A 110,704-nucleotide genomic window follows, 5' to 3' on the forward strand; every position below is an offset into this window, starting at 1 on the left:
TTCTGCCCCGCCACCCCCGCGCCGATGACGACGACCTTCGCATTCGCCACTCCCCCGACGCCGCCGAGCAGCACCCCGCGGCCGCCGTGCGCCCGCTGCAGGAAGTACGCGCCGACCTGCGGCGCCAGGCAGCCGGCCACCTCGGACATCGGGTAGAGCAGCGGCAGCCCGCCGGACGGCAGCTGCACGGTCTCGTAGGCGATGGCAGTGATCTTGCTGCTCATCAGCTCGTCGGTGAGCGGCCGGTCGGCCGCCAGGTGCAGGTAGGTGAAGAGGACGAGATCCTCACGCAAGCGGTGGTACTCCTCGGCGACCGGCTCCTTGACCTTGAGCACCATGTCCGCGGCGCCCCAGACCTCCTCGGCCGACGGCAGGATCGTCGCGCCCTCCCCGACGTACTCCTCGTCGTGGATGGAGGAGCCTTCTCCGGCGCCCCGCTCGACGAGCACCTCGTGCCCGTGGGCCACCAGCTCGTGGACCCCGACGGGCGTGATCGCCACCCGGTACTCGTGGTTCTTGACTTCCTTGGGCACGCCAACGCGCACGATCGACTCCTTCGGTTCAGGTCAAGCCATCCTCACCCCGCACGTGGGTCGATGAGTAGACGTGAAGAGGTATCAGTACTGGATGGCTTCGATCAGGTCCGACGGCTCGTCCATGAGCGCCCAGAACCGGTCGCGGATCTCAGTCGTCAGCGGACCCGGCTTGCCACCGGACTGCGGCTCACCGTCGAGCTCGATGATCGGCGTGACGCCGCCGGCCGTCGTGACGGCCATCAGCTCATCCGCCTCGTAGAGCTCGCGGCTGGTCACGTCGCGCAGGGTGGCGGGCACGCCCATGACGTCGGCGAGCTCGAACACGGTCTTGCGGGTGATCCCGGGCAGGGCGTTGCGCGACGGCGAGAACAGCTCGCCGTCCTTGACGAGGACGACGTTGAAGCCAGGACCCTCCGCGACGCAGTTGTCTGCGTCGAGCAGGATCGCCGACCGGGCCCCGCGCTCCTTGGCCTCGAAGCTCGCGGCGGTGAGGTCGCCCCACTGGTAGTTCTTGATCGTGGGGTCGATCGTGCTGCGGCTCGCACGGCGGACATGGCGGGGCACGATCACCGAGGTGCCGAAGATCTGCTCGTCCGGTGGGAACGCCCACAGGTACGGGATGGCGTAGATGTACACCTGGTGAGTCAGCTTGCTGAGGTCCTTCTCGCCGCGACGTTGGCCGAATCCGCGCGTGATCGTGATGTTGACGAAGGACTCACGGAGCTGCGAGAGGCTCACGCACTTCTTCACGACGTCCGCGAGCTCCTCCTTCGTGTAGCCGGGGTCGAGGTACAGCCGCCGTGCCCCGTCGAGGAGCCGGTCCAGATGGTCGCCGAGCCGGAAGATGTTGCCGTGCCAGACGTGCGGGACGGTGTACGTCAGGTCGGAGTGCCCGAAACCGGTGTCGAAGATCGAGATACGCGCTTCCGATGCGGGGACGTACTCGCCCTCGATCCAGGCGACGCCGCCGGCGAACTCGCTCGATGTATCGAGCTCGTAGTCGCTGTACTGGATCACCGACCCTTCCGGCGTCGCCTCACGGATCGCGCCGGGCTCGACACTCACGAGGTTGCTCATGGAGTGGTCGATGCTTGCGGTCATGGCGGAGCCTCCCTCGTCGGATTCTCACCGTCGGTGAGCTGAGCCCAGCCAACCGCCTGGCTCGTGAGCAGGGAAGTTCCGATAGTTGATCCGGTGATAACTCAGATCGATGAGTAGTTCAGGTCCGGCGGCTTTAGCTCGGAGCCACCGCGGCTGACCGCGTCACGGCACGCGAGGTCGACCAGGGCTTCACCCGCCCGCGTAAGGCGGTCGGGCGCCCAGGCCAGCGCGACGTAGCTGAGCGGACGATCCTCGATCGGGACGTACGCGATGCCCGGCCGGTCGTAGAGGCGCGCGCTCGACTCGGTGGTGAAGCTGATGCCGAGCCCGCGCGAGACCATCGTCATCTCGCTCTCGTACGTCGCCGCCACGCCGCCGATGATCGCCGGCTTCCCGCCGCGATGCTCCATGGCCATCCAGTAGTCGCGCCAGATGCCGGCGCTCTCGGGGGCGCAGATGATCGGCTCGTCGAGCAGGTCCTGCAGGAGAAGCTGCTCACGAGACGCCAGGCGATGATCCACCGGCAGGCATGCGACCCAGTGCTCGGACTCGAGCGTCACCATCTGGTGATTCCGGAGGTCGACGGGCGGCCGGATGAGCGCGATGTCCGTCGCGCCGTCGGCGAGCCCGGCCGTCGGGTCGGAGAAGTCGAACTCGGTCGCCTCGATGGACACGTCCGGGTGGCTGGACTCAAGCTCGCGGATCAGGCGGAACAACAGGTCGGCGCCGGTGCCGATCAAGTAGCCGAGCCGCAGCTCGCCCTGGCTGCGACCGGCCAACGCGAGCAGTTCCTCGACGGCGACGTCGACGCCCCCGAGCGCCTCTCGCACCCGCGGCAGCCACGACGCCCCGACCTCGGAGAGCACGACGCCTCGCGTGTTGCGGTTGAAGAGGGTGACGCGGAACTGCTGCTCGAGCTGCTTGATGGCCGTCGACAGCGCCGGCTGCGTGATGAAGAGCCGCTCCGCAGCGCGGCGGTAGTTCAGCTCCTCGCTCAGCACGACGAAGTACCGGAGCTGGCGGAGCGTGACGTCAGCGCTGGTCATGGTCTTCAGTATGACGCCGGTCTGCGCACGAGCCTGTGGACGACGAGAACCGCGTTGCAGGTCTTGGACGCAGACTGCCGCACATGAATCCACCAGACCGACCGATCCGAGACCTTGACGACCTGACTGAGGCGTGGCGCTTCGTCGACGGAGGTCACGGCTACAGCGCACCTCAGCTGTTCGCCCTGTTGATCGACGCCGACGGGCACGTCCTTCCGACGATCATCCAGATGTACGACGAGGAGCTCGACTCAGCACCCGACGATCCGTTGCTCGAGATGTTCGTGGATCGCCTGGGCCAGGCCCTCGACGTCCACGCGCCGGGAGGGGCCGTGGCGATCATGAAGGCTAGGCCCGGGTCGTCGGAGATGACCAGCCTCGACCGCCGCTGGTGTCGGGCATTGCATGGACACCTCTACGCGGCATCGTTCGCGTCCAAGCCGCTGTTCTTCGCCACCGACACCTCGTTGGGGGTCGTTCCACCCGACGTCCTGGTAGCCGCCTCATGAGCGATGCACACTGGAGGCGTGATTGATCTGCAGATCCTCACCACCGTGCTCAGTGTGCTGGCGGCGTTCATCGGCATCGCCGCCTACCTGCATGCCATCAAGCAGGACCTGACGGTGCAGATCACCGGAATCGAGTCCCGCATGACCGACAGGGTCGATGGAGTCGAGTCCCACATGACCGACAGGGTCGATCGACTTGAGTCGAGCCTGACCGCCAAGATCGACGACGTGAAGACTGACGTCGTCGACCTGCGGGCCGCCGTGCGCGTGCTGGAACAGCGGACGTTCGAGATGGTTCATCGAGGTACAGCGACGGACGCCGGCCAGCATCCGACCTAACCCGTGAGCTGGAGCTGTCCGGTGTGGACGAGGGTGTGGCATTTCCGGCAGAGGCCGATGAGGTTGTCGAGGTCGGTGGGGCCGCCTCGTGACCACCATCGTTCGTGGTGGAGGTGGGCGATGGGGTGGTGACAGCCCGGTGATGCGCATTGGCCGTGTTGTCGGTGTCTGATGGCTTTGGCTTGTCGCATGGTGGCGTAGCGCTCGGTGCGGCCGACGTCGAGAACCTCGGTGTTGCGGCCGATGGTCCTGATGAGGATCGGGGTGATCTCGGCCCCGCAGAGGAGGTGGTCGAGGAGCTGGGGTCCGATCGGGCCGAACCCTTCGAGGTGCGCCGGCTTCAGATCGAGATCCAAGGCGCGGGCCGCGGACTGGTCGGCCATGGCCTGCAACGTGTCGGCCTCGACGGTGACGAAGACGTGCGGCTTGATGCCGTTGTCGGCCGGCAGACCGTTCTCCAGGACGCTGGTGCAGACGTCGTCGAGGGCATCCATCCGGCGCTCGGCCGGGCTGCGCTCGTCGCCGGCGTCGCGCGGGACGGACAGGTTGGTCAGGATCGTCTTGAGCTTGGCGCCGGTCTCGATGTCCAGGAAACCCGTCACGTGCCAGCCGTCGCCGCAGCGGATGATCTTGAGGTCGCGCTTGGCCATGCCACGCAGCCAGGCCTTGTCCAGGTCCTCGCCGTGGATCACGGCCTTGGCCTGACGGACCTTCGCGAACAGCTCACCGGGCGTGACAGTCTTCGCGACCTCGAGCAACGGCTCGGCCAACGCGATGGTCTCGGCGCGACCGACGTGCTTGAGCGCGAACGTGAACGCCTGGACGTGCTCGAAGCTGATCTGGCTCGCCCGAGCCGCCACAGCCACCGCCGGCAGATCCCGGAACGTCGACGCGGCGCGCACCATCGCCGCCGTGCGACCGGCGTCCTGGTGCAGCTCACGGCGACCCCAGGTCCGGATCGACGACGCACCCTCGTCCTCGTGCGCCTTGGTCTGGTCCATCTCGGCCAGCCGCTCGCACATCGCCGCCTCGATCGCGTCGCGCGCGGCCGCCAGCGCCCGGACCTCGTCGGCCGTGGAGACCGCCACCGACGTCATCGCCCGCGCTGCGTCGCGCATCGCCGCGATGGTGGTGGTCGTTCCCCCGAACATGCTCTCAACCTATCAGAACAGATGTTCGATCACCACCGTTTTCCACTGATATTCCAGAGAATTTTCACGGCCCGGCCTAGCACGACCCTCCGACATCCGCCGCGAGCGATCCACACCTGTCATGATCCCGGCATGCCCGACAACCCGGACGTCCCCGACGCGTTCGACGTCTACACCGTGGTCGTGCTCCGCCGCCCCGACGACGCCCCGGACATGACCGACGACGAGCTCGACGCCCTCCAGCGCGAGCACCTCGTCTACCGCGCCGACCTCCGCCGCCGCGGGCTGACCGTCGCCAACGGCCCGTTCCTCGAGCAGAGCGACGACTCGTACCGCGGCATGTCGGTCTTCGCCTGCTCCCCCGCCGAGGCCGCCCGCCTCTCCGACGCCGACCCCTCCGTCGTCGCCGGCCGCCTCGCCTACGACGTCATGGAGTGGTGGGTCGCCGCCGACTCCCTCGCCTTCCCGAAGGCCGAAGGCCCCGTCGGTGACCGCCGCTCCCTGCCCGACGACTGAGGTGACTGAGACCATGACCAGCTCCCGTCGCATCGCCTTGTGGGGCGGCATCGCCTACCTCGTCACCTTCGCCGCCGCCATCCCGGCGCTCCCTCTGCTCGAGCCGGTCACCGACCACCCCGACTACGTGCTCGGCGCCGGCTCCGACAACCGGGTCGTCCTGGGCGGCCTCCTCGAGGTCGTCGCCGCGCTCGCCGGGGTCGCAACGGCGGTCATCCTCTACCCGGTGATCCGACGCGTGAGCCGGACCTGCGCCCTCGGCTTCCTCTCCTCGCGCGTCGTGGAGGCCGGCATCCTGATCGCCGGCGCCATCAGCGTCCTGACCGTGGTCACGCTGCGCCAGGACCTCGGCGACGACGCGCCGGCCGGCCTCGTCACCGTCGCCCAGGCCCTGATCGACGTCCGCGAGTGGACCTTCCTCCTCGGCCCCGGCCTCTTCCCCGCGATCAACGCCGGCTTCCTCGGCATCGCGCTCTACCGAGCCGGTCTCGTCCCGCGGATCCTCCCGCTCGTCGGCTTCGTCGGCGCTCCCTTCCTCGTCGGGAAGACCCTCGCCGTGGCCTTCGGCGCCTTCGACGAGCTCAGCACCGCGGCCGTCCTGCTCGCCCTCCCCATCGCGGCGTGGGAGCTCGGCCTCGGCCTCTGGCTGACCGTCAAGGGGTTCCGCCCTCCCCGGCTCTCAACGAATCCTGATCATTGACGGTAGACCAGTCGTTCTACTATGGTTTAAGTAGAACGACTGGTCTACTTTGGAGATGACGATCATGAACGCATCAGCAACCGACCCGCAGACCCTGGCGGACTTCACCGCCCGCTGGTTCGAGCTCTGGACGGAGTCCGACCCGGATGCCCGGACGGCACAGGTCGCCGACCTGTGGGCGACGACCGGTACCCAGGTCCTCGTCGACCCGCCTGAGGCGATGCGCGACGCCGTCGCCGAGCTGGCCTTCCCACTGCCCCGCCTCGAGGTCCGCGGTCACGCCGAGATGGACAGCCGCGTCACCCGCGCGTACGAGATGTTCATCGAGCCGGGCGAGCACACGTTCCAGGCGACCGACGGTGACGCCGTCCCGCTCGCTCCGGGCATGGTCGGTCTGGGTTGGGACATGGTGGCGCTCGCCGACGGGTCCGTCGTCGGTCGCGGCTACGACGTGTTCGTGCTCGACGAGGACGGCCGCATCCTCATGGACCACCAGCACATCCTGGGCTGACTGTCAGCCCGGACCGTCCGGATGCGTGAGGTCGTAGGCACGCTGGAGCTTCTGCGGAACGCACAGCCGCCACGCGTCGACGACGAACTCACGAGCCTCGACCGGATCAAGCGCCGCGAGGTTCGCGTGGACCCAGTGGAACCGCATGTCGGACTCCGACGGCATCGAGAACTTGTGCGGCTCTCCCCCGACCAGCGCCTCCCGCTCCTCCTTGGGGAACCCGAAGCCCATCGTCTGCTCGTCGAGCGAGAACGCGACGTAGACGATCTGCTTGACCCGGAACTTCAGCCGGCCCCGGACGTAGACCTCATACGAGCGCTCGAGCTCCGAGCCCAGGTACCGGACGTCGTCGAGGACCGCCATGTCAGGCCTGATCGAGCACGACGGCGGCCAATTCGCGCGCTTCCCGGCCGGGGTGCCGGGCGTCGCCGGTCGCTCCCCTGACCAAGGTGCCCTCGATGAGCAGGTGCAGCTGCTCGGCCGCGCGCGGCGGGTCGGGATGGCCGAGCCCCTCGAGCTCGCGGACGAGGATCTCTTGCAGCCGGCGGCGGAACGCCGTTGTCTCGGCGTGCGCCGGGTGGTCGGGCTCGGAGAAGGCGAGGTCGGTGGCGAAGTAGCGGCAACCGCGGAAGGTCTTGGTGGATACGAGGTCGTCGAGCTGGTCGAAGACGCCGAGCAGCCGGTCGCGCGGGTCCGTGGCCTTAGCCAGCGCCGCCTCGTACCACGCGATGTCCTCCTCCACGGCGCGCTGGAGCACGGCCGTCACCAGGCCGTCCTTGTCGCCGAAGTGCACGTACAGCGACCGACGGGCGACGTCCGCGTGCTTGAGGATCGCGTCGACGCCGACGCCGGGGCCCTGCGCGTAAAAGAGGTCCTGTGCGGCGTCGAGCAGCCGGTCGCGGGGTCCGGCAGCCTTCGTCACCATGCCCATTAGTGTAGACCAATTGTTCTACTTGGTGGTCCCGCTCAGTGCGGGTCCGGAGCCGCGGCCTCGCCCGCCGCCGCTCGCACGAGCATCCGCTCCCCTGGGCGGCCGAAGATGCTGAGCACCTCCGCCGGCTCGTCGCCGGTGCTGCCGAACCAGTGCGGGACCTGGGTGTCGAACTCGGCGGCCTCACCCGGGCCGAGCACCAGGTCCTGGTCGCCGAGGACGAGGCGCATCCGGCCGGACAGGACGTAGAGCCACTCGAACCCGTCGTGCGCGCGGCGGGCGGGCGTCGACTGCGTCCGCGGGATCAGGATCTTCCACGCCTGCACGCCGCCGGCGCCGGTCAGCGGCAGCACGGTGCGGCCCTTCACCCTGCGCGGCTTGGGCCGGATCCGCGGGTCGCCGACCTCGGGTGCACCGACGAGGTCGTCGAGCGGCACGCGGTAGACCTGCGCCAGCGGCAGCAGCAGCTCGAGGCTGGGCTTCCGCTGCCCGGTCTCCAGGCGCGACAAGGTGCTCTTCGAGATCCCAGTCGCGGCGGAGACGCCGGTGAGGGTCAGGCCCCGCTGCTTGCGCACGCGCTGCAGCCGCTGACCCACCTCGTCGAGGGCACGGGCGATGTCACTCATGCCTCCATCGTGACGCACGATTCCCAGTATCGGCAACATAGATTGAGCAGAGAGGAACGGCGCGGGACGCTGGGTCCATGAACCACTACGACGTCATCGTGATCGGCGGAGGAGCCGCCGGCCTCTCCGGCGCACTCGTCCTCGCCCGGGCTCGGCGCTCGGTGCTCGTCGTCGACGGCGGCGAGCCCCGCAACGCCCCCGCGGCGCACATGCAGGGCTTCCTCTCCCGCGACGGCATGCCGCCCAGCGAGCTGCTCGCCGCTGGCCGCACCGAGATCGAGGGCTACGGCGCCGAGATCGTCCGCGCCCACGTCACCAAGACCATCCAGCGCGACGACCACGTCGAGGTGCAGCTGGACGACGGCCGCTCCGTCACCGCCCGCCGCCTGCTGGTCGCCACCGGCCTGCGCGACGAGCTGCCCGACGTCCCGGGCCTGCGCGAGCGCTGGGGCCGCGACGTCCTGCACTGCCCCTACTGCCACGGTCACGAGGTCCGCGACCAGCGACTCGGCGTCCTCGGCTGGACGCCGGGTGCCGCGCACTACGCGCAGATCGTCCGCCAGTGGTCGCACGACGTCGTCCTCTTCGCCGCCCACGGCACCCTCACCGCCGACGACCGCGAGCGCCTGACCGCCCGCGCCATCGGGATCGTCGAGGGCGACGTCGCCTCGGTCGACGACGGCCTGCGGATCACGATGGCCGACGGCCGCGCCGTCGAGCGCGACGCCCTGTTCGTCCCGCCCCGCTTCGTCCCGAACAACCACGTCCTCGTCGACCTCGGCTGCGAGCTCGACGACGCCGGCTGGGTCGTCACCGACCCGACCGGCCGCACCAGCGTCCAGACCGTCTGGACCGCCGGCAACGTCCGCAACTCCCGCGCCCAGGTCATCACGGCCGCCGGCGAGGGGTCGGCGGCCGCCATCGCCCTCAACGCCGACCTCGTCGACGACGACGTGCGCATCGCCGTCCGCGAGTACCGCGCCTGACCCCACCTGAAAGAGAGAACCCATGTCCCCCACCCCGCCCAGCAAGCACGAGCTCGCCCTGATGATCTGGGTCGCCGTCTTCCCGACGCTCACCGTGCTCAACCTGACCCTCACCCCGCACCTCGCCGGCCAGGGCACCGTGCTCCGCACGTTCGTGCTCGCCACCGTCGCCGTGCCGATCGTCATCTACGGCCTGATGCCCCGCCTCCACCGGCTTCGGGCCCGCATCCGTCGGTAGGTGGTCTCGATACACGCCCAGCTCGCTGGCGCGCGCGGGCGCGCTCGACCACCGGGACACCTCGGTGATCGAGTGCCTGCGAGCTCTGCGAGCAGGCGTATCGAGATCACCTCGAAACCGCCACCCGGCCGCCCCGCGCGTCTCTATGCTCGATCAATGCCCGTGCTGGCCACCAAGCTGCACGTCCCGGAGCCGCGGGCGGACCTGGTCCCCCGGCCCCGGCTGCAGGAGCGCCTCGCGGACGCCGATCTCGGCTCGACGCGGCTGGTGCTCGTCTCCGCCCCGGCGGGCTTCGGCAAGACCACGGTCGTCACCCAGTGGCTCGCGGCGAACGACGCCCGACGCATCGCGTGGGTCTCGCTCGACACGACGGACGACGACGTCCGCCAGCTGCTCGACCACGTGATCGCGGCGCTCCGCACCACGAACCCCGACCTCGGCCAGGAGGCGCAGACCCTGGTGGACGGCGCGAGCAGCGTCCCCGTACCCGCCGTGATGACCAGCCTGGTCAACGACCTCGACACCCTCGCCGCGCCGACCGTCCTCGTGCTCGACGACTACCACGTCATCGACGCCGCTCCCGTCCACGAGGCGCTCGGCTTCCTGCTCGACCACCTCCCGCCGCACGTCTGCGTCGTCCTCACCACCCGCTCCGACCCGCCACTCCCCCTCGCCCGCCTGCGCAGCACTGGCGGACTCGTCGAACTCCGCGCCGCCGACCTCCGCTTCACCCCCGACGAGGCGGGCACCCTCCTCAACGACGTCATGGGCCTCGGCCTCGGGCCCGACGCGATCGGCACCCTCGACGAGCGCACCGAGGGCTGGGCCGCCGGCCTGCAGCTGGCCGCCCTGTCGATGCGCGGCCGCGACGACACCGCCGCGTTCGTCGACGCGTTCGCCGGCAGCCACCGCTTCGTCCTCGACTACCTCGTCGAGGAGGTGCTCGCCGGCCAGCCCGACGACGTCAGCGACTTCCTGCTCACCACGTCGGTGCTGCGCGAGATGGACGCGTCACTCGCCGACGCCATCACCGGCCGCTCCGACGCGCGCGACGTGCTTGCCGCGCTCGACCGCGGCAACGTCTTCGTCGTCCCGCTCGACGACGACCGCACCTGGTACCGCTACCACCACCTGTTCGCCGACGCCCTCCGCGCGCGGCTGCAGGCGCAGGACCCGGACCGCGTCGCGGCGATCCATCGCGCAGCCAGCCGGTGGTTCGCCGAGCACGGCTACCTCGACGACGCCGTCCGTCACGCCTTCGCCGGCGACGACCCCGAACGCACCGCCGACCTCGTCGCGCTCGCCTTCCCTGACCTGCGCAAACAACGCCGCGACGACACCATCCGGCAGTGGGTCCGCGACCTCCCCGAGGACACGGTCCGCCGGCGCCCGCTGCTGGCCACCGCGATGGGCTGGACGCGGCTCGCCGAGGGCGACCTGGACGGCGTCGAGGCGTGGCTCGACGTCGCCGAGCAGGCGCTCGACCCCGCGCCGGCGGTCGCCGACGACCTGCACGTCCCGGCGCTCGCCGCCGCCGTCGCCGCCCGTGACCAGGAGCTGCGCGAGCTGCCGGCGATGATCGAGGCCTACCGGGCGTCGGTCGCGCAGGGGCGCGGCGACGTCGACGGCACCACCGCGCACGCCCAGCGCGCGCTCGACCTGGCCGGCCCGGACGACCACTTCTCCCGCGGCGCCGCGGCCGGCTTCCTCGGCCTCGCCGCCTGGGCCGAGGGCGACCTCGCCCGCGCGGTCGACACGTTCAGCGGCGCCGTCGCCAGCCTCCGCGCCGCCGGCAACCACGCGGACGCCCTGGGCTCGAGCGTGGTGCTCGCGAACATGTGGCTCGGCCGCGGCCGCCCCGACGAGGCTCGCCGCCTCTACGAGCAGGCGCTCGCCGCCGCGGGCGGAGCCGTCCTGTCCACCTCCGGCGACCTGCACGTCGGGCTGGCCAAGATCCTCCGCGAGGCCGGCGACCTCGCCGGCGCCGACGAGCACCTCGACGCCGCATCCCGGCTCGGCGACGAGGCGTCGCTGCCGGAGAACCGGCACCGCTGGTTCACCGCGAAGTCCGGCGTCCTGCGCGCGCGGGGCGACCTCGAGGGCGCGCTCGCGTTGCTGGACGAGGCCGAGGCCTGCTTCCAGCCCGGCTTCTTCCCCGACGTGCACCCGCTCGCAGCCACCAAGGCGCGGATCGCCGTAGCGCTCGGCCGTCTCGACGACGCCGAGCACTGGGCGGCGTCGAGCGGGGTGAGCGCCACCGACGACGTCGCCTACTCGCTGGAGCACGCGCACCTCACCCTCGCCCTGCTCCTCGTCGCCCAGCACGACCCGGCCGCTCTGGGACTGCTCGACCGCATCGTCGACGCCGCCACCTCCGCCGGACGCGACGGCAGCGTCATCGAGGCCCGCACCATCCGCGCACTCGCCCACGCGTCGGCCGGCTCCACCAGCGCGGCCCTCGACGACCTGTCCGCCGCGATCGCGATGGGCGTCCCCGTCGGCTACGCGCGGATCTTCCTCGACCACGACGAGCCGGTGCTCGACCTCCTGCGCGCGATCGACAGCCCCGAGGCGGCCCAGCTCCTCGCCCTCGCCGACGGCCCGATCCCCTCGACGTCGAGCGAGGACCACGACCTCAGCGAGCGTGAGCTCGAGGTGCTTCGCCTGCTGGCCACCGACCTGACCGGCCCGGACATCTCCGACCGGCTGTTCATCTCGGTCAACACGCTCCGCACGCACACCAAGCACATCTTCACGAAGCTCGACGTGAACACCCGTCGCGCCGCCGTCTCCCGGGCCGCTGACCTGGGCCTTCTCTGAATCACCACCTGGAATCACATCGTCTGGTGATGTCAGGTCACCACGTCGATTCCTAGCGTCCTCGACGTGGCCGGACACCCCGCCCGGCCCGAGGACCAGGAGTCACGATGACCATCACCACCGACCGCCTCACCCGCGCCGCCGGCGTCAGCGCCGTGCTCGCCGGGCTGCTGTTCATCGGCGTCCAGCTCAACCACCCGCACCTGGACACGACGTCGATCACGACCACCGAGGTGCAGCTGCGCAACGGCCTGAAGATCCTGATGGCCGCCTTCGGGCTCGCCGGCATCACCGGCATGTACGTCAGCCAGGTGCGCCGCAACGGCGTGCTCGGCCTGGTCGGCTACCTGCTGCTCTCCGTCGGCTACCTCGTGATCGCCGGCACCTGCTACATGGCCGCGTTCGTCCTCCCGCACGTCGCCGGCGCCGACCCGTCGTTCGTCAGCGACGTCATCGCCGCCACCACCGGCAAGACCCCCGACGGCGACCTCGGCGCGCTCGGCGTCGTGCTCAAGGTGCAGGACGCCAGCTACCTGGCCGGCGGCCTCGTGTTCGGCATCGCGCTGTTCCGCGCCGGCGTCCTCGCTCGCTGGGCGACCGTGCTGCTGGCCGTCGGCGGCGTCGTGACCGTGGCGCTCGCCGTGATGCCCGACGCGTTCTACCGGCTGCTGGCCTTCCCGAACGGCATCGCGATGGTGGCGCTCGGCTGGTCGCTGTGGTACACCGCGCGTCGCGACGCCGCGGTCGAGACCGTGGCGGTGGCGGCATGACCCGCACCCGGCTGGCCTTCCTGCGCGGCGGCTACCTCTTCATGGGGCTCGGCCTCGCGCTGGTGAAGTGGCCCGACCTGGCCGACGCCGCCGACCTGCCCGTCTACGAGGGCGTCACGCTCAGCCTGCTCACCGCGATGTCGGTGCTGGCGCTGCTCGGCGCGCTCCGCCCGGTCGCGCTGCTCCCGGTGCTGGTGCTCGAGACGCTCTGGAAGCTGATCTGGCTCGCCCTGGTCGCGCTCCCCCTCGCGATCGACGGGGATCTCGACGGGCAGGCCGCCGAGATCGCGGTCAATTGCTCGCTCGTCGTCGTGATCATCGCCGTCGTCCCGTGGCGGTACGTCTGGCGGCAGATGAGCACGGCGGAGGTGTCGCGATGAGCTCCCGCTCCGGCTGGCGGACGGGCGTTGCGCTGCTCGTGCTGAGCGTGGTGCCGCTCACCGCCGGCGCGCTCCGGCTGCTCCAGGTGTTCGGCGGCCCGGACGTCCTGCCTCACGACGACCGGTTCACCGCCGGCTTCCCCGTCGCCCTCGTGCTGCACATCGTCGGCGCCGCGGTCTTCGCGCTGGTCGGCATCCTCCAGCTGGTCCCGGCGTTCCGCCGCCGGCACTGGACCTGGCACCGTCGGGCCGGCCGCGTCCTCGCGGTCACCGGGCTGCTCGTCGCCGGCTCGGCCATCTGGTTGACCCTGTTCTACGCGGCCCAGCCCGGCACCGGCCTGCTGCTGTTCGCGTTCCGCATCGTCGTCGCGCCCGCGACGATCGCGTTCATCGTGCTGGGGTTCACGGCGATCCGTCGTCGCGACGTCGCCGCCCACCGCGCCTGGATGATCCGCGCCTACGCGCTCGGCCTCGGCGCCGGCACACAGGTCTTCACCGAGGGCTTCGGGGAGGCGTTCTTCGGCACCGGCGAGGTCGCCGGCGACCTCGCGAAGGGCATCGCCTGGGTCATCAACCTGGCCGTCGCCGAGTGGGCCATCCGCCGCTCGCCCTCCCCCGCCCGGGAGCTGGTGCGCGCATGACCACCTACACGTTCGGCATCCGCGGACACCTCGACGACCACTGGGCCGCCTGGCTCGGCGACCTCCGCGTCACCCGCTCCGCCGACGGCACGTCGACACTCACCGGACCCGTCCGCGACCAGGCCCACCTGCACGGCATCCTCGGCGGCCTGCGCGACATCGGCGCCGAGCTCTGCTCGCTGAACGTCGTCGAGGACGTCGCGCCGACGCTCCCGCACCCGGTCCGCACCAAGCGCCTCACCCTCCGCGCCGCCCGCCCGGACGACGCCGACGCCATCTGGCAGTACCGCCGCCTGCCCGAGGTGGGCGCGTGGCTGACCGAGATCCCCACCGACCTCGACGCCTACCGCGCCACCTTCACCGACCCCGGCCGCCTGGCGACGACGGTGATCGTCGAGCTCGACGGCACGATCATCGGCGACTTCATGCTCCGCGTCGACGACGCCTGGGCCCAGGCCGAGGTGCGCGACCAGGCGCGCGGCACGCAGGCCGAGCTCGGGAGCGTCCTCGACCCGGCGTTCCACGGCCACGGCTACGCCACCGAGGCGATGCGCGCGCTGCTGCGCGTCTGCTTCGACGACCTCGGCGTCCGCCGCGTCACCGCCAACGCCTTCCTCGCGAACGAGGCGTCCTGCCGCCTGATGGAGCGCCTCGGGATGCGCCGCGAGCACCACGCCGTCGCCGAGTCCCTCCACCGCTCCGGCGCGTGGCTGGACACCGTCGACTACGCCCTGTTGTCCCACGAGTTCACCCACCACACCAAGGAGTAATCACATGAGCACCACACGACGCGTCGCCCTCCTGGGCGGCATCGCCTACCTCGTCACGTTCCTCGCGTCCATTCCAGCCCTCGCGCTGCTGGAGCCGGTGACCGACCACGCCGACTACGTGCTCGGCGCCGGCTCCGACAACCAGGTCGTCCTGGGCGGCCTGTTCGAGCTGGTCACCGCCCTGGCTGGCGTCGCCACCGCACTCGCGCTGTATCCCGTGACCCGACGGGTGAGCAGGACCGGCGCCCTCGGCTTCGTCGCCTCACGCCTGGTCGAGGCCGGGATCATCATCCTCGGCGTTGTGAGCATCCTGACGATCGTCACGCTCCGCCAGGACCTCGGCGGCAGCGCCGACGCCCCTGCCGGCCTGATGGCGGTCTCTGCCGCCCTCGTCGACGTCCGCGAGTGGACCTTCCAGTTCGGCCCCAACCTGATGGCCGCGATCAACGCCTCGTTCCTCGCGACGATGCTCTACCGCGCCCACCTCGTCCCGAAGATCCTCCCGATCCTCGGCTTCATCGGCATCCCGCTGCTCGTCGGCAAGATGCTGGCGGTCTCGTTCGACGTCATGGACGAGCTGACCGTGACGGCGTTCCTGCTCGCCCTCCCCATCGCCGCCTGGGAGCTCGGCCTCGGCCTCTGGCTCACCCTCAAGGGCTTCCGCCCCTCCCCGGTCCTCGACGAGGCCTGACCGCGACGGCCGCCGCTCGGGCGGCGGCCAGGCGCTACTTGACGGTGCGGAGGCTTGGGCGATGTACCGAGGGCGGCGCGAACTCGGACTAGCTCGAACCCAGACCTGAAACCCGATTACCTGTCAAACCTCGAGCAGATACTGCATCACTCAGCTCAAGCGAATTCGCAGCCGACGCGCTCGCTCTTCGAACGCATACTGGCCGCCCTCCAATATTTCGCAAACCTCCTGCCGGATTTCCGGGTTTTCCAAGCCACCGCTCGTGTAGGTCATCTCCGGCAACTGGCCCGGCCGATGGGGGCCGGCGTTCGCCACAATCACTTGGTCGGCATCGGTATTGACGACCAGGTTCGCGTTGTGCGTCACGATGATGATCTGCCGCCTGCGCCGGGTCTCGACGAATCGTCCGACCAGCTCGTCGAAGATCGACTTGGGGTCGAGGTTCTCCTCAGGCTGATCAATAATCAGAGGTCGGTCATCGGACTGGTCAACCGCCAAGTAGAGCAAGAGCAGGACGATGCCCCGCGTTCCCGGCGAGAGCTGTTCGATCTCTACGTCGTCGTACTGCACGCCGTACTTGACCGAGATATGGCTTGTGTCGTTCAGCCAGGCCGCAACCTCAGCTGCCCACCGCGCGTAGTCGTGCTTCTCAAGGCGCGAAACCTTCGCCTGCTCGACGAAGTGCGGGTCGTGCTCTTCGCGGAACGCTGCCATAGCCTCGGCGACCTCGGCGCTCGCGACCCTTTCCCAGGCGGGAAGCAGCTTGGTGCGCGCCTGACTGAGCAACTCGCCGTGACCACGGAACACACCCGTGCGAAGGTCGAGAAGAGCCTCGCCTTGCTTGGCCCAGCTTTCGACGTCTACAACACGCCGCACGCTGAAGGTCAGCTTCCCGAGCGTGCCCACCTCGGCGCCGAGTGCGTCCTTGAGCGGCGCATACATCGCCTCGAGCTGCTCCTGCTCAGAAGCAAAGCCGTCAAAGAGCGAGGCGTACGCCTGCTTTCGCTTGAGTCTCAGGGCCTTCATGCGATCAGACGCACCCTCTGCCCTCGCGATGTTGGCATTCACCGAAGCCAGTGCCGCCTCGGTCTTCGCAATCTTGTCGTTGAGGGCCTGCAATTGGCGCTGTCGATTCGCATCGAGCCCGATCAGCTCGCCCAGCCGCCACGCCTCCGCGCGGAGCGCCGCCAAAGTCACCTGCGTAAGGTCTGCGTCGTCTGGCACATAGGGCGGCAGCTCATGCGCTGGCTGTGTCGGCTTGGGAAGCGCCTGACCGACAAGGCGTCCGATGTCCGCGCGAACAGCTTCAAGCCGCCCTTCAACGAGTTCCCGCGGGTCTCCCGCGTACTTGAGCCGAAATGCCTGCCACTCGGTAGCGGTCAACGCTGCACTCGCGTACTCGCGCTCCAACTCCGACTGGATCGCGGGGAGCCGGCGATCCGAAATGTCCGTAACGGCGTCCAGGAGATCGCCAAGCGCCTTCTCGCGCCGCTTGAGGGCATCGACCTCGCCCTGCTTGAGAACGAGTGCACCGTTCAGCGTCTCGAGCCGCTTAGCTCTGTCCTCGCCCCCGCGGACTACCAAGCCACCACGTGCCTTCTTGTCCTCGGCAAGTAGACCCGTGAGCCTCGTCTGCTCATTCTTCAAGTCGGGAAGGCTCTCCCCAGTGACTCGCTCGGCCTCGATCTGGATGGCGAGATCGTCCATCTCACTTTGGGCGAACCGGCGGAGGTCGCGTCCATGACTGGCTCGCAAGTCGAGCAGCTCACGGAAATTGGAGGCTCCAAGCCGATCCTCGTATGGGTGAGCCTCGAAGATGACACGCTCGATCTCAGTCAACAGTTCGTCCGTGATTCCCTCGGACGAGCAAAGCCGTTCCACGAACTGCTGGGATAGGTACTGGACGCGTGGCGTGTCGTCCAACGCGAAGCTGGGCGGGAGATCCGCTTCAGAGGCCCCACCATCAGCCCATGCGAGCGCGACACTGCTTCCAGCGAGGTGATGCCTTGCCCGTTGCAGGAATGTCTGGTCCGACGCATCCGTGCTCGCCGCACCGCCGCCGGCGGCGATCAAATCGGCAAGGGCGGTCTTGCCTGAACCACGTGCGCCGATGATTGCGACAAGTCCCGGTGCAAGTGGAAGGTCGGGCGTTGCAACCCAGTCCGCGCCGCGTACGGTGACACGCTCAATGACGCGATAGTCGAGAGCTCCGCGGGGCGGCTGCTCGGCGACGAGCACCCGCTCCTTGGGCTCTAGACAGGCTTGCCGAAGCGACTCGAACGTGGCGTCACCCTTGATCCAGGTGTAGCGGTTCATATCCGGCCGGCCGACATCATCGAGCCTGTGCGCGTCACTGCCGTGAATGCAGGCCTTAAGCCCGTCGTAGCGTCTGACGAGTTCCGCCGGCTCAAGGACACCTTCGCCCGTCCAGAAACTGCGCTGGGCGGGTGAGCCCGCGAAGATCACACGCGCCAGACGTTCGATCTCCACCCTGACAGCTTCGAGCGAGCCGCCCGCGTCACGCACCCCGGAGGTGCCGTCTGTGCTCCCCGCAGCGACTCCGACGATGATGTTCGCCTGGGCCCACGCGCTCTCTTCAAGCGAATGCTTCAAGTTTTCGATGGTGACCTTGAACAAGTTCGTGCCAGTCGCGAGTGCGGCCGTCTCGTCCGTGATCGTCGGATCGTACGCCTTGCCCAAGCGAATCAGGTCGTTCCGATCGCACACGTAGGATTCGCGGCCCACCGAGAACTTCAGGGTCCGGAGAAACCGCCTGATCTCCTCGACGTGGTTGGGATCTTCGGGAGAAACCAACAGGTGAATGTTGACCGGATGGTCGCTCTTCGTCGCGGTCGGCAGCCGCAGCTCGATGTTCGGGAAGATCAGACCGACGTCGGGGAGCCTGCCTGCGATCTGGAAGTCGAGCACTTTCGCATACTCATCGACGCTGCAATAGTCGGTAATGCCGAGCGCCTCGATCGGCGGGTCGGCACTTTCGAGCTGGGTCAAGTACTCGTCCCACGCGTCCTCGCCGAACTGATTGTTCATGGCAGTGCCAGGCGTGTGGATATGCGGATCCCAACGCCGCCAGACAGACCCGCGAGGGTCAGCTTGGGCCTCCCCAGCTGTGCTAGTCATCCTTCGCTCTCCCGGACGTAGGTCACGCCGAAGGCCTTGACCTGGCGGTACTGCTGGAGCTTCACCGCGAGGTCGAACGCGTCGTTCGGGACGTACTGAAAGATGTCGAGCCCCCGCCCGAGATTGATGCGCCAGCCGGAGTCGGCCACGATCGAGCGGTCGTGGATCGTGCCATCGAACTTCACGTCGAGCGTGATCCCCGCTACCGCAGCTGCCTGCTTCACACGAAGCAGGAACTCCATCTGCTTCTGCAGCTTCTCCGGACCGTCAGTGTTCTCGCTCGTCACGAGGAAGACCTTCAGCTCATCCGCCGGGTCCTTCACGAGGGCCAGCGCCTCGATCAGCTCCATGAGGTTGCGAGCTTGGTGGAACTGCCGGATGTACGGATCGACGATCGTGATCTCAGAGGCCCCTGCGAGATACGGCAACAGGAGCGTTTCGTAGGAGACGCCGCGCTGGTTCTCCTGGAACTCGCGATGGCCCTCGAAGAGTGGCTCGGGGCTGGAGGCTTCCTCGCCGGGCGCCGAAACCGCTTCCTCTCCCCCTTCAGGTGCACTGGCGCCCGTCGTGTCACCCTCGCCATGGTCGGGACGGCTCTGGTGGTAGTAGGCGGGGTACTCGTCTTCCTCCAAGGTCGTGACTGCGTGCCACTCGCCGCCCTTGTCGAGGTAACCGAACCTCACGTCGGCCATCGTGGTGTCGATGCGCAGGATCTGGTCCTTAACCCGCTTGCGCCCCTCGACGGCAAACCGGAGGATCTCCTCGATCTCGTCCTTCGTGGCCCCACCGTGTGGGTAGATGATCTTCATCAGGCCCGAGAACGTCTTGTGGATGCCATCGCGGTCACGCGTGGAGATGTCGGAGCCGAGCGTGAAGTGCTCCTGGTAGCGGTCGGAGTAGTCGGCGTTCCGCATCGACTTGAGCACTTCGGCGATGTAGTCGACGACGAACCCATACCCGTCCGAGAACATCTCGCCGCGGATGGTGTCGACTTCCCAGCCCGGGATGTAGAAGTGCAGGCGGTCGAGGTACGCCGAGTCGTGGTAGCTCTCGGGCAGCTCATCGAACAGGTCCGAGTGCTTGAGCATGTGTGGCACGTTGTGAGAGGTGTTGCCCACGAAGACCATCGATGCCTCGGCGCCCAAGGTCTCCACACCGCGCGAGAACGACTTGTTCGCCATGTAGTTCTTCATGATGTCGACGAGCGCCTTGTCCGTGCGCTTCTTCTTGCCCGCGAACTCGTCGAAGGCCACGACATCCCAGTAGCCGACGAGGCCGATGCGGCCGTTGGAGTTGTTGACGAAGAGCTTGGGGACGGTGACCTCTCCGCCGGAGATCAGCATTCCGTGCGGAGAGAACTCCGAGAAGATGTGCGACTTGCCGGTTCCCTTGGGGCCGAGCTCGACCAGGTTGTAGTTGCGCTCGACGAAGGGGATCAGCCGCACGAGCTGGATGAGCTTGGCGCGCCGGCCGAACAGCTCGGGGTTGAATCCGATGGACTGAATCAGCAGGTCGATCCACTCATCGGTGGTGAACTCCCGCCTGGCAGAGGTGTAGCTGTCGAAGTCAAAGTTCGAGAGCTGGATCGGCTTGAGGGAACCGAGTTGCCACGGAACGACGCGAGCGTCGTCGAAGTGGAAGTAGTCGATGTCGCAGATGCACCAGACGCCGCCGACGAGCAGCTTGGGGTGGGCGTTGACGGTGGCCGCCTCGACGATGACGCCCTTGATCCCGAGGTTGGAGAACTCGGCCTCGTATCGGTCTTCCTTGTCGTTGAGGGTGACCGTGACCTTGTCGATGATCTTGTAGCGACCGCGTTCGCGGATGGTCGACTTCACGAGCTCGGACTGGTTCCGGTGGACGTAGTGGTCGGCCAGGATCTGGCGCACTGAGCCGATGCCGGCCTGGATCGTGGCCTCGTCGTCGGACGCGGCGTACTGACCGAGGAGGTACTCCAGGACGTACGACGGGACGATGGCGTTGCCCTTGACGGCCTTCACCAGATCCTTGCGAACCACGACGCCGGCGAAGTGCCGGTTGATCTTCTTGTCGAGGTCGGACTGTTCGGGCGTCTGGTCGTCGGCCTCCTTCGCCGCCAGGTCGTCGGGGAAGTCGTCGTCGATCACATGGAGATCGGTGTCTTCTGTCATGTCAGGTCGCCCTAGAAGTCGAAGTCCGAGGTGAAGGAGCGCTTGAGGGTGTAGATCGCCTTCTCGTAGACGCGCCACTGGTTCGTGTTGGGGATGCGCTCTTCGAGCCGGAACTCGACGGCGCGGTTGTTGTAGTCATTGGCATCCTTGTTCAGCAGAAGCTGGATGCTCTGGTACCGGTCGCGCTGCTCGCCCGAAGCGGAGTCAAAAGTCAGCTCCGGCTGAGGGTCGTTGGAGATCAGGGTCTCCCCGACGTAGAGGCCAGCTCGCAGCACGCGCGCCTGAACCTTGTCGCTCACCGGCTCGGACTGGAACAACTTCACAACAAGCTGACCGGTGGTGATCTTGTCGGTGTCGGGCAGCACCTTGACGTTGACCAACCGGGTGTCGCTCTTGCGCTTCTTGTTGATCGCGAGCACCGGCACGACGACCTCCTGCAAGGTCGCTCCCCCGTGCACGAAGCGTGTACCCCCGCCGGGCAGGCGGAGCCGGTGGATCGACTTGGGGATCTGCACTTCGATGTCGCTGTCGAGTTCGAGCTGGACTCCACTGAACGTGGTGAACGCGAAGTCGACCTTGAGTCCGTGACCAAGCACGTAGCGCTTGTTCTTGACCAGGATCTTGTCTCCGTGGGGCGCCTCAGAGAGGAAGAACTGTTGGGGCAGTTCTTCGTCTTGGAACAGGAAGCCGTGGTCGGCGGTGACGAAGATGTTGGTGGCGTTGGCGTTCGCCGCCTTCTTCACCAGGTCGACCAGCTCGCCGAGGGCCTGCTCAGCCGCCTCAAACACTCGACGCTCGGTGCCCTGCTTGTCACCGGTGGCGTCGATGACGTCGTGGTACACGTACAAGACGCGGTTGTTCCTGAAGAGCTCACGCCGTTCCTCCGGGCTCAGCGCCTTGAAGTCCTCGGCCTGGATCGCCGTCCCGCCGACCGTCTCCAGGATCTTCTTGCGGAATGCGGTCCCGTTGGTCGGCTGGTCGTCAGCAAGGACAGTCTTGCCGTCCGGTGAGTGCTTGAGCGTCCGGTGCGGCAAGAGGGCCGCCATCCCCAACTGGGTGTAGCTGGGCAGGACCCCCAGAACGGCCTCGAGTTCTGCGTCGAATCGGTCCTCCTGCCGGATCCGCGAGCCCAACTCCTCCGCGACCTCATAGCGGAGCGCGTCGGACACGATGACGACCGCCTTCTTGTCCTCGCGGACCAGCTGCTCGACGTAGTCGCCGTAGAACGATCTCTGCGACCTGACTGTGGCCGAGCGCCACGACTCGGCTTCATCGACCTGCTTCTGCCACGCATTGCCCAGCTCGTAGACGAACTTGTTGGTGTAGCGCTTCTCGACCTGCTCCCGCAGCGGGTCAAGTGGGTGGGGTCCCTCGAAGGTTCGGCGGGCGTAGGTGAACTGGCGGTAGAGCTGGTCGATTCGGAACCACTCGCTGCGGTATCGCTCCAACGCCTCGTCGAACGTCGAGAACGTGAAGTCGATCGTGCTCAGCTCCGACATCAGGTCTGCGGCTGCTGCGATGGCCGTGTAGAGCTGGCGATAGCCGTCGATCCACACGCTGCTCTGGCGGGCACGGACCACTTCGGCTACCTCACGGGCGGTGACCGTCTGTTCCGTTACTGCGCGCGCGAGGTCCGCGATGATCTTGCGATCGGTTTCCTCGAACAGGTCGACGGCTACCAGCTCGCGGAATCCGGCTTCCTCGATACTTGCCTTGTAGTCGAGGTCGGCGGACGCGCGCCTCGCCAGGGTCGCGAGTGCCTGCTGGCTGCGCCGGTCGTTGCGGAAGCTCGCAAAGTCCAGCTGGATGTTCTGGAGTCCGCCGGGGCGGTCGGACCTAAAGCCATCGATGGCCTTGCGGAAGATCCAGAGAATGAAGTCGTCAATGCTCGGCGAGGTCGCCTCGTAGCCATAGATCGAGGCGACGCCCCGCCAGTAAAAGTCGTCCAGGCCGTAGTCGAGAAGCGCGTCGTACTTGGTGCGCACACCCTTGGCGTTCTCGATCAGCAGCGTTCGAGTGATCTCAAGAAGACTGTGCTCCTTCTGGCCGATCACAACGGCAGACATCTTGGCTAGAAGCCGGGCTGCGTCATCGTCAGCCGTCAGCAGTGCCTTGAGGCTCTGGACGCGCTTGCTCGCGTTGAAGAACTTCTCGTGAGCCTGGACAACATCCTCGATGCCGTCCGCGCTCAGGCCGAGGTCCTGCGACACCAGCGAACTTCGGTCGGCGGTGAACACGCCGTAGGCAAGCTCGAGATCGAGTAGCCAGTTGCTTGTGCCCGCGCGTGGCTGACCGGTGCGGTAAACAAGGAACTTGTCGTCAGGCTGTTGGTGCAGCAACCGATGCTTGATGCCGTACTCGTCATTGGCGACACGCAGGATCGTGACCCCCGGCAAGTCGAGGCCGTCGAGGTCGGCGGCGTACTGACCAAGAGGGTCGTGCCAGAACACGACTCGTTGGTCCGCGAATCGACGCTCCAGGTGCGGACGGATAGCGGAGGCTTCGCTCATACAGTCGCCTCCAAGCCCACGATCTTCTTGAGGGCACTGCCGAACTTCGGGTAGTTGACCTTCACACCGTCGTCGAGGTCGATGGCGATGTTCTGCGACGCCAGGGGGTAGAGCACGTCGTGCTCGTACTCGTCCAGCTCCAGCAGGATCTTGCGGAGCCGATCGGCTTCCTTCGCATTGTTCGAACGCTCGGCGTGGTCGAGGCTCGCCTTGAGCTTGGCCTGGAACTCGCGAAGGTACTCGTTCAGCACCGTCGAGACGGTCGATGGCGTGTACCGGTGCATGTAGATGAGGGCGTTGAACGAGCCCCTCGGGCTGGAGAAGAGCCAGTAGATCGGGCGCTTCTTGTAGCGCTTCCAGTGGTCGTCGAAGAACGACCTCGTGAAGTAGTCTCGCAAGTTCCTGACACCAAGAGCGTCGTTGACGAAGCGAAGATTCTCCTCGAAGTGCTCGTCGCCGAACGCCACGCGGAGGAAGTGTCGGAAACGCTCGACAATGTCGTCCTCGAACCAGTCCCCGTCGACGATCGGGATGACGTTGTCCGCGTCCGGCGTGAAGCTCGGCGACGCAATCCTTTCGAGGTAATCCCGCAGCGTCGCACCCTGATCGGCCAGAATCAGGCCCGGCTGATCGAGCGCGAAACGACCGAACATGCAGCCAACCGCGTACGACACAAGGTCAATCACGGCGTCCCGACGTTCCAACGAATGGAGATCACCCTCCGCTCGCCTGCTGAATCGGAACGCCGGATCGGCGAGCAGCGAACTTGGAGCCTTGCCGGTAGCGGAGGTTGCGCCCACGAGGCCAACGGCACGACGCATCACATCGTTAACCGTCGCCTCGATTGACTTCATTTCACTCACGCAGTCTCGCCGAGCTCGAACCATCTGTTCGAAAGCAGCTTCCAACGACCTGCCTGCGGCCCGGTGGGCCACCAACTCTGAGCCAACGAAGTCTGGAGACGTTTCCTGTGTGTCCCAATCGGCCTTCGACAGCGCAACCGCCCGTGTCGAGAGTGCCCGAAGGTTGGAAGCCACGTCACTGTCGACCTCGACAATCGGCAACTCCGCGACCATCCCCGTTTGAACGTTCAGGGTCGAGCCCTTCACCTCGACGAGCTGTCGACCAACATCTGAGTTCAGCTGCGCAAGCAGGTCAAACGATCCCGAGCCGAAGATGGCCGGCGCCGCATCATTGAAGCCGTGCCCTGCCGGACGCCACCTGAAACTGGTGGCTCCAGTACCGACCTTTCCCCAGGTCACGCCCTCGCGGAACATGTACTGCACGTTTTGCGGACGTGACTTCAACGAACCATCAGGATTCCGATAGTTCTTAATGCGATAGCCGTCGTTCTCCCAATCCATCACGTAGATACACCCGGCGTACCACTTACGAAACTCGCCAGCCTTGTCGGTATGGACCCATCGCCTTTCCCGACCCACGCGATCACTCGAAACTTCCCAATGGAAACGCATAAACAGGTCGTCATTACGCGTCCCGACCCCTGCCTTGATCTCGAACTTGTCGCCGATCAGCGGCCCGCCATACAGCTCCACCAACTGGGGATCGGCCCAGTAGGCGATGGGGGCTCCTGGGATGGCCGTGAGGTCGACGTCGAGGCGGTAGGCCCACTCGCAATCTTCAGTGCGGATTGCCTCGAGAAGGCGGTTCCGTTTGGCGGCCTCACTCAACGGCTCCAAGCGTACGAAGATGCAGTCGTGGTGTCCCACCGACGGCATGTTCGTGAAAGCGAAGGCCGTGTTCGCGCCGAAGATGTCGGGGTGGTTAGAGACGTCGCGGAGGTGAACGAACGAGTGAAGCGTTCGCTGCCTAAGCAGGTCCTCACGGAAGCTTTCGAACGACTTGATCGTCATCCAGGTATCCCCGACGATCATTGCCACAACGCCTGAACCTTGAGCAAAACGGGCGGCGCGCGAGACGAAGCACGCGTACAGGTCCTGCTTCTCTCTTGGGTAGGCATTCTTCAGCAGATCAGACAGTTCGCCTGACATGTTGCCAGCTCCCATATAGGGCGGGTTGGCAACCACGACGGCGTACGTGCGAGCGAGAAAGCCCGCTTGATGTAGCACTCGCCTAGCCCGCTCGATTGTGTCCGCGTTGAGTATGTCGCCGGCGTCATCAACAGACTCGAGGCGGCGCGTGAGCTCAACGGTCAACTCTGGGGCCGGCTCGATCAGCGCGCCCATCAGGTCTGCGTGCTCGAACTGACTCCAGAACGCGATTTCCTCGTCGCGATCACCACCGCGAGAAACAAGGAAGTTCAGTTCGTCTGGGCCAAACCGAATCGGCTCGATCACGCATATCTTCGGCTCGATCTGCTTGTTGAAGAACGTGCGCTGTTTGGCGCGAGCCTTCATCGTCAGCGCGAAGGCCGCGAGCGCTCCTGCGCGGGGGTCGATCTCTGTGCCGTATAGGTTGTGCGCGAGGATCAATCCCGGGATGCCGGACGGGCCGTAGCCCTCCTCCTCGTAAATCGCGTAAAGCAGGTCGAAAGCATACGTGAGCATATGTCCGGAGCCGCATGCCGGGTCGATGACCTTGAGCTCCTCTGGCCCCGCGAGCTTAAGGAAGTCTGGCTCCCCGTCCGGGGGGATGTAGAAGGCCATCTGCTTCGCCAGCTGCGACGCGGGCCGGTTGAGCATCCAGAGACGCCCCAGTGAGTTCTCGACAAGGTAGCGGACGATCCAATCGGGGGTGAAAAGCTGAGTTGCCGCAGGGATTTCGCCTGCCCCAGCTCGACGCTTCTTCTTGAAGCCCCCAAAGATCTCCTCCTTCCTATCCTCGATATAGAACTGGTAGAGCCAGCCGATGACCTCGACGTCCGTGCACACGTCGTCGGTCAGCACCTTGACCGAACGGTTGAGGACCGAGTCGTCGGCGAGCAGATTGGCCGGAATAAGAAGTTCGGTGAAGTCGCCCTCACGCTCGAACATGAACGGCATGGCCTTGTGCCAGTAGTTGCAGTATGCCTCGAGCAGCAGCGCGTACGCCTCGCCTTGCGGATCACCACTCGCGCGGGTCCCGTCCAGCAATGCGGCGACGGTCTTGCGCGTCGCGATGCCGACGACCTCGTTGTCCATCACCCCACGCTTGGCCTCGGCGAGGATCTCCGGCTGGCCGACCTCCACGCCGGCCTGGGGCGAGACAACACCGATACCGGTGTAGCCGTTGGCATCCATGAAGCGCAGCGCGATGATCCGGTTGAACCAGGTGTAGGCGACTTTGTCGGCGACCGCAGCTCGGCCCTTGTCTCCGCCGCCCGCGACCGAAACTGCCTTCTCCAAGGCGGCAACCGCCTTCGCCAGCTCCACTCGCTCCGACGATCCGGGCGCCAGCACCGCAGCGATGCGCGCGGTGACCTCGCGGATGAGCTCCTTGCGAGCCCAGGTCGCGAAGTTCTTCAGTGGTGCGGTTTCCATCAGAGGGTGATTCGCTTTCCGTCGTTGAGGGTCTGGATGAGCGCGCTTCGCAGCGCGGCGATGTACCTGTCGACGTCCTCGTCAGACTCGAGAACGCCGGAAGCACCCGGAACCGCGATCGTCTTCACGGACACTGTCTGCTTCTTGGGCGCCGGCTCCGGGTCGGGCTGCGCGGGGGAAGCAGCGAGCAGGTCGAGCAACGACGGGTAGTCACTCGCCTCGAAGTTCGAGCCGATCTGGAGGAGGAGGGCCACCTGGCTCTCGTGGGCGACGCGGGAAAGCGTCTGGTCGATGCGTTGCGTCACCCTCTGCTGCGCCTCTGGCGTGGCCTTGGCGTAGTAGGTGCCGCCGAGCAACTCGGTCTTGCGGCCCTCGATGGCTGCCGTCACCGTCGCTCGGTTCGTGGCAACGATGCCGTCAATCTGGCTGCGAAGGTGATCGGTTGCCTGCTTGAGCTGGGCCATCTTGTTGCCGCGGAATGCATTGGGGTCGGCGAGAGCGGTCTTGATGGGCTCGTCACTGCCCTGCGGCAGGTAGCTGAGGTTGCTGCTGTGCGTCGAAAGGAGCGTCGCCGCCTCGTCGTAGATCGACCTCTGCGCTCCGTTCAGGAACGACTGGATGGGGTCGATCAGGTTCTCCTTGGCTTCCAGCAGGTCGTCACCGAGGTTGAAGCTACTGAGGTACCAATCGTCGGGCTTGCCCACGACCTCCTCGAGGAGGCTGATGGGGCCGCTGAGCTGCTCGACGAATGCGTACTTCGAACCACTGATCGTCGCCTTCAGCTCGTCGAGCTTGCCCGTCAGCTTGTCTGCCCCGTGGCGAGCAAGCTCTAGCGGATCCTTCGGCGCGTTGCCCTCGTCGAAGAAGTCGGTGCAGAACTTGCGGAAGCTAGCGACCTTGCGCTCATCGAAGCTCTTCTGCGGCGCGAGGATCTCGTGGCCGTGCTTCTGGGTGTTGCGCAGCGCGTTTGCGACCTCGCTGCGCTTCAGGACGTTGCCATCGACTGTCACGGTGATCTTCGAGGCACCGATCAGTGAAGCCACGATGACCTCGATCGACCCGAGATCCCAGCCGTAGGGCTTCGCCTGGAAGGTGTCGACGATGGTCTTCATCGTCACCTGCTCGCCCTGAGCGTCCTTGCGGAGGATCGTCGACAAGACCTCCTCGGCGGGCTGACTGATCTTGAGCAGCGCGTCGGCGTCGAACAGGCCGCTGTCCGGATTTGCGGCATCCGCGACCTGCTGCTCGCTGTAGGTGACGCCACCCAGCAGCTTGAGCTGCGTGTAGGTGCGACTGATGAGTTCCTGGAACCCTTCGGTCACGCGGCCGACTGCATCCTGTGAGGACGCGGGAACATCGGCGGCGTTGATGACGAGGGAGGCCTTGCCCACCGCGCTCCGGATCCGCTGCACAATTTCCTTCTCGCGCTCGCGGTTCAGAGTGGCCTTCGACTGAAGGATCTGCTCCTCGATCGCTGATAGCGATGTTGTCCGCTTGCGCTTGGTGTACTTGTCGGTCTTCAGCAGCAGTCGAAGGTCCGAGAGCAGGCGCTCGTCCGGGTCGAGGATGACCCGGAGTTCGTCCTTGCCCGCGCTATGCATCCGGATCTGCTCCGGCTCGTACGGGTATTCCGGGGTGATGAAGTGGACCGAGAGTTCCTTCTGCGGGCCGTGGACCTGGTCATCGAGCTTGAAGCCGAACGAGAAGTCCTGGCCGTTCTTGGCGTATCGGATCCTGTTCGTCTTGATCACGTCGCCGGACAGGATCTTGAAGAGCTGGGCGCTGACCTCAGAGGCGTCGATGTCGACGTTCTTGATCTCCTCCTCGATGACTTGCTCTTCGTTGGTCAGGTACTCGTAGGCGTTCCCGTTGCGCTGGATATAGGTCTGCCGCTCCAGCTCGGCAAGCGCCTCCTTGACGTCCTCGGCGAGCGCGGGCAAGTCGAGGCCGAACCGGTCGTAGACGAGCACAGTCAGGTTGCGCGGGGTGGCCTGGAAGCTGTCGACGTACTTCACGAGGAAGAGCGCCTTGAGGAGCCGGATGGCCAGCTGGTTGTCCAGGTTGCGCTCCGCAACGTCGATGGACCGTTGCGCAGCAGACTTCAGAGAGGCTCGGATGCCGGCGAACATGTGGTCGAAGGTGGCCAACGTGCCGACCTCGACATCACCGATGTCCTTGGCAACCTGCTGGACGACACCGAGCATCGACCGCTCGCCGACCGAGCTGTTGCGACCCTCGAACACGTTGTGGTCTGAGATGCCCTCGATAGCCGCCTGGAACAGCGGGAACTGGTAGCTGACGAACGGGTAGGTGCCGACGAAGTGTGCCTCGTCGGTGTAGTTGCGGTAGGTCTTCGCACCATCGACGAAGTCGAATAGCGTCTTGAAGTTGGCCGACTCGACGGCGTAGATCGCCTGGAGGGCAGTCTCGCCGGTGCCGTTCTTCTCCAGCAGGCGCTTGCGGATGACTTCCTCGACGTCTGCGCTGGTGAGCTTCACGCGGGTCTTGAAGCGTGCCTGGATCTTGGAGAAGTCGTTCCCTTGCTGCCGAGTGCGGTCGCCGACGACCTTGTCCATATCTTCCTGCGAGGTGACCATCACCCAGGCGCGCCCGCCGCACTTGGTGTTGAGGCTCTCGGCAATGGTCTGGAGGTTGAGCATCAGGTGCGTGTTGGAGCCGATGAACTGGCCGACCTCATCGACGTAGAAGTTGAGGCGGTAGCCGTCGGGCTGCTTGTCGAGCCATGCCTTGACCTCGTCCGCGAAGTCCTCGATCGAGACGGCGTATGACGCCTGGTACTGCTTGATGATGCCGGTGGTCGCCTCACCGTTGACCTCAGCGAACGCGGCGTCGATGTTCGCGCCCTCGAGGGCACTCTGCTCCCGACCCTGCGACCACGGGATACCGGCGATGCGCTCGAACGCCTCCTTGAACGCATCGTACTGACCCCTCGCATCGAGGTCCCGCTCAAAGCGCGCGACATGGCCCTGGTTGCCGTAGTAGCCCCGGCTCTCGTCGAAGACCTTCACGAAGACCTTGAGCAAGGCGTCGGTCTGATCCTTGGTGATGAGCGTTGCCTTCTGGTCGATGTTGAACAGAAGGCTCTTGGCTGGCATGCGCTCAGCCTTGGTCAGTAGGGCGGGCAGGAATGCACCCGTCGCCTTGGACCGGAAGCTCTCGGAGACCTGTGCACGGTCGAACTCCTGACCCTCGACGTCCCCGAGGAGATGCGCGAGCATCTTGAGCAGGTGCGACTTACCGGAGCCGAAGAAGCCCGAGATCCAGACACCGTTGGCGTTGGTGTAGTTCGTGTAGGCCTCGAGAAGAAGCTCGAGGCCCTTGGCGGCCTCGTTGGTGAGGACATACTCCTCAACCTCGGTGCCCAGGTGTGCGACGTCGTCCGCCTTGATGACGCCCTCGATTGGGCGCTGGACGTCCTTGGCGAAGATTTCGTTCAGCTGCATCGGGTCACGCTTCCTGTTCCAAGATGTTCTTGGCTCGGTAGTACTGGTCGTCCTTCAAGCGCCCGAAGAGCACAAGTGACGACCCGAGGGTGTCGGACTGCTCGTAGCGGCCGGGGAAGAACATGAGCATGGGCTTGCCGGTCACGATGCTCTGAAGGTTGTTGAGCACGTTGTGGGACCGGATGTACGGGAAGACCTCGCCGATACCGGTGAGGAAGAAGATGTCGAACTCGCCGTCCTCGATCTTGGCGCGAATCGCCGGCGCGATGTGGAGCTGAGGGTCCAGCATCCCTTGGAGCATCTCGCGAAAGTCGTCCTTGTCCTGGTCTGGTTCGGCCTGGAGGACCCGCTCCCAGACGCCGCGCTCCATGAGGATCTCGACGGCCAGGTCGTAGAGGTTGACCTCGCGCACGGTGATGCCGTGCTTCGTCGAGAGCTTGCTCTTGATGCGCTTCTTAGCCTGCGCGACCGCGAGGGACGCCTCGGGTGGGTAGGGGTAGATGAAGAACGGGACCTCGTTGCTCAGGCCCTCCATCTGAAGGAAGCGCTTCCCGCTGAGGACAGCGAACAGGTGCTCCTCCTGCTTGTGGGTATCGGCATTCGTCATGCGGTGCCGCCCGTCGGAAAGAAGCGGAGGTCGTCGAACAGGGCGTCCTTGAGCCGTGCGGACAGAACGGCCTGATTGATGCGGCCGTCGTCGGAGATCAGGCCCGCCTCGACGAGCATGCGGAAGACGGTGGAGCGGAGCTTGCGCAAGGTGGTGTCCTTGAGGTTGGCCACTTCTTCATGCCAGAGCGCCTTGCCCCGGATGAAGCTGTTGAAGTCGTCATGGCCGAGCGTTTGCGCCAGAACGAGGTACCGCTCGCGTACAACCTCCTCAGCGAACTCGCCGATCAAGTCATAACGGCGGCAGGCAGCGGCCCACATCAGGTAGCCACGCTCGGTCGGCGTGGCGTCGATGAGCAGCTCGAGCTCGGCATCAGTAAGCACGGAGAGTCGCTGAGCGATCTCACGGGCGAGCCGGAAGCCCGACGAGCGCGTGCGGGCCTGGAGGAGATTGTCTTCCTCGATCAGTTCACGGACCTTCGCCCAATCCTGCACCTGGAGGTAGAGCGGCGCGGCCACCAGCGCTTCGCGCACGAGAAGGGCGCCAGTCGTGAACGACAGCGCGTACCGCGGACTCGGTCTATTCGTCATGCGGTCCCTCCTCAAAATGCAAAGTCGATCAGGCTATCCCATTGATCAGACACTCTGCGCTGCCCATGACGTGAAAGTTCGAACGATCTAGCCTCGGCCTGTCACACCCGCGCGGGCGTCACATGGGTATACCGGTCGGTTTCGCCCATTCGAGCCTAATGAAGCGGTGGACCGGATTTCACGGAATCGTTGCACCGGCAAACATCGAGCCAAAGCAACTACGCGGCGAGCAGACAAGAGATTCCGTGAGGTCCTGAGCCAAACCTCCGCGCTACTCCCAGGCCGGCGGGAGCGACGCGACGTCGACGCCGAGGAGATCGGTGAGGCGGCGGAAGACCTCGGGCTCGTCGCGGATCATGAGGTGGCGGCCGGCGTCGCGGAGGCGGTCGGCGAAGCGCTGGACGGCGACGACGCCGTGGTGGTCGATGAAGGTCAGCTCGGCCAGGTCGAGGACGACGTCCTCGGTGGTGCCGTCGTCGATTGTCAGGAGCTGCTCGAACAAGTCAGCAGAAGCGGAGTCGACCTCGCCGGCGACGGCGATGCCGTCGGAGTTGGTGAACAGCTGGAACGGGACGAGCGGGCGGAGGCGGCGGTCGGCGACCGGGTGGGCGCTGGCGATCGACCCGAGGGCGTCGTCGTCAGTGAGGGACCGGTCGAAGCAGCAGAGGGCGGCGAGCTGGCGGCCGGCCATGCGGCGGTCGGCGTAGGCCTCCCAGGCGACGTGGTGCAGCCACGCCTCGGCCGGGCCGACGAGTGACGTGACCTCAGCCAGGACGCGCAGGCCGGTGAAGCCGTCGGCGATGGCCTGGTCGGTGGCGCCCGAGTACAACGCCCACTGGTCCTGGTTCGACATGCGTCGCCCGCCCGGGTAGATCGCGTCGAACGGCATGACCTGCAGCGTCCCGTCGTCGACGAGCGAGCGCATCGGCTCGAGCTCGCGCACGGCTTTCTCGGCCTCCGGGCCGCCGACGAACGCGAGGCGCTGCCCGAGATCGAGGCCCTCGTGGAGGAACGGCACGGCCGCGGCGGCGAAGTCGCCGTCCAGCGAGTTGTAGCCCCAGCACGCGTGGCCGTTCAGCCCGATGCCGCCTGGCCGATCGGCCAGTCCGTGGAGGCGCACGTTCGCAGCCTATGCCCGTTCCGTTACCTGTGTCACAGGACTGACACGTGTGCGACGGCCGGGATCGGGAACGTCCTAGGTATGAGTCACGACAACGGAGAATCCGCAGCCGAGGCCCGCCACGGCCTCATCGACGGCATTGCCGGCAAGGTCAAGGAAGTCGCTGGCGCCGTGACCGGCAAGGACGACCTCGTCGAAGAGGGACGTCTGCAGCAGGCCGAGGCGCAGCAGCGCAAGGAGGCCGCCACCGAGCAGGCCGTGGCCGACGCGAAGCGCGACCAGGCTGCCGAGAACCTGATGGAGACCAACCAGGAAGCGACCGCCGAGAAGGAGGCCGCGCACGACCAGGCCGACGCGGCGCAGCGCGCCGCCGAGCGGCAGCGGGCCGAGGAGCACTCGGCCGCCGAGCGTGTCGCCGCCGACCAGGAGGAGGCCGAGCGTCGTGCCGCGGAGCATCGCGCCGACGCCGTCGCCGACTCCAGCCTCCAGGAGGCCCAGGCCGAGACCCGCGACGCCGCTGCCACCGAGCAGCAGGCCGTCAGCGAGCAGGTCCGCCTCGAGCAGGAGGCCACGGCCGCCGAGCAGGAGGCCGCTCGGCTGCGGTCCGAGACCAACCACTAAGGAGCAGCATGAGCCTCAAGACCCTCCCCTACAAGCTGGCGCGACTGCCGCTCGCGACCCTCGACCGCGGCCTGAGCCGCCTGCCCGAGACGTCGCTCCCCCGCACGACGCTGGACAAGGCGATCGGGTCGGCCGACGTGTTCGCGGGCTCGCTGCTGGGCGACCAGGAGATCGCCGACCGCGGCGCCGAGCGCATCGAGCGTGCGGAGAAGCTCGCCGAGAGTGCGCACCTGAAGCACGAGGCCAAGGATCGACGCCGCAAGGCCGAGAAGGTCAACGAGGCCGCCCGTGAGGAGGCCGCGGAGAAGCGGCAGAAGGCTGCGGCGAACGTGAAGGACGGCCTAGACCAGGCCAAGGAGGTCGAGACCGAGGCCAAGAAGCAGGCCGCGGCCAACGCCACCAAGACCAAGGCCGCGAGGAAGGCTGCTGCCGACAAGAAGGCCGAGGAGCGCCAGAAGACCGTCGAGCAGCGCAAGAAGCGGGTCGCCAGCCAGGCCGAGGCGAAGAAGAAGGCGGCTCGCCAGCAGGCGTCGAGCGAGCTCAAGGACGCCAAGGAGTCCAGCCAGTCCGCCGCCGAGGCCAAGGCCGACGCCGAGGTCCTCAGCGAGCTGCAGGACGCCAAGAAGGACGAGCGTCAGCAGGACTGATCACGACGTCGACGGGCACCGATCCACGCAGGATCGGGGCCCGTCGTCGTGCTGCTAGTCGCGCTCGCCGGTGATGAGCGCGTGGGTGATGCCGGCGATGATCGCGCCGACCGCCGGGGCGAGGATGAACACCCACACCTGGCCGAGGGCGTCGCCGCCGCCGAACCACGCGACCCCGAGCGACCGCGCCGGGTTGACCGACGTGTTGCTGATCGGGATCGAGATCAGGTGGATGAGCGTCAGCGCGAGGCCGATGGTCATGCCCGCGAACGCCGGCGTAGCGCGCTTGGACGTCACGCCGATGATCACGTACAGGAACATCGCCGTGAGCAGGACCTCGGCGATGATCACCGACCACAGCTCGTAGCCGCCGGGTGAGTGGTCGCCGTAGCCGTTGAGGGCGAAGTTGTTCGTCGCGTCGAACCCGTCCTTGCCGTTGGCGATGGCGAGGAGGGCCGCACCGGCGACCGTCGCGCCTACGACCTGCGCGACCACGTAGGCCGGCACGTCCTTCCACGCGAAACGACCGGCCGCTGCGAGACCGACGGTGATGGCGGGGTTGAAGTGGGCGCCGGACACGTGGCCCAGCGCGTAGGCGCCGGTGAGCACCGTGAGGCCGAAGGCCAAGGCGACACCGAGGTTGCCGACCTGGTCGCCGGCGAAGATCGCCGTTCCGCAGCCGCCGAGGACGAGCCAGAAGGTGCCGAGTGCCTCGGCCCCGAGCCTGGAGCTCCCCGTGGGTGGAACGGTCTCAACAGGTGTTGCGGACTGATCGGTCATGAGAATTCCTCTCTCCGAGCAGGAGGTACCGCTTCTCGGAAGGTACTCCCGGGAAATCAGGTGCTCCAAGCACCGAGTCGGAGTGTCGGAGGGAGAGCCCATGATGAGGACCTGACAGAGCGGCGGCTACGAAGGAGGCCTCGATGGCATCGCTGATCCAGGAGACGACGATCGACGCGTCGCCCGACCACGTGTGGGACGCGCTCCGCGACTTCGGCGCCCTGCACCGGCGACTCGTGCCCGGTTTCGTCACGGACGCCGTGACCGATGGCGACGTCCGGACGGTGACGTTCTTCAACGGTGGGGTGGCCAAGGAGCAGCTCGTAGGTGTCGACGACCAGGCCCGCCGCTTGGCCTACTCGATCATCGATAGCGGTGTCGGGCTCACGTGCCACATGGCGTCCGCCCAGGTCCTCGACGCCGGCGACGGCACGAGCCGGTTCGTGTGGACTGCCGACTTCCTGCCCGACGCCGCGGCACCGACCGTCGACGCGCTCATGGCGAAGGGGCTGAGCGTCATCAAGCAGCACCTCGAGGAGCAGGCGGCACGCTGACTCAGCGCCGGCCCGGGCGGGGCTCAGACCGTCAGGCTGGTTGCTTGAAGCGCTTCATCGCTGCCTGATGACTGACACCGAGTGCCTCGCCGATCTGCGTCCACGTCGCCCCGGACTCGCGCGCTTCAGCGACGACATCTGACAGCTGCTGATCGATGTACTCACGAAACTGCGCAGCCCAGTGCAGCGCCCGCAGCGGATCACGACCCGAGCTGACAGCAGCGTCGACGTCGAAGTCCTCGAAACGCGAAGCGAGCTCGTCATCAGTCATCTTTTGCTTTGCCATGATCATCACCGCTTCTTGAGTCTGCGAAGGAACGTGGGACGGGCAGGCATCACGTGAACGACCGTCTCGATGGTGATGCCATCTGGGGCAAACACGACCCCGACTTCGAGGAGGTCGCCCGATTGAGTTGGTCCAACGAGGATCGCCAGTGAGTGATCATCTTGGTCGTGAAACTCGTCGATGTGGTGGATCACGGCGTGCTCGATCTGTTCCAGGGTGTAGCCGCGCTTCAGCGCGGCATCCGTGACCCTCACATTGCAACTTTAGTTGCATCCGCCCAGTCATGCAACCAGGGTTGCAATCTTGCTATCTCCAGCCGAGGCCAGGCGCGACGTGCAGGATGACCGACTCCAGGATGTGCGCGTTGTACTCAACGCCCAGCTGGTTGGGCACCGTGAGCAGCAGGGTGTCGGCCGCGGCGATGGCCTCGTCCCCGGCCAGCTGCTCGACGAGCTGGTCCGGCTCGGCGGCGTAGGTACGGCCGAAGATCGCACGGAGATCCGCCTCGATCTGGCCGACCTGGTCCTGGCTGTCGCCCTCGTGACCGAAGTACTGGCGGTCGACGTCGGTGGTGATCGGCATGATCGAGCGGCTGACGGAGACGCGCGGCTCGCGCTCGTGACCGGCCTCCTTCCACGCCTCGCGGAACGCCTCGATCTGCTTGCGCTGCTGGACGTGGAACGGCTCGCCGGTCTCGTCGGCCTTCAGCGTCGAGCTCATCAGGTGCATGCCCTTCTCGGCCGCCCAGCGCGCGGTGGCGTCGGACGCGGCGCCCCACCAGATGCGATCGCGCAGGCCCGGCGAGTGCGGCTCGACGCGCAGCAGCCCGGGCGGGTTCGGGAACATCGGCCGCGGGTTGGGCTGGGCGAAGCCCTCGCCCTTGAGCACCTCGAGCAGCACGTCGGTGTGCTGGCGGGCCATCGTGGCGTGGTCCTCGCCGTCGGCGGGCTGGTAGCCGAAGTAGCGCCAGCCGTCGATGACCTGTTCCGGTGACCCCCGGCTGATGCCGAGCTGCAGCCGGCCACCGGCGATGAGGTCGGCGGCCCCGGCGTCCTCGGCCATGTAGAGCGGGTTCTCGTAGCGCATATCGATCACGCCGGTGCCGAGCTCGATCCGCGACGTCTTGGCGCCCGCCGCCGCCAGCAGCGGGAACGGCGACGCGAGCTGGTTCGCGAAGTGGTGCACGCGGAAGTACGCACCGTCGGCGCCGACCTCCTCGGCCGCGACGGCCAGGTCGACCGACTGCAGCAGCGCGTCGGAGGCCGTCCGCACCTCGGAGTAGGGCGACGGCGACCAGTGGCCGAAGCTCAGGAACCCGATCTTCTTCATATGACGTTCAACCATCGCCACGCTGGGTTGTTCCGGTCACACGATGCTTCACCGGTGATCGAGTGCCTGCGAGCTCTGCGAGCAGGTGTATCGAGATCACGTCGGGTGGTCTCGATACACCTCACTCGCTGGCGCTCGCTCGGCACTCGACCAGCGAAACCTGCGTCGTCGACATCACGTCGCTCTGCTCGTCGACAAATCACGGTTCCCGGAAGCCGAGGCCGAGCCCGGCCAGGGACTCGGTGAGCCGCGCGACGGCGATCGGGCCGACGCCGTGCAGAGCACGCAGGTCGTCCTCGGTCCAGTCGGCGACCTGCTCGACGCTCGTGATGCCCTGCGCCCGCAGCGCGCGGGTGGCGGGGGCGCCGATGGAGCGCGGCAGCGGCGTGCCGGTGGGTCGCGGTGCGCGCTTCCGTGGCTTCCCGTTGTCCAGCACCGCCTCGCCGCGCGGCGAGAGCCGGTAACCGATCGCCAGCGACTCGGTCAGCCCGAGCTCCTTGAGCTTTCGCACGTCGGTCTTCCACTCCTGCGTCTCGCGGCCGAGCTGAGCGGCCAGGTCGGGCGCGCGGACCTCGGGATTGGCGTCGATGATCTCCAGCGACGCCCGCGTCCACGGGCCGTGCTTCGACGCAGCGTCGAGCCGGTCGAGGCGGCGGTGGATCTCGGCGATCTCGTCGGCGTCAGGAATGGTCTCGCGGAGCGCCTCGCGCGGGTCGGCGCCGGCATACCTCACTCCCACGCGCCAGACCGGGTCGTCGCGGTGGGCCAGCTCCTGCTTCAGTGCGGCCAGCGACGCGGCCCCGGCCCGCCGGGCGTCGTCAGCGCGGAGCGAGCCCAGCGGCACCCGCTCGACTGACGTCACCTCGATCACGCCGAAGCCCGTCCGCATCCGCGTGCCGACCTTCACCCGAGCCCGGTCCCAGCGCCGGAACGCGAGGTCGACGTCGCCGGCCTTGATCGCCGCGAGCACGGCGGGACGGATCATCACGGTCCCATCCCACCACGCGGCATGCTGGGACTGTGCGAGTCACCATCCGGGTCCGGCCCGGCGCGAGGAAGCCCGAGGTCGGCGGGACCCACGACGGCGCGCTCGTGGTGAAGGTCGCCGCCGTGCCCGAGGGTGGCCGCGCCACCCAGGCCGCGCTCGTCGCGCTCGCGGAGGCGCTGGGCGTGCCCCGGCGCGACGTCACGCTCGTGACCGGCATGACCAGCCGCACGAAGATCGTCGAGATCCCCGAGGAGTCCGCGCCGGTCTACGAGGCGCTCACCCACTTGCCCTGACCGGTGCAGGTTCGGCCTCCGCCTCCGCCTCCTCCACCACGCGTTGTCGCACCAGCAGGCCGACGACGGCGAGGATGACCAGCCCGCCGCCGAGCAGCTGCTGCGAGGACAGGCGCTCGTCCAGGATCAGGAAGCCCAGCACCACCGCGACGACCGGGTTGACGAAGGCGTAGGTCGAGATGGTGGTCGACGAGAGGCGGCCCAGGATGTACAGGTAGCAGCTCATCGCCAGGAGCGTGCCGGGGCCGATCAGGAACGCCAGCGCCCACCAGGACTCGGCGCTCACTGCGCCGGCGTCGAAGAACAGCTCGCCGCGAACGGCCGCCACGACCAGCAGGATCAGTCCGCCGCACAGCATCTCCATGCCGCCGATGACCATGGCGCGCGAGGGCGTCGGCAGCCACGGCTGCAGCACCGACCCGACGCCCCAGCTGATCGACGCGAGCAGCGCAGCCACGGTGGGCCACAACGGCGCACCGCCGTCGCCACCACCGCTGAGCAGGACGACGCCGCCCATCCCGACGATCAGCGCGACCCACCGCACGGTGCCCGGCATCTTCCGCGTGAGCAGCGCGTCGGCCACGACGATCCAGAGCGGGACGCTGGCCACCAGGAGGGCCGCGGTGCTGGACGGCAGCTCGAGCTCGGCCCACGAGATCACGCCGTTGCCGCCGGCGGGCAGCATCGCACCGAGCAGCAGCATCGCCGCCCACTGCTGCCAGCCAGGCCGGTCGGCCGCGCGGGCCGCAGCACCACCGGACATCAGGCCGATGGGCAGCAGGATCGCGCCCGCGATCGTGTACCGGATCGCTGCCATCGTGAACGGCGGGATGGTGCGGACGCCGATGCGGATGAACAGGTACGTGGACCCCCAGACGACCCACACCACGAGCAGCGCAGCCAGGGCTGCCCGGGTCGCCGACGGGGCAGCCGGCGCTGGACGGACGGCCTGCATGCGTCAAACCTAGGGACGCGCACCGACGCGACAAGGTGGCTGAAGGACAAAAGGTCGATGCTTTCCTGCCACCCATGCGGCAAGGTGTGGGCGTGGGATTCCTGACGCAGGACGGGCCGCAGGTCGACTACGCCACGTGGGTCCAGGGCACCCGTTCGGAGAAGATCCGGCCGATGGCCGAGCACTGGGCGCAGGTCGGGTTCGGCACGCCGGTGGTCCTACACCTGTTCTACGTCGTGAAGATCCTGCTCTACGTCCTCGCGGCGTGGCTGATCGTGCTGAGCACCCCCGGCGTCGACGGGTTCACCGACGTGAAGGGCTGGTACGACCAGCCGATCGTCTACGAGAAGGTCGTGCTGTTCACGATGCTGTTCGAGGTCGTCGGCCTCGGCTGCGGCTTCGGCCCGCTGAACAACCGGTTCTTCCCGCCGATGGGCTCGATCCTCTACTGGCTCCGACCCGGCACGATCCGGCTGCCACCGTGGCCGACGCGCGTCCCGCTCACCCGCGGCGACACCCGCACCCCGTTCGACGCCCTCCTCTACGCCGCGCTGCTCGTGCTTCTCCTCGTCGCGCTGTTCAGCGACGCGGGCGACCTCGGCGTGCTCCCGACCTGGGAGATCGTGGCCATCCTCGGTGTCCTCGCCGTCCTCAGCCTGCGCGACAAGGTGATCTTCCTGGCCGCCCGCGGCGAGGTGTACGCGTCGCTGACGGTGGCGTTCCTGTTCGTCGAGGCGTCCGGCGACGACATGATCCTGGCGCTCAAGCTCGTCTGCCTGACCATCTGGATGGGCGCCGCGACGTCGAAGCTCACCAAGCACTTCCCGTTCGTCATCTCCACGATGATGAGCAACAACCCGGTGCTGCGGCCGCGCTGGCTCAAGCGGTCGTTCTTCGAGCACTTCCCCGACGACCTGCGCCCCGGCCGCCCGTCCCGCTGGATCGCGCACGTCTCCACCGCCGTCGAGGGCCTCGTGCCGCTGGTGATGTTCTTCAGCCACGGCGGCACCGTCGGCGCGATCGCGGCGGTCGTGATGCTCTGCTTCCACTTCGGGATCCTGTCGGCCATCCCGATGGGCGTCCCGCTCGAGTGGAACGTCTTCATGATGTTCAGCGTGGTGGCGCTGTTCGTCGGCCACCCGGACGTCGGGTTCTCGGACCTGACGAGCCCGTGGCCGATCGTCCTGTGGGCCGTGCTGGTGGGCACCGTGATCATCGGCAACCTGTACCCGCGCAAGGTCTCGTTCCTGCCCGCGATGCGCTACTACGCCGGCAACTGGGACGTCGGCCTGTGGTGCGTGAAGCCGTCCGCGTCGGCGAAGATCGAGGCCCACGTCACCTCGATCGCGAGCATGCCGCAGTCGCAGATGGAGCGGTACTACGGCAGCCCCGAGAACGCCCAGATGATGCTCTACATGGGCTACGCGTTCCGCGGGTTCAACAGCCACGGCCGGGCGATGTTCACGCTCGCGCACCGCGCGATGGCCGGCCACGACGAGTCCGAGTACGTCCTGGTCGACGGCGAGCGCATCTGCAGCACCGCGCTCGGCTGGAACTTCGGCGACGGGCACCTGCACCACGAGCAGCTGATCGACGCACTGCAGAAGCGCTGCCAGTTCGAGCCCGGCGAGGTGCGCATCGTGCTCATCGACGCCCAGCCGATCCACCGGCAGCGCCAGGAGTACCGGCTCGTCGACGCCGCCACCGGTCAGCTCGAGACCGGCTACATCGACGTCGCCGACATGGTGACGCGCCAGCCGTGGGACGACACCGTCCCCGTGCACGTGGACGAGGAGACCCCATGAAGCCCCTGCAGATGCGCGTCGTGGTGAAGGTCGACGACTACGACGAGGCCGTGCGGTTCTACCGCGACGTGCTCGGCGCGGAGGAGGAGCTGCAGATCCACGGCGAGGGCGACGAGCGGGTGACGATCCTCGACGTCGGCCGCGCGACGCTCGAGCTGTCCACACCGGCGCAGGTGGACATGATCGACCGGGTCGAGGTGGGCCGAAGCGTCAGCCCGCGGATCCGGGTGGCGTTCGAGGTCACGGACGTCGACAGCGCCACGACCCGGCTCGTCGAGGCCGGCGCCGAGCTGGTCGCCCCGCCGACCCGTACGCCGTGGGACTCCCTCAACTCGCGCCTGGAAGCGCCTGCCGGGCTTCAGCTCACGCTGTTCGAGGAGCTCGACCAGCAGGGATAGGCGTCAGCGCACGGCGAGGATGTTGCCGACCAGGAGGTCGTGGTCGCCCGGCGCGAGGAGCCGGCTGTCGTAGACCGTCGTGACGCGGCTGATCAGGCCGGCGGCGTCGAGCTCCAGCGCGGTGATGCCGCAGGCGACGCCGCTGGAGTCCGGAGCGATCCACTCGAACCCACCACCCGTGGCGCCGCCGACGACATGGCGCAGCGACGACCCGGCGCCGTACGGAGCCGCCGCCAGCGAGGCGGTCAGGTAGCGCTCGGCCATCGACCGGCCCTGCAGCTGCATCCGCAGCGCCATGTCCTCGTAGACCACGTCGTAGCTGAACAGCGCCGCTGCGCCCGCGGCGTCGCCGGCGGCGAGCAGGGCCTGCAGGCGGGTGGCGGCCTCGACGATCTCGGGCGCGGCCGACACGGGGATCTCGTCCTCGTGGAAGGCCGTCGGGAAGTGCTCGGCCGGCGTCTTCAGCTGGGCGTAGAGCTCGTCGTCGAAGATCCGGCTGTCCCAGTAGTCGACCCAGCGGACGATCTTGCCGTCCTTGAAGTCGACCGCACCGAGCAGTCGCAGCTCGCCGCCGAACAGCTCGGGCATGTCGGTGAACGCGATCAGGACGCTTCCGGTGCCGCCCAGGATCCGGGTCGGGTAGGACAGGGCGGTCGCCGGCCACGTCGGCATGTGCTGCGCGAAGGTCTGCTCGATCGTCTCGTACCCGTCGAGGGGCCAGCCGAGGATCGACTCGGTGTACGTCACGACGTCGGGCGAGAAGTGCGCCATCGTGTCCGCGACGACGTGGCTGTTCTTCGCGGCGAAGAAGCTGTCGAGGAACGCGACGGTCTCCGGCGCGGCGTGCCGGGTGTCGGGTTGTGCGGGGTACTCCACGGCGAGATCGGTGCTGTCGGTCATCCGCCGAGCCAAGCAACGCGTCGATCCGGTGTCGTCCGTGCTGCCACGGACCACCGTCCGCTCTGCACCGGGTTTCGCTGCGGGACTGCTCCGGCGCACGACACAATCGACGGGTGGCGGCCTACCGGGTGATCTTGGTCGACGACGCGCCGCTCGTCCGCGAGGGGTTCGCCCGGCTCCTGGCCGAGGAAGGCGTCGACGTGGTCGCCCAGCATGCCGACGCGGTCGGCATCGTCGCCGCGGTCGAGGAGCTGCGCCCGGACGTCGTGGTCATGGACGTCCGCATGCCTCCCACCCACACGACTGAGGGCCTGCACGCCGCCGCGGAGCTCAAGGAGCACCATCCCGACGTCGGCGTCCTGGTGCTCTCCCAGTACGTCGAGACGCCGCACGCGATGGACCTGCTCAAGGGTGCACATGGCGGGGTCGGCTACCTGCTCAAGGAGCGCATCTCCGCGCACACCGAGCTGGTCGACGCGATCGCCCGCGTCGCCGACGGCGGAACCGTGATCGACCCCGAGGTGGTGCGGAAGGTCTTCGACTCGCCGCGACGCTCCGATCCCTTGGACCGCCTGACCACCCGGGAGCACGAGGTGCTCGCGTTGCTGGCCGAGGGGCACTCCAACGCGGCCATCGCGGACCTGCTGGCCACCAGCAACCGGACGATCGAGACCCACACGAGCCGGATCTTCACCAAGCTCGACCTGGAGGCGACCCCCAGCACCCACCGCCGGGTGCTGGCCGTCCTCGCGCACCTGCGGGCGAGCGCGAGCTGACGCGGCGTCCGTGGCAGCACGGACGACAGGGCCCGCACTCCGGCCTTGACTGGGTCGACGATCTTCCCACCCAGGAGCGCGCGATGGCCCTCTCGAGCGTCGGTGCGATGCCGCGCACGACCGACTGGTCCCTGCTCGCGTCGCTGCCCGAGACCGAGCGGGAGCAGCTGCTCGCTCACACCCGCGGGCGCACTTACACGCGCAACGAGGTGCTCGTGCGCGAGGGCGACCCGTCCGACAGCCTCCACCTGGTCGAGGCGGGCCGGCTCGCGGTCCGTGTCGGCACGGCGGCCGGCGACACCGCGACGCTGAACGTGATCGGGCCGGGCGACTGGTTCGGCGAGCTCTCGCTGCTCGGCGACGGAGCTCCGACCCGGACGGCGACCGTCGTGGCGCTCGAGACCGCGACGACGCGGGCCCTGACGGCCGGCGCGTTCGACGACCTCCGGCAGCGTCACCCCGCCAGCGGCGAGCTGCTCCTCACCCTGCTCTCGCGACGGGTCGAGGAGCTGAGCGATCGCCTGGTCGAGGTGATGTACGAGAGCCTCGACCGCCGCGTCTACCGCAGCCTGCAGCGCCTGGTCCGGATCTACGGCGACGACTCCACCCGCCCGGTGACCGTCCGCATCACCCAGGAGCAGCTGGCCGGGCTCGTCGGCAGCACCCGCTCGAGCGTCAACGAGGTCCTCCAGAAGCTGGCGCGTCGGGGCGTGGTCGAGCTCAGCCGGGGCCGCATCGTCGTCCACCAGCCGGGTGAGCTGGTGCGCAGAGCGTCATGAAGTCGACGGATCGTGCGTCGGGTTCCGGACAGAACGGTCCGCAGGATCCGAGGAAGGTAAGACCCAACCGGGAGCACCGTGTCTCCCACAACCTGAGGAGAACACCATGGTCGAGATCAACCGACCGGAAGACAGCTTCGACAAGAATGAGCTCGACGTCGAGGGCCATCGCGTCCTGCGCAACCTGCCCGGCGACGAGAGCGACGACACCGAGGGGCACCGCGTCCTGCGCAACCTGCCCGGCGACGAGAGCGACGACACCGAAGGTCACCGCGTGCTCCGCCAGACGCCGGCCGACGACGACGATGACGACACCGAGGGCCACCGCGTCCTTCGCTGACCACGCCGGGCCGGGCGGTGACGGGAGTCGTCGATCGTGACTGACGCCCTGATCCGCTCGGTCACCGCCGTGCGTGAGCTGTTCGACGCGGCCGCGTGCTCCTGCGCGCTCGCGAGTCCCGAGGGCGACTCACTGACCTTCATGGCCGCCGACGGCATCGGCGCCGAGGAGGTGATCGGCGTCGTGGTGCCCGTCGGGCGCGGACTCGTGGGCTGGACGGCGATGTCCGGGCAGCCCGTGGCGGTCCGCGACGTCGGCGACGACTCCCGGTTCGCCCGCGACATCGCGGAGAGCACCGGGTACGTCCCGACGGCCATCCTGGCCGCGCCGTTCTTCGACTCGGCCGGCGAGGTCGTCGGGGTCCTGGAGGTCCTGGACCCCGCCATCGACACGTCCGGCGACTGGCCGTTGGCGGTGCTGGGGACGCTCGCCTCCCAGCTCGGGGCGATCGTCGCGGGCGACGGCCCGTCCGACGCCGACCAGCGATACCTGGCGATCGGGCGGCAGGTCGTCGAGCTCGTCGAGCGACGATGAGCCGCCTCCCGGCCTGGTCCGAGGCGTTCGCCTCGGACCGACTGCCTGATCTCCCCGCCCTCCCGCTGGAGGACGCGCGCGACTGGGCCTTCGGCGGCTCCACCGGGGCCGGCGTCGACCTGGCCATCGTGGACAGCGGCATCGACGCCGACCACCCGGACGTCGGCGGCGTGACCTCCGCGGTCGCGATGGAGCCGGACGACACCCTGCACGAGGGCTACCGGGCGGTCGAAGGCCCGCACGAGGACCTCTTCGGCCACGGCACGGCATGCGCGGCGATCGTCCGGTCCTTGGCGCCCGACGTCGCCCTGCACAGCATCCGCGTGCTCGGGTCGAACCTGAAGGGCCGGGGGCGGATGTTCCACGCCGGGCTCCTGTGGGCGGTGGACCACGGCTTCGACGTCGCGAACCTGTCGCTGTCGAGCAAGAGCGACGCGATGTACGCGCCGCTGCACGAGGTCGCCGACCTCGCCTACTTCGAGCGCACCCTGCTGGTCTGCGCGGCGAACAACCAGCCCGGGCCGACCTATCCGTCCGAGTACGCGTCCGTCGTCTCGGTCGCCTGCCAGCCGGGCGACGACCCGTGGACGCTGTCGGCGAACCCCAAGCCGCCGGTCGAGTTCGGGGCCCGCGGCGTCGACGTCGAGGTGGCCTGGCTCGACGGTGGCAGCACCGTCGCGACCGGCAACAGCTTCGCCGCTCCGCACGTCGCCGCGATGGCGGCGCTCATCCTCGCCAAGCACCCCGGCTTGTCGCCGTACCAGGTGAAGGCGGTGCTGCAGGCGGTCAGCGACAACGCAGAGATCCGGACCGACGTCGTCCGTGACACCACGGACGACGCCGGGTCCGCTGCTTCATAGCGTCGCCATGACCTCACCTGGATGGAGCAGCCATGAGCACGAAGACCATCGCCGTCATCGGCGCGACCGGAGCACAGGGCGGTTCCCTCACCCGTGCGGCTCTGGCCGACACGTCGGGTGAGTGGGCCGTTCGCGCCATCACGCGGAACCCCGACGGCGACGTCGCTCGTGGCCTCGCGGCCGCCGGAGCCGAGGTCGTCCGAGCCGATCTCGACGACGTCGAGAGCCTCACCGAGGCGTTCGACGGTGCGTACGGCGCCTTCTGCGTGACCAACTTCTGGGAGCACTTCTCCGGCGCCAAGGAGATCGAGCAGGCACGGAACCTGGCTCAGGCGGCCGGGTCAGCCGGGGTGCAGCACGTCATCTGGAGCACGCTCGAGGACACCCGTGACTACCTGCCCGCCGGCGACACGCGCATGCCCCGACTGCAGGGTGAGTACGCCGTGCCGCACTTCGACGCCAAGGCCGAGGCCGACAAGCTCTTCGCCGACCTTCCCACCACGTACCTGCGAGCGTCGTTCTTCTGGGACAACCTCTATGCCTTCGGCCTCGGCCCCACGAAGGGCGACGACGGGTCGTACAGCGTGACCTTCCCGATGGGCGACAGCCCGATGGCCGGCATCGCTGCCGAGGACGTCGGCAAGGTGGCTTTCGGCGTGTTCAAGGCCGGGGACCGGTTCATCGGGAAGACCTTCGGCATCGCCTCGGAGTTCCTGACCATCCGCGAGATGGCCGACGGGCTCGAGGCCGTGCTGCCGACCGGCTCGATCGCCTACAACAACCCTGAGCCCGACCTCTACCGCACCTTCGGCTTCCCGGGCGCCGACGAGATGGGCAACATGTTCCAGATCTACCGCGACTTCCCCGAGGAGTTCGCGGCGAAGCGGGACACGAGCCTGGCGCGGGAGCTCAACCCGGAGCTGCAGACGTATGAGCAGTTCCTCGCCAAGCACAAGGACAAGATCCCGCTGTAGGCGGCACCGGCAGGACCCGTCGGTGGGTGGTCTCGATACACCTCCAGCTCGCTGGCGCTCGCGGAGGCACTCGACCACCGAAGCCACTTCTCGGGGTCTGGAGCCTATCGAGACCACGTCAGGCGGGCGTGGTGCCGTGCGGGAGCACCGGCGTCACGATGGTGGTGAACCGCCGTCGGCGCAGCGCCGCATCGGCCTCGACGATGGCCCGCAGCTCGTCGAGCTCGTCGCTCGTGACGCCCAGCACGGCGGCCGAGCGCTCCAGGTGGCTCAGCTCGCCCGGGGTGAACGGACCGTCGCTGAAGCACATCCGGATCGAGTCGTACAGCATGCCCCGCCTGGTCTCCGGGATCCCCGGCAGCTGGATCAGGTCCTCGAGGGTGTCGGAGTCGTCGTAGGTGGCGACCGCCTCGATCACCCAGTCCGCGTCGCGCGCGGCCGTGAGGTAGCCGATCAGCCACTCGCGCTCGCGGTCGGTGATGCTGGCGTTCCCCCCGGCGCACAGCAGCATCACCTTGCCGGCGATGAGGTTGTCCTCGTCCCTGATCTGGTCGACGACCTCGCCGGGCATGTCCCAGTTCTCGCGCACGAACCACCGCAGCGCGGTCATGCGTCGCTGCTCAGCGTCGGTCTGGACGGCCTGGTCCAGCGGCAGGGCGGCGGTCACCGTGGTGCCCGACGCGGGCGGGCTGACGAGCTCGAAGACGCCGCCGAGCGCACCGATCCGGTCGGCCAGGCCCTGCAGCCCTGACCCCGCGGAGGGTTCGGCGCCCCCGGCCCCGTCGTCGCGCACGCTGATGTGGAGGACGTCGTCGGCCACGTATGCCTGCACCGAGACGCGCGTCGCGGACGCGTGCTTGTTCACGTTGGTGAGGGCCTCGGCGACCAGGTAGTACGCAGCAACCTCGACGGCCTCGGGCAGCCGTTCGGGCAGGTCGACCTGCAGGTCGACGGGCAGGCCGGGTCGCTCCGCCAGTGACTCGAGCGCCCCGCGGAGCCCGGTGTCCTCGACGATCGCCGGGTGGATGCCGCGGGTCAGCTCACGGAGCTCGGCGATCGCGTCGCTGAGCTCGCGGGCGGCGTCGTCGAGCAGGGCGGTGAGCTCAGGGTCGTCGGCGGCTCGCCGGCTCGCCAGCCGGAACGTCAGCGAGAGCCCGACCAGTCGCTGCTGCGCGCCGTCGTGCAGGTTGCGCTCGACGCGCTGGAGCTCGCGGTCCCCGGCGTCGAGGATGCGGGCCCGCGACAGGCGCGCCTCGAGCAGCTCGGCCCGGAGCTGTGCCTTGAGCCGTTCGTTGTCGAGGGCCAGGGACGCCGCGTCCACCGCGGCCCGCAGCCGACGCGGGCGACGTAGCAGGCGACGGTCGTGCAGGAGTCCGGCCACGGGCTTGCCGCCGCGGTCGATGGGTGTGAACGCCCGTCCGGCCCGCGCGTCCGGGCGGGGCGTCGACTCCCCGAGCCCGGTGATCCAGCCGCTCCCGCTGCCGACCTGGGTGTAGACGATCTCGAGGTCCGGGTCGCCGAGCACGCGGCGCAAGGTGTCGCGGACCGTGGCGTCGGGACCGCCCGCGCCGAGCCCTGCGAACGACAACGCCAGTCGCCTGTCCCTCCGCCTGCGGATCATCGCGCCAGCAGCTCGGTGATGACGGCGAGCGAGAGCTCGTCCTTGGGGATGTAGCCCGCGGCGACCCCTTCGGCCAGCAGACGGCCGTGGTCCAAGCCGAGCGTCGACATCAGGATCACCACGGTCGTACCGACCTTCCCCTGGAGGCGCCGGGCGACCTCCACCCCGTCGATCCAGGGCATCCGGACGTCGACCAGGACGACGTCAGGGTAGCAACGCTGGACCGTCGCGAGGGCCTGCTTGCCGGAAGCCAGCTCGGCCACGACCTCGACGCCCTCGGCCTCCAGCGCCCGCCGAGCCGTCGCGCGGAACCGTCGATCGTCATCGATCAGAACGACCCGCAGTGGCATCCGTCCACCCTCCCACCAGCGACGTCGCCGGTGATCCGTGCTGGCACGGACGACTCCGCGTGACGCCGGACCTAGCGTCGGGGCACCCTCCCGAACGGACTCCCGCCATGAGCACTGCCCGACGGACCACGTCAACGCGTCGCCACATCGGACTCACCCTCGGACGAGTGCTCGTGCTCTCGAGCATGGTGTCCGTCGTGGTGCTCACGCAGGCCGGAGCCGCCGAGGCCGGCACCTCCAGCTTCGCGCGATGGATCCTGACGCACACGGGGAACGTCCCGACCAGCGTGGCCGTGGCCGACTTCAACGGCGACGGGGAGCCCGATGTCGTGACCGGTGGCAACGACGTCGTCGTGATGCTCGGCACCGGCGACGGCAGGTTCGACTCAGGGACCGACTACGAGACCTCGGGGTACTACACCGACTCGGTGGGGGCCGGCGACTTCGACGCCGACGGCAACACCGACCTGGTCGCGTCCTCCAGCGACGGGAACGAGGTCTGGGTCTGGCTCGGCAGCCCGGACGGGACGTTCGAGGACTCGACCACCTTCGGGGCCGGCGAGAACCCGAGCTCCGTCACGGTCGACGACCTCAACCACGACGGCGACCTCGACCTCGCGGTGGCGAACCGCCACGCCGGCACGGTGTCGGTCCTGCTCGGTGGGGCGGGCGGCACGTTCGGCTCGGCGGCCGCCTTCCCGGCCGGTGAGTTCCCCCTCTCCCTCGTGGCCAGCGACGTCGACGGGGACTCCGACCTGGACCTCGCGGTCAGCAACGGTGGCACCCTGGCGGTGCTGCTCGGGAACGGTGACGGCTCCTTCGGCCCTCCGACCAGCCAGGACGTGGGCGGCCTCGCCGACAGCTTCAGCGCCATCACGGCCGGCGACTTCAACGGCGACGCCGATCCCGATCTCGCCGTCCTCGGAGAGCAGGTGGGGATCGTGATCCTCCTCGGTGGCGGCGACGGGACCTTCGCCGCCACCCACACCGTCGCTCCCGTCGCCGGCTACGACACCAGCAGGGTGATGGACATCGCCGTGGGTGACTTCAACGACGACTCCCATCCCGACCTCGGCCTCGCGGCCCCCGGGTCCGGGTTCGCCGTGGTTCATGGCGACGGAGACGGCACCTTCAGTGACTTCAAGACGTTCAGCACCAACGGCAGCCCAGTGGCCGTGGCGGTCGCAGACTTCAATGCCGATCACCACCCGGATGTCGTCGTCGCGAACCAGTTCTCGGCCGACAGCTCCTTCGGCGACGTCTCAGTGCTGTTGAACACGCTCGACTCCACGCCGCCGGACACCACCATCACCAGCGGTCCAGGGGCACTGACCAACGACGCGACGCCGACGTTCACGTTCACCTCGTCCGAGCCGGGCTCGACGTTCGAGTGCCGCCTCGAGGACGCAGACTTCAGCCCCTGCACGTCGCCGCTGACGTTGCCGGCCCAGGATGATCGTGCGCACGGGTTCTACGTGCGCGCGATCGACGCGTCGGGCAACGTCGACGAGACGCCCGCCGTCCGCATCTTCCAGGTCGACACGATCCCGCCGGACACCTTCGTCCTCGACGGTCCGGAGGGGCTGACGACCGACGCGACGCCCACGTTCGCGTTCAGGGCGTCGGAGCTCGAGTTCACCTCCGAGTGCCGCCTCGACGACGCGCCCTTCAGCCCGTGCACGTCACCGCTCACGCTCCCGGCGCTCGACGACGGGACCCACACGTTCGAGATGCGCGTCAAGGACGACGCCGGGAACGTCGACCCGTCACCGGCCGTGCGCACGTTCACGGTCGACACCGTTGCGCCGCAGACCACCATCACCGGCGGTCCCGAGGGGCCGACCAACGACAACACCCCCACCTTCACGTTCGTCTCGTCCGAACCGGGATCCACGTTCGAGTGCGGCATCAACGGCGCCTTCGGCGACTGCACCTCCCCGTGGACCAGTGACGGGATCGGTGATGGTGAGTACACGTTCCAGGTGCGCGCGAAGGATGCCGCCGGGAACGAGGACGCGAGCCCGGCGAGCCGGGCGTTCACGCTCGACCGGAACCCGCCGACCACGTCGATCACCTCCGGTCCGAGCGGTTGGACCGGCGACAGCACGCCGACGTTCGGGTTCACGTCGCCCGAGCCGGGTGCGACGTTCGAGTGCCGCGTCGACGACGCCGCGTTCGAGGCCTGCACGACGCCGCACACGACCGCCGAGCTCGCCGACGGCGACCACGTCTTCCAGGCGCGGGCGGTGGACACCACCGGCAACGTCGACCCGATCCCCGCCGCCATCGCGTTCACCGTCGACACCGTCGCCCCGGACACCGTGATCTCCTCCGGACCGAGCGGCCTGATCTACGACCGGACCCCGAGCGTCAGCTTCTCCGACATCGACGGCGCGAAGTCGCACGAGTGCCGGGTCGACGACGAGCCGTTCGAACCCTGCACGTCGCCGACGACGACGGCCCCTCTGAGCGACGGTGCCCACACGTTCGACGTGCGGGCGATCGACTGGGGCGGGAACGTCGACCCGACGCCGGCACGGCTCACGTTCACGATCGACACCGAGATCTTCCGGACCGGGATCACCGGCGGGCCCAGCGGCCTGACCAATGACGCCACCCCGACGTTCACCTTCGGCACCCCGGACCCGAACAGCACCTTCGAGTGCCGGATCGCGCCGGCGCCGTTCGCGGACTGCACGTCGCCGTACACCGCCTCCGAGCTGTCCGACGGCGACCACACGTTCGAGGTCCGCGCGACGGACTCGTACGGCAACGTCGAGCCGACGCCGGCCAAGCGCGCCTTCACGGTCGACTCGGTCGCCCCGGACACCGCTGTGGACTCCGGGCCGACCGGCACGATCGACGACCAGACGCCGACGTTCGGCTTCAGCTCACCGGATGCCGGCGCGACGTTCGAGTGCCGCGTCGACGGTGCGGACTTCGGCCCGTGCGCGTCGCCGTTCACCACGGCGGTGCTCGCGAACGGCAGCCACACGTTCCAGGTGCGGGCCAAGGACGCGGCCGGCAACGCCGATGCGACCCCCGCCGGCCGGACGTTCACCGTCAAGGTCGACACCACCGCGCCGAAGACCCGGATCGACTCTGGCCCCGCGGACGTCACCAACCAGACGAGGGCGACGTTCACCTTCTCGGCCGACGAGCCGGCGACGTTCGAGTGCAAGCTCGACGCGGGCGCGTACGCCGCGTGCGAGTCCGGTGACAGCTTCGGTCCGCTCGGCAGCGGCACGCACACGTTCGCCGTGCGAGCCACGGACGAGGCCGGGAACGTCGATCCGGTGCCCGCCTCGAAGACCTGGATCGTCGACACCACGCCGCCGCAGACGACGATCACCAGTGGTCCCTCCGGGCTGAGCCTGCTGTCGAGCAAGGCGACCTTCGGACTCGCCTCGTCGGAGGGTGGTTCGAGCTTCCAGTGTCGGCTCGACAGCGGCGCCTGGCAGTCCTGCACCAGTCCGTGGAGCGTCACGCAGGTCCATCTGGGCAACCACACCGTCTCGGTGCGGGCGACCGACCCGGCAGGCAACGTGGACCCGACGCCGGCGACGAGGACCTGGTTGACGCTCGGCCTGCTCCCGCTCTGAGCGATCAGAGGTAGAGCCCGCGGGCCCTCGATGTCATGTTTCGACGCCGTGGTTCGTCATGTATGTGACGAACCACGAAGGAGACGACATGACCACCGCACCCACCCTCGTGCTGCCGCAGGGCTTCGGCGGCGACGTCATCGCGCCCGGCAGCCCCGAGTACGACGACGCCACCCGCACCCTGTTCGCCACCGGCTCGCCTCGCTACGTGCTGCGGCCTCGGAGCACCGGCGACGTCCAGGCCGCGGTCCGGCTCGCTGCCGCCTCAGGGCTCGCCCTGAGCGTCCGGGGCGGCGGCCACAGCTTCCCCGGGTTCGGCACCAACGACGACGGGATCGTCATCGACCTGCGGCACCTCGACGACGTCGAGGTCGTCGACGCCGAGCTACACGTCGTCCGCGTCGGCGGCGGAGCCACCTGGGGCCAGGTCGCGGACACCCTCGCCGAGCACGGGATCGGGTTCTCGTCCGGAGACACCCGCAGCGTCGGCGTCGGCGGCCTGACCCTGTCCGGCGGCATCGGCTGGAAGGTCCGCAAGCACGGGCTCGCCCTCGACAACCTGGTCGGTGCCGAGGTCGTCACGGCCGACGGCGCCGTGCTGCACACCAGTGAGGACGAGCACCCGAACCTCTTCTGGGCGCTGCGCGGTGGCGGCGGGAACGTCGGCGTCGTGACGGCGTTCGAGCTCGTCGCGCACCCGACCACCGACGTCTTCCACGGCCACATCACGTTCCCGGCCGCCGAGACCGAGCAGGTCCTGCAGGGCTGGGCCGCCTACCAGCACGACGCGTCCGAGGACCTCACCTCGATGGTCGTGCTCGCGAACCCGATGACCGGCGGGCCCGAGGCGCCGGTGGAGGTCCACGTCGTCGTCGACACCGACCACAACGCCCTCGCCGCGGAGATCCTTGAGCCGATCCACCGCCTCGGCACCGTGCTGGAGGACCACGTCGGGCTCACGCCGTACGCCGACGTCCTGGTCGACGGGCCCGTCCCGCCACCCGGCCTGCAGTTCGTCAGTCGCAACGCGTTCGTCGGCCACGAGTCAACGCCGGACGCGCTCAGGATCCTGGCCGAGTCGACGCGTCAGCCCGGCTCGCCCGTCGTCGCCGTCCGCACCCTCGGCGGTGCGGTCGCGCGCGTCGAGGCCGACGCCACGGCCTACGCCCACCGCCAGGCCGAGCTGATGGTGGCGAGCATGACCGTCGGACCGCCGCCCGTGGTGGCTGCGGCCCTCCCCGGCCTGGACGCGTTCTGGGCCCGCCTCGCCCCGCACACGGACGGCGCCTACGCGAACTTCCTCAGTGGGACGAGGGAGGAGGATGTCGCGGCGGTGTACCCGGAGGAGACGCGCCGGTGGCTGGCAGCCGTGAAGCGCCGCTACGACCCCGACAACCTGTTCGCCGCCAATCACAACGTCCGGCCCACGACGGGGGCGTGACGATCCGTCAGGCGTCAGCTCCGCGGGCGTCCTCCGCGGCATGCTCGATGCGGGCGGCGTGGACGCGGGCGTGCTCGATGGCTTCGGGGGTGGTGGCGAAGAAGTGCTTCTCGTGCGCGAGCCGATCATGGACGCCCAGCTCTCGGAGGACGCGCACATGCATCGGCCGTACCCCTGACAGCATCACGGTGATGCCACGGCGTTCGAGCCGACCGATGGTGTCGGCGAGAACGTGGGCTCCGGTCGCGTCGACCGTGGTGAGGTGCGACATCCGGAGCACGACGACCCTGACCCGACTGACCTCGGCCAGCTCGAGCAGGAAGTCGTGGGCTGCCGCGAAGAAGAGCGGTCCCTCCAGGCGGAAGCAGATGATGTGCTCGTCGAGCAGCTGGCGCTCCTCGGCGACGTGATCGGTCTCGTCGAGCGGAGTCTCCTCGAGACGCACCGTGCCGGCCGTCTGTTGGAGAGCGAAGAAGCCGGCCACGACGAAGCCGATGATGACGGCGACGACGAGGTCGAAGGCGATCGTGGCCCCGGCCGTGATCAGGAGGGTGACGGCGTCGCCACGCGTCGACCGGACGAGCGCCGTGAGGCTGGACACGCGCACCATCTGCACGGCGGTGGCTATCAGCACCCCCGCCAGCGACGCCAAGGGGACCTCGCTCACCCACCGCGCTGCCACCAGCACCACGAGGAGGAGCAGGACGGCGTGGGTCAGCGCGGCGAGACGCGACGTGGCGCCGGCGCGCACGTTCACCGCGGTGCGCGCGATGGCGGCCGTGGCGGGGATGCCGCCGAACAGCGGGCTGACGACGTTGGCCAGGCCCTGTCCGAAGAGCTCGCGATCGGGGTCGTGGCGCTCCCCCACGGTCATGGCGTCGGAGACCGTCGCTGACAGCAGGCTCTCGAGCGCGCCGAGTGCAGTGACGGCCGCCGCCGCGAGGACCAGACTGTCGATGTCCGCCCACGGGACGTCGGGCAGGTGAGGTGCCGGGAGGCCGGTCGGGATGTGCCCGATGGTCGTCAGTCCCCCGTCTGCCAGTGCGTTCACCAGGGTCGCCAGGGCGACGAGCAGGAGCGCGGTCGGCATCCCGGGCCGCACCCGCCCGACCACGAGGATGACGGCGACCGTGGCGATCGTCGTCGCTGGTGTGAGCCATTCTGGGCTGGACAGCCAGGCCGACACCGCGTCGGCGGCGAGCACGAGGATCTTCTCGCCGTGCGCCTCGACGCCGAGCGCGGCCGGGAGCTGCTGCAGGGCGATGATGACGGCGATGCCGACCGTGAACCCTTCGACGACGGGGATGGGGACGTAGCGAATCGCCCGCCCCGCTCCGGTGACGGAGAGCACGAGGAGCATGAGGCCGGCCATGAGGCCGACGACCAGGACGCCGTCGGCACCGTGGGCGGCGACGATCGGGATGAGGACCACGGTCATCGCGCCGGTCGGCCCGCTGACCTGGACGTGGCTGCCGCCGAACACGGCCGCCACGGCGCCGGCGACCACGGCGGTCGCGATGCCGGCGCCCGCACCGACGCCGGAGGCCACCCCGAACCCCAGCGCGAGCGGAAGCGCGACGAGGGCCACCATCACCCCGGCGGTGAGGTTCCCTCCGACACGGCCTCGAGTCCAGTCGTCCTTGCGTGGCAGCAGGTCATCGGCACGGGCCAGGAGCCCAGCGGCCCGGATGCCTCGCGATGCCCAGCCCATCAGTCTGATGTGACCATCAGCTCGTCCTCGAACTCGCTGTTCGCCGCGGCCAGACCGACGAGGATCTTCCGTGCGGCCATCAGGAGGTCGCGGACCTCCGGGGCACTGATCGAGTAGAGGACCTCACCGCCCTGGCGCCGGGACACCACGAGCGACGTCCGGCGCAGGACCGCGAGCTGCTGTGACAGGTTGCTCGGCTCGATCGCGATCCGTTCGAGCAGCTCGTGCACCGCGTGGTCGCGCTCGGCGAGCAGCTCGAGGATCCGGATGCGTGCGGGATGGCCGAGCGTGCGGAAGAACTCCGCCTTCGCCTGGTACAGCGGGACGCTCATTGACCCTCCTCCATCGACCGTCACGAACGGGCCCTACACTACAGGACTTGAACACATCTTCATGTCTTGAATCAGACGAGCACCTCACGAGTCAGGAGCGAGCAGTGACGAGCATCCAGCAGGTCATGGACGACGCAGGGCTGACCAACCTCCACGTGCAGCAGTACGTCGAGACCTGGGCCGCGACGACCGGCGCCGCCCGCGTCGAGGTCGTGTCGTCGGCCGACGACGCCCGCTTGGTCCAGGAGTCGCTCGAGGCCGGCGAGCTGCTCCCCGCTGGTACGGGCCTCTACTACGCGCGGTCCTACTACAAGGACACCGCGCGCGCCGAGGAGCGCACCATCGTCGCCACGAGCGACCCGGCTGACCGGGGTGTCTACAACAACTGGAGGCCTGCCGCCGAGATGGAGCCGAAGCTCGTCGAGCTGATGACCGGCGCCTCGGCCGGCAAGACCATGTACGTCATCCCCTACCTGATGGCGCCGAAGGGCTCGCCGCTGGAGACGTTCGCTGCAGGTGTCGAGCTCACGGACAACCGCAACGTCGTGCTCCAGATGATCCGCATGTCACGAGTCGGCGTCGAGTACGTCAACGACCTGGGCGACTCGTTCGTCAAGGCCGTGCACGTGACCGGCGACCTGGAGAACCTCGGCCAGGGCACGCCCGACGACCAGCGCTACTTCGTGACCGTCGCCGACGAGCGCACGATCCTGCACTACGGCTCCTCGTACGGCGGCAACGCCCTGCTCGGCAAGATCGCCCACGGCCTGCGCCAGGGCGCCTACGACGGCTGGAAGAACGGCTTCCTCGTCGAGCAGTTCATGCTGCTCGGCATCACCGACAAGGAGACCGGCGCGAAGTACAACATCTGCGGCGGCTTCCCGTCTGCCTCGGGCAAGACGAACCTCGCGATGACGTTGGCTCCTGACGCTCTCGGCGACCGCTACTACGTCGAGTTCTACGGCGACGACATCGCGTGGCTGTGGGTCGGCGACGACGGCAAGCTCTACGGGATGAACCCGGAGAACGGCGTCTTCGGCGTGGCCAAGGACACGAACGAGAAGACGAACCCGACCGCGATCGACTCGATCGTGCCCGGCACCGGCGCGATCTTCACCAACGTCGCCTACAACGAGAAGACCCACGAGGTCTGGTGGGAGGGTCGCAGCGACACGCCGACCGACCTCGACGGCTGGCTCGACTGGAAGGGAGAGCGGATCGCCGACCGCTCACCCGAGCAGGCGAACGACCCGTGGGCCCACCCGAACAGCCGCTTCACCACCACGCTGGCCAACGTCCCGAACGTCGCCCAGGACTTCGAGGACCCCGCCGGCGTCGAGATCCACGGCATCATCTTCGGCGGCCGCACCCGCGACCGTGAACCGCTGATCCGGGCGATCACGGACGTCGCCGAGGGCGTCTACGACGGTCTCACGCTCGGGGCCGAGGCGACCGCCGCGGCCGACGGACTCGAGGGTGTGCTCCGCTACGACCCGATGTCGATGCGTCCGTTCATGGCGTACTCGGAGGCCGACTACGCCGCACACTGGCTCGAGGTCATCGGCCGCACGACCACCAAGCCGATCTTCGCCCACGTCAACTGGTTCCAGCGCGGCGACGACGGACGGTTCCTGTGGCCGGGCTACCGCGAGAACCTCCGACCGCTGAACTGGCTGATGCAGTTCCTGAATGGCGAGGTCGAGGGCCGCCAGACTCCGGTCGGCGTGCTGCCCAGGCGCGAGGAGCTCAACCTCGACGGCCTCGACGAGCAGACGCTCACCGACCTCGACACCATCTTGACCATCGACACCGAGCGGTGGAAGCAGGAGATGGGCTTCCGCGAGAAGCACCTCGCCCAGTTCGACGGCCTGCCTGAGGAGATCTGGGCGGCGCACCGACGCGTCGCCGACGCACTCAACCAAGCCTGATCGGAGTCACCTCAGCGAGGCTTGCGCGCTCGGGAGCGCAGGGCGGTCACGTACTTCTCGTCCTTGAGCCGGACGGCGGCCTGGTCGAGCGGGACCTCGTGGCCCTTCTCGCACCTGACCTGCGCGGAGAGCGGGGCGTCGCAGTCGCGGTGCACGAGCTCGACGCCGGTGCGGTGGTCGTCCTTCAGGCCCTCGCCCCACTGGATCAGGGCGACGACGATCGGGAACAGACCACGCCCGCGATCGGTGAGGACGTACTCGTCGCGGGTGCGCTGGCCTTCCTCCTGGTAGGGGCGGCGCTCGACGATGCCGTCGGCGTGCAGCTGCTTCAGTCGTGAGGCGACGACGGCCTCGCTCAGGTTGGTGCGGCGGGCCAGCTCGTCGAACCGGGTGCCGCCGTAGAACAGCTCGCGGACCACCAGCATCGCCGAGCGCGTGCCGACCACGTCGAGCGCGCGCTCGATGCGGCAGAAGCCCTTGGCGGTCCAGAGCTCGCGCTCGGAGAACGCGCCCAGGCGTTCGATGACGTCGGTCTCGCTCATGTGAGACAGGCTACACCTGACTATGTTTTTGCCAAGTCAGGGTGTAGGTTTCTGACTATGGTCATCAATAGCCAGAGTCAGAGTGCCTACATCATCGACGCCGTCCGCACCCCGGTCGCCAAGGGGAAGCCGAACGGCGCCTACGCCGACATCCACCCCGTCGACCTGCATGCGCACACGCTCGCGGCGCTGGTCGAGCGCACCGGCATCGACCCGGCCGTCGTCGACGACGTCATCAGCGGCGCCGTCGGGCAGATCGGCGAGCAGTCCGGCAACACCGCCCGCTGGGCCCTGTTGGGAGCCGGCTTCCCGGAGTCCGTGCCGGGCGTGACGGTCGACCGCCAGTGCGGCTCGTCCCAGCAGGCCGTGCACTTCGCGGCCCAAGGCGTCATCGCCGGCGCGTACGACGTCGCCATCGCGTCGGGCGTGGAGTCGATGAGCCGCATCCCGATCGGCTCGCAGTTCCAGGGCAAGGACTTCGCCGGCAGCCGTGTTGGCCAGCGCTACGACCACGGCCTCGTCCCCCAGGGCGTCAGCGCCGAGCTGATCGCCAACAAGTGGGATCTCTCCCGCGCCCGGCTCGACGAGTTCTCCGCCGAGTCGCACCAACGCGCCGCGCGAGCCTGGAAGGACGGCCTGTTCGACTCCCAAGTCGCGCCGATCACCCACCTGCGCGTCGACGAGACCATCCGGCCCGAGACCACCGCCGAGACCCTCGCCGGCCTGCGGCTCGCCTTCAAGGACGACCACTGGGTCGAGCGCTACCCCGACGTCGACTGGCGCGTCACCGCCGGCAACAGCTCGCCGGTCAACGACGGATCGGCGGCCGTCCTCGTCGCGAGCGGTGAGGCCACCGAGCGCCTCGGCCTGACGCCGCGGGCGCGAGTGCACGCGTTCGCCGTCTCCGGCGACGATCCGATCTACATGCTCACCGGCATCATCCCGGCCACCCAGAAGGTGCTCGCGAAGGCCGGCCTGACGATCGACGACATCGACGTCTTCGAGGTCAACGAGGCGTTCGCGTCCGTCGTGCTGGCCTGGCAGAAGGAGACCGGCGCCGACCTCGGCAAGGTCAACATCAACGGTGGCGCGATCGCCATCGGCCACCCGCTCGGCGCCTCCGGTGCCCGCCTGATGACCACGCTCGTCAACAACCTCGAGCAGACCGGCGGCCGCTACGGCCTGCAGGTCATGTGCGAGGCCGGCGGCCTGGCCAACGCCACGATCATCGAGCGGGTCTGACGTGCCGACGCTCACCGGAGCCGTCGTGCTCGTCACCGGCGCCAACGGCGGACTCGGGACGCACTTCGTCCACCAGGCCCTCGAGCGCGGTGCCGCCAAGGTCTACGCCGCGGCCCGCCGTCCGAAGGACTGGGGCGACGACCGGGTCGTCCCGCTCGAGCTCGACGTGACGTCGGCCGAGTCCGTCACCGCCGCGGCAGCGATAGCCGACGACGTCACCGTCGTGATCAACAATGCAGGGGCATCGAACGGCTCGAGCGTGCTGGGCGACCTGCCCGCCGCGCGCGAGCTGTTCGAGACCAACTTCTGGGGCGCCCTCGCGGTGACCAACGCCTTCTCCCCCGCGCTGAGGGCGTCCGGCGGGACGCTGCTCAACGTGCTGTCGGTGCTCAGCTGGCTCGGCATCGGCGACGCGTACAGCGCGACGAAGGCCGCGCTGTGGCAGGCCACCAACACGCAGCGGATCAAGCTCGCGCCGGACGTCCACGTCGCGAGCCTGCACCTCGGCTACGCGGACACCCCTATGGCCGAGCGGGTCGACGCACCCAAGCTCGACCCGGCCGACGTCGTGCGGTCCGCGTACGACGGGATCGAGGCCGGCGAGTTCGAGATCCTCGCCGACGAGCTCAGCGGCCAGGTGAAGGCCGGGCTCGCCGCCCCGATCGAGACCCTCTACCCGCAGCTCAGGAGGACCGCATGACCAGGGAACGCACCTACACGTGGGAGGACCCGAAGGTCTTCGTCGACGCGGCGCGCGAGCTGCCCGGCCGGGAGTTCCTCGACCTGATCAGCGCGGGCGAGCTGCCTCCGGTCCCTGCCGGCCAGACGACCGGCATCACGCCAGTGGGCGTCGGCGACGGCTGGGCGGAGTTCGAGATGGAGCCCGCCGAGTGGCACTTCAACCCGATCGGCTCGGTGCACGGCGGCATGCTCGCCGGTCTCGCCGACTCCGCGCTGGGCTGCGCGGTGCACTCCAAGCTGCCCGCCGGCACGGGGTACACGTCGCTCGACCTGACGATCAAGTTCACCCGTGCGGCGAACCTGGACAGCGGCACGCTCCGCTGCCGGGCCGACGTGGTGACGTTCGGTCGGCGCACCGCCACCGCCGAGGCGCGGGTGACCGACAGCCACGGCCGCGTCGTCGCCACAGCCGTCGCCACGTGCCTGTTGTTGGCGAGCTGAACCGTCCTCGACGCTGCCGCCCGGCAGAGCTACGTTCTGGCCATGTGAAGGCCTCCCGAACATCGCCGCCGACGAGATCTCCAAGCACGAGAGACTCTTGGTGCCGCTGGCAGCGTCCGTCCGTGAGCTGATCGACGCCACCCTGCTGACGGAGGTCGACGAGTCCGACCTGCTGGCCGCCCAGCAGCAGGTCGACGCCGCAACGGCGTTGCTGCGCGGCCGCCAGCGCGACCGCCCTCTGGGCGTCGGCCTGGATCCCGACGGCGAGCCGCTGTCCTGGGGCAACGTCGCCATCGGCACGCGCAACCCGGTCGCGCCGCCCCTCGACGTCGTCGAGGACGCCCCCGGCCGCGCCCACCTGGACGTCGAGCTCGGCGCTGCGTACGAGGGCGCCCCCGACCACGTGCACGGTGGGTACAGCGCGCTGGTGCTCGACCACCTCCTCGGCGTCGTCGCCAGCTTCGGTCGCCTGGAGACGGCGGCCGCGACCGGCACCATCAGCCTGCGGTATCAGCGGCCGACCCGGCTCGGGCACCTGCACGCGGAGGCCGAAGTCGAGCGCACCGACGGCCGGAAGATCTTCGTCGTCGGTCACATCGCCGACGACGAGGGCGTGACCATCACCGCGGAAGGTGTGTACTTCGCCCGTCGCACCTGATCCACTTGATTTTCTCAAGTGACTCTGCCTACGGTGCAGGCGTGAAGAGCTACGACCAGTACTGCGCCGTCGCGCGCGCCCTCGACGCCGCCGGCGACCGGTGGACCCTGCTCATCGTCCGCGAGCTGTTGGCGTTCGGGCCCAGCCGCTACTCCGAGCTGCACCGCGGGCTGCCCGGCATGGCCAGCAACCTGCTCGCTGACCGGCTGCGCGCGATGGAGGCCGACGGCCTCGTGGTGCGCAGCGACGGCGACTACGCGCTGACCGACCGCGGCCGGGCGCTCGAGGACGTGCTCCGCACGCTCGCCCGCTGGGGCGCCGCCACCATGTCTGCCGGGCCGTCCGAGAACGAGGCCGTCCAGCCGCAGTGGAGCGCGCTGTTCGCCGGACTCACCCTCGCCGACGCCGCCGAGGACGAGCTCAGCATCGGGATCCGTACCGGGGAGCAGGCCGTCCAGGTCAGACTCAGCCCGGACGGCTACGCCATCAGCCGCGAGGCCGGCGACGCTGACGTCATGCTGTCCGGCTCTCCCCTGCTCGTCGGCGGCGTGCTGTCCGGCGCCCTCAGCCCGGCCGAGGCCGCTGACCTCGGCCTGGACGTCGCGGGCCACTCCGACCGACTCGCCACCCTCGTCGCGGGAGCCCACGCATGACCTACACCGAGACCGATCTCGTCGCCGCGATGGAGCAGCTGGCCGCCGAGCACGTCGGCGCCCTCTCCCAGCCGCAGCTGGACGGGATCGACCAGTTCCACGCCGGCGGCGCCGAGGCCGTCGAACGCCTCCTGCCGAGCCTCCGCCTCGACCCGACGACGACCGTGCTCGACGTCGGCTCGGGCCTGGGCGGGCCGGCCCGACAGGTCGCACGGTCCTCGGGCTGTGCCGTCGTCGGCGTGGACCTCACCGCTTCCTACGTCGACGCGGCCACGACGCTCACCGAGGCCGCCGGCCTGTCCGAGGCGGTCCGCTTCCTCGTCACGGACGTCGCCGACCTGCAGCGACGCGACTTCGACGCCGCGTTCACGATCCACGTCCAGATGAACGTCGCGGACAAGGCGCGCTTCTTCGCCGGCATCGCCGACCACCTGAGGCCGGGCGCCCGGCTCGCGATCTTCGACGTCTGCCGCACCGGCACCGGCGAGCCGAACCTGCCACTCCCCTGGTCCATCGAGGGCACCGACAGCTACCTGGCGACCCCCGACGAGCTCGTCGCGGCCGTCGAGAGCAGCGGCTTCGAGACGGTGGAGTGGGTCGACGAGTCCGCGTGGGTCGTCGACTGGTTCACCGAGCTCGGCGCCCGGCTGGTCGCGGCCGGGACGGGCGCCACCCTGCCCGCACTGCTCGACGACGGCCCGACCCGGATGATCAACTTCGCGGCAGCCGTGAGCGACGGCGTGCTGAGCGTCCACCGCGGCGCCTTCGAGCGCCGATAAGTCAGCGACGTCGCGTGAAGGTCAGGTGCGTGACGCCGCTTGAGGTCGACGTCGCCTCGATGTCGTAGCCGTCCTCGAGCGCCTCGAGTCCTTCCCAGACGTTGGAGCCTCGGCCGAGCACGATGGGCACCTGCACGAGGTGCACGTGGTCGACGAGCCCGGCGGCGATCGCGTCGCGGATCACCGTGGCCCCACCGCCGATGCGGACGTCGAGGTCGCCGGCCGCGGCCTTCGCCTGCTCGACCGCCTCGGCGGGTGAGGCGTCGAGGAAGTGGAACGTCGTGCCGCCCTCCATCTCGATCGGTTCGCGCGGACGGTGCGTGAGCACGAACGTCGGCGTGTGGAACGGCGGGTTGGGACCCCACCAGCCCTTCCAGTCGGGGTCGTCCTGCCAGCCGGGCGGGCCGAACTTGTTGGATCCCATGATCTCGGCCCCGATGCCTTGGCCGTGACGGATCGCGAGCGCGTTGTCCGCGCCTTCCGACCCGCCCGGATCGTCGTGCATCTCGTTCCAGAACCGGGTGGTGAACATCCACTCGTGCAGCCGCTCGCCGGCGTGGCCGAACGGCTCCTCACGCGACTGCGGCTCCCCGCTGCCGTACCCGTCGAGCGAGATCGCGAAGTTGTGGACTCTGACGTGTGACATGTGGTGGTCCTTTCGAGAACAGCGGCAGGCTCAGTGGGCGGCCGCCGGAGCGGCGCCCTCTCGAGCCCGCACCCAGGCGACGACGAACGCGATCGCCAGGGCGAGGTGGACGACCAGGAAGATCGCCGCGAGGTCGCGCGCGTTGCCGGTGGCCACGCCGACGACGTCGTTGCCGGCGACGAACCCGAACCCGACGACGTTGCCCAGCAGCACGGTGTTCACCATCGATGACGGATCGACGTTGCGGGCCATCCAGTCCATGACGGAGATCCCGAGCAACGGGCCGCCCAGGAGGCGGAGCAGGGCCAGCAGCTCCGACGAGGGATCGTCGGGCACGGCGTCGACGCCGAACTGCGCCGGCACGATGAGCAGGGCCAGGCCGATCACCGCGAGGTAGACCGACGCGATCGTGAGCAGTGTCTTGGTCATGGCCCCACTCTGGAGCCGACGACCGACGCGGTCGAGGGTCCGGCCCGGACGTGTCCGAAATTCTGGGGTACCTGTCTCACGAGCCGCCACCGTGAGCCGTTGGGACGGCCTAGCCTGGGCGTCATGGCTGGTCGACAGGTCGTCGTGGTCGGGTACGAGGGCGCGGAGCTCGTGGACATCGCCTGCGTGACCACCGCCTTCAGCCTCGCGAACCGGCTCGGCGCCGACCCGAAGTACGAGGTCTCGCTCGCGAGCCTGGGCGGCGTCGACATCCGCTGCGAGACCGGCCTGACCCTGCGCGCCGGCGTGCCGGTCGAGACGGTGCGCGAGATCGACACCCTCGTCGTCTCCGGCGGAGACGGACACCGCCGTGCGGCGAGCGGCCACGAGCTGATCCGTCAGATCGAGCGGCTCGCCGGGCAGGCGCGTCGCGTCGCGTCCGTGTGCACCGGCGCCTCGCTGCTCGCGGCCGCCGGGCTGCTCGACGGGCGACGGGCGACGACCCACTGGCTGTACGCCGCGGAGCTCGCCGCCGACTACCCGGACGTGCTCGTCGACGCCGCCCCGATCTTCATCCGCGACGGGAACGTCGCGACCTCCGGCGGAGTCACCGCCTCGCTCGACCTCACGCTGGCCTTCATCGAGGAGGACCACGGCGCGGAGCTGGCCAGGTACGTGGCCATCGGCATGGTCACCTACCTGCAGCGGCCGGGGAACCAGGCGCAGATGAGCATCTTCACGACCACGCCGAACCCGGACAACCTCGTCGTCCGCCGGGCGCTGAACGAGGTCCTCACGCACCCGGAGGCCGACCTGAGCACGGCCGCACTGGCCGCTCACGCGGGCGTCAGCACCCGTCAGCTCACCCGGCTGTTCCAGGAGCACCTCGGCGAGCCTCCCGGCACCACCGTGCGCCGTGTCCGCCTCGAGCTCGCGGCCCGGCTGATCGCGACGACCGAGCTCCCGGTCTCGAGGATCGCCCACCAGTGCGGCTTCGGGTCGGCCGAGAGCTTCCGCCAGGCGTTCGTCGCCCGGTACGGCGTCAGCCCTCGGGCCTTCCGGGCGACCCAAACACGTTCCGGCGCCCTCGCGCACTGAGGTCGGCCTCCGGACGCCTTGACCGCTCAGGGCGGACGGCGGTCACGCCGGACGCGAGAACCTCGTCCTGGTCGGCCGGCTGCATCACCTGCCGAACCCCTCCGACGGTGCGGTGCGGGGCCAGGTCCAGGCGCGGCGCAGGATGAGGCCGAGCAGGACCAGCTCGAGGGCGACGCCCAGTCCGTAGAACCACAACCAGTCCGCGCCCGCCAGGTTGAACACCGTGACGGGGACGTAGAGCGAGGCGACGACCAGGTTCGTGGTGCGGCTCGCCCGGGCGGGCAGCGTCACGGACAGCACGACCATGAAGGCCGGCACGGCCACCAGTGCCAGTGCCGCGGTCGAGAACGTCTGCGAGAGGTCGAACTCGAAGACCCTTCCGTCGAGAATGTCCTCGACGACGCCGGGCGTGAAGAAGTTGAGGATGTCCACGTAGGCGTACAGGAACATGAAGCTGGTCCACGCCGCGGCGAGCTTGAGTCTGACCGGGATCGGCTGGTCGTCGAGCGTGGTGGTGGGTTGACGAGTACTCATCAGGACTCCGTTGGTGTGTGGGGATCGGTACGTCAACGATCGATGTCCCCGACGGCGGGCGGATCAGCCCGGAGGCCCGGACTCACCCGGCCGAAGGCACGGTCTCCTTCTCGTCCTTTCGGCGGGTACGCCGGGGCGCGCCGATCCCTAGGCTGGGGCGGTGAACACGGTCCGACGCTCTTTCTGGCACGAGCCACGGCCTGCCGGCGCTCCGTCGGTCGGTCGCCTCGACCGGCTGCTGGTGAGCATCTACGCCGTCGCCACCGTGATCGAGGGCATCGTCCGGCCGGAGGTGGCCTGGCGACCCTTGGTGACCGTGCTCGCCCTGGCGGTGACGCCGGCCCTGCTCTGGCGCCGGGACCGCCCCCTGGTCGCCGCCCTGCTCGGGTGGGGCGTCGCCGGGCTGCTCTCGGTCCTCCAGCTGGCTGAGGACACCGAGGATCTGGGCCTCTACTCCATGATGGTCGTGCTGATCCTGCTCTTCTCCCTGGTGCGGTGGGGATCGGGCAGGGAGGTGGTCGTGGGGACCGCATATGTGACGGTCGTCGGCGCGCTGGGAATGTACGCCACCTCCGCCGACTGGGGCGAGAGCTTCGGTGGAAGCGTCCTCCTCCTGTCAGTGGTCGCGCTGGCGGCCGTGTCCCGCTACCGCGCTGACCTCTGGCAACGGCAACAGCTCGAGATCCGCAACCAGGAGCGGGTGGCTCTGGCTCGCGAGCTCCACGACACCGTGGCCCACCACGTCTCGGCCATCGCGGTGCAGGCGCAGGCCGGTGGCGTGGTCGCCGGCATCCAGCCGGAGAAGGCTGTCGAGGTCCTGGCCGCGATCGAGTCGGAAGCGTCGCGAACTCTCGCGGAGATGAGGTCCATGGTGCAGGTGCTGCGGGACGACGAAGCCGCCGCCTACGCACCACAGAAGGGCGTGGCGGACCTGCCGACCTTGGCGCGCACCGACGCGACGCCCATCGTCGCGGTCACGGTGGCCGGCTCGTGGGGCGAGCTGGCCGGACCTGTGGACGCAGCGCTGTACCGGCTCGCGCAGGAGTCACTGACCAATGCCGTGCGGCACGCCCGGGGTGCGACACACGTCGAGATCGACCTCAGACGGGAGGGCGACGCCGCCAGGCTGCGTGTCACCGACGACGGACAGGCCGAGCCAGGACCGGCACCGGAGCCGGGGTTCGGCCTGACGGGCATGGCTGAACGCGCCCAGCTGTTGGGCGGATCGCTCTCCGCGGGACCGGGACCCGACGGTGGCTGGGTCGTCGAGGCCGTGCTGCCGGTCGAGGCACCGGCATGACCATCCGCGTGGTCGTGGCCGACGACCAGGACCTGGTCCGGACCGGGCTGGTGATGATCCTGGACGCGCACCCCGACCTCGAGGTCGTCGGGGAGGCGTCGGACGGCCTCGAGGCGCTCGACGTCGCGACCCGGCTGCGTCCCGACGTCCTCCTCGTCGACATCCGGATGCCCGGACTCGACGGGGTCGAGGTGACGCGGCGCCTGGCCGGCCCGGACGTGGCGGACCCGATGGCGGTCGTCGTGATCACCACGTTCGACCTCGACGAGTACGTCGTCGGTGCGCTCCGCGCCGGCGCGCGCGGCTTCCTGCTCAAGGACGCCGGGCCGGAGCTCCTCGTGCAGGCCATCCACGCGGCGGCCGACGGCGACGCGCTCATCGCTCCCAACGTCACCCGACGGCTGCTGGCGACCTTCGCCGACCAGGCACCGGACGTACCGGTCCAGCCCATCGACCCGCTCACCGAGCGCGAGGAAGAGGTCCTCACACTGGTGGCGCGGGGCCGCACCAACGCCGAGATCGCCACCGAGCTGTTCGTCAGCCTGAGCACGGTCAAGTCCCACGTCGCGTCGCTGATGGTCAAGCTCGGCGCCCGCAACCGCGTCGAGATCGCGATGTGGGCCTACGACACCCGACGCGTGAGGGCCGACTAGCGGACCGGCCTGGTGAGCACGGCTCGCGTGTAGCCGAGCTCGAACCCGGCGCGGCGCATGTTCGCCTGCGACGTGGAGCCGGGCTGCGTGGTCACAACGGCGTACGAGCAGCCTGCCGCAGAAGCACCGGCCAAGCGGGCCTGCACCAGCGCGGTCTGCACCCCGCGCCGGCGGTGCTCGGGCAACGTCCCGGCACCGGTCAGCTGCGCGATCTCGCCGACCACGTGCAGCCCTCCAGAGCCGGCCGGCTGCCCGTCCAGGAGCGCCATGAAGGCCTGAGCGCCCGCGTCGACGCCCGCCTGCTCAGCGATCTCGAGAGCGCTGCGGGGAAAGGTGTCGTGCTGCGGGACGCCGGCGGTGTCGCCGCGCAGGGCCGACTCGACGGCAATCGCCATCCAGGTCTCGAGCTCGTCCTCGGCCCGTCGCACCTCGATGCCCGCCGCCGGTCGTGGTCGGCGATCACCGAGCTCGCAGACGAGCACGTCCTCGAAGCTCACGAGCAGGTAGCCCCGAGCGGTCAGCAGCTCGAAGATCTCCGGATCGGCCAGAGTCGAGATCTCGAAGCTGACGGCCGCGCCGACCGTGTCGTACCTCTCCTCGATCGAGCTCAGCTCGGTGGTGCTCGGCAGTCCGTCGAACCCGGTTCCGGCAACCTTGTTGAACGGTGACTCGGGGCCGGCGTACGACGCGATGCCGCCGGCCACTGGCTCTTGGAACGCGGCCACACCGTGCCGGGACTCGATCGCGCGGCTGCACGCGGCAATGAACGCACCCTCGGCGCGCTCGATCCGGGCAGCGAGCGCCTGGTCGACGATCATGGCCCCTCCAGCCGACCGCCGGCGCCCGCGACGTCCGTCGCACGCGCGAGCCCTCCGACGGCGATGAGCACGAGGACGCCACCGAGCAGCTGGATCGCACCGGGCCTCTCGTGGAGCAGCAGCACCGCGGCGATCAGGCCCGCCACCGGGGTCAGGTTCTGCAGCTGCGAGGCCCGGATCCCCGAGACCCGGCTGATGCCGACGTTGAACGCGATCGACGCTGCTGCGGTGCAGGCCAGCACGCCGACGCACAGGGCCCAGGTCGTGACCCCGGCGCCTGGGAGCCGGCTGCCGGCGTGCGCCCAGCCGAGCAGCACGAACGGCGAGCTGCTCACCGCACCGCCCATCGTCTGCCACGTCGAGGCGTTCAGGCCGTCGTCGGCGTTGTGCAGGCGGGTCACGACGAGGAACGAGGCGGCGGCGGTGACGGAGGCGACCACGAGCAGGTTGCCCACCAGGCTCGACGCCCCGTCGGACTGACCGGTGGCGCCGAGCGCGACCACGGCGCTGCCGGAGAGGCCGAGCCCGATCGCGACCGCGCTGCGCCGGTCCAGCACCTCGCGCAGGAAGAGGACGGACAGCATCACCGACAGCGGCAGCTCGACCGCCAGCAGCAGGCTGCCCGCGGTGGCGCTCGTCATGCTCAGTCCGAGGTCACCGAGGACGAACGCGAGCCCGGGCATCAGCATGCCCAGGGTGAAGTTCCGTCGTGCGCCGACGAGGGTCAGCTGCTGTCGCGCGTTGGCGAGGAGCACCAGTGCAACGGCTCCCCCGGTGAGCTCCACCGCGACCAGGTCGGCCGGCCGTACCCGGTCGAGCGCAGCGACCGAGATCGTCGTGGCCAGGCCGTACCCGACCGCCGCAGTCAGGATGGCGACGTCGCCCAGGCTCACCTTCGCCGTCATGTCGATCTGTCCTTGCTCCACGTTCGCGCGTCCTTCGCACGTAACCGTCTATCACGGTACACTGGTTATCATGACCGCACATCCCCTCGACGACCTCGACCTGCTGATCGCGGTGGCGAACACCGCCCACGACCTCTCGACTCCGGACGAGCTGCGAGACGGGACGAGCGCCGCAGCCTGGTGGCACGACCTCTCCGGCGAGCGAACGCCGAACCTCGGTTCCCAGGCGGACGTCGAGCTGCTCCGCGCGGCGCGCGCTGTGATCCGGCGCCTGGGCCTGCGCAACAACGGGGTCAGCACGGACGTCGAGCTGGGCCCGTTGGCCACCCTCCCCCTTAATCTCATTCTCGACGCTCGGCCCGGGCTCGCGCCCCCCGCGGGCTCGTCGACACCGGCGCGCGAGATCGCAGGCCGGGCGGTCGCCGCGCTGATCCGCTGGTCGGGGAACCCGCAGGCTGCGCGGCTCAAGGCGTGTCCCGGGCCCGACTGCGCCTGGGTCTTCCACGACACCACCCGCAACCGGTCTCGGCGGTGGTGTGACATGGCCGCGTGCGGCAACCGCGCCAAGGCAGCCGCGTTCCGAGCGCGGGCACACTGAGCCGAGGGAACGATCAAGGGCCCCGACCAGCTTTCGCTGATCAGGGCCCTTGCTTGGTAGCGGGGGCAGGATTTGAACCTGCGACCTCTGGGTTATGAGCCCAGCGAGCTACCGAACTGCTCCACCCCGCGCTGCGTCCGCCAGTCTACGGGAGCGCAGGTGGCGGACTCAAATCGGTCAGCTGATGAGCTCCTTCATCGTCGCGATGAGGGCGGGCGGGTCGTCGGTGGCCGGGGCGATCTGGATGTTCGTGACGCCGGACTCGCGGTAGGCCTCGATCCGCTCCTTCACGTACGACTCGGGGCCGACGAGGTTCGTCGCCTCCAGGAACTCCACGGGGATGAGCGCCTCGGCCTCCTTCTTCTTGCCGTCGAGGTAGAGGTCCTGGATCTCCTTGGCCTCCTTCTCGTAGCCGTACTGCTTGAAGAGGTCGTTGTAGAAGTTCTTGTCGCGGGCGCCCATGCCGCCGACGTAGAGCGCCGTGAACGGCCGCGCGAAGTCGAGCAGCGCCTTCGTCTCCGGGCCCTCGCCGATGGCACACATGCCGCCGGCGACGATCTCCAGGGGCGCGAGGCCGTCGTGCCGCTTCGCGTTGCCCTGGGCGAGCGCGTCGCCCCAGACCGACGCCGCCTTCTCCGGGTAATACAGGATCGGGATCCAGCCGTCGGCGTACTCCGCGGCACCCGAGACGGACTTCTGCGCCAGCGCGGCGATGTAGATCGGGACGGACTCCCGCTCCGGCTTGGTCAGCAGCTTGAGCGGCTTGCCGAGACCGGTGACGGCGCCGTGCTCCTTGTCGAGCGGGAGGTGGAACATCCCGTCGGCGCTGAGCGGCTCACGACGCATGCCGCTGCGGAGGATGCCGATGATCTCCTTGGTGCGCGCGATCGGCTTCGCGTACGGCACGCCGTGGAAGCCTTCGATCACCTGCGGACCGGACGCGCCCAGGCCGATGATCGCGCGGCCGCCGCTGACGTTGTCGAGGCCCGCGGCCGTCTGCAGCAGGGCGGCAGGCGTCCGCGAGTAGACGTTGAGGATGGCCGCACCGATCTCGATGGTCTCGGTCTTCGCGGCGAGGTAGCCCATCAGCGTCGGCGAGTCGAAGCCGTAGGCCTCGGCCACCCAGACGGTGTCGAGGCCGGCCTTCTCCCAGGCCGAGACCTGGTCGGCGGCCTCGCGCGGGTTGCCGTCGTACATCAGCAGCGTGGAGAGCTTCATTTGGGAGGCATCCTGATTCCGCCGTCCACCCGGACGACCTCGGCGTTCATGTAGGAGTTCGTGAGCACCTCGACGGCCATGCTCGCGAGCTCGTCGGGCTGCCCGAGACGGTGCGGGAAGAGGACGTTCTTGCCGAGGTTGGCCTTGAACTCCTCCGACGCCTCGCCCTCGCCGTAGATCGGGGTGTCGATCAGTCCGGGGGCGATGGTGTTCACGCGGATGCCGGCGGCCGACAGGTCGCGGGCGACCGGGAGGGTCATGCCGACGACGCCGCCCTTCGACGACGAGTACGCGGCCTGGCCGATCTGGCCGTCGAACGCGGCGACGCTGGCCATGTTGACGATCGCGCCGCGCTCGCCGGTCTCGGTGGGCTCGTGCCGGCTCATCACCGTGGCGGCCAGCCGGATCGCATCGAACGTGCCGAGCAGGTTGATCTCGATGACCTTGCGGTACGCGCCGAAGTCGTGGGCGGAGTCGAACGAGCCGTCGCGGCCGATCGTGCGCTGGGCCCAGCCGATGCCGGCGGAGTTGACCAGCGCGCGCAACGGCGCGAGGGCGTCGGCCTGCTCGACGGCGGCCTTGATCTCGTCGGTGCTGGTGACGTCGACGCGGGCGAACTCGCCGCCGATCTCCTCGGCGATCGCGCCGCCCTTCTCCGCGTCGAGGTCGGCGACGACGACCCGCGCTCCGAGGGCGGCCAGACGCCGTGCGCATGCCGCGCCGATGCCCGAGGCCCCACCCGTGACCAGTGCACTAGTTCCTGCGATGTCCATGCGCGGGAACCTAGCAGCACCGCTGTCACGGTCCGGAGACACCTGGCGGATCGGTGCGCTTGGTCGAGCCCGGGACGACCGGGACGGCCCAGGTCTGCCGCTGCTCCGGACGGACGTCGTCGGGGTCGGCGGTGGCGACCCAGCCCGTCCCGGCGGTGTAGCGCCGCAGCACGGTGGCCGGGACGCCGCCGATCACCGCGTGGTCCTCGATCTGACCGCGCACCACCGAGCCGGCCGCGACGACGACCTGCCGGCCGATCGTGGTGCCGCTCAGGATGATCGCGCCGTGACCGATCCACGAGCCGGACCCGATGCGGACCGGCTGGTGCGCCCCGAGCTGCACGCCGATGGGCAGGTCCGGGTCCTGGTAGCCGTGGCCGGAGTCGGAGACGAGGACGTCCTGGCCGAACCACACGTCGTCGCCGATCTCGATCGACGAGTGCGCCGTGATGCTGCTGCGGGCGCCGATCACGCACCGGTCGCCGATCACCAGCGCGTCGGGCGCGGAGTCAGGGTCGTCGGTGCCGTAGCCGACCGTCAGGGTGCAGTGCCGCCCGATCATGGTGTTCTCACCGATGCGCATGCGGTGCTCGCCGAACAGCGTCGCGACCGGGAACCCGATGGCGCTGCCCTGGCCGAAGGCGGCGAACGCGTCGGCCCGCGCCATGTCGGGCGTGATCGTCCCGAGCGAGTCGGCCCACCGCCACCCGGCGTGGACCAGACGGTTGAGGATCCGCCGGCCCGGCTTCATCAGATGCGGTCCCAGGCCCGCGCGAGCGCGACGTGCACGACGGCGACGGCCGCGAAGACCGTCGCGAGGACCGGGTGGTCGAGCACGTCGAGGGCCAGGACCGGCAGCGCGAACATGCCGAGCTTGCCCCACGTGATCGCCGACCGGTTGAGCCGGTGCTCCGACTTCGGGGCGAACCAGCGAGCCCAGACCAGGAGGAACAGGCCGACAGCGACGACGGCGTAGGCGACGCCGAAGATCCCGTCGCCCTGGGCCAGCCCCCACCAGCCGAGCACCACGAGAGCGGCCACCTCGAGGGCCAGGGCGACGATGTCGTTCAGTACGCGCATCAGAGGACTCCTGCGTCGTGCACCAGCAGCGCGAGCTGGGTGCGGTTGGTCATGCCGAGCTTCGCCAGGATGCTCGAGACGTGTGCCTTCACGGTGGCGACGCTCATGAACAGCTCGCCGGCGATCTCGGCGTTGGAGCGGCCGCGGGCGACGGCGAGCACCACCTCGGACTCGCGGTCGGTGAGCCCGGCGAGCGTGGCGCGAGCCTCCTGGCGGGAGGTGGCCGACGTGGCCGTCGCGTCCATCAGGCGACGGGTGATCTGCGGAGACAGGATCGGCTCGCCGTCGGACACCTGCCGCAGCGCGGCGACGAGCCGGTCGGGCGGGGTGTCCTTGAGGAGGTAGCCGGCCGCGCCGGCCTGGAGCGCGGAGATGACGTCGTCGTCGGCGTCGAACGTCGTGAGCACGACGACCTCCGGCGGGTTCGGCCGCTCGCGGATCCGGCGGGTGGCGGTGATGCCGTCGACCTGCGGCATGCGCAGGTCCATCAGCACGATGTCGGCGGTGTGGGCGTCGAGGGCCGCGGGCACGTCGGCGCCGTCGGCGGCCTCGGCCACGACGCGGATGTCGTCCGCGCCGTCGAGCATCATCGTCAGCGCGGCGCGCACCATCGCGTCGTCGTCGACGACCGCCACACGGATGCTCACAGGGGCCAAGGTAGCGACACCCGCAGGTGGAACTCCCCGTTCCCGCGGTCGACGTCCATCGTGCCGCCGGCGAGGTCGACGCGCTCGGCCAGGCCGATCAGCCCGGTTCCGCTGCCCGGCGATGCGCCGGCGACCGTGGTCAGTGGGTTGCGGACCTCGATCGCCAGCCGCTCCCCCGGCCGGCCCGTGACGCGCAGGTCGACGGCCGCGCCGGGTGCGTGCCGACGCACGTTGGTGAGAGCCTCCTGCACGACGCGGTAGGCGGCCCGGCCCAAGGAGTCGGGAAGGGCGGCCAGGTCGGCCTCGACGGTCGCCGTGACATCGGTGCCCGCCGCGCGACTCTCCTCGACGAGCCGCGGCAGGTCGGCGCCGGTCGGCTGCGGCGGCACGGCACCGGCGATGGCGTCCTCGGCGCGCAGGACGCCGATGACGTCACGCAGCTCGTCGAGGGCCTGGTGCACGCCGTCCCGGACCACGCCCGCCGCGGCCGCGATCCGCTCCGGCGAGGAGTCGGGCCGGTACTCGAGTGCTCCGGCCGCCGTGGCGACGAGGGACAGCCGGTGCGCGAGGACGTCGTGCATCTCCCGCGCGATCCGGGAGCGCTCGTCGGCGCGCGCGTCGGCAGCCACGGCGGACAGCAACCGCTCTCGTGCCTGGGCGTACCGACCCCAGCCGAGGATCAGTCCGTACGCGAGGACGACGAGCACGACCCACCAGCCGAACGGGAGGCCGTCGGACGTCGGCCGCCAGGCTCCGCGCACGACGTGCGCCGCGACGCCCGCCAGCCCCAGGGCGAGCGCCGGCCGGAGGGCGGCCGTCGACGCGAGCCAGACGTAGCCCGTGCACGCGGCCGGGGTGGCCGCCGGTGCGATGAGGGCCGCCGCCGCCAGGACCGTCAGCGCGAGGACCGGCCGGCGGTTGACCCGAGACAGCGCCGCGATGCCGGCGACAGCGCCGACGACGTCGAGAACGGTCTCGGTCGTCGTCGCATCGGTGGTCAGGTCGGCCGCGAGCTGCACGAGGACGAGGCCGGCGGCGCCGACGACGATCGGCACGAGGGAGAAGCGGTGGAACATGCGGTCAGCGTAGGAACGGCCGGCCGGGAGCAGTACCGACCAAAGTCGATGGTTGCTGGCCGCGCGCCCGATGTCCCGCGCCCCGATCGAGCGGACGCTCGTCGGCATGAACACGACACTCACGAAGACCGGACACGTCCACCGCAACCGCTGGCTCACCGTGCTGACCGCGATGGCCACCGCCACCGCCGGCTGGGGCATCGCTCATTCACTGCTCGGCGTCGAGCTCACCGTCGGAGACGGCGACTCGCTGCGGCACATCGACTCCCTCGCGGTGACGCTCACCGCGCTCGGCGTCGGCTTCGCCGCCTGGGGCCTGCTGTTCGAGCTCGAGCGGCACACCGTGAGGGCCCGGACCATCTGGACCCGGATCGCCGTCGGCGTCCTGGCGGTCTCGCTGCTCGGCCCGCTCGGCGCCACCACCGGCTCGGCCATGGCTGCTCTGGCGATCCTGCACCTGCTCGTCGGCGGGATCCTCATCTACGGGATGCGTCGGTGAGACACTTCCCGGCATGGATCTGCACGCGATCGAGGACGTCAAGCGCCTCAAGTACCGCTACTTCCGCACGCTCGACCTGAAGTCGTGGGAGGAGTTCGGCGACTGCCTCGCCACCGACATCCGCGCCCGCTACGGCACCCAGGCGATGGGTGAGCCGCTGCAGTTCGACGACCGCGAGGGCGTCGTCGCCTTCATGTCGGAGAACCTGCCGGGCAGCGTCATCACCGCGCACGTGGCCAACCACCCGGAGATCGAGGTCGACGGCGACCAGGCCCGCGGATCGTGGTGCTTCGAGGACACGGTGATCGTGCCCGAGATGCAGGTCATGATCCGCGGGGCCGGCTACTACACCGACGAGTACCGCAAGGACTCCGACGGCGCCTGGCGCATCTCCGCCACCGGGTACGAGCGGATCTACGAGGCGATGACGTCGCTGGCGGACACCCCGAGCTTCAGCCTTCTGGCGAACCGCTGGGCTCCTCCACCGAGTGAGAGTCGGTGAGCGTCAGCGCGCCGTAGCCCGCGATGAGGCCGACGACCACGGCGAGCACGCCGTAGGTGATCCGCTCGCCGTGGAAGAACGACGCCACCAGGCTGTCGCTCCACGCCCCGGCGGGCAGGCTGGTCGTGACCAGGGCGGCGATCATCGTGCCGATGACGGCGGTCCCGACGCTCGTGCCGACCTCCTGGGCGGTGTCGTTCAGGGCCGCGGCGATCGACGTGCGGTTGCTCGGCATCGCGTCGACGAGCGCGACGGCGCAGATCGTCATGACCGTCCGCAGGCCGACCGTCATCAGGACCATGCTCGCGGCGATGGCGCCGTAGCCGTGGTCGACGCCCCAGGACATCCCGCCCAGCGCCGCGGCCAGGAAGCCGGCCCCGACGAGGCAGGCGATCCGGTGGCCGTACGTCTTCGCCAGCCACTCGGCCACCGGCGTCGCGACGATCATCGTGCCGATCATCGGCAGGTTGGCCAGGCCGGCCTCCATCGGGCTCCAGCCGTAGGCGTACTGGAAGTGCAGGATCAGGCCGAACATCACGCTGGCCATCGCGATCGACATGCCGACCTGGGCGATGGCGGCGCCGCGGACGGTGCCGTTCGAGAAGACCGACAGGTCGAGCATCGGTGACGCGGCACGACGCTCGCGCTGCACAAACGCCACGCCGGCGGCGAGCGCGCCGAGGATCGACGAGATCGTCAGCGCGGACAGCCAGCCGTGCTCGACGCCGCTCGTCATCGCGTAGCAGGCGAGACCGATCGTGGCGATGCTCAGGGCGGCGCCGGGCAGGTCGGGCGCGTCGTCGGTCAGGTCGTCCGGGTGGTCGGCCGGCACGCCGAGACGGACGCCGATCCAGGCGATCAGCGCGATCGGGGCGTTGATCACGAGCAGCCACTCCCAGCGGACGTGCGCCAGCGCGCTGCCACCGAGCACCGGGCCGAGGATGAAGCCGGACATGCCGACGATGATCATCACGGTGATGGCGCGCATGCGGAGCTTCTGGTCGTCGAACAACCGGAAGACGAGGGAGTTGGTGATCGGCGCCATCGCAGCTGCCGCGACGCCGAGGGCGGCGCGCAGGCCGATGAGCTCGCCGGCGCTGCTGACGAAGACGACGCAGAGGCTCAGCGTGCCGAACACGGCGAGGCCGACGAGCAGCACCCGCCGCCGGCCGAGGCGGTCGGCCAACGAACCGGCGGTCAGCAGGAGGCCGCCGAACGTCAGGGCGTAGGCGCCGGTGACCCACTGGAGGGCGGTCGTGCCCGCGCCGAGATCGCGGCCGATGGTGGGCAGCGCGATGATCAGCAGGGTGTTGTCGACCATCTCGACGAAGAAGGCCATGCAGAGGGCGGCCAGGGGGATCCAGGCCGCGCGCAGCGAGGTGTAGCTGCGGGTCTGAGGTGGGATCACGGTGGTGGTCATGCTCACCACGATGCGGGGCGACGCTGGCAGGGCGCTGTCATCGCGCTGGCACGTCCGGCCCGCGCTGACAGCGCAATCGGCCGCGATGACAGTCGAACGTGGTCCACAATGCACGGATGACGACACCCGACGAGGTGGCGAGCCCCTCGTTCCTGAAGCGTCCGCTGGAGGTCCGTCGGCAGGCCGTGGTCAACCTGTACGACTTCCTCGTCCGCGGCGGTCTCGCCGACACGACGCGCACGCCGTCGGAGGTCATCGACACCGGTCGCACGCGCGAGCTGCACCGCTACGAGAAGGCCAAGGGCGTCCGGTCCAAGGGCCTGCCGGTCCTGCTCGTGCCACCGCTCGGATCGCAGGCCGCGTGCTTCGACCTGCGCCGCGGGCTCTCGCTCGCCGAGGACTTCGTCAACCGCGGCCGCCCGACCTACCTCGTCGACTACGGCCCGCTCGACGGCGAGGACCGCAAGCTCGGCATCGAGCACTTCATCAACGACGTCCTCCCGCCGGCGATCGCGAAGGTCTCGGCCGACGCGGGCGACCGGCCGGTGCACCTCGTCGGCTGGTGCATGGGCGGCCTGATCGCGACCGGCGCCACCGCCGTCCACGACGACCTCCCCGTGAAGACGCTCGGCATGGTCGCCAGCCCGTTCGACCTCTCGCAGAACCCCATGCTCAAGCCGATCCGGTCCATCTCCCGGTTCACCGGCGGGCAGATCCTCGGCACCGGCTTCAAGGCGATGGGCTCCGTGCCGCCCGTGCTCGTCAGCCTCGGGTTCAAGGCGACGGCGATCCCGACCTACCTGAAGAAACCGCGCACGCTCTGGAACCACCGCGACGACCGCGAGTTCCTCGCTCAGATCGAGGCCGTCGACAGGATCATGAACAACATGTTCGCCTACCCCGGGCGCGCGACTCTGCAGGCGTACCACCGGCTCGCGGTCCGCAACGAGCTCGCGTCGGGCAAGGTGCAGGGCCCGAACAAGCTCGTCGACCTCGCGAACATCCGGGTGCCCGTCATGAACGTCGCCGGCGAGACCGACGTGCTCGTCCCGCCGGCGGCTGCGCACCACGTCGGCAAGCTCGTGCCGAGCTCCCCCGACGTCCGCCTGCCGCTCGCGCCGGGCGGCCACCTCGGCGTTCTCACCGGCACCAAGGCGCCGGCCACCACCTGGACGCACCTCAACGAGATGCTCACGAAGTACGACCGGAGGTAGCGCCATGCCCGAGAGCGACAGCGTCTTCACCGGGTCGATCCCGCACGTCTACGAGCGCCTGATGGTGCCGATGATCTTCGCCGAGCCGGCGGACTCGCTCGCGGAGATCGTCGCGGCCCGGCGACCCGGGCGGATCCTCGAGACCGCCGCCGGCACCGGCGTCGTCACCCGCCGGCTGCTCGCCGCGTGCCCGGACGCCGAGATCGTCGCCACGGACCTCAACCAGCCGATGCTCGACCGGGCCGCCGAGCTCATCGGCGACGAGCCGCGGGTCACCTATCAGCAGGCGGACGCGCTCGACCTGCCGTTCGACGACGCGTCGTTCGACGTCGTCACCTGCCAGTTCGGTGTGATGTTCTTCCCGGACCGCCGAGGCGGGTTCCGCGAGGCGGGCCGCGTGCTGCGGCCCGGCGGCGCGTTCGTCTTCAACACCTGGGACAGCTTCGCCACCAACGACTTCGCCCGGATCATCGCCGCGGCCCTCAACCGCGTCGCTCCTGGACCACCGCTCGACTTCATGGAGCGCACCCCGCACGGCTACTTCGACCTCGCCCGCATCCGCGACGACGTCGAGGCGGCCGGGCTGCGGATCGAGTCGCTCGAGCCGGTGATGGGCACGAGCACCGCCGAGGTGGGCGACGCGGCTGCCGCGTACTGCCAGGGCACCCCGTGGCGCGCCGAGGTCGAGGCGCTGTCCGGCCTCAGCCTCGAGGACGCCACCGCCGTCGCCCGAGACGCCCTCGTCGCGGAGTACGGCGAGGGCGAGATCTCGGGCCGGACGGGGTGGTTCGAGGTCGTCGCGGTCCCGGAGACCTAGGGCATGTCTGGTAAACCCGCGCAGTCGATCCGGGCGTCATCCGCGCCCGGCTGACGAGGCCGAGGTCCGAAGCCATACCGGGGTTGTCTTGCGAGGGCCGAGAACGATGTCAGCCGGGATGCGGGGGCGTTCGGGCGGCGCGGGGGTTTGCCAGACATGCCCTAGGGGCGGGTGCCGGAGACGACGAGCATCTCGCAGGGTCCGACGAAGCCGTTCTCGTCCTCGAACTGCGCGAGCGTCTCCTCGATCTCCCGCCAGGCCGCGTCGCGCTGGTCCTGGCCGACGCCGGACAGCATCTGGTGCAGTGCGCCGAACGACTCGTACTCGAACCGGACGCACTCGGCGGCGCTCTCCATGCGCACCGGCGACGGGACGGCGGTCACGGTCACGTCCACGAGCCCAGCCTGGGTGAACGCCGCCTCCGCGACACCGTCGCCGCTCAGGCTGAACGGGCCGGGCATGCCGGGTCCGGGAGCCGGCAGCTCCGCGATCCGGCGGATGATGCCGACCGGCAGCGAGAAGAACGTGTTGAGGTCGGGCGTCGAGTAGACGATCGACGAGACCCGGCCGCCCGGGCGCACGACCCGGCAGATCTCCGACAGCGCCTGCTGCTGGTTCGGGAAGTAGATCAGGCCGACGCGGGAGATGGCCGCGTCGAAGCTCGCGTCGGGGATCCCGCTGAGGTCCTCGCCGTCCGCCTCGCGAGTGGTGACGTTCGTCAGGCCGGCCTCGGTCGCCACGCTGTGCGCGAACTCGAGGATGGCCGGCGAGATGTCGGTGGCCAGCACGTGGCCGGTCGGGCCGACACGTCGTGCGGCGACGAGGGTCTGGCCGCCGGCGCCGGCGGCGACGTCGATCACGCGGGTGCCGGGCTCCAGGTGACAGTCGTCGAGCATCGTCTCGGTGGCGGCGCCGAGCCAGCGCTCGATCGCGGGGTTCCAGCGGTGCCACGCCTCGGCGGCCTCCTCCCACTGGGCTCGGGTCGTGGACTTGAAGGCGACGGGGTCGAAGGTCGGTGTGGTGCTCATCATGTTCTCCTCGGTCAGGTGGTGGCTTCCAGCGTCGAAGCTGCCTGGAAAACCAGCCAGGACTAGTTCTGGACCGAGGCGGGACAAATACTGGACCGCGCCCCACACTGTGGTGATGAAGGACTACGCGCAGTACTGCCCGGTCGCGCTGGCGAGCTCTGTCATCGCCGAGCGCTGGACCCCGCTGATCATCCGCGAGCTGGTCATCGGCGGGCGTCGCTTCAACGAGATCGACCGCGGTCTGCCCGGCATCTCACGGTCCCTCCTCAAGCAGCGCCTCGACCACCTGGAGCGCAAGGGCGTCGTCGAGCGCGTGCAGCTGCCGACCGGCCACGAGTACCACCTCACCCCGGCCGGTCGCGACCTCGAGGGCGTCATCATGGCCGTCGGCGAGTGGGCGGTGCGCTGGATGTTCAGCGAGCCGGAGCCGCGCGAGGTGGACCCGGTGACCCTCACCTGGTGGATGTCACGGCGGCTCGTCACCGAGGCGCTGCCGGAACGTCGCGTCGTCCTGCAGTTCGACTACACCGGAGTCGACCCCACCCGCATCTGGCTGGTCATCGAGCGCCGCGAGCCGTCGGTCTGCACCGATCCCCCGGGCTTCGACTCCGACGTCGTCCTGACCACGGAGCCCGTCGCCCTCATGCGCGTCTTCTCCGGCATCACCACGTACGCCGACGCCCGCAAGACCGACGCCCTGACCGTCGCCGGTCCCCCGGGCCTGACCCGCGACCTGCCGCACTGGTTCGCCTGGAGCCCCTTCGCCCCCGCCGTCCGCGAGCGCCTCAAGACCGGCGCTCCGAGCTGACCCTTCTTCGCTTCGACTACTTCTTCAGGGCGTCCTGGGCCTTCTCGATCAGGTCGTTCATCTGGTTGATCTTGGACTGGTACGTCGCGAGGTCGCCCTTCTTGAGGGCGTCCTGGGCGTCGTTGTACGCCTTCGACGCGTCCGCGAGGTACTGGCTCGTGGTCTTGGCCTTCGAGTCGCCCGTGTCGTCACCCGACGACGGGGGCGGCGCCGCGCCGGAGTCGTCCGTCGGCGCGCTGCCCGGTTCGAGCCCGAGCGCGACGCGCAGGGCCTCGTCGAGCGTCTGGCCGAAGCCGACGTCCTCGCCGAACGTGGCCGCCACGAACTGCAGCACCGGGTAGGTGCCCTCCGCGGCCGAACGTCTGATGTACACGGGCTGGACGTACAGGAGGCCGTCGCCGACCGGCAGGGTCAGCAGGTTGCCGTTCAGCACCTGGGCGTCGGACTGCCGGAACTGCAGGAGGGCCTGGGTCACCCCCTTGTCGGAGCTGAACCGGTTCGCGATCTGGCTCGGGCCGTCGAGCTGGGTGTCGCTCGGCAGCTGCAGGATCTGCATCGTGCCGTAGTCCGACGACGTCGCCTCGGAGTTCACCGACACGAACGACGCCAGGTTCTGGCGGCTGTTCGGCAGGTAGACCGTCGTCAGGGAGAACTTCGGATCGGTCTCGCCGGGCCGCGCCACCGTCAGGTAGTACGGCGGCTGCAGCGAGCTCGACGAGCCCGCCGGGTCCTCCGGCACCTTCCAGCGCTCGCCGCCCTCGTAGAACGTCTGGGCGTCGGTGACGTGGTACTCGCGGAGGATGTACCGCTGCACCTTGAACAGGTCGACCGGGTAGCGCAGGTGCTCCATCAGCGACTGCTTGATCTCGCTCTTGGGCGTCACGACGTCCGGGAAGACCTTCATCCAGGTCTTGAGCACCGGGTCCTTCGTGTCCCACTGGTAGAGCTTCACGGTGCCGTCGTAGGCGTCGACGACGGCCTTGACGGAGTTGCGCATGTAGTTGACCTGGTCGGTCGGCAGGGCGGCCTGCGACTGGCCCTGCGTCAGCGTGTCGTCCGTGGCCTCGCGCAGCGAGCTGTGCTGGGAGTACGGGTAGGAGTTGCTGGTGGTGTACGCGTCGACGATCCACACGACGCGGCCGTCCACGACCGCCGGGTACGTGTCGCCGTCGACCGTGAGCCACGGCGCCACCTTCTTGACCCGGTCGCGCGGCTGGCGGTCGTAGAGGATCTTCGACGACGAGTTCACGCGGCTGGACAGGAAGATGTTCGGCTCGGCGAACTTGAACGTGTAGAGCAGCTTGTTGAAGACGTTGCCGATCGGCACGCCGCCCTTGCCGTCGTACGTGTTCTGCGTGGCGTTGGCCTTCGGGTCGTCGCCGGACTCACCGCCGCGCGGGATGTCGACCTCCACCGGCGCCTTGCCCTTGGGCTGTCCGACGATCGAGTACGACGGCGTCTTCTCGCCGAAGTAGATGCGCGGCGGGGTGGTGAGCTTGAGGTCGCCGACCGGCGGGATGTCCTTCTCGACCCAGACCGGCTCGCCCTGCGACCCGCGCTTGTTGCCGCGGGCGGCGATGACGCCGTAGCCGTGGGTGTACACGGTGTGGTCGTTGGCCCAGTTGCGCTGGGAGTCCTGCAGGCCGTCGAGGTTGATCTCGCGCGCGGCGATGATGATGTCCTGCGGCTGGTTGGTGCCGTCGAGCTTGTAGCGGTCGACGTCGAGCGTGTCCTGCACCGTGTAGTAGCCGCGCACCTGCTGCAGCTGCTCGAACGCCGGCGCGATGAGCGTGGGGTCGAGGAGGCGCGTGCTGACGCGGGACTCCGCCGACTTGGTGAGCTCGGACGGGGTCAGCGAGGTCTTGGCGGTGTACTGCTCCACCTTGGTGTCGGCCACCCCGTACGCGTCGCGTGTCGCCTCGATGTTGCGCGCGATGTACGGGCCCTCCTTGTCCGGCTCCGACGGCTTGACCTGGAAGGACTGCATCACGAACGGCCAGATGCCGCCGATCAGGATGGACGTCAGGAGGAGCAGGCCGAGGCTGATGGCCGGCAGGACCCAGGAGCGGATGACGGCCGCGGCGAACAGCAGCAGCGCGCACACGATCGCGATGCCGATGAGGATGTTGCGGGCCGGGATGCGCGCGTGGGCGTCGGTGTAGCCGATGCCGTCGAACAGCGACGACGAGCCGACCGCGAGGCCGAACCGGTCGAGCCAGTACGAGAGCGCCCGCAGCAGGACGCCGATGCCGATCAGGATCGACAGGTGCACCTGGGCGGCGCGGGTGAAGGACGGGCCGCGGCCGGCGAATCGGATGCCTCCGAACACGTAGTGCATGAACACCGTGGCCAGCACCGCGATCACGATCATCGCGAACGAGAACGACGTCAGGAACCGCAGCCACGGGTAGTCGAAGACGTAGAAGCCGATGTCCTTGTGGAACTGCGGGTCCTTCTGGCCGAACGACGTGCCGTGCGCCCACATCTGGTACGTGTCCCAGTGGCTGGCGGCGACCGAGCCGGCGAACGCGGTGAGCACCACGCCGAGCACGATGAGCACCGGCCGGATGATCGGGCCGAGCGTCTGGCGGTACCGGGCGGCGGGGTCGTCGTTGCGGGCCGGCAGGCCGGACGGCCGCAGTCGCCACGCGAGGTAGACGTTGCCGACGACGAACGCGCCGAACAGCACGCCCATCACGACGAAGAGCACGGTCCGGGTGACCAGGACCGTGGTGAAGACGCCGGAGTAGTCGACGGACTTGAACCAGAGGCGGTCGGTCCAGACGCTGGTAAAGATCGAGCCCAGGAACATCAGCACGGCGAGCGTGATCAAGGTGGGCACGAGCACCTTGCGCCGCCGGTCCACTCCGCCGGAGGGCTCGGGTCGGTTCCGCGGGGTGCCGAAGATGTCGCTCACGGGGCTCCTGGTGACGGGCTCGCTGTGGCCATCAGCCTAGGACAAGGTGCGAAACAGGTGGTCGAGCAGGCCGGGAACCAGGTCCGGCCCCTCGAGCAGCGGGGCGTCCTCAGGCTCGCGGGCGCGCACGGCGCTGTGCCGTGATCCGTCGCGCGTGACGGCGGCGACGAGCCGCACCTCGCGCCGGTCCGGGTGTGCCGCGACGGCCTCCACGAGGGCGTCGGGGTCGTCGGGAAGGTCGTCCTCGGCTTCCGGCGGCAGCATCAGGCGCTCCACGACGGCGGCGCACCCGGCGACGGTCTCCGGCCAGGTGATGCCGGCCAGGAGCTCCTCCAGGTGCCGGTCGGACGGCAGCTCCTGCTCGATGGAGGTGAACCCGTCCGGGTGGTTCTCCAGCTGGGTGGCGAGGCGCTCGGCCAGGCTCGGCTCGGCCTCGACGAGGTCGGCGGTGGGCACGAGCGCGTAGAGGCGCGCGGGCTGGTCCCAGCCATCCGCGCCGACGTGCGCCTCGACCTCGAGCGTCACCAGGCGCAGCGGCGTGCTCGGCAGCGGCTCCTTCGCCGACTCGGTGCCTATCGACATTGGGGCACCTTCGCGTCGTGATCTTGCGCCAGCTTCTCGAGAGCGCTGATGGCGCCCTTCAGCGTGCTGATCCGCACCAGCGTCAGACCGTGGTCGTCGCCCTTGAGCGCCTCGGCGCAGTTCTCGGCGGGCACGAGGAACACCTCGACGTCGTCCTTCGCAGCGCCGGCGATCTTCTGGCGGATGCCGCCGATCGGCCCGACGACGCCCTCGGGGCTGATCTCCCCCGTGCCGGCGACGCGCAGGCCGCCGGTGAGCGGACCCGGGGTCAGGCGGTCGTAGATGGCCAGCGCGAACATCGTGCCGGCGCTCGGGCCGCCGATGCTCGAGCCGACGTTGTTCGTGATCTTCACCGGGTAGTCGAAGCGCGACCCGAGGCCGACGCCCACCCGCGGCTTCTTCGGGTCCTTCGCGTCCGGCTTCGTGACGATGTCGAACGTCTTGGTCTCGCCCTTGCGGCGGATCTCGATCGACACCGTGTCACCGGGCTCGAGTCCGGAGACGCTGCGCACGACCTGCTCCGCGGTGGCCATCTTCTTGCCGTCGACGCTGAGGATCTCGTCGTCGGTGCGCAGCGTGCCGGCGGCCGCGCCCTTCGCGTCGACGGACTTGACCAGCGGGATCTCCGGGACGGTGTAGCCCGCGGCCCGGAGGGCGGCGACGCGCGAGTTGTCCTTGGAGCTGGAGAGCTGCGCCGCGCCCTCGGCGTCGGACTGCTTCTGCGACTCCCCGTCGCGATAGACGAACGACTTCGGGACGACGGCGGTGTCGTCGGAGAAGTACGTCTTCACGGCGTCGAAGATCGACAGCCTCGACTCCTCGCGGCTCACCGAGACGGTGGTGAAGTCGAGCGAGCCCTTGGTGTCGTCGTACGTCTTGACGTCGCTGCCGAACGTGAACATCGGCTTGCCCTCGAACTCGCCGAGCGTGTTGAACGCCGGGCCGGGCCGCATCGTCACGTAAGGAACCGGGACGAGGAACGCCACGCAGGACAGCACGATCACCGACAGCGCCGCCGTCAGCATGGTGGCGTAACGGGGGCTGGGTCCGGTGGGGTCGACCGCGTCTGGCACGGGTATCAGCCTAGAGACGCCCGGCAAGGGGCAGACGCAGGCGTCGCCGTGGTCCTACGGTGAGTTCATCGACCTCGGAGGCTTGCCATGAGCAACCTGGACATGACGATCATGCTCGCGATCCACGACGCCCTGCGCCGCGACCTCGAGGAGGTGGCCCGGCGGGCCGCCCGGCCGAACAGCGGGCTCGAGGCCGCGGTCGGGTGGCAGCTGTTCTCGTCGTACCTGGACATCCACCACCGCGCCGAGGACGACCTGCTCTGGCCGATGCTGCAGGAGGTGCTCGTCGAACGCCCCGACGACCTCGCCCTCGTCGACTCGCTCGAGGAGGAGCACGCGCAGATCGACCCGATGCTCGCCGAGATCGACGCCGTGCTCCGAGGGGAGTCGTCCGAGTCGCTCGGCGACGTCGTCGACGCGCTCTGCACCGGGCTGCGCGCGCACCTGCAGCACGAGGAGCAGGACGGGCTGCCGCTCATCGACGACGTGCTCTCCGGCGAGCAGTGGGCCACCTTCGGGATGAACTCCGGCGCCCGCGTCGCGCACGACGCCGCTCGGTTCGTGCCCTGGATGGTCAGCGCCGCCGATGATCCCGAGAGCTTCGTCGACCGCCTGCCTCCGCCGTTCCAGCAGGGCTACCGCGGCGGCTGGGCCGACGAGTACGCGAAGCTCAACGTTTGGGGCTAGCGAGTTCACGGTGGTCGAGTAGCGCCGAGGAACGAGGCGCGTATCGAGACCACATCGACTGGTGGTCTCGATACACGCCCAGCTCGCTGGCGCTCGCGGGCGCACTCGACCACCGAGTGGTTACTAGTCGGCGTGCACCCAGGTGGCGTCGCCGCTGGTGTACGTCTGGTGCTTCCAGATCGGCACCTCGGACTTCAGGTCGTCGATGAGCCGACGCCCGGCCTCGAACGCCTCCTGCCGGTGCTGCGCCGAGATCGCGACGACGACGGCGAGGTCGCCGATCGCGAGGTCGCCCACGCGATGCACGGCCGCCAGCGCGACCACGTTGATCTCCGCCGCGATCCGCTCGGCGACGTCGCGCAGCCGGTCGAGCACCGACGGATGCGCGCTGTAGCTCAGCTGCTGCACCTCGCGGTCCTCGTCGACCGTCCGGACCGTGCCTACGAACAGGGCGATGCCGCCGGCCGAAGGGTCACGCACAGCCTCGAAGACCTCGTCGAGGCTCAGCGGGGCGTCCCGGACGTCGAGCAGGCGGATGTCGGCCACCTGGCCATCGTATGGGGAGACCACGGTCGTTGAGCTTGTCGAAACGACGCTTCGACAAGCTCAACGTCCGTGTGCGCGCTAGAAGGTGGTGTGCACTCCCTGGGTACGCTGGCGACATGGCCGACGAGGAGCCTCAGGACCCCGACAACCCCTACAAGGGCACGCCCATGGAGGGGTTGTTCGCCGCGCTCGGCGGTGCCGGTGGCGGGCAGGCGCCCGACCTGAGCGCCATCTTCGGCCAGCTGCAGCGGATGTTCCGCCCGCACGACGGCCCCATCGACTTCGAGATGGCCAAGGACGTCGCCCGTCACACGGTCGCGGCGGCAGGGCCCGACCCGTCGGTGCCGTCCAACCAGGCCAACGCCGTCGACGATGCCGTGCGCCTCGCGGAGACCTGGCTCGACCGGGTCACCGAGATGCCCGCCGGCGCCGACCGGTCCGTCGCCTGGAGCCGCGCCGAGTGGGTCGAGGCCACCGCCCCGACCTGGAAGACCCTGGTCGAGCCCATCGCCCAGCACGTGGTCGACGCCATGGGCACCGCGCTGCCCGAGGAGGCGCGCGCGATGGCCGGGCCGCTGATCGGCATCCTCAACCAGGCCGGTGGCGCGATGTTCGGCCAGGAGATCGGCCGCGCGCTGGCCGGTCTCGCCGGCGAGGTCGTCTCCTCCACGGACATCGGCCTGCCCCTCGGCCCCGAGCGCACCGCTGCCGTGCTGCCGCACAACGTCGCGGCGTTCGGCGAGGGCCTGGAGCACTCCGCCGCCGACATCCTCCTCTACGTGGTGCTGCGCGAGTGCGCCCACCACCGGCTGTTCCAGCACGCCGCGTGGCTGCGCCCGGCGCTCGTCGGCGCCATCGAGGAGTACGGCCGCGGCACCCGCATCGACATGTCCGCCATCGAGGCGAAGATGACCGAGCTCGACCTCTCCCAGCCCGACGAGATCGCCCAGGCGCTCCAGGGCGGGCTGTTCGAGCCGGAGCAGACGCCGGAGCAGCAGCGCGCGATCGAGCGGCTCGAGACGCTGCTCGCGCTGGTGGAGGGCTGGGTCGACGAGGTCGTCCAGCAAGCCACCGCCGAGACCATGCCCGCCGCGGCCTCGCTGTCCGAGGCGATGCGCCGCCGCCGAGCCACCGGTGGACCGGCGGAGCAGACGTTCGCCCAGCTCGTCGGGCTGGAGCTGCGGCCGCGTCGGCTGCGCGAGGCCGCCACGCTGTGGGCCGCCCTGCGCGACCGCCAGGGCCCGGAGGCCCGCGACGCGGTGTGGAAGCACCCGGACCTCATGCCCACGACCGCCGACCTCGACGACCCGCTCGGGTTCGCGCAGGCCGAGCCCACGTCCGACGCCGACTTCGACGCCGCCCTCGGCGAGCTGCTCGACAGCGACGGCGACGCCCCCGAGGAGTGAGCCTCCACGCCGACGCCCGCGCCGTCCTCGAGGCGTGGGAAGCGCCGGACGACGAGCAGTCGCGCCTGCGTGCGCTCTACCTCCAGCATCTCGACGCCCAGCCCGACGGGCTCCTGCGCACCTGCCACCCGGACCACGTCACGGCGAGCACCTTGGTCATCTCGCACGACCACACCCGGGCGGTGCTGACCCTGCACGACATCGTGCGGCTGTGGCTGCAGACCGGCGGTCACTGCGAGGCCGACGACCTCACGCTCGCCGACGCCGCGCTGCGTGAGGCCCGGGAGGAGACCGGCATCGACGACCTGGTCCTCGACCCGGTGCCCGTGCTGCTGTCGCGGCACGAGGTGCCGTGCGGACCGGTCCGTCCGTCCCACCACCTCGACGTCCAGTTCGTCGCCGTGGCCCCCGAGGGAGCCGAGCCGGTGCGCAGCACCGAGTCGCTCGACCTCGCGTGGTTCCCGCTGGACGACCCGCCGGAGCCGACGGATCAGAGCGTGCGCGACCTCATCGCTGCTGCCAGCTCACGCCTTCGAGGAACCCCTTCGCCCTGACCGTGTGCGGATAGGCCTCGACCAGCGCCCAGAACCGGGCGCTGTGGTTGGGCTCGATCAGGTGCGCCAGCTCGTGCAGGAGCACGTAGTCGATGACCCACTCCGGCATGCCCTTGAGCCGGTCGGACAGCCGGATGGTGCGATCGCCCGAGGTGCAGGAGCCCCACCGGGTTTTCTGGTTGGAGACCCACCGCACGCTCGCCGGCACCGCGCGGCCGTCGAGCCAGCGCTCCGACAGCTCGGTGGCGCGCTCGAGCAGCTCGGTGTCGCTGGGCCGGGTGGCCTTCTCGCGGCGGTCGAGCCGCTCGACGAGGCTGCGGACGTGCCGCTGCTCCTCCTCGACGCTCAGGTGCGCCGGCACGAGCACGATCGTCTTGTCGCCCTCACGGTACGCGCGGACCGTGCGCTTGCGCCGGCTGCTGCGCCGGATCTCCACCTCGCCCATGCGTCTCAATCTAATCGGCGGCACCACCGGTCCCCTGACGCCACGAGACCTTTTCCACCGTCCACACCGACGGTCGGCGATCGGGCTGGTCACGGAGAGCCACCTGCCGCTGAGCCGGTCGTCGTCCACGTCCTGTCCACGCTCTGTCCACGGCTCGTCCACACCCGTTCTCGGCGATGCACACACGTTGTCCCCACAGTTATCCACAAGGGTGGACAACGATTTCGGAAAACCGTTGACGGGCTCGCCGCGACGCCTCTAGTCTGCCCCGCCGCGCCCGGAAAGGGGCCCCGAAACAGCCCCGCGTCGCACGGCCCCGCCTGCCCGGAATTCCGGCCTTTCTCCTCTAGCGTGTGAGCAGAACCACATCGGCGAGGAGGCCATGATGTCGGAAACGTGGAGCGGCGAGTTCTACTGCGTCAAGTGCAAGGACAAGCGCGAGGCCACCGGCGAGGTGCAGGTGAGCGACAAGGGCACGCGCATGGCCAAGGGCATCTGCCCTGTCTGCGGCACCAAGCTGAACCGGATCCTCGGCAAGGCCTGACCCTGGACGTCACGTGTGGACGGCCGGCTCGTCAGTCGGCCGTCCACACGTCAGCCTGGCGGCATGACGCACCTGCGGCCCGTCGTCCGGCCAGGCTCCCCGCTGCTGCGGCGTGACGCCGCGCACCTGCAGATCGGCACCACTCCTGGTGTGGTCGTGCCCGACCGGCCCGGTCTGCTCGCGTTCCTGCGCCTGCTCGACGGCGTCCGCGACCTCGACCGGCTGCGCAGCCTGGCCCGTTCCGAGGTCCCCGAGCTGGACGTCGACCCCACCGAGGTCCTGCGGCCGTTGATCGCCGCCGGCGCCGTCGTCGACGCCTCCCGGCTCCGTCCGCAGCCGGTGCGGCTCGCGGTGTCGGTGCACGTCGATCCCGCCGCCCACCGGTTCGGGAGCCTCGTGCGCGGCGCGCTCACCGACGTCGGCGTGCGCGACCTCGACGCCCCCGACCCGGACCTCCTCGTCGTGGTCAGCTGCGGCGAGCCCGGGCGCGCGGTGTTCTCCGCGGCCGCCCGCCAGTCCGTCTGCCACCTGCCCGTGGTGCTCGACGACGACCGCGTACGTCTCGGCCCGCTCGTCCGCCCCGGTCTGACGCCGTGCCTCGGCTGCCTCGACCTGACCCGCGCCGACTGGGACCCCGCCTGGCCGGTGCTCCTGCACCAGCTCGGCCGCCCCGGCCATCTGGCCGCACCCCCAGTCGTCGACCCGGTGCTGCTGCACGTCGCGGCGGCCGAGGTCGCGTCGGAGGTCCGGGCGCTGGCCACCGGACGGTCGCTGCCCACGTCCGGAGCCGTCCTGGCTCTCGGCCCCGCGCACGACGCTCGCGACTCCTGGCCGGTGGCGTTCCACCACGCCTGCGGGTGCGCCCTCCTGCCCGCGGCCTAGGTGAGGGCCAGCTCCTCGCTCTGCAGCATCACGTCGCGCCGGCTGGACACCCCGAGCTTGGTGAGCACGGCCGACACGTGGTGGTCCGTGGTCTTCGGCGAGATGAAGAGCTGGGCGGAGATCTCCGCGTTGGTGAGGCCGCGAGCCATCAGACGGGCCACCTCGAGCTGGCGGTTGGTGAGCCCGCCGGGGTTCGCCCGCGTGCTCTCGCGCGGCCGGGCGGGCACGCCGTCGATGCCGTCGGCCCGCATGTCGACGCGGCGGCGGTCCGCCGTCGCGGTGGCGCCCAGGCCGTCGAGCAGCTCGACGCCGCGGATCCGGAGCTCGGGATCGGTCGCGTCGCCGAGCGCCAACGCCTCGGCGAACGGGTCACCGGCGTCGTGCCACCACTGCGCCGCCTCGGCGTGCTTCCCGTCGAGTGACAGCCGGTACGGCTCGGCCAGCTCGGACGGACGCTGGAAGGCGAGCCCGAGCCGCTGCACCCACGCGGCGAGGTCGCCGAGGGCCCAGCCGGCGCCTGCGGTGTCGCCGAGGCGCGTCAGCTCGTCGACGGCCAGTCCGGAGACCCGCTCGTCGACCTCCCCGGTCATCCAGCCGTGCTCGGCGAGCGCCGCGAGCAGGGGCAGGCGGCGCACCGGCTCGTCCAGGCTCTCCGCGAGTCGCCAGGCCGCTTCGAGCGGCTCGTCGACCGTCGGCTCGACGCCGCGACGCAGCGGGACCAGGCTCGAGACCAGGAACGGCCACATCGTGCCGAGCGGCATGCCGCGCTGGTTCAGCACCACTTCGGCGTCCTCGAGGGCGGCGTCCCAGCGACCGCGCAGGAGGTGCAGACGCGAGCGCACGCCGGTCTGCCAGTGCGAGCAGATCGGGATGTCCCGCTCGGCCGCGAACGGCAGCGCGAGCTCGAGCACCTGGCTCGCGTCGCGGAGTCGTCGGTGCTCGACGTCGTGGTACACGAGGTTGGAGAAGCCGGTCGACGCGAGCTCGTCGAGGCCGCGCTCGCGGGCGGTGGCGATCGCCTTCGACACCGCCGTCCGCTGCTCCACGTCGCCCTGGGCGAGCTTCACGATGGCGTCGAACATCCCGGCCCGGACCGCTAGAGCGGCGTCCCCGGTCGCCTCGGCCACCTCGGCGGCATCGGCGCAGGCGGCCAGGGCGACGTCGAACTCGTTGCGCTGGGCCGCGAGGTAGGCGCGGGTGACGCGCGATCCGGCGTAGATCCGGCGGGCGCCGGCCTCGGTGGCGACGTCGGCCGCCCGGTCGGCGTGCGACTCGGCCTCCTGGCGGCGGCCGTTGTAGTACTCCAGGACGGCAACGGAGTCGTGCGCGGACGCGAGGCCGGTGAAGTCCCCGGCGGCGCTCCACAGCGGGAACGTCGCCTCGATGTTGCCGATCGCCTCCGGCAGCCGGCTGGACAGGTACTGCTCGAAGCCCAGCTTCTGCTGCAGCTCCGCCCGGACCAGGTCGTCCTCGGAGCCGTCGAGGTGGTGGAGCGCAGTCTCGAAGAACGCCGCCGCGTCGGTGTGCGAGCCGGCCTTCATCGCCTGCTCGCCGGCGGCGGTCGCGTACGTGACGGCGCGGCCCGCGTCGCCGGCGCCGACGGCGTGGTGGGTGAGGACGGCGGGGTCACGGATCCCCACCTCCTCGTGGGCGTCGAGCAGCCGCCGGTGCAGCGGCGCCGCGCCGCCGGGCGGGATCGTGCTCTCCACCGCGAGGCGGGCCAGCTCGTGCCGGAAGCCCACCCCGCCGCCCGCCGGGGCGAGGAGGCCGGTCGCGTCCAAGCGCTGCAGCGTGGGCAGGTCGACGCCAAGGGCCGGGAGCAGACGGTCGTCGATGCGCTCCGGCGCAGCGGCGACGAGGTGCAACGTCTCGACGTCGGCGGCGGAGATGTCGGCGATCCGGGCGAGGACGGCGTCGCGGACCGAGACGGGCAGCGGCCGGTCCGGCTGCTTGGCGATCTCGGTGACGAAGAACGGGTTGCCGCCGGTGAGCACGTGGACGCGTCCGGGGTCGAGCGAGGTCTCGCCGACCAGGGTGGTGACGGCCTCGCGTGACAGCGTCGGTAGCGGCAGGCGTTCGCACGACTCGAGGCGCGCGACGTCGCCGAGGAAGCCGCGGGCGGGATGGGCGGCGCCGACCTCGTGGTCGCGCGTGGTGACCAGGAGGGCCAGCGGGATGGTCTCGACGCGCCGGGCGAGGAAGCGCAGCACCTCGACGGACGCGGCGTCGGCCCAGTGCAGGTCCTCGACGACGAGGACGGTCGGCGTGTCGCGGAGCGCCGCGTAGATCTGCTCGCAGACCTCCGCGAGCTGGCCGACGTCCTGCGTCAGGTCGCCCAGGCCCAGGTCGGCGGCGACGTCGCGGAACGGGCCGAGTGGGCGGGGCGTCGAGAGCGGGTCGCAGCCCGACCAGAGGACGCGCACGGCAGCGTCGGCGACAGCCGCCGCGGTGAGGACCGACTTGCCGACCCCGGCGTCGCCGGTGACCGCCACGACGGATCCCGTGCCAGACGCGGCCGCCACGACGGCGGCCTGCAGCGCCCCCAGCTCGCGTCCGCGCTCGAGGAGCTCCACGCGCTCAGGATAGGACCGCGCGGCGGGTCGACTGGGCCGTTTTCGCCCAGTCTCCCCGCCACGGGTCAGGACGGTCACGCCGACTTCAGCTCGGCGGTGTGCGGCCCGAACTCGTTGGCGACCTCGGACACGACGTTGGCCGGGAAGCCGCCGCGGCGGGCGTGCTCGCGGATGGTCTCGGCGTCGTCGGTCTCGTGGACGCAGTAGATCTTGTCACCGGCCACGTAGCTGTTCACCCAGGTGTACGGGACTCCGAGCGAGTCGACGGCCTGGTTGGACGTGCGGGCGATGTCGGCCAGCTGCTCGGGGGTGAGGCTGCTGGCGCCCTCGATCTCGCGCTCGATGATGAAGCGGGTCATGGCGTTTCTCCTTCGGTGGTGTGGCGACGGGTGCCGCCGTCCCGTCCAGGCTCGTCCGTGGGCAAGGTCACTTCATCGGGAGAACCACCCCATGTTTGTCGCGCCACTATCCTGAGCAGGTGCCAGACGACGACCGCCGATCGACGCCGAAGTCGCTGCCGAGCAGCGCATTCGCGCGTGGCGTGCGCCTGGCGTCGCTGCCCGTCGGGTTCGCCGGACGCACCACGATCGGCGTCGGCAAGCGCCTCGGCGGCGCCCCCGCGGAGGCCGTCCTGCTGGAGGTCCAGCGCCGCACGGCCGACCAGGTGTTCACCGTGCTCGGCCAGCTCAAGGGCGGCGCGATGAAGTTCGGCCAGGCGATGAGCATCTTCGAGGCCGCGCTCCCCGACGAGATCGCCGGCCCCTACCGCGACACGCTCACCAAGCTGCAGGACGCCGCTCCGCCGATGCCGCCCGGCACCGTGCACCGCGTCCTCGCCACCGAGCTGGGCGACGACTGGCAGGACCTCCTGACCATCGACGACGAGCCGGCCGCCGCGGCGTCCATCGGCCAGGTCCACCGCGGCACCTGGCACGACGGCCGCGAGGTCGCCGTCAAGATCCAGTACCCCGGTGCGGCCAAGGCCCTGCGTTCGGACCTGCGCCAGGTGGCCCGGCTCGCCCGGATGATCGGCGTGATCATGCCGGCGGTCGACGTGAAGGGCATCGTCGAGGAGATGCAGGAGCGCGTCGTCGAGGAGCTCGACTACGAGCTCGAGGCGGGCGCCCAGTCGCTGTTCGCCCTGGAGTTCGCCGACGACCCCGAGATCGTCGTGCCGGAGGTCGTGCACAACACCGGCCAGGTGCTGGTCAGCACGTGGCTGGAGAGCAAGCACTCGCTCGCCGAGATCATCACCAACGGCACACCGGAGGAGCGCGACCGCTACGGCGAGGCGTACGTGAAGTTCCTGTTCGCCGGGCCGGCCCGCACGGGGATGCTGCACGCCGACCCGCACCCCGGCAACTTCCGGATCATGCCCGACGGCCGCCTCGGCGTCGTCGACTACGGCGCCGTCGCCCGCCTGCCCGGCGGTCTGCCGGTCGAGGTCGGGTCGGTGCTGCGCGACGCCGTCGACGGCGACTACGACGCCGTGCGCGACCAGCTCCGCGAGCTCGGCTTCCTGCGCGGCGGCGTCGACCTGACGGCGGAGGAGATCGAGCGGTACATCGGCCCGTTCGTCGAGCCGGCGAGCGCCGAGACGTTCACGTTCAGCCGCGACTGGATGCGTCGTCAGATGGTCCGCATCAGCGCCCCGAACGCGGAGGGCATGGGCACGGCGCTGAAGATCAACATCCCGCGGCAGTTCGTCCTGATGCACCGCACCTGGGCCGGCGGCATCGGCGTGCTGAGCCAGCTCGGCGCCACCGCCCACTTCCGGGCGATCCTCGAGGAGAACCTCCCGGGTTTCTCACGCTGACGAGAGACTTCCGGCCCCTCGACGAGCGGATTCCGGCTCTCCTCGCAGCGCCGTAAATCTCTCGTCAGCGGGCCGGAAGTCTCTCGTCAGCGGGCCGGCAGTCTCTCGTCAGCGGAGGCGGGAGGCCGCGGCGGCGATCCGCTCGTCAGTGGCGGTGAGGGCGATCCGGACGTGCTGGGCGCCGGCGGCGCCGTAGAAGTCGCCAGGAGCGGCGAGGATGCCGCGCTCGGACAGCCAGTCGATCGTGTCGCGGCAGGGCTCGCCGCGGGTGGCCCAGAGGTAGAGCGCGCCCTCGGAGTGGTCGACGGTGAAGCCGGCCGACTCCAGGGCGCCGCGGAGCTGTGCGCGCCGGGCCAGGTAGCGACGCTGCTGCTCGTCGACGTGCGCGTCGTCGGCGAGGGCGGCCACCATGGCGGCCTGCACGGGCGTGGGCACCATGAAGCCGAGGTGCTTGCGGACGGCGAGCAGCTCAACGACCACGGCCGGGTCGCCGACGACGAACGCGTCGCGGTACCCGGCGAGGTTGGAGCGCTTGGAGAGCGAGTGCACCGCCAGCAGGCCCTCCAGCGAGCCGCCGTTGACATCGGGGTGCAGCACCGACACCGGCTCGCCCTCCCAGGCGAACTCCAGGTAGCACTCGTCGGAGACGAGCAGGGCGCCGCGCTGGCGTGTCCACTCGAGCACCTTGCGCAGGTGGTCGGCGCCGAGGATGCGGCCGTGCGGGTTGGCCGGCGAGTTCACATAGACCAGCGCCGGCCGGGCCGGGCCGAGCGCGACGGTGGAGTCGGCGGCGACGACCTCGCAGCCGGCGTACCGCGCGCCGACCTCGTACGTGGGGTAGGCGAGCTCCGGCACGACGACCACGTCGCCGGCGCCGAGGCCGAGCTGGACCGGCAGGTTGGCGATCAGCTCCTTGGAGCCGATGGTGGCGAGCACGTGGTCGGCGGTGAGTCCGGTGATGCCGAAGCGACGCTCCAGCCAGTCGACGACGGCCTGCCGCATCGCCTCCGGACCGAGGACGGTCGGGTAGCCGGGCGCGTCGGCGGCGGCGATCAGCGCCTGCTGCACGACCTGGGGCGTCGGGTCGACCGGCGTGCCGATGGAGAGGTCGACGAGCCCGTCGGGGTGCTCAGCGGCGCGTTGCTTGGCGGCGGCCAGCGTGTCCCACGGGAACTCGGGGAAACGGCCCGAGACCGGCTTCCCCTGGGTGCTCATTCCTGGTTCTGGGGCGGGAGCGCGGCGATGATCGGATGGTCCTTGTCGATGACGCCCATCTTGGCGGCGCCGCCGGGAGAACCGATCTCGTCGAAGAAGTGCACGTTCGCGTCGTAGTACTCCTTCCACTCCCCCGGGGTGTCGTCCTCGTAGAAGATCGCCTCGACCGGGCACACCGGCTCGCAGGCGCCGCAGTCGACACACTCGTCGGGGTGGATGTAGAGCATCCGGTTGCCCTCGTAGATGCAGTCGACGGGGCACTCGTCCACACAGGCGCGGTCCTTGAGGTCCACACAGGGCTGGGCGATCACGTACGTCACGGCAACTCCTTCTCCATCGGGCTACCACCAGTATCCCGGCCGACCCCAGCCGACCGTGAGGCAGGTCCGACACGCGGACATGACAGGCTCTCGCCATGACGATGGACGACGCCCGCGGCCGGCGGATCGTGGTGCGTCATCGGCTGCCAGGACGGGGCCCGAGCGGGGGGCCGGCGCTGAACGACGTCGTCGGCCGCCTGGTCGAGCTGACCACCGACGAAGCGGTCGTCGAGCGTCGCGACGGCTCGACGGCCCGGGTGCCGCTCGCCGACGTCGTCACCTGGAAGCAGGTCCCGGAGCGACCGGTGCGGCGGCGCCCCGCCGCGTCCTTCTCGCCCGACGAGCTCGCCCGGATCACGTCGCGCGGCTGGCCCGCGATCGTCAGCGAGCCGCTCGGCGAGTGGGATCTGCGCGCCTCCGAGGGGTTCACCGGCCGTGCGTGCTCGGTCGCGGCGGTCGGCGACCCGGGCCTGCCGTTCGACGAGGCGCTGGCCGCCGTCGACGCGTTCTACGCCCGGCACGGGCTCCCGTCGATGGCTCAGGTCGTCATCGGGTCGCAGGAGGACCGCGCCTTCACCGGGGCCGGCTGGACCATCTCGAACGGCACGAGACCGGGCGCGATCGTGCAGGTGTCGGACCTCGACGGCTCCCACGTCGCCGACCCGGCCGTGCGCATCGAGCCGCACCTCGACGACCCCTGGCTGGCGATGTACGGACGCGTCGAGGGACTCGAGGACGCAGCGCGACGAGTGCTCGAAGGTCCGAGCGCCGTGGGCTTCGCCTCGCTCGGCCACCCCACCGTCGCGATCGGCCGGGTCGTCGTCACCGGAGAGTGGGCCGGCGTGGCCGCGGTCGAGGTGGCCCCGGAGCGCCGCCGCGAGGGCCTCGCCCGGCGGATCGTGACGTCGATGCTCGCCTGGGCGGTCGAGCACGGCGCCGACAAGGCGTACCTGCAGACGATGCGCGACAACGACGCCGCGCTCGCCCTCTACGCGCCGTTCGGCTTCGTCGATCATCACGAGTATCGCTACCTGACTCCGCCGGAGGCGAATACGCTCACGCCATGAGCGACGTCCCGCCGATCGATCGGCGTCGGGCGCTCGGGTTGCTCGGGGGTCTCGGACTCGCGGCACTCGGGGCGTGCCGGCCGATCGAGTCCCCCGACGACGAGGCGACGGACGCTGCGCCCGCGGGGCCGGTCGGCAACCTCGAGCAGGACGTGCCGGAGCAGCCGGTGAAGGTCGGTCCGGGCGAGATCCCCGAGGAGACGCGCGGCCCGTTCGCGGCTGACGGCAGCAACGGCCCGAACGTCCTCAACCGCAAGGGCGTCGTCCGTCGCGACATCACCCGAAGCTTCGCCGGCCCGAGCGACGTCGCCGTCGGCGTGCCCGCCACCCTCGCGCTCACCGTCATGAACCGACGCGGCTCGAAGCGCACCCCGTACGAGGGCGCCGCCGTCTACGTCTGGCACTGCGACGCGTACGGCCGTTTCTCGCTGTACGACCCGGTGATCTCCAACCAGAACTACCTGCGCGGCGTGCAGGAGGTCGACGCCAAGGGCCGCGTGTCGTTCCGCACGATCTACCCGGCCGCCCGCGCCGGCCGGTGGCCGCACATCTACCTGATGGTCTTCGAGTCCGTCGAGGCGGCGACGACCGGCGGCCGCCCGCTGCGCACCACCCAGATCGCGCTGCCCGGCGACGTCTCCGAGAGCGTCTACCGCCGCACCCCGTACCAGCAGAGCCTGCGCAACCTGGCGCTGTCGAAGATCACCGCCGACACGGTCTTCGCCGACGGGCACGAGCACCAGCTCGCCAAGGTCACCGGCAACGCCGACGACGGCCTGCGGATCGCCCTGACCTTCGACGTCTAGTCGGACTTCGGCTTCTTGCCGCAGATGACGTGGTCGGCGGCCTGGTAGACCGCGGTGTCGGTCTCCCGCTTCACGATCTTCCCGCCCCGCAGGAACGTGCGGTAGATGTCGATGTCGAAGCCCGGGATCGGGGACTGCGGCACGCAGCGCGGGGTGTCGTCGTACTGCGTGCCGGGCGATCGGGCGTTGCGTCGCTTCGACTGGCCGGCCTGGATGTCCCAGACCTTGGTGCTCCACAGCTCCACGTGCATCTCGCCGCGCGACGACGGCGTGCTGCGGTTGACGTAGGCGCGGATGAGCACGCCGTACTTGGTGGGGTTGCGGAAGCGCAGGTCGAGGTTGCCGAAGTACACCGTGGCCTCACGCCCGACCGGGTAGCGGTCGATGTAGAAGGCGTGCGGGTGGTGCTCGACGTCGTCCATGCCGCCGAAGAACCCGGCGTTGTACGTGGTGGTGGCCACCTGCGAGACACCGCCGCCGAGCTCCTCGCGGAACACCCCGCCGTTGATCACGGTGCCGGTGACGAACCCGTTGGCCGTGGTGCGTTCGCCGACGGTGTTGTTGAAGCTGAACGTCTCGCCGGGCTTGAGGATCGTGCCGTCGATGAGCTCGGCGGCCCGGCCCTGGTTGATGTTGCGGTACTCCGCGTAGGGGAAGTACGTGCTGAAGGAGCTGATCCGCTCGCGGATCTTGAGCGCCTTCACCTCCTCGGTGGTGGTCTCGGGCTCGACGACCTTGGCGGTGATGCTGACGCTGCGGGCGTCTCCGGTCTCGGTGAGGACGGGGACGAGCTTGCGGGCCATCTCCTCCGGCTGCAGGCCGATGCCGGGCTTGCCGGGCACGACGACCGCCTTGCCGCCCTTGATCTTCACGGTGGCGTCGACGGCCTTCTTGCCGATGCCGGTGGTGCGGTCGGTGAGCGGCTTCGCGAGCTTCTCCGGGTCGATCTTCGGCACCATGTCGCTGCCCTCGACGCCGATCGTGAGCGCCGGCGCGTACGCGGTGACCGGCAGCTCGACCTTCTTGTCACCGACCTTGATGATCACCGGCGCGCTGACCGCGGGCTTGGCGATGGTCTCCATCGCGTCGGCCAGGCCGTCGGCGTCGACGGACGGCTCCGCCACGTCGGTGGGCACGGGGACGGGATCGGACTCCACGAGGTACGCGGCCTTGATCGCCTCGGCCGTGTCGGAGCGCAGGGCGACGAGGCCGGCCTTCGGCTGCCGCGCCTTGGGCTTGGTCTTCACGAACGTGATCAGCGGCTCGACGACCTCGACGTCGACGCTCTCGCCGATGCTCGCGACGACGCTGTCGAGCTTCTGCTCCTCGACGTCCAGCGCCGGCGCGGTGTCGTGGTCGCCGAAGACCAGCCCGACCATGTCGCGCGGGTCGAAGCTGTGCTGACCGCCCGCCTCCTCGATGCTGCGATCCAGGTCGAACGTGAGACCGGCGTCAGTGGGCTTGATCGTGAACTGCTTGCCACCGTGCTCGAGCACGATGTCGTCGCCGACGTGCGGGGTGAGCGCCCGGTCGACGGTGTCTTTCGCGTCGGACGGCGACATGCCGCTCACGTCGACGCCGCCGATCGTGGCGTTGGCCGGCATCCGCAGGCCGGTCATCACGTAGCCGACGGCGTACAGGACCGCGAGCACCCCGACCACGCCGAGCAGCGCCCAGCGCCAGCGGCGACGATGCTTCGTGTCCTCGGCAGGCGGCGGTGGCGGCGGCTCCTCCGGCGGGGTGGCACCGAAGGCCGCCCACAGTGCGTCGGTGGGCTCGTCGTCCTGGGGTTCGGGCTCGGGTTCCGTCGTCTCGACCAGCTCGACGACCGGTTCGGGCTCTGGCTCGGGCTCCGGCTCAGGTTCGGGCTCCGCCGCCGGCTCCGGCCGGATGACGGGCTCGGCGACCGGGCTGGCCGGTGGCTCCTCGGCGTCCTCGTCGAGGTCGAGCTCGTCGCTCTCCTCGACCAGGCCCTGCTCGACCTCGGGGTCGTCGGGGCGCTCGTCGTCGCTCACGGCGCACCCCCAGACTCGTACACGGTCTTCTCGCTCTCCGGTGAGCGCACGATCGTGCCGTAGTGGGAGCGGTAGTACAAGAGCGGGTCGTCGGCGCCCTCGCGCACGGCCGCCCCGATCACCTCGCCGACGAGGATCGTGTGGTCGCCGCCGTCATGCGTGGAGACGGTGCGGCACTCCAGCCAGGCCAGCGACGCGTCCAGCAGCGCCGCGCCGGTCTGCTCCCCCCGGTGGTGCGGCACGTCCTCGAGCTGGCTGTCGAGCGGCCGGCCGCGGTGCGCGAACCACGCCGACGCGGCCTGGCCCTCCTCGGCGAGGATCGAGACGCCCCAGGTACCCGACCGCAGGACCGCGTCGTGGAACCGCGCCGTGCGGTCGGAGACGACGAGCACCAGCGGCGGCTCCAGCGAGACGGACGTGAACGCGCTCGCGGTCATCGCGTGGTCGACCCCGTCGGACACCGTGGTCACCACGGTGACGCCGCTGGCGAACCGGCCGAGGGCGTCGCGGAACGCCCGCTGGTCGACCGGTTGGCTCACCGGGACAGCCTAGGGAGGAGGAACAGCACACCCACGATGGCCCCGGTGCCCGCAAGGGAATACGTCCAGCCGAGCCAGTCGTCGGCCACGAGGTAGCTGCCGTTGGACAGCATCATCGGCACCATCAGCACGAGTCCCCAGCCGAGCGCGAACCACGCGGCGCCGACGCGGTGCAGGCGGGCCGCGGCGACGGCCACCAATGCTGTGACGGCCACGGACAGCACCAGTCCCCACGGCCACGCGACGCCCCCGGCGCGCCACTCGTGCCGGTGCACGAACGACCCCAGGACCCCCACGTAGGCGCCGGCGACGAGCATGCCGACCCGGATCACCGGTGACCGCTCACAGACCGGCGAACAGGTCGTCCTCGAACGCCGAGCCGTCGGCCGGTGCCGGCGTGCCCTTGACGAGGCGGTAGAACTCGGTGCCCCAGGCGCGCTGCGCGACGTCGTTGGACAGTGCGAAGAACGGGCCGTCGACGGCGATCTGCGTGGCGTGCGCCCGCATGGCGTCCATCTTGGCGTCGACCCACGGCGAGCCGTCGACCGCCGCGTCGAGGTCGTCGTCGTCGATCGCGAACGGTGGGAGGTTGTCGGGGTCCATGCCCTCCATGAACTGCAGGTCGCCGGCCTCGCGGATCTCCTTGATGCCCTGGCGCAACGCGCTCTTGGACATCGCGGTCCAGTAGATCTTCGGGACGTCCCAGGCCTCGCCGAGGTCGCGGCGGTACGAGGGCGCCGCGGCGAGGTCGGCGGCGTAGTGCGCGACGCGGTGCGCCTGGATGTGGTCGGGGTGGCCGTAGTTGCCGAACTCGTCGTAGGTGACGAGCACCTGCGGCCGCTCCTCGCGGATGATCGGCACCAGGTGGTTGGCGGCCTCCAGGAGGTCGGCGTGCCAGAAGGCGTTCTCGTGGATCTCGTCGGCCGCCGTGGCATTGCCGTCGTCATCCCACTTCATGCCCGAGTCGCGGTAGCGGCCCTCGCCGCCCAGGATGCGGTGGTCCGTGACGCCGAGGAGCGCCATCGCGGCGTCGAGCTCGGTCTTGCGGTGGGCGCCGAGGGCGTCGTCACGGTCGGCGGCCAGGTGCTCGAGCTCGGGCACCAGGATCTCGCCCATCTCGCCGAGCGTGCAGGTGATCAGCGTGACCTGGGCGCCCTCGGCGACGTACTTCGCCATCGTCGCGCCGGACATGATGGTCTCGTCGTCGGGATGGGCGTGGACGAGCAGGAGTCGCCGGTCGCTCAGGGTCATGGTCTCCAGCGTATCGACGCCCGCCACCGTGGTTGGATCGAAGCCATGACGGACTCCTATCCCCGGCTGGCCGCCCGCACCGCCCGCTTCACGCTCGGCATCCCGCGCAACCTCTCGGTCTCGCCCGACGGGCGCAAGGTCTGGTTCATCCGGACGCCGGACGGGGTGACCCGCACCGGCCAGCTGTGGGAGCACGACGTCGCCACCGGCACGGAGTCCCTGGTCGTCGACCCGGACGCGCTGCTCGGGGACTCCGGCGAGGAGCTCTCCGCCGAGGAGCGCTCGCGACGCGAGCGGGCCCGCGAGTCCGGCGCCGGACTGGTCGGCTTCGCCGTCGACGACACCGGCCGATGGGCGTCGTTCGCGCTCTCCGGCCGCGCGTGGGCCGTGCACCTCGCCGGCCGCGCCGTCACCGCGCTCCCCTCCGTCGGCTCGGTCGTCGACCCGAGGGTCGATCCCACCGGGCGCACCGTCGCCTACGCGTCGGGCGGTGCGCTGCGCGTCGTCGGAGTCACCGGCCAGGACGAACGCGCCCTCGTCGAGCCCGAGTCGCCCACCGAGGTGTGGGGCCAGGCGGAGTTCGCCGCCGCCGAGGAGATGGACCGGCACCGCGGCTTCTGGTGGGCACCGGACGGCCAGTCGCTGCTCGTGGAGCGATACGACGAGCGCGACGTCCCGGTCTGGCACGTCGCCGACCCCGAGCACCCCGAACGGAAGCCGGCCGAGCAGCGCTACCCGGCCGCCGGCACCACCAACGCCGACGTGACCCTGTGGCACGTCGGCCTCGACGGCTCCCGCACCGAGGTCCTCTGGGACCGCGCCGCGTTCGAGTACCTGGCGAGCGTCAGCTGGAACCAGCACGGCGACCCGGTCCTGCAGGTCCTGAGCCGCGACCAGCGACGCGTCCAGGTGCTCGCCGCCGACGTGAGCACCGGCGCCACCCGCATCCTGCGCGACGTCTCGGACGACGACTGGGTCGAGCTCTCCAGCCCGCCGCGGCTCGCCGAGGGCGGCCGGCTCGTGACGCTGGAGGACGTCGACGGGATGCGTCGCGTCGTCGTCGACGGGACGCCGGTCAGCGACGCGAGCTGGCAGGTCCGGAGCATCGTCAGCACGCATCCGGACTGCGTCGTCGCCACGGCGTCGCAGGAGCCGGTGGAGGTTCAGGTCGTCCGGTTCGGGCTGGACGGCACCGCGGAGCCGATCACATCGGGCGCGGCGGTGCACGGTGCGGTGGTGGGCGGGCCCACGACGGTCGTCGTCCGCTCGTCGCTGGAGCACACGTCCACGACCGTGACCGTGCACCCGGAGGACGGAGAGCCGCAGCAGATCACGGTGGCGAGCGAGCCGCCGCCGCTCGAGCCGGTCGTCACGCTGCTGCACGCCGGACCGCACGCACTCCGCACGGCCGTGCTGTTCCCGCGCGACCACCAGCCGGGTTCCCAGCGCCTGCCGGTGCTCATGCACCCGTACGGCGGGCCGCACGCCCAGCGGGTGCTGGCGTCCGCCCGGATGTTCCTCGAGCCGCAGTGGCTCGCTGACCAGGGCTTCTGCGTCGTCGTGTCCGACGGGCGCGGCACCCCGGGCCGTGGGCACGCGTGGGAGCGGGCGATCCGCGACGACTTCGCCGGCGTCACGCTCGACGACCAGGTGGCCGCGCTGCAGGCGGTCGCCGAGCAGTACCCGGACGACGTCGACCCGTCACGCGTCGGGATCTCCGGGTGGTCGTACGGCGGCTACCTCGCGGCCCTCGCCGTGCTCGACCGGCCCGACGCGTTCCATGCCGCCGTCGCCGGCGCGCCGGTCACCGACTGGCGGCTGTACGACACCACCTACACCGAGCGCTACCTCGGCGACCCGAACACGCAGCCGGACGTCTACGACCGGAACTCCTTGATCGGCCGAGCGGCGTCGCTGAAGCGGCCGCTGCTGCTGATCCACGGCCTGGCCGACGACAACGTGTTCGCCGCCCACACCCTGCAGCTGTCGTCGGCCCTCCTCGCCGCGGGCCGGCCGCACTCCGTGCTCCCGCTGTCCGGCGTCACCCACATGACGTCGCAGGAGGTCGTCGCGGAGAACCTCGCCCTGCTCCAGGTCGACTTCCTGAAGCAGTCGCTGGGCTAGGTGTCCTTTCGACAAGCTCAAGGACCGAGGGGCGACACGGTCGTTGAGCCTGACGAAACGACGTCAGCGGCGGGGCTCGTCGGGGAGGTCGGGCGGGTCCTCGACGGAGAGGTGCGGGTCGCCGGGCATCCAGCCGCCGTAGACGTCGACCATGGCCACAACGCCGTCGTCGAACGGCTCGACCTCGAGCACCCAGCCGTGGTCCTGCGCGTCGTCCTCGCCGGCGAACGGCTCCTGCCGGAGCGACGTCGTGTAGCCCTCGGCCTGCAGCGCGCCGATGAGCTCGGCCGCGTCCTCCTCGGAGTCGAAGAAGATCTCACCCATGGCCAGAATCTAGCCGGTGGGTCGCCCTCCCGAGATCGGTTATCCTGGCCGAGCACTGTTCCCGATCACGAGGTGCCTATCACCGTGAAGCTCTGAGGTCCGAGACCTGCGCGATTCCTCGCGCGCCTTCGTCGACCTCGTCACGTCCCGCACTGCGCAGCGTCTCCACGCGTCCCGACCCTTCGGACCCTTGGAGCCTCCATGCGATCACACCTTTCTGCCCACGACCTCACCTTCACCTGGCCGGACGGCGCTCCGGTCGTCGACGGCCTGGACCTCGACCTCGGACCCGGCCGGCACGGCCTCGTCGGGCTCAACGGCAGCGGCAAGTCGACGCTGCTGCGCCTGCTCGCCGGCGAGCTGCCGCCCGCCCGCGGGACGGTCCTCGTCGAAGGCACCCTCGCGTACCTGCCGCAGGACCCGTTGCGCGGTGACGAGAACGACGTCGCCGACGTGCTCGGCATCGGCCCGACGCTGCGGGCACTGCGCCGCATCGAGGCCGGCGAGACCGACGTGGCGCTGTTCGACGCGGTCGGCGACGACTGGGACGTCGAGGAACGGGCGACCGCCGAGCTCGGGCGCCTCGGCCTCGCGCGGCTCAGCCTGGACCGCCCGATCGGCACCCTGTCCGGCGGCGAGCTGGTGCTGCTCAGCCTCGGCGCCCGTCTGCTGCGACGTCCCGGAGTCCTCCTGCTGGACGAGCCGACGAACAACCTGGACCGGTCCGCCCGCGCTCGGCTGCGCGACGTCGTCGACGGCTGGAGCGGCACCCTTGTCGTCGCCGGGCACGACCGCGAGCTGCTGGCGTCGGTGGACGACATCGGCGAGCTGCGGAACGGCGAGCTGCGCTGGTTCGGCGGCGGGTTCGACGCCTACGAGGAGATCGTCGCCGCCGAGCAGGAGACCGCCCGGCGGGCGGTCCGCGACGCCGAGGCCGACGTCCGCAAGCAGCGTCGCGAGCTCGCCGACACCCAGGTGAAGCTGGCGCGGCGGGCCCGGTACGGCCAGAAGATGAACGACCAGAAGCGCGAGCCGAAGATCATCATGGGCGCGCGGAAGCGAGCCGCTCAGGTATCGGCCGGGCGGCTGCGCGGTGAGCACGAGGAGGACGTGGCCGCGGCCCAGGAACGCCTCGAGGCCGCCGAGCTCGAGGTCCGCGACGACCGGGAGATCCGCCTCCGGCTGCCGGCGACGGCTGTCCCGCCGTCACGCGTGGTGCTGACGACCGAGGAGCTCCGGCTCGCCCACACGGGTCGGGCGGTCGACCTCGACCTGCGCGGTCCCGAGCGGGTCGCGCTCATCGGGGCGAACGGGACGGGCAAGACGACGCTGCTCCGCACCGTCGTCGGCGACGTCGCGCCCGCCGGCGGCTCGGTGCACCTGCGCGTCCCGGCGCGCTACGTGCCGCAGCGTCTGGACCTGCTCGACGACGACCTCAGCGTCATCGACAACGTCCGTCGGCACGCTCCGGACGCCGACCAGCAGCACGTCCGTCACCAGCTCGCCCGGCTGCTGTTCCGCGGCCGCGCGGCGGAGCGGGAGGCGTCGACGTTGTCCGGCGGCGAGCGCGTCCGCGCCACGCTCGCGTGCGTCCTGCTGGCGGAGCCGGCGCCGCAGCTCCTCTTGCTCGACGAGCCGACGAACAACCTCGACCTGGCCAGCACACGGCACCTCGTCGAGGCGCTCGCGTCGTTCGAGGGCTGCCTGGTCGTCGTGAGCCACGACGAGCGGTTCCTCGACGAGCTCGAGCTGGATCGACGCGTCGAGCTCTAGCCCAACGCGGCCTCGATGTCAGGACGCCGGGACCGGAAGGCGGCCAGCCGGTCCCGGGTCCGCTGGGGCTCGCCGACCCGGGCGAGATTCTGGAAGCCGACGTCGCCACGCTCCTGACCTGCGGCGATGCGGTCGGTGGCGGCCTCCATCCGGCGCTCGACCGCGTCGAGCAGGGTCAGCGGACCCCACTCGCCGTAGGCGTCGGCGAGCAGGTCGAGCCGGTGCGCGGTCTGCTCGGCGCCGATGTCGCGGTAGAGCGGGATCGCGGTCCACGCCATGAAGGCGAGGTCGTCGATCGGCTTGCCGGGCCCGGCCATGTCCCAGTCGATCATCGCGACGAAGTGGCCGCTCTGGATGATCCAGTTGTAGGCGCCGGGGTCGTGGTGGCAGACGATCTCGTCGTCGGCGAGCTCCACCGGCTCGTCGTGGCCGCGCCACTGCCGCGGTCCGTCCGGGCGGAACGTCTCGACGACGTCGTGCAGCTCGCGCAGCCACTCCCCCGCCTCCACGAGCACGGACTCGAGCACCACCTCGTCGTCCACCGGCACCCCGCGGCCCTCGACGTAGGACAGCACCTCGCGGTCGTCCTCGACGCCGTGCACCTCGGGCACGCCGCGGAGCCCCGCGTCGGCCAGGTGGCCGAGCAGCTCGTGCACGGCCGGGGTCCACGGGCCGGTCGGGCGACGCACGGTGCGGCCCACGCGCGTGACCCCGCCGACCGCGCCGGGCAGGTGCTCCTCGGTGCTCATCCTTCGATCGTGGCACGACGCCCGTGGCGCGCCATGGCAGGCTGAGGCTCGTGGGCCACTCGCACGGGACGATGACCGACCTCGGCCCTCCGCGTCGCGGGCTCGCGACGGCGCTGGCGACCGTGGTCCTGGCCATCGCCGCGGCGGCGATCGTCGGCATGGTCGCGCTCTGGCCCGACCACGACGACGTCCCGCGCAACCTCAACCCCTACAGCGCGAAGGGCGTCACCACCGTCGACGCCACCGTCACCGCGGTCCATCCGTTCGACTGCGGCTCCGGCGGCGAGGGCCCGGACAACCTCCCGTCGGTGAAGGGCGACTGCGCCAAGGTCTCCGCAACGACGAAGGACGAGACGGCGACCTTCACCCTCGACGCCGGCCGGTACCGCGCCGGGATCGACAAGGGCGACGACATCCGGGTGATCCGGATCCAGCCTGACGGCCAGCCGGTCTCCTGGGAGTTCCTCGACTTCCGTCGTGGCCTGCCGCTGACCGCGCTCGCCGTCGTGTTCGCCCTGCTCGTCGTGCTGGTGGCCCGGTGGCGGGGCCTGTTCGCCCTGGTCGGCATCGGCGTGACGATGGTCGCGCTCACGACGTTCGTCCTGCCCGCCATGCTCGCCGGGGAGGACGCGCTCGCGGTCGCGGTCGTGGGCTCGACGGCCATCATGATCGTCGTCCTCTACCTCGCGCACGGCATCAGCATCCGCACCACGTCGGCGCTGTTCGGCACATTGGCCGGCATCGCGATGACGGCCGTGATGGGTCTGCTCGCCACCGGCTGGACGAGCCTCAACGGCATCGGCTCGGAGGACGACCAGACGCTCCTCGCCTCCGTCCCGTCCATCGACCTGCACGGCGTGGTCGCGGCGACCATGGTGATCGCCGGCCTGGGCGTGCTCAACGACGTCACGGTCACCCAGGCCAGCGCGGTGTGGGAGCTGCGATCGCTGCGGCCGAACGCCCTGCGGCCCGAGGTGTTCGCGTCGGCGATGCGCATCGGCCGCGATCACATCGCGTCGAGCGTCTACACCCTGGTGTTCGCCTACGCCGGCTCCGCGATGACGATCCTGCTGCTCATCACCGCCTACCAGCGCGGGCTCGCGGAGGTGGCCACCAGCGAGCAGATCGGGCAGGAGATCGTCCGCACCCTCGTCGGCGCGATCGGACTCGTGCTGGCCGTGCCCATCACGACGTTCGTGGCCGTGTGGCTCGCGCCCAAGCCGCAGGAGCCGGCCGAGGTCGACTGATCAGAGGTCCGGCGGCACGTGCGGCGGGACGTTCTCGTGGTCGCGCTCGCGCACCGCGCGCTTGATCTGCTGCAGGTTGTTGCGCAGCAGGTCCGAGACCAGCTCGTCCATCCGCGGGTCGCCGAGCATGTCGACGAGGACGCGCAGCGTCGTCTCGGTGACCTCCGAGACCACGGTCTCGTAGCCGGGGAGCCGCCCGACCAGTCGGACGTTCGGGTCCTGCCGGACCTTCTCGACGACCAGTCGCTTGAGCTCGTCGTGGTTCTCGACGACGGCCGCCGCGATGTTCTGCGTGTAGTGCCCGGTCTGGATCACGTCCGCCACCTCGTCGAGCACCATGATCGTGATCGGCCGCTTGACCAGCGAGATCACCCACTCGCGCAGCCGGTTGATGCGCCGTACCGCCCACGGCGTCCGCAGGCCGCGACGCACCAGCACCGCGGTCAGCAGGGCGGAGCCGATCGCCAGGAAGAACAGCACCACGACGATCAGCGCCACGAGCTGCCAGGCGCTCAGGCTCTCGAGTCGGTCGCCCAGGTTCATCGGTTCATCGTGCCGTACGGAGGTAGGGCGTGGTCGTGCTGACGGCTACCATGCCGGAGCGCTCGAGGATCGGCCGTGACATCGGCGTGGAGTCGCTGTGCATGTACCGCTTGCCGAGCCGGAGCGCCGAGCGGGCCCGGGCGGAGGTCAGTGCGCGGTAGATGCCGCGGCCGCGCCATTCCTTCAGGGTCGCGCCACCCCAGATGCCGGCGAACTCCGTGCCGGCGACCGGCTCGAGCCGCCCGGCGCTGACGATCTCACCGTCGTGCTCGGCCACCCAGAGCTCCATGCCGTCGTCGAGTGACAACCGGCGCATCAGGGCGTCGGCCGAGCGGTCCGAGACCGGGTCGCCGAACGCGACGTCCTCCATCGCGGCCATCGCGCGGACGTCCGGCTCCTCGTGGACGGTTCGTAGCGTGATGCCGTCGGGCAGCGGCACGTCGACCGCGAGCGCCGCGACCTCGCCGATCATGATCGACTCCGGCTCCTCCTCGACGAAGCCGTGTGCAAGGAGCGCCTCGTGCAGACCGGGTGCGACGTCGTGCCCGCGGGTCTTCCACTCGACGCGCTTGATGTCCGGGTCGGCGTCGTAGTGCGCGACGGCCTGGGCGACGAGGTCGGCGATCTCGTCGGCGTCGGCACCGTCGAGGTCCTGGTAGGTCACGAACCCGCGGCCGCCGGCGAACGTCACGAGCCGCAGCGGTCCGAGGCGCGTCACCGAGATCGCGCTCGGCGTCTCGGCGTCGGTGCGCAGCTGCTCGTCGTAGGCGCGGAGGAGCGTGGCGACGTCAGTCATCGAGCGCCGGCGGCATCGTGGCCAGAAGCCGCGGGTCGGGTGCACCGCCGGCCGACCGGAGCAGGCCGACCACGGCGCGCACCAGCGTCATCAGGTCCTTGGGCTTCCGCTTGTCCAGCCCGCCGATCAGCTGCTGGAGGATGGTGAGCTGGTCGAAGTAGATCCGCTCGGTGACCAGCTGCTCGTCCTCGTCGAAGACGAAGTAGGCAGTCATCCGCGTGCGGTGCTGACCGCCGGTGGGCGGGATCTTGGCGAGCGGTCCGCGGTGCGTGCCCATCAGCCAGAACTCGACGACGACGGCGTCGACGGTGTGACGCAGCGCGATCAGCTCGTGGTGCTGGTCGGGGAAGGCGACGCGGGTGTCGTGGTAGTACTCGCGCACCTCGCCGTCGCCGTCGTGCACGGTCATCTGGGCGATGAGCTCATAGTGCGGGTGCGGGAACGTCGACAGCGTGGCGTCCCAGTCCTGGGCGACCTCGTCGGCGAAGTGGTCGAGCACGACCTTCTCGCGCGCTCTCAGTACGTCCTCGGGCGGCAGGGTGAATCGCGACATGCGGTCATCCTGCCCGACGCTTCCTCTTGAGCCCGCCGGCTTCCAGCAGGTGCCGCAATCGATGGCGGTAGCCGCCGACGATGTCGAGGTCCAGAACGACTTGGTCACCTGCGTCGAGCGTGGTGCAGCCAGCCTTCCGGAGCCGTTTCGCGCTTGCCGCGTCGATCGTCAGGGGACCGTGCACCACGAGGTTGCGAATGACGGCCACCTCGACGACGCCAGCCAAACCGCCTTCGACGTCGTCCCAGCTGGAGGTATTCGACTCGAGCAGCCTGGCTCCCCATTCCTCGATCCCGTGCACCTTTCGCGAGTCGAGTCCCAGCCGTTCCAGGGCAGCCGCCTCGGCCATCGAGTACGACAGCACCAGAGCGGCTGATGCGAGCGTGCTCTGGTCCTCGAGTGCGGCGGCGTGATCGGTGATCTTGATCTTGAACTTCCCACCGACCGACGACTTGATCCTCGTCTCGGCGCGGTTCGTCACGTCCAAGTGCTCCCACAAGGCATGTTCCCGCTCGATCGCGACCCGCATGCTGAGGAGCGAGACCGTGAGTGCACCCCACCGGTCCCACAGCGCCTTCTTGTCGGCATCGCTCATCTCCGAAATCTAGAGCCGTTCGAGCTCACCAGACGGATCACCCGTGACAAGCGGCGCCAGATGGGTACGGGATCAATGACCACGACAAACGGATGTGAGGAAGTCATGTTCAAGAAGTCCATGCTGCTGATCGCCGGCGCCGCCGGCTACGTGCTCGGCGCCCGTGCGGGCCGCGAGCGGTACGACCAGATCAAGGAGCACGCCGACCGCCTCGTGAACAACCCGACCGTGCAGAAGGCGGCATCCGACGCCAAGGACGTCGTGGCCGAGAAGGCCCCGGTCGTCAAGGAGAAGGTCGCCGACGCGACGTCGTCGGAACACTCCGCGGACTCCCCCGACGTCGGCCCGGCCGACCTGCCCGGCACCGCGACCAATCCGGCCCACGCGAATGTCTGACCAGCAGACCGCCGACGCCTCGCTCGGCGAGCTGATCAGCCGGCTGAGCGAGCAGAGCAGCCGGCTGATCCGCGACGAGCTCGCCCTCGCGAAGACCGAGCTCCAGAAGAGCGCGAAGCACGCCGGCGTCGGCGCCGGGCTGTTCGGCGGCTCCGGGTTCAT

General features: G+C 69.7%; 115 protein-coding genes and 1 tRNA gene (2 of these 116 running past the window's edge). 56 read left to right on the forward strand and 60 right to left on the reverse strand.

What is annotated here, in order from left to right; all coding sequences use genetic code 11:
* The 3 genes from ald to FHP06_RS08050 all read right to left on the reverse strand — a co-directional run.
* Positions 1-545 carry the start of an alanine dehydrogenase gene (gene ald, locus FHP06_RS08040; RefSeq protein WP_147685582.1) on the reverse strand. The gene continues 571 nt to the left of window position 1, outside the view, so only the first 545 of its 1,116 coding nucleotides appear in the window; its start codon is at positions 543-545; the stop codon falls past the left edge of the window.
* Positions 546-617: 72 nt separating this feature from the next.
* Positions 618-1,637: an aminotransferase class IV gene (locus FHP06_RS08045; RefSeq protein ID WP_147685584.1), complete on the reverse strand. Its 1,020-nt coding sequence runs from the start codon at positions 1,635-1,637 to the stop codon at positions 618-620.
* Positions 1,638-1,738: 101 nt separating this feature from the next.
* Positions 1,739-2,683, reverse strand: coding sequence for a LysR family transcriptional regulator (locus tag FHP06_RS08050; protein WP_147685586.1), 945 nt, complete (start codon positions 2,681-2,683; stop codon positions 1,739-1,741).
* A 35-nt stretch (positions 2,684-2,718) separates the two neighbouring features.
* Between FHP06_RS08050 and FHP06_RS08055 the strand changes: the two genes are divergently transcribed.
* Together FHP06_RS08055 and FHP06_RS08060 are read left to right on the forward strand one after the other, a co-directional pair.
* The gene (locus FHP06_RS08055; RefSeq protein ID WP_147685587.1) at positions 2,719-3,192 is read left to right on the forward strand and encodes a hypothetical protein; all 474 of its coding nucleotides are present in this window, start codon (positions 2,719-2,721) and stop codon (positions 3,190-3,192) included.
* 18 nt (positions 3,193-3,210) lie between these two features.
* The gene (locus FHP06_RS08060; RefSeq protein ID WP_147685589.1) at positions 3,211-3,531 is read left to right on the forward strand and encodes a hypothetical protein; all 321 of its coding nucleotides are present in this window, start codon (positions 3,211-3,213) and stop codon (positions 3,529-3,531) included.
* Here the strand turns inward: FHP06_RS08060 and FHP06_RS08065 are convergent.
* Positions 3,528-4,682: an HNH endonuclease gene (locus FHP06_RS08065; RefSeq protein ID WP_147685591.1), complete on the reverse strand. Its 1,155-nt coding sequence runs from the start codon at positions 4,680-4,682 to the stop codon at positions 3,528-3,530. The two genes, FHP06_RS08060 and FHP06_RS08065, sit on opposite strands and share 4 nt — an antisense overlap.
* Positions 4,683-4,814: 132 nt before the next feature.
* Here FHP06_RS08065 and FHP06_RS08070 point away from each other — a divergent pair, with 132 nt between their 5' ends.
* The 3 genes from FHP06_RS08070 to FHP06_RS08080 all read left to right on the forward strand — a co-directional run bounded on the left by FHP06_RS08070 (position 4,815) and on the right by FHP06_RS08080 (position 6,409).
* Positions 4,815-5,198 (forward strand): YciI family protein, encoded by a 384-nt coding sequence (locus FHP06_RS08070; RefSeq protein WP_147685593.1) that lies wholly within the window; start codon positions 4,815-4,817, stop codon positions 5,196-5,198.
* Positions 5,199-5,211: 13 nt separating this feature from the next.
* Entirely contained in the window at positions 5,212-5,898 is a 687-nt protein-coding gene (locus FHP06_RS08075) for a DUF4386 domain-containing protein (protein ID WP_147685595.1), read from the forward strand.
* Positions 5,899-5,962: 64 nt separating this feature from the next.
* Positions 5,963-6,409, forward strand: a complete 447-nt coding sequence (locus FHP06_RS08080) for a hypothetical protein (RefSeq protein ID WP_147685597.1) — start codon at positions 5,963-5,965, stop codon at positions 6,407-6,409.
* Between the two features lie 3 nt (positions 6,410-6,412).
* On the opposite strand, the gene FHP06_RS08085 is transcribed toward FHP06_RS08080, so the two are convergent.
* From FHP06_RS08085 to FHP06_RS08095, 3 genes are read right to left on the reverse strand one after another with little or no spacing between them, the layout of a single operon-like run.
* On the reverse strand, positions 6,413-6,772 hold the full coding sequence (locus FHP06_RS08085) for an MmcQ/YjbR family DNA-binding protein (protein ID WP_147685599.1): 360 nt from the start codon (positions 6,770-6,772) through the stop codon (positions 6,413-6,415).
* Position 6,773: 1 nt separating this feature from the next.
* Entirely contained in the window at positions 6,774-7,334 is a 561-nt protein-coding gene (locus tag FHP06_RS08090) for a TetR/AcrR family transcriptional regulator (RefSeq protein ID WP_187271848.1), read from the reverse strand.
* A 41-nt stretch (positions 7,335-7,375) separates the two neighbouring features.
* On the reverse strand, positions 7,376-7,966 hold the full coding sequence (locus FHP06_RS08095) for a helix-turn-helix domain-containing protein (protein WP_147685602.1): 591 nt from the start codon (positions 7,964-7,966) through the stop codon (positions 7,376-7,378).
* Between the two features lie 77 nt (positions 7,967-8,043).
* On the opposite strand from FHP06_RS08095, the gene FHP06_RS08100 reads away from it, so the two are divergent.
* The 8 genes from FHP06_RS08100 to FHP06_RS08135 all read left to right on the forward strand — a co-directional run bounded on the left by FHP06_RS08100 (position 8,044) and on the right by FHP06_RS08135 (position 15,262).
* On the forward strand, positions 8,044-8,952 hold the full coding sequence (locus tag FHP06_RS08100; RefSeq protein ID WP_147685604.1) for an NAD(P)/FAD-dependent oxidoreductase: 909 nt from the start codon (positions 8,044-8,046) through the stop codon (positions 8,950-8,952).
* Between the two features lie 22 nt (positions 8,953-8,974).
* Complete coding sequence (locus FHP06_RS08105; RefSeq protein ID WP_147685605.1) at positions 8,975-9,190, forward strand: hypothetical protein; 216 nt, start codon at positions 8,975-8,977, stop codon at positions 9,188-9,190.
* A 156-nt stretch (positions 9,191-9,346) separates the two neighbouring features.
* Positions 9,347-12,010: a LuxR C-terminal-related transcriptional regulator gene (locus tag FHP06_RS08110; RefSeq protein ID WP_147685607.1), complete on the forward strand. Its 2,664-nt coding sequence runs from the start codon at positions 9,347-9,349 to the stop codon at positions 12,008-12,010.
* Positions 12,011-12,117: 107 nt separating this feature from the next.
* Positions 12,118-12,780, forward strand: coding sequence for a hypothetical protein (locus FHP06_RS08115; RefSeq protein ID WP_147685609.1), 663 nt, complete (start codon positions 12,118-12,120; stop codon positions 12,778-12,780).
* Positions 12,777-13,160 carry a hypothetical protein gene (locus FHP06_RS08120; RefSeq protein WP_147685611.1) on the forward strand — a complete coding sequence of 128 codons (384 nt, stop codon included), beginning with the start codon at positions 12,777-12,779 and terminating at the stop codon, positions 13,158-13,160. Before FHP06_RS08115 ends, FHP06_RS08120 begins: the two co-directional genes overlap by 4 nt.
* Positions 13,157-13,801 (forward strand): DUF2306 domain-containing protein, encoded by a 645-nt coding sequence (locus tag FHP06_RS08125; RefSeq protein ID WP_147685613.1) that lies wholly within the window; start codon positions 13,157-13,159, stop codon positions 13,799-13,801. The genes FHP06_RS08120 and FHP06_RS08125 overlap by 4 nt, the downstream gene beginning before the upstream one ends.
* On the forward strand, positions 13,798-14,571 hold the full coding sequence (locus FHP06_RS08130) for a GNAT family N-acetyltransferase (RefSeq protein ID WP_147685615.1): 774 nt from the start codon (positions 13,798-13,800) through the stop codon (positions 14,569-14,571). Before FHP06_RS08125 ends, FHP06_RS08130 begins: the two co-directional genes overlap by 4 nt.
* 4 nt (positions 14,572-14,575) lie before the next feature.
* A complete protein-coding gene (locus FHP06_RS08135) occupies positions 14,576-15,262 on the forward strand; it encodes a DUF4386 domain-containing protein (protein ID WP_147685617.1) in 687 nt (228 codons plus the stop codon).
* 150 nt (positions 15,263-15,412) lie between these two features.
* Here FHP06_RS08135 and FHP06_RS08140 read toward each other — a convergent pair whose 3' ends face one another.
* The 8 genes from FHP06_RS08140 to FHP06_RS08175 form a co-directional block, all read right to left on the reverse strand.
* On the reverse strand, positions 15,413-18,400 hold the full coding sequence (locus FHP06_RS08140) for a TrlF family AAA-like ATPase (protein WP_147685619.1): 2,988 nt from the start codon (positions 18,398-18,400) through the stop codon (positions 15,413-15,415).
* The gene (gene brxL / locus FHP06_RS08145) at positions 18,397-20,550 is read right to left on the reverse strand and encodes a BREX system Lon protease-like protein BrxL (RefSeq protein WP_147685621.1); all 2,154 of its coding nucleotides are present in this window, start codon (positions 20,548-20,550) and stop codon (positions 18,397-18,399) included. The genes FHP06_RS08140 and brxL overlap by 4 nt, the downstream gene beginning before the upstream one ends.
* A gap of 11 nt (positions 20,551-20,561) precedes the next feature.
* The gene (gene pglZ / locus FHP06_RS08150) at positions 20,562-23,060 is read right to left on the reverse strand and encodes a BREX-1 system phosphatase PglZ type A (RefSeq protein WP_147685623.1); all 2,499 of its coding nucleotides are present in this window, start codon (positions 23,058-23,060) and stop codon (positions 20,562-20,564) included.
* Positions 23,057-26,500 carry a BREX-1 system adenine-specific DNA-methyltransferase PglX gene (gene pglX, locus FHP06_RS08155; RefSeq protein WP_147685625.1) on the reverse strand — a complete coding sequence of 1,148 codons (3,444 nt, stop codon included), beginning with the start codon at positions 26,498-26,500 and terminating at the stop codon, positions 23,057-23,059. The genes pglZ and pglX overlap by 4 nt, the downstream gene beginning before the upstream one ends.
* Complete coding sequence (gene brxC / locus FHP06_RS08160) at positions 26,500-29,964, reverse strand: BREX system P-loop protein BrxC (protein ID WP_147685627.1); 3,465 nt, start codon at positions 29,962-29,964, stop codon at positions 26,500-26,502. Before brxC ends, pglX begins: the two co-directional genes overlap by 1 nt.
* A 4-nt stretch (positions 29,965-29,968) precedes the next feature.
* Entirely contained in the window at positions 29,969-30,571 is a 603-nt protein-coding gene (locus tag FHP06_RS08165; RefSeq protein ID WP_147685629.1) for a DUF1788 domain-containing protein, read from the reverse strand.
* Complete coding sequence (locus FHP06_RS08170; protein WP_147685631.1) at positions 30,568-31,161, reverse strand: DUF1819 family protein; 594 nt, start codon at positions 31,159-31,161, stop codon at positions 30,568-30,570. Before FHP06_RS08170 ends, FHP06_RS08165 begins: the two co-directional genes overlap by 4 nt.
* A gap of 271 nt (positions 31,162-31,432) precedes the next feature.
* A complete protein-coding gene (locus tag FHP06_RS08175; protein ID WP_147685633.1) occupies positions 31,433-32,281 on the reverse strand; it encodes an MEDS domain-containing protein in 849 nt (282 codons plus the stop codon).
* An 81-nt stretch (positions 32,282-32,362) separates the two neighbouring features.
* Here FHP06_RS08175 and FHP06_RS08180 point away from each other — a divergent pair, with 81 nt between their 5' ends.
* The gene (locus tag FHP06_RS08180; RefSeq protein WP_147685635.1) at positions 32,363-32,902 is read left to right on the forward strand and encodes a CsbD family protein; all 540 of its coding nucleotides are present in this window, start codon (positions 32,363-32,365) and stop codon (positions 32,900-32,902) included.
* Positions 32,903-32,910: 8 nt separating this feature from the next.
* A complete protein-coding gene (locus tag FHP06_RS08185) occupies positions 32,911-33,549 on the forward strand; it encodes a hypothetical protein (protein ID WP_147685637.1) in 639 nt (212 codons plus the stop codon).
* Positions 33,550-33,603: 54 nt separating this feature from the next.
* On the opposite strand, the gene aqpZ is transcribed toward FHP06_RS08185, so the two are convergent.
* Positions 33,604-34,329, reverse strand: coding sequence for an aquaporin Z (gene aqpZ, locus FHP06_RS08190; protein ID WP_147685639.1), 726 nt, complete (start codon positions 34,327-34,329; stop codon positions 33,604-33,606).
* Between the two features lie 143 nt (positions 34,330-34,472).
* Here aqpZ and FHP06_RS08195 point away from each other — a divergent pair, with 143 nt between their 5' ends.
* Positions 34,473-34,883 carry an SRPBCC family protein gene (locus FHP06_RS08195; protein WP_147685640.1) on the forward strand — a complete coding sequence of 137 codons (411 nt, stop codon included), beginning with the start codon at positions 34,473-34,475 and terminating at the stop codon, positions 34,881-34,883.
* A gap of 31 nt (positions 34,884-34,914) precedes the next feature.
* Here FHP06_RS08195 and FHP06_RS15990 read toward each other — a convergent pair whose 3' ends face one another.
* The 4 genes from FHP06_RS15990 to FHP06_RS08215 all read right to left on the reverse strand — a co-directional run bounded on the left by FHP06_RS15990 (position 34,915) and on the right by FHP06_RS08215 (position 37,486).
* Positions 34,915-35,175, reverse strand: coding sequence for a hypothetical protein (locus FHP06_RS15990; RefSeq protein ID WP_187271849.1), 261 nt, complete (start codon positions 35,173-35,175; stop codon positions 34,915-34,917).
* Positions 35,175-35,423, reverse strand: coding sequence for a hypothetical protein (locus FHP06_RS08205; RefSeq protein WP_147685642.1), 249 nt, complete (start codon positions 35,421-35,423; stop codon positions 35,175-35,177). The genes FHP06_RS15990 and FHP06_RS08205 overlap by 1 nt, the downstream gene beginning before the upstream one ends.
* A gap of 52 nt (positions 35,424-35,475) precedes the next feature.
* Positions 35,476-36,513: an LLM class flavin-dependent oxidoreductase gene (locus FHP06_RS08210; RefSeq protein WP_269140121.1), complete on the reverse strand. Its 1,038-nt coding sequence runs from the start codon at positions 36,511-36,513 to the stop codon at positions 35,476-35,478.
* A gap of 184 nt (positions 36,514-36,697) precedes the next feature.
* Positions 36,698-37,486 carry a helix-hairpin-helix domain-containing protein gene (locus FHP06_RS08215; protein ID WP_147685644.1) on the reverse strand — a complete coding sequence of 263 codons (789 nt, stop codon included), beginning with the start codon at positions 37,484-37,486 and terminating at the stop codon, positions 36,698-36,700.
* Positions 37,487-37,518: 32 nt separating this feature from the next.
* Here FHP06_RS08215 and FHP06_RS08220 point away from each other — a divergent pair, with 32 nt between their 5' ends.
* Positions 37,519-37,779 (forward strand): DUF167 domain-containing protein, encoded by a 261-nt coding sequence (locus tag FHP06_RS08220; protein ID WP_147685646.1) that lies wholly within the window; start codon positions 37,519-37,521, stop codon positions 37,777-37,779.
* Here FHP06_RS08220 and FHP06_RS08225 read toward each other — a convergent pair.
* Entirely contained in the window at positions 37,763-38,734 is a 972-nt protein-coding gene (locus tag FHP06_RS08225) for an EamA family transporter (protein WP_147685647.1), read from the reverse strand. The genes FHP06_RS08220 and FHP06_RS08225 overlap by 17 nt on opposite strands.
* A gap of 92 nt (positions 38,735-38,826) precedes the next feature.
* On the opposite strand from FHP06_RS08225, the gene FHP06_RS08230 reads away from it, so the two are divergent.
* The gene (locus FHP06_RS08230; RefSeq protein ID WP_147685649.1) at positions 38,827-40,539 is read left to right on the forward strand and encodes a DUF3556 domain-containing protein; all 1,713 of its coding nucleotides are present in this window, start codon (positions 38,827-38,829) and stop codon (positions 40,537-40,539) included.
* Positions 40,536-40,937: a VOC family protein gene (locus FHP06_RS08235; RefSeq protein ID WP_222706415.1), complete on the forward strand. Its 402-nt coding sequence runs from the start codon at positions 40,536-40,538 to the stop codon at positions 40,935-40,937. The genes FHP06_RS08230 and FHP06_RS08235 overlap by 4 nt, the downstream gene beginning before the upstream one ends.
* Positions 40,938-40,940: 3 nt before the next feature.
* Here FHP06_RS08235 and FHP06_RS08240 read toward each other — a convergent pair whose 3' ends face one another.
* Positions 40,941-41,837 carry a nuclear transport factor 2 family protein gene (locus tag FHP06_RS08240; RefSeq protein WP_147685651.1) on the reverse strand — a complete coding sequence of 299 codons (897 nt, stop codon included), beginning with the start codon at positions 41,835-41,837 and terminating at the stop codon, positions 40,941-40,943.
* Positions 41,838-41,950: 113 nt separating this feature from the next.
* On the opposite strand from FHP06_RS08240, the gene FHP06_RS08245 reads away from it, so the two are divergent.
* The 6 genes from FHP06_RS08245 to FHP06_RS08270 all read left to right on the forward strand — a co-directional run bounded on the left by FHP06_RS08245 (position 41,951) and on the right by FHP06_RS08270 (position 46,100).
* Complete coding sequence (locus FHP06_RS08245) at positions 41,951-42,613, forward strand: response regulator transcription factor (RefSeq protein ID WP_147685653.1); 663 nt, start codon at positions 41,951-41,953, stop codon at positions 42,611-42,613.
* Positions 42,614-42,696: 83 nt separating this feature from the next.
* Complete coding sequence (locus FHP06_RS08250; RefSeq protein ID WP_147685654.1) at positions 42,697-43,392, forward strand: Crp/Fnr family transcriptional regulator; 696 nt, start codon at positions 42,697-42,699, stop codon at positions 43,390-43,392.
* A gap of 106 nt (positions 43,393-43,498) precedes the next feature.
* On the forward strand, positions 43,499-43,732 hold the full coding sequence (locus FHP06_RS08255; RefSeq protein WP_147685656.1) for a hypothetical protein: 234 nt from the start codon (positions 43,499-43,501) through the stop codon (positions 43,730-43,732).
* 36 nt (positions 43,733-43,768) lie between these two features.
* Entirely contained in the window at positions 43,769-44,266 is a 498-nt protein-coding gene (locus FHP06_RS08260; protein ID WP_187271850.1) for a GAF domain-containing protein, read from the forward strand.
* The gene (locus FHP06_RS08265) at positions 44,263-45,126 is read left to right on the forward strand and encodes a S8 family serine peptidase (protein ID WP_147685659.1); all 864 of its coding nucleotides are present in this window, start codon (positions 44,263-44,265) and stop codon (positions 45,124-45,126) included. Before FHP06_RS08260 ends, FHP06_RS08265 begins: the two co-directional genes overlap by 4 nt.
* Before the next feature lie 32 nt (positions 45,127-45,158).
* Positions 45,159-46,100, forward strand: a complete 942-nt coding sequence (locus tag FHP06_RS08270; protein WP_147685661.1) for an NmrA/HSCARG family protein — start codon at positions 45,159-45,161, stop codon at positions 46,098-46,100.
* Between the two features lie 118 nt (positions 46,101-46,218).
* On the opposite strand, the gene FHP06_RS08275 is transcribed toward FHP06_RS08270, so the two are convergent.
* Together FHP06_RS08275 and FHP06_RS08280 are read right to left on the reverse strand one after the other, a co-directional pair.
* Positions 46,219-47,688: a histidine kinase gene (locus tag FHP06_RS08275; protein ID WP_147685663.1), complete on the reverse strand. Its 1,470-nt coding sequence runs from the start codon at positions 47,686-47,688 to the stop codon at positions 46,219-46,221.
* A 29-nt stretch (positions 47,689-47,717) separates the two neighbouring features.
* Positions 47,718-48,071: a response regulator transcription factor gene (locus FHP06_RS08280; protein WP_147685665.1), complete on the reverse strand. Its 354-nt coding sequence runs from the start codon at positions 48,069-48,071 to the stop codon at positions 47,718-47,720.
* Between the two features lie 107 nt (positions 48,072-48,178).
* On the opposite strand from FHP06_RS08280, the gene FHP06_RS08285 reads away from it, so the two are divergent.
* Positions 48,179-51,673: an FG-GAP-like repeat-containing protein gene (locus FHP06_RS08285; protein ID WP_147685667.1), complete on the forward strand. Its 3,495-nt coding sequence runs from the start codon at positions 48,179-48,181 to the stop codon at positions 51,671-51,673.
* 88 nt (positions 51,674-51,761) lie between these two features.
* Positions 51,762-53,114, forward strand: a complete 1,353-nt coding sequence (locus FHP06_RS08290; RefSeq protein ID WP_147685669.1) for an FAD-binding oxidoreductase — start codon at positions 51,762-51,764, stop codon at positions 53,112-53,114.
* 7 nt (positions 53,115-53,121) lie between these two features.
* Here the strand turns inward: FHP06_RS08290 and FHP06_RS08295 are convergent, their stop codons facing one another.
* Both FHP06_RS08295 and FHP06_RS08300 read right to left on the reverse strand, forming a co-directional pair.
* A complete protein-coding gene (locus FHP06_RS08295) occupies positions 53,122-54,825 on the reverse strand; it encodes a SulP family inorganic anion transporter (RefSeq protein ID WP_147685671.1) in 1,704 nt (567 codons plus the stop codon).
* Positions 54,825-55,157 (reverse strand): ArsR/SmtB family transcription factor, encoded by a 333-nt coding sequence (locus tag FHP06_RS08300; RefSeq protein WP_147685673.1) that lies wholly within the window; start codon positions 55,155-55,157, stop codon positions 54,825-54,827. The genes FHP06_RS08295 and FHP06_RS08300 overlap by 1 nt, the downstream gene beginning before the upstream one ends.
* 104 nt (positions 55,158-55,261) lie before the next feature.
* Between FHP06_RS08300 and FHP06_RS08305 the strand changes: the two genes are divergently transcribed.
* Positions 55,262-57,085, forward strand: coding sequence for a phosphoenolpyruvate carboxykinase (GTP) (locus FHP06_RS08305; RefSeq protein ID WP_147685675.1), 1,824 nt, complete (start codon positions 55,262-55,264; stop codon positions 57,083-57,085).
* 11 nt (positions 57,086-57,096) lie between these two features.
* Here FHP06_RS08305 and FHP06_RS08310 read toward each other — a convergent pair whose 3' ends face one another.
* Positions 57,097-57,627, reverse strand: a complete 531-nt coding sequence (locus FHP06_RS08310) for a winged helix-turn-helix transcriptional regulator (protein WP_147685677.1) — start codon at positions 57,625-57,627, stop codon at positions 57,097-57,099.
* A 57-nt stretch (positions 57,628-57,684) separates the two neighbouring features.
* On the opposite strand from FHP06_RS08310, the gene FHP06_RS08315 reads away from it, so the two are divergent.
* The 6 genes from FHP06_RS08315 (at position 57,685) to FHP06_RS08340 (ending at position 62,141) form a co-directional block, all read left to right on the forward strand.
* A complete protein-coding gene (locus FHP06_RS08315) occupies positions 57,685-58,869 on the forward strand; it encodes an acetyl-CoA C-acyltransferase (protein ID WP_147685678.1) in 1,185 nt (394 codons plus the stop codon).
* Position 58,870: 1 nt separating this feature from the next.
* Positions 58,871-59,569: an SDR family oxidoreductase gene (locus FHP06_RS08320; protein ID WP_147685680.1), complete on the forward strand. Its 699-nt coding sequence runs from the start codon at positions 58,871-58,873 to the stop codon at positions 59,567-59,569.
* Positions 59,566-60,051, forward strand: coding sequence for a PaaI family thioesterase (locus FHP06_RS08325; protein WP_147685682.1), 486 nt, complete (start codon positions 59,566-59,568; stop codon positions 60,049-60,051). Before FHP06_RS08320 ends, FHP06_RS08325 begins: the two co-directional genes overlap by 4 nt.
* 100 nt (positions 60,052-60,151) lie before the next feature.
* Complete coding sequence (locus FHP06_RS08330; protein ID WP_230973458.1) at positions 60,152-60,709, forward strand: PaaI family thioesterase; 558 nt, start codon at positions 60,152-60,154, stop codon at positions 60,707-60,709.
* Between the two features lie 41 nt (positions 60,710-60,750).
* Positions 60,751-61,362 carry a winged helix-turn-helix transcriptional regulator gene (locus FHP06_RS15995; protein WP_187271851.1) on the forward strand — a complete coding sequence of 204 codons (612 nt, stop codon included), beginning with the start codon at positions 60,751-60,753 and terminating at the stop codon, positions 61,360-61,362.
* Positions 61,359-62,141: an SAM-dependent methyltransferase gene (locus FHP06_RS08340; RefSeq protein ID WP_147685686.1), complete on the forward strand. Its 783-nt coding sequence runs from the start codon at positions 61,359-61,361 to the stop codon at positions 62,139-62,141. Before FHP06_RS15995 ends, FHP06_RS08340 begins: the two co-directional genes overlap by 4 nt.
* Before the next feature lies 1 nt (position 62,142).
* Here FHP06_RS08340 and FHP06_RS08345 read toward each other — a convergent pair whose 3' ends face one another.
* Both FHP06_RS08345 and FHP06_RS08350 read right to left on the reverse strand, forming a co-directional pair.
* Positions 62,143-62,787, reverse strand: a complete 645-nt coding sequence (locus tag FHP06_RS08345) for a dihydrofolate reductase family protein (RefSeq protein ID WP_147685688.1) — start codon at positions 62,785-62,787, stop codon at positions 62,143-62,145.
* A gap of 30 nt (positions 62,788-62,817) precedes the next feature.
* Positions 62,818-63,216, reverse strand: coding sequence for a hypothetical protein (locus FHP06_RS08350; protein ID WP_147685689.1), 399 nt, complete (start codon positions 63,214-63,216; stop codon positions 62,818-62,820).
* A gap of 123 nt (positions 63,217-63,339) precedes the next feature.
* On the opposite strand from FHP06_RS08350, the gene FHP06_RS08355 reads away from it, so the two are divergent.
* On the forward strand, positions 63,340-64,314 hold the full coding sequence (locus FHP06_RS08355) for a GlxA family transcriptional regulator (RefSeq protein WP_147685691.1): 975 nt from the start codon (positions 63,340-63,342) through the stop codon (positions 64,312-64,314).
* Between the two features lie 84 nt (positions 64,315-64,398).
* Here FHP06_RS08355 and FHP06_RS08360 read toward each other — a convergent pair whose 3' ends face one another.
* Positions 64,399-64,848 (reverse strand): DUF6326 family protein, encoded by a 450-nt coding sequence (locus FHP06_RS08360; RefSeq protein WP_147685693.1) that lies wholly within the window; start codon positions 64,846-64,848, stop codon positions 64,399-64,401.
* Between the two features lie 160 nt (positions 64,849-65,008).
* Here FHP06_RS08360 and FHP06_RS08365 point away from each other — a divergent pair, with 160 nt between their 5' ends.
* Positions 65,009-66,148 carry a sensor histidine kinase gene (locus FHP06_RS08365; protein ID WP_147685695.1) on the forward strand — a complete coding sequence of 380 codons (1,140 nt, stop codon included), beginning with the start codon at positions 65,009-65,011 and terminating at the stop codon, positions 66,146-66,148.
* On the forward strand, positions 66,145-66,801 hold the full coding sequence (locus FHP06_RS08370; protein ID WP_147685697.1) for a response regulator: 657 nt from the start codon (positions 66,145-66,147) through the stop codon (positions 66,799-66,801). Before FHP06_RS08365 ends, FHP06_RS08370 begins: the two co-directional genes overlap by 4 nt.
* Here FHP06_RS08370 and FHP06_RS08375 read toward each other — a convergent pair.
* Together FHP06_RS08375 and FHP06_RS08380 are read right to left on the reverse strand one after the other, a co-directional pair.
* Complete coding sequence (locus tag FHP06_RS08375) at positions 66,798-67,619, reverse strand: GNAT family N-acetyltransferase (protein WP_147685699.1); 822 nt, start codon at positions 67,617-67,619, stop codon at positions 66,798-66,800. The two genes, FHP06_RS08370 and FHP06_RS08375, sit on opposite strands and share 4 nt — an antisense overlap.
* Positions 67,616-68,545, reverse strand: coding sequence for a DMT family transporter (locus FHP06_RS08380; protein ID WP_147685701.1), 930 nt, complete (start codon positions 68,543-68,545; stop codon positions 67,616-67,618). The genes FHP06_RS08375 and FHP06_RS08380 overlap by 4 nt, the downstream gene beginning before the upstream one ends.
* Positions 68,546-68,594: 49 nt before the next feature.
* Here FHP06_RS08380 and FHP06_RS08385 point away from each other — a divergent pair, with 49 nt between their 5' ends.
* Entirely contained in the window at positions 68,595-69,122 is a 528-nt protein-coding gene (locus FHP06_RS08385; protein ID WP_147685703.1) for a CGNR zinc finger domain-containing protein, read from the forward strand.
* Between the two features lie 54 nt (positions 69,123-69,176).
* On the opposite strand, the gene FHP06_RS08390 is transcribed toward FHP06_RS08385, so the two are convergent.
* From FHP06_RS08390 to FHP06_RS08420, 7 genes are all read right to left on the reverse strand, one after another.
* Positions 69,177-69,253: transfer RNA gene (locus FHP06_RS08390), tRNA-Met, on the reverse strand.
* A 46-nt stretch (positions 69,254-69,299) separates the two neighbouring features.
* The gene (locus tag FHP06_RS08395) at positions 69,300-70,340 is read right to left on the reverse strand and encodes an LLM class F420-dependent oxidoreductase (RefSeq protein WP_147685705.1); all 1,041 of its coding nucleotides are present in this window, start codon (positions 70,338-70,340) and stop codon (positions 69,300-69,302) included.
* Positions 70,337-71,113: an SDR family NAD(P)-dependent oxidoreductase gene (locus tag FHP06_RS08400; protein ID WP_147685706.1), complete on the reverse strand. Its 777-nt coding sequence runs from the start codon at positions 71,111-71,113 to the stop codon at positions 70,337-70,339. Before FHP06_RS08400 ends, FHP06_RS08395 begins: the two co-directional genes overlap by 4 nt.
* A 25-nt stretch (positions 71,114-71,138) precedes the next feature.
* Positions 71,139-71,864 (reverse strand): acyltransferase, encoded by a 726-nt coding sequence (locus FHP06_RS16290; protein WP_330999614.1) that lies wholly within the window; start codon positions 71,862-71,864, stop codon positions 71,139-71,141.
* Positions 71,864-72,193, reverse strand: coding sequence for a YrdB family protein (locus tag FHP06_RS08410; RefSeq protein ID WP_147685708.1), 330 nt, complete (start codon positions 72,191-72,193; stop codon positions 71,864-71,866). The genes FHP06_RS16290 and FHP06_RS08410 overlap by 1 nt, the downstream gene beginning before the upstream one ends.
* Positions 72,193-72,840 (reverse strand): response regulator, encoded by a 648-nt coding sequence (locus FHP06_RS08415; protein WP_222706418.1) that lies wholly within the window; start codon positions 72,838-72,840, stop codon positions 72,193-72,195. Before FHP06_RS08415 ends, FHP06_RS08410 begins: the two co-directional genes overlap by 1 nt.
* A complete protein-coding gene (locus FHP06_RS08420) occupies positions 72,837-73,916 on the reverse strand; it encodes a sensor histidine kinase (protein ID WP_147685712.1) in 1,080 nt (359 codons plus the stop codon). Before FHP06_RS08420 ends, FHP06_RS08415 begins: the two co-directional genes overlap by 4 nt.
* 106 nt (positions 73,917-74,022) lie before the next feature.
* Between FHP06_RS08420 and FHP06_RS08425 the strand changes: the two genes are divergently transcribed.
* Together FHP06_RS08425 and FHP06_RS08430 are read left to right on the forward strand one after the other, a co-directional pair.
* The gene (locus FHP06_RS08425; RefSeq protein WP_147685713.1) at positions 74,023-74,415 is read left to right on the forward strand and encodes a DUF6069 family protein; all 393 of its coding nucleotides are present in this window, start codon (positions 74,023-74,025) and stop codon (positions 74,413-74,415) included.
* A 13-nt stretch (positions 74,416-74,428) separates the two neighbouring features.
* Complete coding sequence (locus FHP06_RS08430; protein ID WP_147685715.1) at positions 74,429-74,917, forward strand: nuclear transport factor 2 family protein; 489 nt, start codon at positions 74,429-74,431, stop codon at positions 74,915-74,917.
* Here the strand turns inward: FHP06_RS08430 and FHP06_RS08435 are convergent.
* Positions 74,868-76,337, reverse strand: coding sequence for an MFS transporter (locus FHP06_RS08435; protein WP_147685717.1), 1,470 nt, complete (start codon positions 76,335-76,337; stop codon positions 74,868-74,870). The two genes, FHP06_RS08430 and FHP06_RS08435, sit on opposite strands and share 50 nt — an antisense overlap.
* Positions 76,338-76,453: 116 nt before the next feature.
* Here FHP06_RS08435 and FHP06_RS08440 point away from each other — a divergent pair, with 116 nt between their 5' ends.
* Both FHP06_RS08440 and FHP06_RS08445 read left to right on the forward strand, forming a co-directional pair.
* Positions 76,454-77,551 (forward strand): alpha/beta fold hydrolase, encoded by a 1,098-nt coding sequence (locus FHP06_RS08440; protein ID WP_147685719.1) that lies wholly within the window; start codon positions 76,454-76,456, stop codon positions 77,549-77,551.
* A 4-nt stretch (positions 77,552-77,555) separates the two neighbouring features.
* A complete protein-coding gene (locus FHP06_RS08445) occupies positions 77,556-78,368 on the forward strand; it encodes a class I SAM-dependent methyltransferase (protein WP_147685721.1) in 813 nt (270 codons plus the stop codon).
* Between the two features lie 161 nt (positions 78,369-78,529).
* On the opposite strand, the gene FHP06_RS08450 is transcribed toward FHP06_RS08445, so the two are convergent.
* Positions 78,530-79,396 (reverse strand): class I SAM-dependent methyltransferase, encoded by an 867-nt coding sequence (locus FHP06_RS08450; RefSeq protein ID WP_222706419.1) that lies wholly within the window; start codon positions 79,394-79,396, stop codon positions 78,530-78,532.
* Between the two features lie 115 nt (positions 79,397-79,511).
* Here FHP06_RS08450 and FHP06_RS08455 point away from each other — a divergent pair, with 115 nt between their 5' ends.
* Positions 79,512-80,204, forward strand: a complete 693-nt coding sequence (locus tag FHP06_RS08455) for a winged helix-turn-helix transcriptional regulator (protein ID WP_147685725.1) — start codon at positions 79,512-79,514, stop codon at positions 80,202-80,204.
* Positions 80,205-80,220: 16 nt separating this feature from the next.
* Here FHP06_RS08455 and FHP06_RS08460 read toward each other — a convergent pair whose 3' ends face one another.
* From FHP06_RS08460 to FHP06_RS08470, 3 genes are read right to left on the reverse strand one after another with little or no spacing between them, the layout of a single operon-like run.
* Complete coding sequence (locus FHP06_RS08460; RefSeq protein WP_230973444.1) at positions 80,221-83,121, reverse strand: UPF0182 family membrane protein; 2,901 nt, start codon at positions 83,119-83,121, stop codon at positions 80,221-80,223.
* Between the two features lie 36 nt (positions 83,122-83,157).
* Entirely contained in the window at positions 83,158-83,703 is a 546-nt protein-coding gene (locus FHP06_RS08465) for a PPA1309 family protein (RefSeq protein WP_147685727.1), read from the reverse strand.
* Complete coding sequence (locus tag FHP06_RS08470) at positions 83,694-84,776, reverse strand: YlbL family protein (RefSeq protein ID WP_147685729.1); 1,083 nt, start codon at positions 84,774-84,776, stop codon at positions 83,694-83,696. The genes FHP06_RS08465 and FHP06_RS08470 overlap by 10 nt, the downstream gene beginning before the upstream one ends.
* 87 nt (positions 84,777-84,863) lie before the next feature.
* Between FHP06_RS08470 and FHP06_RS08475 the strand changes: the two genes are divergently transcribed.
* On the forward strand, positions 84,864-85,463 hold the full coding sequence (locus tag FHP06_RS08475) for a hemerythrin domain-containing protein (protein WP_147685731.1): 600 nt from the start codon (positions 84,864-84,866) through the stop codon (positions 85,461-85,463).
* Between the two features lie 123 nt (positions 85,464-85,586).
* On the opposite strand, the gene FHP06_RS08480 is transcribed toward FHP06_RS08475, so the two are convergent.
* The gene (locus FHP06_RS08480) at positions 85,587-86,009 is read right to left on the reverse strand and encodes a molybdenum cofactor biosynthesis protein MoaE (RefSeq protein WP_147685733.1); all 423 of its coding nucleotides are present in this window, start codon (positions 86,007-86,009) and stop codon (positions 85,587-85,589) included.
* 116 nt (positions 86,010-86,125) lie between these two features.
* Between FHP06_RS08480 and FHP06_RS08485 the strand changes: the two genes are divergently transcribed.
* Together FHP06_RS08485 and FHP06_RS08490 are read left to right on the forward strand one after the other, a co-directional pair.
* Positions 86,126-87,415, forward strand: coding sequence for a zinc-dependent metalloprotease (locus FHP06_RS08485; protein WP_147685735.1), 1,290 nt, complete (start codon positions 86,126-86,128; stop codon positions 87,413-87,415).
* Positions 87,412-87,969 (forward strand): NUDIX hydrolase, encoded by a 558-nt coding sequence (locus FHP06_RS08490; protein WP_147685737.1) that lies wholly within the window; start codon positions 87,412-87,414, stop codon positions 87,967-87,969. Before FHP06_RS08485 ends, FHP06_RS08490 begins: the two co-directional genes overlap by 4 nt.
* On the opposite strand, the gene FHP06_RS08495 is transcribed toward FHP06_RS08490, so the two are convergent.
* The gene (locus FHP06_RS08495; RefSeq protein WP_147685739.1) at positions 87,923-88,414 is read right to left on the reverse strand and encodes a M48 metallopeptidase family protein; all 492 of its coding nucleotides are present in this window, start codon (positions 88,412-88,414) and stop codon (positions 87,923-87,925) included. The two genes, FHP06_RS08490 and FHP06_RS08495, sit on opposite strands and share 47 nt — an antisense overlap.
* 385 nt (positions 88,415-88,799) lie before the next feature.
* On the opposite strand from FHP06_RS08495, the gene FHP06_RS16000 reads away from it, so the two are divergent.
* Positions 88,800-88,958, forward strand: coding sequence for a DUF5679 domain-containing protein (locus FHP06_RS16000; RefSeq protein ID WP_187271852.1), 159 nt, complete (start codon positions 88,800-88,802; stop codon positions 88,956-88,958).
* A gap of 63 nt (positions 88,959-89,021) precedes the next feature.
* Positions 89,022-89,840: a TOMM precursor leader peptide-binding protein gene (locus tag FHP06_RS08500; protein ID WP_147685741.1), complete on the forward strand. Its 819-nt coding sequence runs from the start codon at positions 89,022-89,024 to the stop codon at positions 89,838-89,840.
* Here the strand turns inward: FHP06_RS08500 and FHP06_RS08505 are convergent.
* A complete protein-coding gene (locus FHP06_RS08505) occupies positions 89,837-92,413 on the reverse strand; it encodes a helix-turn-helix transcriptional regulator (protein ID WP_147685743.1) in 2,577 nt (858 codons plus the stop codon). The two genes, FHP06_RS08500 and FHP06_RS08505, sit on opposite strands and share 4 nt — an antisense overlap.
* Before the next feature lie 74 nt (positions 92,414-92,487).
* Entirely contained in the window at positions 92,488-92,772 is a 285-nt protein-coding gene (locus FHP06_RS08510) for a DUF4242 domain-containing protein (RefSeq protein WP_147685745.1), read from the reverse strand.
* Between the two features lie 119 nt (positions 92,773-92,891).
* Between FHP06_RS08510 and FHP06_RS08515 the strand changes: the two genes are divergently transcribed.
* Positions 92,892-94,229 carry an ABC1 kinase family protein gene (locus FHP06_RS08515; RefSeq protein ID WP_147685747.1) on the forward strand — a complete coding sequence of 446 codons (1,338 nt, stop codon included), beginning with the start codon at positions 92,892-92,894 and terminating at the stop codon, positions 94,227-94,229.
* 108 nt (positions 94,230-94,337) lie between these two features.
* Here the strand turns inward: FHP06_RS08515 and dapC are convergent, their stop codons facing one another.
* Both dapC and fdxA read right to left on the reverse strand, forming a co-directional pair.
* Positions 94,338-95,444 carry a succinyldiaminopimelate transaminase gene (dapC, locus tag FHP06_RS08520; RefSeq protein WP_147685748.1) on the reverse strand — a complete coding sequence of 369 codons (1,107 nt, stop codon included), beginning with the start codon at positions 95,442-95,444 and terminating at the stop codon, positions 94,338-94,340.
* The gene (gene fdxA / locus FHP06_RS08525) at positions 95,441-95,764 is read right to left on the reverse strand and encodes a ferredoxin (protein WP_147685750.1); all 324 of its coding nucleotides are present in this window, start codon (positions 95,762-95,764) and stop codon (positions 95,441-95,443) included. Before fdxA ends, dapC begins: the two co-directional genes overlap by 4 nt.
* Positions 95,765-95,859: 95 nt before the next feature.
* Here fdxA and FHP06_RS08530 point away from each other — a divergent pair, with 95 nt between their 5' ends.
* Together FHP06_RS08530 and FHP06_RS08535 are read left to right on the forward strand one after the other, a co-directional pair.
* Positions 95,860-96,831, forward strand: a complete 972-nt coding sequence (locus FHP06_RS08530) for a GNAT family N-acetyltransferase (protein WP_147685752.1) — start codon at positions 95,860-95,862, stop codon at positions 96,829-96,831.
* Positions 96,828-97,637 carry a dioxygenase family protein gene (locus tag FHP06_RS08535; protein WP_147685754.1) on the forward strand — a complete coding sequence of 270 codons (810 nt, stop codon included), beginning with the start codon at positions 96,828-96,830 and terminating at the stop codon, positions 97,635-97,637. The genes FHP06_RS08530 and FHP06_RS08535 overlap by 4 nt, the downstream gene beginning before the upstream one ends.
* Here FHP06_RS08535 and FHP06_RS08540 read toward each other — a convergent pair.
* The 4 genes from FHP06_RS08540 to mshB are packed head-to-tail and all read right to left on the reverse strand — an operon-like array spanning position 97,634 to position 101,442.
* Positions 97,634-99,652 (reverse strand): VanW family protein, encoded by a 2,019-nt coding sequence (locus FHP06_RS08540; RefSeq protein ID WP_147685756.1) that lies wholly within the window; start codon positions 99,650-99,652, stop codon positions 97,634-97,636. The genes FHP06_RS08535 and FHP06_RS08540 overlap by 4 nt on opposite strands.
* The gene (locus FHP06_RS08545; protein WP_147685758.1) at positions 99,649-100,191 is read right to left on the reverse strand and encodes a flavin reductase family protein; all 543 of its coding nucleotides are present in this window, start codon (positions 100,189-100,191) and stop codon (positions 99,649-99,651) included. The genes FHP06_RS08540 and FHP06_RS08545 overlap by 4 nt, the downstream gene beginning before the upstream one ends.
* Positions 100,188-100,523 carry a hypothetical protein gene (locus tag FHP06_RS08550; RefSeq protein ID WP_147685760.1) on the reverse strand — a complete coding sequence of 112 codons (336 nt, stop codon included), beginning with the start codon at positions 100,521-100,523 and terminating at the stop codon, positions 100,188-100,190. Before FHP06_RS08550 ends, FHP06_RS08545 begins: the two co-directional genes overlap by 4 nt.
* 10 nt (positions 100,524-100,533) lie before the next feature.
* A complete protein-coding gene (gene mshB / locus FHP06_RS08555) occupies positions 100,534-101,442 on the reverse strand; it encodes an N-acetyl-1-D-myo-inositol-2-amino-2-deoxy-alpha-D-glucopyranoside deacetylase (protein ID WP_147685762.1) in 909 nt (302 codons plus the stop codon).
* Positions 101,443-101,487: 45 nt separating this feature from the next.
* On the opposite strand from mshB, the gene FHP06_RS08560 reads away from it, so the two are divergent.
* Positions 101,488-103,566 (forward strand): S9 family peptidase, encoded by a 2,079-nt coding sequence (locus FHP06_RS08560; RefSeq protein WP_147685763.1) that lies wholly within the window; start codon positions 101,488-101,490, stop codon positions 103,564-103,566.
* Between the two features lie 63 nt (positions 103,567-103,629).
* Here the strand turns inward: FHP06_RS08560 and FHP06_RS08565 are convergent, their stop codons facing one another.
* On the reverse strand, positions 103,630-103,890 hold the full coding sequence (locus tag FHP06_RS08565; RefSeq protein WP_147685766.1) for a hypothetical protein: 261 nt from the start codon (positions 103,888-103,890) through the stop codon (positions 103,630-103,632).
* 201 nt (positions 103,891-104,091) lie between these two features.
* Here FHP06_RS08565 and FHP06_RS08570 point away from each other — a divergent pair, with 201 nt between their 5' ends.
* Entirely contained in the window at positions 104,092-105,663 is a 1,572-nt protein-coding gene (locus FHP06_RS08570) for an ABC-F family ATP-binding cassette domain-containing protein (protein ID WP_147685768.1), read from the forward strand.
* Here the strand turns inward: FHP06_RS08570 and FHP06_RS08575 are convergent.
* Complete coding sequence (locus FHP06_RS08575) at positions 105,660-106,412, reverse strand: aminoglycoside phosphotransferase family protein (protein ID WP_147685770.1); 753 nt, start codon at positions 106,410-106,412, stop codon at positions 105,660-105,662. The genes FHP06_RS08570 and FHP06_RS08575 overlap by 4 nt on opposite strands.
* A gap of 50 nt (positions 106,413-106,462) precedes the next feature.
* Between FHP06_RS08575 and FHP06_RS08580 the strand changes: the two genes are divergently transcribed.
* A complete protein-coding gene (locus FHP06_RS08580; protein ID WP_147685772.1) occupies positions 106,463-107,659 on the forward strand; it encodes a YibE/F family protein in 1,197 nt (398 codons plus the stop codon).
* Here the strand turns inward: FHP06_RS08580 and FHP06_RS08585 are convergent, their stop codons facing one another.
* The 4 genes from FHP06_RS08585 to FHP06_RS08600 are packed head-to-tail and all read right to left on the reverse strand — an operon-like array spanning position 107,660 to position 110,146.
* Positions 107,660-108,202, reverse strand: coding sequence for a hypothetical protein (locus FHP06_RS08585; protein WP_147685774.1), 543 nt, complete (start codon positions 108,200-108,202; stop codon positions 107,660-107,662). It abuts the gene before it with no gap.
* A gap of 4 nt (positions 108,203-108,206) precedes the next feature.
* On the reverse strand, positions 108,207-108,998 hold the full coding sequence (locus FHP06_RS08590) for a GNAT family N-acetyltransferase (protein ID WP_147685776.1): 792 nt from the start codon (positions 108,996-108,998) through the stop codon (positions 108,207-108,209).
* On the reverse strand, positions 108,991-109,551 hold the full coding sequence (locus tag FHP06_RS08595) for an ester cyclase (protein WP_147685778.1): 561 nt from the start codon (positions 109,549-109,551) through the stop codon (positions 108,991-108,993). Before FHP06_RS08595 ends, FHP06_RS08590 begins: the two co-directional genes overlap by 8 nt.
* A 4-nt stretch (positions 109,552-109,555) precedes the next feature.
* Positions 109,556-110,146, reverse strand: a complete 591-nt coding sequence (locus FHP06_RS08600) for a hypothetical protein (protein ID WP_147685780.1) — start codon at positions 110,144-110,146, stop codon at positions 109,556-109,558.
* Between the two features lie 105 nt (positions 110,147-110,251).
* On the opposite strand from FHP06_RS08600, the gene FHP06_RS16005 reads away from it, so the two are divergent.
* Together FHP06_RS16005 and FHP06_RS08610 are read left to right on the forward strand one after the other, a co-directional pair.
* Positions 110,252-110,542, forward strand: coding sequence for a hypothetical protein (locus tag FHP06_RS16005; protein ID WP_187271853.1), 291 nt, complete (start codon positions 110,252-110,254; stop codon positions 110,540-110,542).
* Positions 110,535-110,704 carry the 5' end (the start) of a phage holin family protein gene (locus FHP06_RS08610; RefSeq protein WP_147685781.1) on the forward strand. The gene runs 223 nt beyond the window's last position, so 170 of the gene's 393 nt are visible here — the first part of the coding sequence; it begins with the start codon at positions 110,535-110,537; the stop codon falls past the right edge of the window. Before FHP06_RS16005 ends, FHP06_RS08610 begins: the two co-directional genes overlap by 8 nt.

The sequence above is a fragment of the Aeromicrobium terrae genome (genome assembly GCF_008039565.1).
GTDB classification, from domain to species: Bacteria; Actinomycetota; Actinomycetes; order Propionibacteriales; family Nocardioidaceae; genus Aeromicrobium; species Aeromicrobium terrae.

Coding starts and splice junctions, on each gene's coding strand:
- FHP06_RS08045 (WP_147685584.1), bottom strand. CDS start 1,637: ATGACCGCAAGCATCGACCACTCCATGAGCAACCTCGTGAGTGTCGAG.
- FHP06_RS08050 (WP_147685586.1), bottom strand. CDS start 2,683: ATGACCAGCGCTGACGTCACGCTCCGCCAGCTCCGGTACTTCGTCGTG.
- FHP06_RS08065 (WP_147685591.1), bottom strand. CDS start 4,682: ATGTTCGGGGGAACGACCACCACCATCGCGGCGATGCGCGACGCAGCG.
- FHP06_RS08070 (WP_147685593.1), top strand. CDS start 4,815: ATGCCCGACAACCCGGACGTCCCCGACGCGTTCGACGTCTACACCGTG.
- FHP06_RS08075 (WP_147685595.1), top strand. CDS start 5,212: ATGACCAGCTCCCGTCGCATCGCCTTGTGGGGCGGCATCGCCTACCTC.
- FHP06_RS08080 (WP_147685597.1), top strand. CDS start 5,963: ATGAACGCATCAGCAACCGACCCGCAGACCCTGGCGGACTTCACCGCC.
- FHP06_RS08085 (WP_147685599.1), bottom strand. CDS start 6,772: ATGGCGGTCCTCGACGACGTCCGGTACCTGGGCTCGGAGCTCGAGCGC.
- FHP06_RS08090 (WP_187271848.1), bottom strand. CDS start 7,334: ATGGTGACGAAGGCTGCCGGACCCCGCGACCGGCTGCTCGACGCCGCA.
- FHP06_RS08095 (WP_147685602.1), bottom strand. CDS start 7,966: ATGAGTGACATCGCCCGTGCCCTCGACGAGGTGGGTCAGCGGCTGCAG.
- FHP06_RS08100 (WP_147685604.1), top strand. CDS start 8,044: ATGAACCACTACGACGTCATCGTGATCGGCGGAGGAGCCGCCGGCCTC.
- FHP06_RS08105 (WP_147685605.1), top strand. CDS start 8,975: ATGTCCCCCACCCCGCCCAGCAAGCACGAGCTCGCCCTGATGATCTGG.
- FHP06_RS08110 (WP_147685607.1), top strand. CDS start 9,347: ATGCCCGTGCTGGCCACCAAGCTGCACGTCCCGGAGCCGCGGGCGGAC.
- FHP06_RS08115 (WP_147685609.1), top strand. CDS start 12,118: ATGACCATCACCACCGACCGCCTCACCCGCGCCGCCGGCGTCAGCGCC.
- FHP06_RS08120 (WP_147685611.1), top strand. CDS start 12,777: ATGACCCGCACCCGGCTGGCCTTCCTGCGCGGCGGCTACCTCTTCATG.
- FHP06_RS08125 (WP_147685613.1), top strand. CDS start 13,157: ATGAGCTCCCGCTCCGGCTGGCGGACGGGCGTTGCGCTGCTCGTGCTG.
- FHP06_RS08130 (WP_147685615.1), top strand. CDS start 13,798: ATGACCACCTACACGTTCGGCATCCGCGGACACCTCGACGACCACTGG.
- FHP06_RS08135 (WP_147685617.1), top strand. CDS start 14,576: ATGAGCACCACACGACGCGTCGCCCTCCTGGGCGGCATCGCCTACCTC.
- FHP06_RS08140 (WP_147685619.1), bottom strand. CDS start 18,400: ATGACTAGCACAGCTGGGGAGGCCCAAGCTGACCCTCGCGGGTCTGTC.
- brxL (WP_147685621.1), bottom strand. CDS start 20,550: ATGACAGAAGACACCGATCTCCATGTGATCGACGACGACTTCCCCGAC.
- pglZ (WP_147685623.1), bottom strand. CDS start 23,060: ATGAGCGAAGCCTCCGCTATCCGTCCGCACCTGGAGCGTCGATTCGCG.
- pglX (WP_147685625.1), bottom strand. CDS start 26,500: ATGGAAACCGCACCACTGAAGAACTTCGCGACCTGGGCTCGCAAGGAG.
- brxC (WP_147685627.1), bottom strand. CDS start 29,964: ATGCAGCTGAACGAAATCTTCGCCAAGGACGTCCAGCGCCCAATCGAG.
- FHP06_RS08165 (WP_147685629.1), bottom strand. CDS start 30,571: ATGACGAATGCCGATACCCACAAGCAGGAGGAGCACCTGTTCGCTGTC.
- FHP06_RS08170 (WP_147685631.1), bottom strand. CDS start 31,161: ATGACGAATAGACCGAGTCCGCGGTACGCGCTGTCGTTCACGACTGGC.
- FHP06_RS08180 (WP_147685635.1), top strand. CDS start 32,363: ATGAGTCACGACAACGGAGAATCCGCAGCCGAGGCCCGCCACGGCCTC.
- FHP06_RS08185 (WP_147685637.1), top strand. CDS start 32,911: ATGAGCCTCAAGACCCTCCCCTACAAGCTGGCGCGACTGCCGCTCGCG.
- aqpZ (WP_147685639.1), bottom strand. CDS start 34,329: ATGACCGATCAGTCCGCAACACCTGTTGAGACCGTTCCACCCACGGGG.
- FHP06_RS08195 (WP_147685640.1), top strand. CDS start 34,473: ATGGCATCGCTGATCCAGGAGACGACGATCGACGCGTCGCCCGACCAC.
- FHP06_RS15990 (WP_187271849.1), bottom strand. CDS start 35,175: ATGATCATGGCAAAGCAAAAGATGACTGATGACGAGCTCGCTTCGCGT.
- FHP06_RS08210 (WP_269140121.1), bottom strand. CDS start 36,513: ATGGTTGAACGTCATATGAAGAAGATCGGGTTCCTGAGCTTCGGCCAC.
- FHP06_RS08225 (WP_147685647.1), bottom strand. CDS start 38,734: ATGCAGGCCGTCCGTCCAGCGCCGGCTGCCCCGTCGGCGACCCGGGCA.
- FHP06_RS08235 (WP_222706415.1), top strand. CDS start 40,536: ATGAAGCCCCTGCAGATGCGCGTCGTGGTGAAGGTCGACGACTACGAC.
- FHP06_RS08240 (WP_147685651.1), bottom strand. CDS start 41,837: ATGACCGACAGCACCGATCTCGCCGTGGAGTACCCCGCACAACCCGAC.
- FHP06_RS08250 (WP_147685654.1), top strand. CDS start 42,697: ATGGCCCTCTCGAGCGTCGGTGCGATGCCGCGCACGACCGACTGGTCC.
- FHP06_RS08255 (WP_147685656.1), top strand. CDS start 43,499: ATGGTCGAGATCAACCGACCGGAAGACAGCTTCGACAAGAATGAGCTC.
- FHP06_RS08265 (WP_147685659.1), top strand. CDS start 44,263: ATGAGCCGCCTCCCGGCCTGGTCCGAGGCGTTCGCCTCGGACCGACTG.
- FHP06_RS08270 (WP_147685661.1), top strand. CDS start 45,159: ATGAGCACGAAGACCATCGCCGTCATCGGCGCGACCGGAGCACAGGGC.
- FHP06_RS08280 (WP_147685665.1), bottom strand. CDS start 48,071: ATGCCACTGCGGGTCGTTCTGATCGATGACGATCGACGGTTCCGCGCG.
- FHP06_RS08285 (WP_147685667.1), top strand. CDS start 48,179: ATGAGCACTGCCCGACGGACCACGTCAACGCGTCGCCACATCGGACTC.
- FHP06_RS08290 (WP_147685669.1), top strand. CDS start 51,762: ATGACCACCGCACCCACCCTCGTGCTGCCGCAGGGCTTCGGCGGCGAC.
- FHP06_RS08295 (WP_147685671.1), bottom strand. CDS start 54,825: ATGGGCTGGGCATCGCGAGGCATCCGGGCCGCTGGGCTCCTGGCCCGT.
- FHP06_RS08300 (WP_147685673.1), bottom strand. CDS start 55,157: ATGAGCGTCCCGCTGTACCAGGCGAAGGCGGAGTTCTTCCGCACGCTC.
- FHP06_RS08310 (WP_147685677.1), bottom strand. CDS start 57,627: ATGAGCGAGACCGACGTCATCGAACGCCTGGGCGCGTTCTCCGAGCGC.
- FHP06_RS08315 (WP_147685678.1), top strand. CDS start 57,685: ATGGTCATCAATAGCCAGAGTCAGAGTGCCTACATCATCGACGCCGTC.
- FHP06_RS08325 (WP_147685682.1), top strand. CDS start 59,566: ATGACCAGGGAACGCACCTACACGTGGGAGGACCCGAAGGTCTTCGTC.
- FHP06_RS08340 (WP_147685686.1), top strand. CDS start 61,359: ATGACCTACACCGAGACCGATCTCGTCGCCGCGATGGAGCAGCTGGCC.
- FHP06_RS08345 (WP_147685688.1), bottom strand. CDS start 62,787: ATGTCACACGTCAGAGTCCACAACTTCGCGATCTCGCTCGACGGGTAC.
- FHP06_RS08350 (WP_147685689.1), bottom strand. CDS start 63,216: ATGACCAAGACACTGCTCACGATCGCGTCGGTCTACCTCGCGGTGATC.
- FHP06_RS08355 (WP_147685691.1), top strand. CDS start 63,340: ATGGCTGGTCGACAGGTCGTCGTGGTCGGGTACGAGGGCGCGGAGCTC.
- FHP06_RS08360 (WP_147685693.1), bottom strand. CDS start 64,848: ATGAGTACTCGTCAACCCACCACCACGCTCGACGACCAGCCGATCCCG.
- FHP06_RS08370 (WP_147685697.1), top strand. CDS start 66,145: ATGACCATCCGCGTGGTCGTGGCCGACGACCAGGACCTGGTCCGGACC.
- FHP06_RS08375 (WP_147685699.1), bottom strand. CDS start 67,619: ATGATCGTCGACCAGGCGCTCGCTGCCCGGATCGAGCGCGCCGAGGGT.
- FHP06_RS08385 (WP_147685703.1), top strand. CDS start 68,595: ATGACCGCACATCCCCTCGACGACCTCGACCTGCTGATCGCGGTGGCG.
- FHP06_RS08395 (WP_147685705.1), bottom strand. CDS start 70,340: ATGAAGCTCTCCACGCTGCTGATGTACGACGGCAACCCGCGCGAGGCC.
- FHP06_RS08400 (WP_147685706.1), bottom strand. CDS start 71,113: ATGGACATCGCAGGAACTAGTGCACTGGTCACGGGTGGGGCCTCGGGC.
- FHP06_RS16290 (WP_330999614.1), bottom strand. CDS start 71,864: ATGAAGCCGGGCCGGCGGATCCTCAACCGTCTGGTCCACGCCGGGTGG.
- FHP06_RS08410 (WP_147685708.1), bottom strand. CDS start 72,193: ATGCGCGTACTGAACGACATCGTCGCCCTGGCCCTCGAGGTGGCCGCT.
- FHP06_RS08420 (WP_147685712.1), bottom strand. CDS start 73,916: ATGTTCCACCGCTTCTCCCTCGTGCCGATCGTCGTCGGCGCCGCCGGC.
- FHP06_RS08425 (WP_147685713.1), top strand. CDS start 74,023: ATGAACACGACACTCACGAAGACCGGACACGTCCACCGCAACCGCTGG.
- FHP06_RS08430 (WP_147685715.1), top strand. CDS start 74,429: ATGGATCTGCACGCGATCGAGGACGTCAAGCGCCTCAAGTACCGCTAC.
- FHP06_RS08435 (WP_147685717.1), bottom strand. CDS start 76,337: ATGACCACCACCGTGATCCCACCTCAGACCCGCAGCTACACCTCGCTG.
- FHP06_RS08440 (WP_147685719.1), top strand. CDS start 76,454: ATGACGACACCCGACGAGGTGGCGAGCCCCTCGTTCCTGAAGCGTCCG.
- FHP06_RS08445 (WP_147685721.1), top strand. CDS start 77,556: ATGCCCGAGAGCGACAGCGTCTTCACCGGGTCGATCCCGCACGTCTAC.
- FHP06_RS08450 (WP_222706419.1), bottom strand. CDS start 79,396: ATGAGCACCACACCGACCTTCGACCCCGTCGCCTTCAAGTCCACGACC.
- FHP06_RS08455 (WP_147685725.1), top strand. CDS start 79,512: ATGAAGGACTACGCGCAGTACTGCCCGGTCGCGCTGGCGAGCTCTGTC.
- FHP06_RS08465 (WP_147685727.1), bottom strand. CDS start 83,703: ATGTCGATAGGCACCGAGTCGGCGAAGGAGCCGCTGCCGAGCACGCCG.
- FHP06_RS08475 (WP_147685731.1), top strand. CDS start 84,864: ATGAGCAACCTGGACATGACGATCATGCTCGCGATCCACGACGCCCTG.
- FHP06_RS08485 (WP_147685735.1), top strand. CDS start 86,126: ATGGCCGACGAGGAGCCTCAGGACCCCGACAACCCCTACAAGGGCACG.
- FHP06_RS08495 (WP_147685739.1), bottom strand. CDS start 88,414: ATGGGCGAGGTGGAGATCCGGCGCAGCAGCCGGCGCAAGCGCACGGTC.
- FHP06_RS16000 (WP_187271852.1), top strand. CDS start 88,800: ATGTCGGAAACGTGGAGCGGCGAGTTCTACTGCGTCAAGTGCAAGGAC.
- FHP06_RS08500 (WP_147685741.1), top strand. CDS start 89,022: ATGACGCACCTGCGGCCCGTCGTCCGGCCAGGCTCCCCGCTGCTGCGG.
- FHP06_RS08510 (WP_147685745.1), bottom strand. CDS start 92,772: ATGACCCGCTTCATCATCGAGCGCGAGATCGAGGGCGCCAGCAGCCTC.
- dapC (WP_147685748.1), bottom strand. CDS start 95,444: ATGAGCACCCAGGGGAAGCCGGTCTCGGGCCGTTTCCCCGAGTTCCCG.
- FHP06_RS08530 (WP_147685752.1), top strand. CDS start 95,860: ATGACGATGGACGACGCCCGCGGCCGGCGGATCGTGGTGCGTCATCGG.
- FHP06_RS08535 (WP_147685754.1), top strand. CDS start 96,828: ATGAGCGACGTCCCGCCGATCGATCGGCGTCGGGCGCTCGGGTTGCTC.
- mshB (WP_147685762.1), bottom strand. CDS start 101,442: ATGACCCTGAGCGACCGGCGACTCCTGCTCGTCCACGCCCATCCCGAC.
- FHP06_RS08560 (WP_147685763.1), top strand. CDS start 101,488: ATGACGGACTCCTATCCCCGGCTGGCCGCCCGCACCGCCCGCTTCACG.
- FHP06_RS08565 (WP_147685766.1), bottom strand. CDS start 103,890: ATGGGTGAGATCTTCTTCGACTCCGAGGAGGACGCGGCCGAGCTCATC.
- FHP06_RS08570 (WP_147685768.1), top strand. CDS start 104,092: ATGCGATCACACCTTTCTGCCCACGACCTCACCTTCACCTGGCCGGAC.
- FHP06_RS08575 (WP_147685770.1), bottom strand. CDS start 106,412: ATGAGCACCGAGGAGCACCTGCCCGGCGCGGTCGGCGGGGTCACGCGC.
- FHP06_RS08585 (WP_147685774.1), bottom strand. CDS start 108,202: ATGAACCTGGGCGACCGACTCGAGAGCCTGAGCGCCTGGCAGCTCGTG.
- FHP06_RS08590 (WP_147685776.1), bottom strand. CDS start 108,998: ATGACTGACGTCGCCACGCTCCTCCGCGCCTACGACGAGCAGCTGCGC.
- FHP06_RS08595 (WP_147685778.1), bottom strand. CDS start 109,551: ATGTCGCGATTCACCCTGCCGCCCGAGGACGTACTGAGAGCGCGCGAG.
- FHP06_RS08600 (WP_147685780.1), bottom strand. CDS start 110,146: ATGAGCGATGCCGACAAGAAGGCGCTGTGGGACCGGTGGGGTGCACTC.
- FHP06_RS16005 (WP_187271853.1), top strand. CDS start 110,252: ATGTTCAAGAAGTCCATGCTGCTGATCGCCGGCGCCGCCGGCTACGTG.